Annotated in this window: 96 protein-coding genes, 4 pseudogenes and 1 riboswitch (2 of these 101 cut by a window edge); of the genes and pseudogenes, 47 read left to right on the top strand and 53 right to left on the bottom strand. The window is 61.1% G+C overall.

Annotated elements, in window-relative coordinates; translation table 11 throughout:
• Positions 1 to 419: the start of an NAD(P)H-hydrate dehydratase gene (locus JZ00_RS18705; protein WP_039592531.1), read on the bottom strand. 1,081 nt of this gene lie to the left of the window's left edge; only the first 419 of its 1,500 coding nucleotides appear in the window; its start codon is at positions 417 to 419; the stop codon falls past the left edge of the window.
• Positions 420 to 482: 63 nt separating this feature from the next.
• On the opposite strand from JZ00_RS18705, the gene queG reads away from it, so the two are divergent.
• A complete protein-coding gene (gene queG / locus JZ00_RS18710) occupies positions 483 to 1,562 on the top strand; it encodes a tRNA epoxyqueuosine(34) reductase QueG (RefSeq protein ID WP_039592530.1) in 1,080 nt (359 codons plus the stop codon).
• On the opposite strand, the gene JZ00_RS18715 is transcribed toward queG, so the two are convergent.
• Entirely contained in the window at positions 1,544 to 2,155 is a 612-nt protein-coding gene (locus JZ00_RS18715; RefSeq protein ID WP_030140169.1) for a trimeric intracellular cation channel family protein, read from the bottom strand. The two genes, queG and JZ00_RS18715, sit on opposite strands and share 19 nt — an antisense overlap.
• 226 nt (positions 2,156 to 2,381) lie before the next feature.
• Entirely contained in the window at positions 2,382 to 2,924 is a 543-nt protein-coding gene (gene orn, locus JZ00_RS18720; RefSeq protein WP_039592529.1) for an oligoribonuclease, read from the bottom strand.
• A 109-nt stretch (positions 2,925 to 3,033) separates the two neighbouring features.
• Between orn and rsgA the strand changes: the two genes are divergently transcribed.
• Positions 3,034 to 4,065 (top strand): small ribosomal subunit biogenesis GTPase RsgA, encoded by a 1,032-nt coding sequence (rsgA, locus tag JZ00_RS18725; RefSeq protein WP_039592528.1) that lies wholly within the window; start codon positions 3,034 to 3,036, stop codon positions 4,063 to 4,065.
• A 75-nt stretch (positions 4,066 to 4,140) separates the two neighbouring features.
• Here rsgA and motB read toward each other — a convergent pair whose 3' ends face one another.
• Both motB and motA read right to left on the bottom strand, forming a co-directional pair.
• Entirely contained in the window at positions 4,141 to 5,187 is a 1,047-nt protein-coding gene (gene motB, locus JZ00_RS18730; protein WP_039592527.1) for a flagellar motor protein MotB, read from the bottom strand.
• A gap of 3 nt (positions 5,188 to 5,190) precedes the next feature.
• Complete coding sequence (gene motA, locus JZ00_RS18735) at positions 5,191 to 6,042, bottom strand: flagellar motor stator protein MotA (RefSeq protein WP_039592526.1); 852 nt, start codon at positions 6,040 to 6,042, stop codon at positions 5,191 to 5,193.
• A 167-nt stretch (positions 6,043 to 6,209) separates the two neighbouring features.
• Here motA and JZ00_RS18740 point away from each other — a divergent pair, with 167 nt between their 5' ends.
• The 4 genes from JZ00_RS18740 to JZ00_RS18755 all read left to right on the top strand — a co-directional run bounded on the left by JZ00_RS18740 (position 6,210) and on the right by JZ00_RS18755 (position 11,371).
• On the top strand, positions 6,210 to 7,748 hold the full coding sequence (locus JZ00_RS18740; RefSeq protein ID WP_039592525.1) for an HDOD domain-containing protein: 1,539 nt from the start codon (positions 6,210 to 6,212) through the stop codon (positions 7,746 to 7,748).
• Between the two features lie 43 nt (positions 7,749 to 7,791).
• Positions 7,792 to 8,628, top strand: a complete 837-nt coding sequence (locus JZ00_RS18745) for a rhodanese-like domain-containing protein (protein ID WP_039592524.1) — start codon at positions 7,792 to 7,794, stop codon at positions 8,626 to 8,628.
• Positions 8,628 to 9,488, top strand: coding sequence for an archaetidylserine decarboxylase (gene asd, locus JZ00_RS18750; RefSeq protein WP_039592523.1), 861 nt, complete (start codon positions 8,628 to 8,630; stop codon positions 9,486 to 9,488). The genes JZ00_RS18745 and asd overlap by 1 nt, the downstream gene beginning before the upstream one ends.
• Before the next feature lie 122 nt (positions 9,489 to 9,610).
• The gene (locus tag JZ00_RS18755; RefSeq protein WP_039592522.1) at positions 9,611 to 11,371 is read left to right on the top strand and encodes a hypothetical protein; all 1,761 of its coding nucleotides are present in this window, start codon (positions 9,611 to 9,613) and stop codon (positions 11,369 to 11,371) included.
• 51 nt (positions 11,372 to 11,422) lie between these two features.
• Here the strand turns inward: JZ00_RS18755 and serB are convergent, their stop codons facing one another.
• Positions 11,423 to 12,637 (bottom strand): phosphoserine phosphatase SerB, encoded by a 1,215-nt coding sequence (gene serB, locus JZ00_RS18760; RefSeq protein WP_039592521.1) that lies wholly within the window; start codon positions 12,635 to 12,637, stop codon positions 11,423 to 11,425.
• 133 nt (positions 12,638 to 12,770) lie between these two features.
• Between serB and JZ00_RS18765 the strand changes: the two genes are divergently transcribed.
• Positions 12,771 to 14,288 carry an AhpA/YtjB family protein gene (locus JZ00_RS18765; protein ID WP_039592520.1) on the top strand — a complete coding sequence of 506 codons (1,518 nt, stop codon included), beginning with the start codon at positions 12,771 to 12,773 and terminating at the stop codon, positions 14,286 to 14,288.
• Between the two features lie 257 nt (positions 14,289 to 14,545).
• Here the strand turns inward: JZ00_RS18765 and JZ00_RS18770 are convergent, their stop codons facing one another.
• The 10 genes from JZ00_RS18770 to JZ00_RS18815 all read right to left on the bottom strand — a co-directional run bounded on the left by JZ00_RS18770 (position 14,546) and on the right by JZ00_RS18815 (position 25,521).
• Positions 14,546 to 15,253 carry a PqiC family protein gene (locus JZ00_RS18770; RefSeq protein WP_039592519.1) on the bottom strand — a complete coding sequence of 236 codons (708 nt, stop codon included), beginning with the start codon at positions 15,251 to 15,253 and terminating at the stop codon, positions 14,546 to 14,548.
• 178 nt (positions 15,254 to 15,431) lie between these two features.
• On the bottom strand, positions 15,432 to 17,696 hold the full coding sequence (gene parC, locus JZ00_RS18775; protein WP_039592518.1) for a DNA topoisomerase IV subunit A: 2,265 nt from the start codon (positions 17,694 to 17,696) through the stop codon (positions 15,432 to 15,434).
• Between the two features lie 10 nt (positions 17,697 to 17,706).
• The gene (locus JZ00_RS18780) at positions 17,707 to 18,228 is read right to left on the bottom strand and encodes a retropepsin-like aspartic protease family protein (protein WP_039592517.1); all 522 of its coding nucleotides are present in this window, start codon (positions 18,226 to 18,228) and stop codon (positions 17,707 to 17,709) included.
• Positions 18,225 to 19,211 (bottom strand): esterase-like activity of phytase family protein, encoded by a 987-nt coding sequence (locus JZ00_RS18785; protein WP_039592516.1) that lies wholly within the window; start codon positions 19,209 to 19,211, stop codon positions 18,225 to 18,227. Before JZ00_RS18785 ends, JZ00_RS18780 begins: the two co-directional genes overlap by 4 nt.
• Positions 19,211 to 21,115, bottom strand: a complete 1,905-nt coding sequence (gene parE, locus JZ00_RS18790; RefSeq protein ID WP_039592515.1) for a DNA topoisomerase IV subunit B — start codon at positions 21,113 to 21,115, stop codon at positions 19,211 to 19,213. Before parE ends, JZ00_RS18785 begins: the two co-directional genes overlap by 1 nt.
• A 42-nt stretch (positions 21,116 to 21,157) precedes the next feature.
• Positions 21,158 to 21,766 (bottom strand): YqiA/YcfP family alpha/beta fold hydrolase, encoded by a 609-nt coding sequence (locus JZ00_RS18795; RefSeq protein WP_039592514.1) that lies wholly within the window; start codon positions 21,764 to 21,766, stop codon positions 21,158 to 21,160.
• 586 nt (positions 21,767 to 22,352) lie between these two features.
• A complete protein-coding gene (locus JZ00_RS18800) occupies positions 22,353 to 22,685 on the bottom strand; it encodes a DUF6124 family protein (protein ID WP_039592513.1) in 333 nt (110 codons plus the stop codon).
• An 861-nt stretch (positions 22,686 to 23,546) separates the two neighbouring features.
• Positions 23,547 to 24,362 (bottom strand): 3',5'-cyclic-AMP phosphodiesterase, encoded by an 816-nt coding sequence (gene cpdA, locus JZ00_RS18805; RefSeq protein WP_039592586.1) that lies wholly within the window; start codon positions 24,360 to 24,362, stop codon positions 23,547 to 23,549.
• 98 nt (positions 24,363 to 24,460) lie between these two features.
• On the bottom strand, positions 24,461 to 24,913 hold the full coding sequence (locus tag JZ00_RS18810; protein WP_003186471.1) for a DUF1249 domain-containing protein: 453 nt from the start codon (positions 24,911 to 24,913) through the stop codon (positions 24,461 to 24,463).
• On the bottom strand, positions 24,904 to 25,521 hold the full coding sequence (locus tag JZ00_RS18815) for an NUDIX domain-containing protein (RefSeq protein WP_039592512.1): 618 nt from the start codon (positions 25,519 to 25,521) through the stop codon (positions 24,904 to 24,906). Before JZ00_RS18815 ends, JZ00_RS18810 begins: the two co-directional genes overlap by 10 nt.
• A gap of 214 nt (positions 25,522 to 25,735) precedes the next feature.
• Between JZ00_RS18815 and JZ00_RS18820 the strand changes: the two genes are divergently transcribed.
• Positions 25,736 to 26,482 carry a DUF3298 domain-containing protein gene (locus JZ00_RS18820; RefSeq protein ID WP_039592511.1) on the top strand — a complete coding sequence of 249 codons (747 nt, stop codon included), beginning with the start codon at positions 25,736 to 25,738 and terminating at the stop codon, positions 26,480 to 26,482.
• Here JZ00_RS18820 and cytX read toward each other — a convergent pair.
• Positions 26,451 to 27,743, bottom strand: a complete 1,293-nt coding sequence (gene cytX, locus JZ00_RS18825; protein WP_039592510.1) for a putative hydroxymethylpyrimidine transporter CytX — start codon at positions 27,741 to 27,743, stop codon at positions 26,451 to 26,453. The two genes, JZ00_RS18820 and cytX, sit on opposite strands and share 32 nt — an antisense overlap.
• Positions 27,744 to 27,825: 82 nt before the next feature.
• A complete protein-coding gene (gene thiC / locus JZ00_RS18830; protein WP_039592509.1) occupies positions 27,826 to 29,715 on the bottom strand; it encodes a phosphomethylpyrimidine synthase ThiC in 1,890 nt (629 codons plus the stop codon).
• Between the two features lie 161 nt (positions 29,716 to 29,876).
• Positions 29,877 to 29,982: riboswitch (TPP riboswitch) on the bottom strand.
• Positions 29,983 to 30,138: 156 nt separating this feature from the next.
• Between thiC and JZ00_RS18835 the strand changes: the two genes are divergently transcribed.
• Entirely contained in the window at positions 30,139 to 31,578 is a 1,440-nt protein-coding gene (locus JZ00_RS18835; protein WP_039592508.1) for a TolC family outer membrane protein, read from the top strand.
• A 55-nt stretch (positions 31,579 to 31,633) separates the two neighbouring features.
• Here JZ00_RS18835 and waaA read toward each other — a convergent pair whose 3' ends face one another.
• Both waaA and JZ00_RS18845 read right to left on the bottom strand, forming a co-directional pair.
• Positions 31,634 to 32,908 carry a lipid IV(A) 3-deoxy-D-manno-octulosonic acid transferase gene (waaA, locus tag JZ00_RS18840; protein ID WP_039592507.1) on the bottom strand — a complete coding sequence of 425 codons (1,275 nt, stop codon included), beginning with the start codon at positions 32,906 to 32,908 and terminating at the stop codon, positions 31,634 to 31,636.
• A 22-nt stretch (positions 32,909 to 32,930) separates the two neighbouring features.
• The gene (locus tag JZ00_RS18845) at positions 32,931 to 33,821 is read right to left on the bottom strand and encodes a LysR family transcriptional regulator (RefSeq protein WP_039592506.1); all 891 of its coding nucleotides are present in this window, start codon (positions 33,819 to 33,821) and stop codon (positions 32,931 to 32,933) included.
• Between the two features lie 103 nt (positions 33,822 to 33,924).
• Between JZ00_RS18845 and JZ00_RS18850 the strand changes: the two genes are divergently transcribed.
• From JZ00_RS18850 to JZ00_RS18865, 4 genes are all read left to right on the top strand, one after another.
• Complete coding sequence (locus JZ00_RS18850; RefSeq protein WP_039592505.1) at positions 33,925 to 34,257, top strand: DMT family transporter; 333 nt, start codon at positions 33,925 to 33,927, stop codon at positions 34,255 to 34,257.
• Positions 34,258 to 34,500: 243 nt separating this feature from the next.
• Positions 34,501 to 35,676 carry an NAD(P)/FAD-dependent oxidoreductase gene (locus JZ00_RS18855; protein ID WP_039592504.1) on the top strand — a complete coding sequence of 392 codons (1,176 nt, stop codon included), beginning with the start codon at positions 34,501 to 34,503 and terminating at the stop codon, positions 35,674 to 35,676.
• Positions 35,673 to 36,485: an aldo/keto reductase gene (locus JZ00_RS18860; protein WP_039592503.1), complete on the top strand. Its 813-nt coding sequence runs from the start codon at positions 35,673 to 35,675 to the stop codon at positions 36,483 to 36,485. The genes JZ00_RS18855 and JZ00_RS18860 overlap by 4 nt, the downstream gene beginning before the upstream one ends.
• A 34-nt stretch (positions 36,486 to 36,519) precedes the next feature.
• On the top strand, positions 36,520 to 37,485 hold the full coding sequence (locus JZ00_RS18865; RefSeq protein ID WP_039592502.1) for a hypothetical protein: 966 nt from the start codon (positions 36,520 to 36,522) through the stop codon (positions 37,483 to 37,485).
• Between the two features lies 1 nt (position 37,486).
• On the opposite strand, the gene JZ00_RS18870 is transcribed toward JZ00_RS18865, so the two are convergent.
• From JZ00_RS18870 to msbA, 4 genes are all read right to left on the bottom strand, one after another.
• A complete protein-coding gene (locus tag JZ00_RS18870) occupies positions 37,487 to 38,290 on the bottom strand; it encodes a hypothetical protein (RefSeq protein WP_039592501.1) in 804 nt (267 codons plus the stop codon).
• Positions 38,291 to 38,496: 206 nt separating this feature from the next.
• Entirely contained in the window at positions 38,497 to 39,918 is a 1,422-nt protein-coding gene (gene hldE / locus JZ00_RS18875; RefSeq protein ID WP_039592500.1) for a bifunctional D-glycero-beta-D-manno-heptose-7-phosphate kinase/D-glycero-beta-D-manno-heptose 1-phosphate adenylyltransferase HldE, read from the bottom strand.
• A gap of 101 nt (positions 39,919 to 40,019) precedes the next feature.
• Positions 40,020 to 40,616, bottom strand: coding sequence for an adenylyl-sulfate kinase (cysC, locus tag JZ00_RS18880; protein WP_039592499.1), 597 nt, complete (start codon positions 40,614 to 40,616; stop codon positions 40,020 to 40,022).
• A gap of 43 nt (positions 40,617 to 40,659) precedes the next feature.
• The gene (gene msbA / locus JZ00_RS18885) at positions 40,660 to 42,450 is read right to left on the bottom strand and encodes a lipid A export permease/ATP-binding protein MsbA (protein ID WP_039592498.1); all 1,791 of its coding nucleotides are present in this window, start codon (positions 42,448 to 42,450) and stop codon (positions 40,660 to 40,662) included.
• 14 nt (positions 42,451 to 42,464) lie between these two features.
• Between msbA and JZ00_RS18890 the strand changes: the two genes are divergently transcribed.
• Complete coding sequence (locus JZ00_RS18890) at positions 42,465 to 43,097, top strand: lipopolysaccharide kinase InaA family protein (RefSeq protein WP_232916613.1); 633 nt, start codon at positions 42,465 to 42,467, stop codon at positions 43,095 to 43,097.
• A gap of 6 nt (positions 43,098 to 43,103) precedes the next feature.
• Here the strand turns inward: JZ00_RS18890 and JZ00_RS29765 are convergent, their stop codons facing one another.
• From JZ00_RS29765 to JZ00_RS30935, 15 genes are all read right to left on the bottom strand, one after another.
• A complete protein-coding gene (locus JZ00_RS29765) occupies positions 43,104 to 44,009 on the bottom strand; it encodes a polysaccharide pyruvyl transferase family protein (protein ID WP_052742354.1) in 906 nt (301 codons plus the stop codon).
• A gap of 18 nt (positions 44,010 to 44,027) precedes the next feature.
• Positions 44,028 to 44,825, bottom strand: coding sequence for a polysaccharide pyruvyl transferase family protein (locus JZ00_RS18900; protein ID WP_039592496.1), 798 nt, complete (start codon positions 44,823 to 44,825; stop codon positions 44,028 to 44,030).
• Positions 44,815 to 45,990, bottom strand: a complete 1,176-nt coding sequence (locus JZ00_RS18905) for a hypothetical protein (protein WP_046509895.1) — start codon at positions 45,988 to 45,990, stop codon at positions 44,815 to 44,817. Before JZ00_RS18905 ends, JZ00_RS18900 begins: the two co-directional genes overlap by 11 nt.
• Positions 45,968 to 46,930 carry a glycosyltransferase family protein gene (locus JZ00_RS18910; RefSeq protein ID WP_052742356.1) on the bottom strand — a complete coding sequence of 321 codons (963 nt, stop codon included), beginning with the start codon at positions 46,928 to 46,930 and terminating at the stop codon, positions 45,968 to 45,970. Before JZ00_RS18910 ends, JZ00_RS18905 begins: the two co-directional genes overlap by 23 nt.
• Entirely contained in the window at positions 46,931 to 47,830 is a 900-nt protein-coding gene (locus tag JZ00_RS18915) for a glycosyltransferase family 2 protein (protein ID WP_039592495.1), read from the bottom strand.
• Positions 47,823 to 49,571 (bottom strand): carbamoyltransferase family protein, encoded by a 1,749-nt coding sequence (locus JZ00_RS18920; RefSeq protein ID WP_039592494.1) that lies wholly within the window; start codon positions 49,569 to 49,571, stop codon positions 47,823 to 47,825. Before JZ00_RS18920 ends, JZ00_RS18915 begins: the two co-directional genes overlap by 8 nt.
• Positions 49,572 to 49,787: 216 nt before the next feature.
• A complete protein-coding gene (locus JZ00_RS18925; RefSeq protein WP_039592493.1) occupies positions 49,788 to 51,248 on the bottom strand; it encodes a lipopolysaccharide kinase InaA family protein in 1,461 nt (486 codons plus the stop codon).
• Positions 51,248 to 52,000, bottom strand: coding sequence for a lipopolysaccharide kinase InaA family protein (locus JZ00_RS18930; protein ID WP_039592492.1), 753 nt, complete (start codon positions 51,998 to 52,000; stop codon positions 51,248 to 51,250). The genes JZ00_RS18925 and JZ00_RS18930 overlap by 1 nt, the downstream gene beginning before the upstream one ends.
• Positions 51,997 to 52,731, bottom strand: coding sequence for a lipopolysaccharide kinase InaA family protein (locus JZ00_RS18935; protein ID WP_039592491.1), 735 nt, complete (start codon positions 52,729 to 52,731; stop codon positions 51,997 to 51,999). The genes JZ00_RS18930 and JZ00_RS18935 overlap by 4 nt, the downstream gene beginning before the upstream one ends.
• Positions 52,731 to 53,537 carry a lipopolysaccharide core heptose(I) kinase RfaP gene (rfaP, locus tag JZ00_RS18940; protein WP_039592490.1) on the bottom strand — a complete coding sequence of 269 codons (807 nt, stop codon included), beginning with the start codon at positions 53,535 to 53,537 and terminating at the stop codon, positions 52,731 to 52,733. Before rfaP ends, JZ00_RS18935 begins: the two co-directional genes overlap by 1 nt.
• Positions 53,537 to 54,658: a glycosyltransferase family 4 protein gene (locus JZ00_RS18945; protein WP_039592489.1), complete on the bottom strand. Its 1,122-nt coding sequence runs from the start codon at positions 54,656 to 54,658 to the stop codon at positions 53,537 to 53,539. The genes rfaP and JZ00_RS18945 overlap by 1 nt, the downstream gene beginning before the upstream one ends.
• Positions 54,658 to 55,716, bottom strand: coding sequence for a lipopolysaccharide heptosyltransferase I (waaC, locus tag JZ00_RS18950; RefSeq protein WP_039592488.1), 1,059 nt, complete (start codon positions 55,714 to 55,716; stop codon positions 54,658 to 54,660). Before waaC ends, JZ00_RS18945 begins: the two co-directional genes overlap by 1 nt.
• Position 55,717: 1 nt before the next feature.
• On the bottom strand, positions 55,718 to 56,752 hold the full coding sequence (gene waaF / locus JZ00_RS18955; RefSeq protein ID WP_039592487.1) for a lipopolysaccharide heptosyltransferase II: 1,035 nt from the start codon (positions 56,750 to 56,752) through the stop codon (positions 55,718 to 55,720).
• A gap of 147 nt (positions 56,753 to 56,899) precedes the next feature.
• Positions 56,900 to 59,839 carry a bifunctional [glutamate--ammonia ligase]-adenylyl-L-tyrosine phosphorylase/[glutamate--ammonia-ligase] adenylyltransferase gene (gene glnE, locus JZ00_RS18960; protein ID WP_039592486.1) on the bottom strand — a complete coding sequence of 980 codons (2,940 nt, stop codon included), beginning with the start codon at positions 59,837 to 59,839 and terminating at the stop codon, positions 56,900 to 56,902.
• Positions 59,836 to 60,033 (bottom strand): hypothetical protein, encoded by a 198-nt coding sequence (locus tag JZ00_RS30935; RefSeq protein ID WP_152668452.1) that lies wholly within the window; start codon positions 60,031 to 60,033, stop codon positions 59,836 to 59,838. The genes glnE and JZ00_RS30935 overlap by 4 nt, the downstream gene beginning before the upstream one ends.
• 188 nt (positions 60,034 to 60,221) lie before the next feature.
• On the opposite strand from JZ00_RS30935, the gene aceE reads away from it, so the two are divergent.
• The 5 genes from aceE to msrA all read left to right on the top strand — a co-directional run bounded on the left by aceE (position 60,222) and on the right by msrA (position 69,842).
• Positions 60,222 to 62,867: a pyruvate dehydrogenase (acetyl-transferring), homodimeric type gene (aceE, locus tag JZ00_RS18965; protein WP_039592485.1), complete on the top strand. Its 2,646-nt coding sequence runs from the start codon at positions 60,222 to 60,224 to the stop codon at positions 62,865 to 62,867.
• A gap of 11 nt (positions 62,868 to 62,878) precedes the next feature.
• Positions 62,879 to 64,534, top strand: a complete 1,656-nt coding sequence (gene aceF, locus JZ00_RS18970; protein ID WP_039592484.1) for a dihydrolipoyllysine-residue acetyltransferase — start codon at positions 62,879 to 62,881, stop codon at positions 64,532 to 64,534.
• A gap of 294 nt (positions 64,535 to 64,828) precedes the next feature.
• A complete protein-coding gene (locus JZ00_RS18975) occupies positions 64,829 to 66,223 on the top strand; it encodes an alkaline phosphatase D family protein (RefSeq protein ID WP_039592483.1) in 1,395 nt (464 codons plus the stop codon).
• A 193-nt stretch (positions 66,224 to 66,416) separates the two neighbouring features.
• Positions 66,417 to 69,110, top strand: a complete 2,694-nt coding sequence (locus JZ00_RS18980) for a putative bifunctional diguanylate cyclase/phosphodiesterase (protein ID WP_039592482.1) — start codon at positions 66,417 to 66,419, stop codon at positions 69,108 to 69,110.
• An 84-nt stretch (positions 69,111 to 69,194) separates the two neighbouring features.
• Positions 69,195 to 69,842, top strand: a complete 648-nt coding sequence (gene msrA / locus JZ00_RS18985) for a peptide-methionine (S)-S-oxide reductase MsrA (protein ID WP_039592582.1) — start codon at positions 69,195 to 69,197, stop codon at positions 69,840 to 69,842.
• 105 nt (positions 69,843 to 69,947) lie between these two features.
• Here the strand turns inward: msrA and JZ00_RS18990 are convergent, their stop codons facing one another.
• Positions 69,948 to 70,787 carry a 23S rRNA (adenine(2030)-N(6))-methyltransferase RlmJ gene (locus JZ00_RS18990; RefSeq protein WP_039592481.1) on the bottom strand — a complete coding sequence of 280 codons (840 nt, stop codon included), beginning with the start codon at positions 70,785 to 70,787 and terminating at the stop codon, positions 69,948 to 69,950.
• Positions 70,788 to 70,879: 92 nt separating this feature from the next.
• Complete coding sequence (locus tag JZ00_RS18995) at positions 70,880 to 72,916, bottom strand: type VI secretion system Vgr family protein (protein ID WP_039592480.1); 2,037 nt, start codon at positions 72,914 to 72,916, stop codon at positions 70,880 to 70,882.
• A 263-nt stretch (positions 72,917 to 73,179) separates the two neighbouring features.
• Here JZ00_RS18995 and JZ00_RS19000 point away from each other — a divergent pair, with 263 nt between their 5' ends.
• Positions 73,180 to 73,680, top strand: a complete 501-nt coding sequence (locus tag JZ00_RS19000) for a DUF2165 family protein (RefSeq protein WP_039592479.1) — start codon at positions 73,180 to 73,182, stop codon at positions 73,678 to 73,680.
• A gap of 79 nt (positions 73,681 to 73,759) precedes the next feature.
• Here JZ00_RS19000 and putP read toward each other — a convergent pair whose 3' ends face one another.
• Positions 73,760 to 75,244: a sodium/proline symporter PutP gene (gene putP / locus JZ00_RS19005; protein ID WP_039592478.1), complete on the bottom strand. Its 1,485-nt coding sequence runs from the start codon at positions 75,242 to 75,244 to the stop codon at positions 73,760 to 73,762.
• Positions 75,245 to 75,720: 476 nt separating this feature from the next.
• Here putP and putA point away from each other — a divergent pair, with 476 nt between their 5' ends.
• Positions 75,721 to 79,674 carry a trifunctional transcriptional regulator/proline dehydrogenase/L-glutamate gamma-semialdehyde dehydrogenase gene (putA, locus tag JZ00_RS19010; protein WP_039592477.1) on the top strand — a complete coding sequence of 1,318 codons (3,954 nt, stop codon included), beginning with the start codon at positions 75,721 to 75,723 and terminating at the stop codon, positions 79,672 to 79,674.
• 182 nt (positions 79,675 to 79,856) lie between these two features.
• The gene (locus JZ00_RS19015) at positions 79,857 to 81,659 is read left to right on the top strand and encodes an acyl-CoA dehydrogenase (RefSeq protein ID WP_039592476.1); all 1,803 of its coding nucleotides are present in this window, start codon (positions 79,857 to 79,859) and stop codon (positions 81,657 to 81,659) included.
• An 18-nt stretch (positions 81,660 to 81,677) separates the two neighbouring features.
• Here JZ00_RS19015 and JZ00_RS19020 read toward each other — a convergent pair whose 3' ends face one another.
• Positions 81,678 to 81,980, bottom strand: coding sequence for a cell division protein ZapA (locus JZ00_RS19020; protein ID WP_039592475.1), 303 nt, complete (start codon positions 81,978 to 81,980; stop codon positions 81,678 to 81,680).
• The gene (locus tag JZ00_RS19025) at positions 81,977 to 82,207 is read right to left on the bottom strand and encodes a hypothetical protein (protein ID WP_039592474.1); all 231 of its coding nucleotides are present in this window, start codon (positions 82,205 to 82,207) and stop codon (positions 81,977 to 81,979) included. Before JZ00_RS19025 ends, JZ00_RS19020 begins: the two co-directional genes overlap by 4 nt.
• A gap of 321 nt (positions 82,208 to 82,528) precedes the next feature.
• Here JZ00_RS19025 and JZ00_RS32020 point away from each other — a divergent pair.
• Both JZ00_RS32020 and JZ00_RS32025 read left to right on the top strand, forming a co-directional pair.
• Positions 82,529 to 83,185: pseudogene (locus tag JZ00_RS32020) on the top strand (MCP four helix bundle domain-containing protein); the annotation flags it as partial.
• Between the two features lie 303 nt (positions 83,186 to 83,488).
• Positions 83,489 to 84,088: pseudogene (locus JZ00_RS32025) on the top strand (methyl-accepting chemotaxis protein); the annotation flags it as partial.
• 68 nt (positions 84,089 to 84,156) lie between these two features.
• Here the strand turns inward: JZ00_RS32025 and JZ00_RS19035 are convergent.
• The 6 genes and pseudogenes from JZ00_RS19035 to JZ00_RS19055 all read right to left on the bottom strand — a co-directional run.
• Positions 84,157 to 84,360 (bottom strand): annotated as a pseudogene (locus tag JZ00_RS19035) (DUF6124 family protein); the annotation flags it as partial.
• A gap of 371 nt (positions 84,361 to 84,731) precedes the next feature.
• Positions 84,732 to 85,175, bottom strand: a complete 444-nt coding sequence (locus JZ00_RS19040) for a hypothetical protein (RefSeq protein ID WP_039592472.1) — start codon at positions 85,173 to 85,175, stop codon at positions 84,732 to 84,734.
• A 100-nt stretch (positions 85,176 to 85,275) separates the two neighbouring features.
• Positions 85,276 to 85,905 (bottom strand): hypothetical protein, encoded by a 630-nt coding sequence (locus tag JZ00_RS30940; RefSeq protein WP_152668453.1) that lies wholly within the window; start codon positions 85,903 to 85,905, stop codon positions 85,276 to 85,278.
• Positions 85,895 to 86,140 carry an HNH/endonuclease VII fold putative polymorphic toxin gene (locus JZ00_RS30315; RefSeq protein ID WP_200900492.1) on the bottom strand — a complete coding sequence of 82 codons (246 nt, stop codon included), beginning with the start codon at positions 86,138 to 86,140 and terminating at the stop codon, positions 85,895 to 85,897. The genes JZ00_RS30940 and JZ00_RS30315 overlap by 11 nt, the downstream gene beginning before the upstream one ends.
• Before the next feature lies 1 nt (position 86,141).
• Positions 86,142 to 86,627 (bottom strand): hypothetical protein, encoded by a 486-nt coding sequence (locus tag JZ00_RS30320; RefSeq protein WP_082112112.1) that lies wholly within the window; start codon positions 86,625 to 86,627, stop codon positions 86,142 to 86,144.
• Between the two features lie 183 nt (positions 86,628 to 86,810).
• Positions 86,811 to 88,364, bottom strand: a pseudogene (locus tag JZ00_RS19055) (ShlB/FhaC/HecB family hemolysin secretion/activation protein); the annotation flags it as partial.
• Positions 88,365 to 88,672: 308 nt separating this feature from the next.
• Between JZ00_RS19055 and JZ00_RS19060 the strand changes: the two are divergent.
• The 3 genes from JZ00_RS19060 to selO are packed head-to-tail and all read left to right on the top strand — an operon-like array spanning position 88,673 to position 95,310.
• Positions 88,673 to 90,415: a potassium/proton antiporter gene (locus JZ00_RS19060; RefSeq protein ID WP_039592579.1), complete on the top strand. Its 1,743-nt coding sequence runs from the start codon at positions 88,673 to 88,675 to the stop codon at positions 90,413 to 90,415.
• Between the two features lie 34 nt (positions 90,416 to 90,449).
• Positions 90,450 to 93,809 (top strand): mechanosensitive channel MscK, encoded by a 3,360-nt coding sequence (mscK, locus tag JZ00_RS19065; RefSeq protein ID WP_039592470.1) that lies wholly within the window; start codon positions 90,450 to 90,452, stop codon positions 93,807 to 93,809.
• Positions 93,810 to 93,846: 37 nt separating this feature from the next.
• Positions 93,847 to 95,310: a protein adenylyltransferase SelO gene (gene selO / locus JZ00_RS19070; RefSeq protein ID WP_039592578.1), complete on the top strand. Its 1,464-nt coding sequence runs from the start codon at positions 93,847 to 93,849 to the stop codon at positions 95,308 to 95,310.
• A gap of 237 nt (positions 95,311 to 95,547) precedes the next feature.
• Here the strand turns inward: selO and JZ00_RS19075 are convergent, their stop codons facing one another.
• Positions 95,548 to 95,826: a hypothetical protein gene (locus JZ00_RS19075; protein ID WP_039592469.1), complete on the bottom strand. Its 279-nt coding sequence runs from the start codon at positions 95,824 to 95,826 to the stop codon at positions 95,548 to 95,550.
• Positions 95,827 to 95,903: 77 nt separating this feature from the next.
• Positions 95,904 to 96,809 carry a LysR substrate-binding domain-containing protein gene (locus JZ00_RS19080; protein ID WP_196304741.1) on the bottom strand — a complete coding sequence of 302 codons (906 nt, stop codon included), beginning with the start codon at positions 96,807 to 96,809 and terminating at the stop codon, positions 95,904 to 95,906.
• Positions 96,810 to 97,013: 204 nt separating this feature from the next.
• Between JZ00_RS19080 and ycaC the strand changes: the two genes are divergently transcribed.
• The gene (gene ycaC / locus JZ00_RS19085; protein WP_039592467.1) at positions 97,014 to 97,640 is read left to right on the top strand and encodes an isochorismate family cysteine hydrolase YcaC; all 627 of its coding nucleotides are present in this window, start codon (positions 97,014 to 97,016) and stop codon (positions 97,638 to 97,640) included.
• 172 nt (positions 97,641 to 97,812) lie between these two features.
• Positions 97,813 to 98,235: a thioredoxin TrxC gene (gene trxC / locus JZ00_RS19090; RefSeq protein WP_039592466.1), complete on the top strand. Its 423-nt coding sequence runs from the start codon at positions 97,813 to 97,815 to the stop codon at positions 98,233 to 98,235.
• 1 nt (position 98,236) lies between these two features.
• On the opposite strand, the gene JZ00_RS19095 is transcribed toward trxC, so the two are convergent.
• Entirely contained in the window at positions 98,237 to 99,007 is a 771-nt protein-coding gene (locus JZ00_RS19095; RefSeq protein ID WP_039592465.1) for a ParA family protein, read from the bottom strand.
• A gap of 359 nt (positions 99,008 to 99,366) precedes the next feature.
• Between JZ00_RS19095 and JZ00_RS19100 the strand changes: the two genes are divergently transcribed.
• From JZ00_RS19100 to JZ00_RS19185, 18 genes are all read left to right on the top strand, one after another.
• Positions 99,367 to 100,086 (top strand): beta-ketoacyl synthase chain length factor, encoded by a 720-nt coding sequence (locus tag JZ00_RS19100; RefSeq protein WP_039592464.1) that lies wholly within the window; start codon positions 99,367 to 99,369, stop codon positions 100,084 to 100,086.
• The gene (locus tag JZ00_RS19105) at positions 100,062 to 100,871 is read left to right on the top strand and encodes a lysophospholipid acyltransferase family protein (protein WP_039592463.1); all 810 of its coding nucleotides are present in this window, start codon (positions 100,062 to 100,064) and stop codon (positions 100,869 to 100,871) included. The genes JZ00_RS19100 and JZ00_RS19105 overlap by 25 nt, the downstream gene beginning before the upstream one ends.
• Complete coding sequence (locus JZ00_RS19110; RefSeq protein ID WP_039592462.1) at positions 100,852 to 101,109, top strand: phosphopantetheine-binding protein; 258 nt, start codon at positions 100,852 to 100,854, stop codon at positions 101,107 to 101,109. The genes JZ00_RS19105 and JZ00_RS19110 overlap by 20 nt, the downstream gene beginning before the upstream one ends.
• A 7-nt stretch (positions 101,110 to 101,116) precedes the next feature.
• Positions 101,117 to 101,371: an acyl carrier protein gene (locus JZ00_RS19115; RefSeq protein ID WP_039592461.1), complete on the top strand. Its 255-nt coding sequence runs from the start codon at positions 101,117 to 101,119 to the stop codon at positions 101,369 to 101,371.
• Positions 101,368 to 101,913, top strand: coding sequence for a COG4648 family protein (locus JZ00_RS19120; RefSeq protein ID WP_039592460.1), 546 nt, complete (start codon positions 101,368 to 101,370; stop codon positions 101,911 to 101,913). Before JZ00_RS19115 ends, JZ00_RS19120 begins: the two co-directional genes overlap by 4 nt.
• Positions 101,910 to 103,592, top strand: coding sequence for an AMP-binding protein (locus tag JZ00_RS19125; RefSeq protein WP_039592459.1), 1,683 nt, complete (start codon positions 101,910 to 101,912; stop codon positions 103,590 to 103,592). The genes JZ00_RS19120 and JZ00_RS19125 overlap by 4 nt, the downstream gene beginning before the upstream one ends.
• 161 nt (positions 103,593 to 103,753) lie before the next feature.
• Complete coding sequence (locus JZ00_RS19130) at positions 103,754 to 104,488, top strand: glycosyltransferase family 2 protein (RefSeq protein WP_039592458.1); 735 nt, start codon at positions 103,754 to 103,756, stop codon at positions 104,486 to 104,488.
• Positions 104,485 to 105,423: an LpxL/LpxP family acyltransferase gene (locus JZ00_RS19135; RefSeq protein WP_039592457.1), complete on the top strand. Its 939-nt coding sequence runs from the start codon at positions 104,485 to 104,487 to the stop codon at positions 105,421 to 105,423. The genes JZ00_RS19130 and JZ00_RS19135 overlap by 4 nt, the downstream gene beginning before the upstream one ends.
• The gene (locus JZ00_RS19140; protein ID WP_039592456.1) at positions 105,404 to 106,948 is read left to right on the top strand and encodes an HAL/PAL/TAL family ammonia-lyase; all 1,545 of its coding nucleotides are present in this window, start codon (positions 105,404 to 105,406) and stop codon (positions 106,946 to 106,948) included. The genes JZ00_RS19135 and JZ00_RS19140 overlap by 20 nt, the downstream gene beginning before the upstream one ends.
• Positions 106,941 to 107,366, top strand: coding sequence for an acyl-CoA thioesterase (locus tag JZ00_RS19145; protein ID WP_039592455.1), 426 nt, complete (start codon positions 106,941 to 106,943; stop codon positions 107,364 to 107,366). Before JZ00_RS19140 ends, JZ00_RS19145 begins: the two co-directional genes overlap by 8 nt.
• Positions 107,363 to 107,956: an outer membrane lipoprotein carrier protein LolA gene (locus tag JZ00_RS19150; RefSeq protein WP_039592454.1), complete on the top strand. Its 594-nt coding sequence runs from the start codon at positions 107,363 to 107,365 to the stop codon at positions 107,954 to 107,956. Before JZ00_RS19145 ends, JZ00_RS19150 begins: the two co-directional genes overlap by 4 nt.
• Positions 107,940 to 110,279 (top strand): MMPL family transporter, encoded by a 2,340-nt coding sequence (locus JZ00_RS19155; RefSeq protein WP_039592453.1) that lies wholly within the window; start codon positions 107,940 to 107,942, stop codon positions 110,277 to 110,279. The genes JZ00_RS19150 and JZ00_RS19155 overlap by 17 nt, the downstream gene beginning before the upstream one ends.
• Positions 110,276 to 111,433: a cation:proton antiporter gene (locus JZ00_RS19160; protein ID WP_039592452.1), complete on the top strand. Its 1,158-nt coding sequence runs from the start codon at positions 110,276 to 110,278 to the stop codon at positions 111,431 to 111,433. Before JZ00_RS19155 ends, JZ00_RS19160 begins: the two co-directional genes overlap by 4 nt.
• The gene (locus tag JZ00_RS19165) at positions 111,420 to 112,679 is read left to right on the top strand and encodes an NAD(P)/FAD-dependent oxidoreductase (protein ID WP_039592451.1); all 1,260 of its coding nucleotides are present in this window, start codon (positions 111,420 to 111,422) and stop codon (positions 112,677 to 112,679) included. The genes JZ00_RS19160 and JZ00_RS19165 overlap by 14 nt, the downstream gene beginning before the upstream one ends.
• Positions 112,676 to 113,401 carry a class I SAM-dependent methyltransferase gene (locus JZ00_RS19170; protein WP_039592450.1) on the top strand — a complete coding sequence of 242 codons (726 nt, stop codon included), beginning with the start codon at positions 112,676 to 112,678 and terminating at the stop codon, positions 113,399 to 113,401. The genes JZ00_RS19165 and JZ00_RS19170 overlap by 4 nt, the downstream gene beginning before the upstream one ends.
• Positions 113,401 to 113,883 (top strand): DUF3261 domain-containing protein, encoded by a 483-nt coding sequence (locus JZ00_RS19175; RefSeq protein ID WP_039592449.1) that lies wholly within the window; start codon positions 113,401 to 113,403, stop codon positions 113,881 to 113,883. The genes JZ00_RS19170 and JZ00_RS19175 overlap by 1 nt, the downstream gene beginning before the upstream one ends.
• Positions 113,880 to 115,076 (top strand): beta-ketoacyl-[acyl-carrier-protein] synthase family protein, encoded by a 1,197-nt coding sequence (locus tag JZ00_RS19180; protein WP_039592448.1) that lies wholly within the window; start codon positions 113,880 to 113,882, stop codon positions 115,074 to 115,076. Before JZ00_RS19175 ends, JZ00_RS19180 begins: the two co-directional genes overlap by 4 nt.
• Positions 115,073 to 115,343, top strand: partial view of a hotdog family protein gene (locus JZ00_RS19185; protein ID WP_039592447.1) — the 5' portion only. Its footprint extends 197 nt past the window's final position; only the first 271 of its 468 coding nucleotides appear in the window; its start codon is at positions 115,073 to 115,075; its stop codon lies off the right edge, out of view. Before JZ00_RS19180 ends, JZ00_RS19185 begins: the two co-directional genes overlap by 4 nt.

The raw sequence follows: 115,343 nt of genomic DNA on the forward strand, positions 1-115,343 counted from the left end.
CGTACTTCGCCAGTCGTCCCGGTGCCGAGCAGCGCATCGAGCAGCACTCCTCGCAATTCGCTGTCGTCTGACCAAGGCTCTATCGGCACACCGACGGCCACGGCTTCTGCGTGGGCGTTGGCGGCGTCACCCAACAGGCGCCGGGGTTCGCCCACGGCCAGGACCCGTACCGACCAACCGGCACGACGGGCCAGGGCCGCGACCAGGTAGCCATCGCCAGCGTTGTTGCCATGACCGGCCAGCACGGTCAATTCAGTGCACTGCGGCCAGCGACGCACGATTGCCCGCCACGTGGCGCGGGCGGCACGCTGCATCAATTCGAAGCCGCTGGTGCCTGCCGCGATCAGTTGTGCATCCAAGGCCCGGACCTGCGCGGCACTGTACAGCGCGTCGGGAAAATCATCTTTAGTCTGCGGCATGCGTCTTCGGGCTCCGATGTCTGGCAGAATTATACGCATCTCAGCTCCGGTTTCTCTTGCCTCATGCCTGCCATTTCCACAGACCTTGCCACCCTCGCCCAATCCATCAAGGAATGGGGCCGCGAGCTGGGTTTCCAGCAAGTCGGCATCAGCGGGCTGGACCTGGCCGAGCATGAACAACACCTGCAACGTTGGCTGGAGGCTGGCTACCACGGCGAAATGGACTACATGGGCGCCCATGGCAGCAAGCGCTCGCACCCGGAGGAACTGGTGCCGGGCACGCTGAGGGTGGTGTCCCTGCGCATGGACTACCTGCCAGGCGACACGCAAATGGCGCACATGCTCGGCCAACCGGAACAAGCCTACGTTTCGCGTTATGCATTGGGCCGCGATTACCACAAATTGATCCGTAAACGCGTGCAGCAACTGGCGGAAAAAATCCAGGCGGCCATTGGCCCCTTTGGCTATCGCGCCTTCGTCGACAGCGCGCCGGTGCTGGAAAAAGCCATTGCCGAGCAGGCCGGCCTGGGCTGGATCGGCAAAAACACCTTGGTGCTGAATCGCAAGGCCGGCAGTTATTTCTTCCTGAGCGAGCTGTTCGTCGACTTGCCGTTGCCGACAGACCCACCCCACGGCACCGAGCATTGTGGAAAATGCACCGCGTGCCTGGACATATGCCCGACGAATGCCTTCGTCGGGCCCTACGTGCTCGACGCCCGCCGCTGCATTTCCTACCTGACCATCGAACTGAAAAGCGCCATTCCCGAAGAATTGCGGCCACTGATCGGCAACCGGGTGTTCGGCTGCGACGACTGCCAGATCGTCTGCCCATGGAACCGCTTCGCCCGACCGTCGGGAGAAAGCGACTTCAAGCCGCGACACAACCTGGACAACGCCGGGCTGGCGGAGCTGTTCATGTGGGACGAGGAAAAATTCCTCAGCAGTACCGAAGGCTCGCCCTTGCGTCGTGCCGGTTATGAACGCTGGCTACGCAATCTCGCGGTAGGCCTGGGCAACGCGCCGTCAACGATTCCGGTGCTGCAGGCGCTGGAGGCGCGGCGCGATTATCCGTCGGAACTGGTGCGCGAACACGTGGAGTGGGCACTGCGCCAGCACGCCGAGCGTCAGACTTCGTCGTTGTAGACGAACTTCGGCATTTCCCAGTGAAAGCGGATTGCCAGGAGTCGCAGCAGAAAACCGCCGAACAAGGTGATGAGGATCGCCTGTTCATTTGGCAGTTGCAGGAACACACACAGCAGATAACACCACGCTGCGGCGAACGAGACGCTGGCGTAGAGCTCACGACGGAAGATCAATGGAATATCGTTGCAGAAGATGTCCCGCAGAATACCGCCGAACACTCCGGTAATCACGCCGCTGACCGAGGCCACCAACATGCCGTGCCCCATTTCCAGCGCGGTCATGCAGCCGATCAGCGTGAACGCCACCAAGCCCACGGCATCGAGCACCAGGAACAACGAACGCAGATGACGCATCCAGCGCGCCAGGAATACCGTCAGCATGGCTGCCGCAGTCGTCAGCACCAGATATTCGGGATGCTTGACCCACGTGAGCGGGTAATGGCCGAGCAGCACGTCCCGCACCGAGCCGCCGCCCAGCGCCGTGACGCAGGCGATGAGCACCACGCCGAACCAATCCATGCCGCGCCGCCCGGCAGACAGCGCGCCGGTCATGGCTTCGGCGGTAATGGCGATCAGATACAGCATCAGCAACATGGTGGCGGTCCTTGCGGGAAGGCGCGCAGTCTAGCCAGTTTGGGCGGGCACCAAAAGAGGGCAAGGGCCCGTCTTCTGCTTGGGTACCGCCCCGTGGCGAGGGAGCTTGCTCCCGCTGGCCTGCGAAGCAGGCCCCAACAGTCTCGGGGGCAGACCGAGTTGTCCGGTTTGCGACGGCTGCGCCGCCGAGCGGGGGCAAGCTCCCTCGCCACAGAAGCGCTTTCGATCAGAACTTGATGAAGTGCTTGCGGTAGTGCTGCAGCTCGGCAATGGACTCGCGGATGTCGTCCAGGGCCAGGTGCGTGCTGCCTTTCTGGAAACTGTCGCGAACTTCAGGGGCCCAGCGGGCCGCCAGCTCCTTGAGGGTCGAGACATCCAGGTTGCGGTAGTGGAAGTAGCTTTCCAGGGATTTCATGTGGGTGTACAGGAAGCGACGGTCCTGGCAGATGCTGTTGCCGCAGATCGGCGACTTGCCCCTCGGCACCCATTGCTCAAGGAAAGCGATGGTCTGGGCTTCAGCCTCGGCCATGCTGATCGTGCTCTCGCGCACCCGTTGGGTCAGGCCCGAGCCGCCATGCTGGCGGGTGTTCCACTCGTCCATGCCGGCCAGTATCTCGTCACTGTGGTGGATCGCGATCACCGGGCCTTCGGCCAAGGTGTTGAGGTCGCTGTCGGTGACGATGGTGGCCATTTCGATGATGACGTCGGTATCCGGGTTCAGACCGGTCATTTCCAGGTCGATCCAGATCAGGTTCTGCGGGTTTTGCATAGGGAAGCTCCTCGGCGTAGCCACGCAGTTTAGCTTAGGCAGCCCCTTGGGCGTGCTAAACTCGCCGCCGTTTTACCCTATTCGCTGTATTTCTTCATACGGAACACCCATGGCCAAACGCCAACTCAATCGTCGTCAAAACTGGCGCATCGAAAAGATCCAGGGCGAGCGCGCCGCCCGCGCCGCCAAACGCGAATCCAGTGCTGTCGAAGCCCTGGAGGGGGGCGACCTGGGTCCTGAACAGACCGGCCTGGTGATCGCTCACTTTGGCGTGCAGGTCGAAGTCGAGGCCCAGGAAGGCGAACTGGCCGGCCAGGTATTCCGCTGCCACTTGCGCGCCAACCTGCCGGCGCTGGTGACGGGCGACCAAGTGGTCTGGCGTGCCGGCAACCAGGGCATCGGCGTGATCGTCGCGCAATTGCCACGGCACACCGAGCTGTGCCGTCCGGACAGCCGAGGCCAGCTCAAGCCCGTGGCCGCCAACGTCGACATGATCGTCATCGTGTTCGCCCCGTTGCCCGAGCCTCACGCCAACCTGATCGATCGCTACCTGGTGGCGGCCGAACACGCAGGCATCCGGCCGTTGCTGCTACTCAACAAATTCGATCTGATCGACGAGCACAACGCCCCGGCGCTGAATGCCCTGCTGTCGGTCTATCGAGACCTGGGTTACCCGGTGCTGGAAGTCTCGGCCCATCACGGCAACGGCATGGAGCAATTGCAGCGGCAACTGGACGGGCGCATCAGCGTGTTCGTCGGTCAGTCCGGGGTTGGCAAGTCTTCGCTGGTCAACAGCCTGCTGCCGGAGGTCGAGACCCGCGTCGGGCCTTTGTCCGAGCTGTCCGGCCAGGGCACCCACACCACCACCACCGCACGGCTGTTCCACTTTCCTGGTGGCGGCGAACTGATCGACTCGCCGGGCATCCGCGAATTCGGCCTGGGTCACGTCAGCCGGGCCGATGTCGAAGCGGGGTTTATCGAGTTCAACGAGCTGATCGGCACCTGCCGCTTCCGCGACTGCAAGCATGATCGCGAGCCCGGGTGCGCCTTGCTCAAGGCCTTGGAAGAAGGTCGTGTGCACCAGCAAAGGATGAACAGCTACCGCTCGATCATCGCCAGCCTGCCGGAAAGCACTTACTGACCCGGAATGTGAGCCGGACACAATAGTGGCGAGGGGATTTATCCCCTCGCCACAGGTTTGCTCTCGCCAGTCAGATCACTGCGCCGGCGGTTCGGCCGGTTTCGGCGCGGCGTCGTCGAACAGGTTCAAGCGCTCGCGCAATTCGTGGGCCGGAACGGGTTGCTGGTCCGCCGGCAAGGCGTTCGGATCGACCGCCGCGCCTGGCGTGGCCGATGGCACCGGCACTTCACCCGGCGCAGCCTCGCCCTGGGCCGGGTCGGGCGCCGGATCGTCGGTTTGCGAACCTTCGATGGCTTTCTGGGCCTTTCTGGTCAACACCACGATATCGATACGCCGGTTGACCGGATTGAACGGATCCTTGCGATCGAACAGTGCCGAAGAAGCGTAGCCGACCACTCGCGCCACTTGCTCATCCGGATAGCTGCCCGCCACCAGGGCACGACGTGCCGCGTTGGCGCGGTTGGCCGACAATTCCCAGTTACCGAAATCGCCTTTGCCCACGTAAGGCTTGGCATCGGTGTGACCGCTGATACTGATCTTGTTCGGCACCGCCTTGATGGTGTCGGCCATGGCCAGCAGGATATCTTCGAAATACGGTTTGAGCCGTGCGCTGCCAGAGTCGAACATCGGACGGTTATCGGCATCCATGATCTGGATGCGCAGGCCGTTCGGCGTGATCTCGAACAGGATCTGGTCCTTGAACTTCTGCAGCTCGGGGTTCTCTTCGACCTTGTTCTGCAACTCTTGCAGGAGCAATTCCAGGCGCTCGCGCTCGACCTGCTCGGCCATGCCCTCGGCCTCATTGGCGTCGACGGTCGCCTTGTCGGGTTGGGGCTGGGACTTGACCTCGGGGTTGAGGGTGTTCTCCGGCGCCAGGACGGGCGAACCGCCCAGGTCGATGATGTACGGCGTGCCGCTCTCGGAAAAACCGACCGGGTCCTTGAAGTAACCGGCGATCGCGATTTTCTGTTCCGGCGTGGCCGTGGAGAGCAGCCACAGCACCAGAAAGAACGCCATCATCGCCGTGGCAAAGTCGGCGAAGGCGATTTTCCAGGCGCCGCCATGGTGCCCGCCGGCAATGCGCTTGACGCGCTTTACGATGATCGGCTGGTTATTTTCCATAACTTAACGACCGCGAACCGCTTGTTCCAGCTCGGCAAAGCTTGGACGGTGCTTCGGGTACAGGACCTTGCGACCGAACTCCACCGCCAGCGACGGCGGCATGCCCGAGGCCGAGGCCACCAGGGAAGCCTTGATGGCTTCGTAGACGTTGAGTTCTTCCTTGGCGTCATGGGCCAGGGAGTGGGCCAGCGGGCCGAAGAAGCCATACGCTGCCAAGATACCGAAGAAGGTACCCACCAGCGCCGCACCTACGTGCATGCCGATGGAGGCCTGGTCGCCTGAGCCCAGGGACGCCATGGTCACCACGATACCCAATACCGCCGCAACGATACCGAAGCCGGGCATGCCGTCGGCAATGCCGTTGACCGCGTGGGAGGGGTGCTCCAGCTCCTCCTTGAGGCTGTACAGCTCCATGTCGAACAAACCTTCCAGCTCATGGGGGGCCATGTTGCCGGACGACATGATGCGCAGGTAGTCGCAGATGAACGCGGTCATGCGCTCGTCTTTCAGCACCGACGGGTACTTGGCGAAGATCGGGCTGGCGGCGGCGTCTTCGATATCGCCCTCGATCGCCATCATGCCTTCGCGACGGCTCTTGTTGAGGATCTCGTAGACCAGCCCCAACACCTCGAGATAGAAGGTGTGGGTAAAGCGCGAGCCGAACATGCTCAAGGATTTCTTGAGCACATGCATCGTCGTGTAGCCAGGGTTTGCCTGGAGGAATGCGCCGAGGGCGGCACCGCCGATGATCAACACCTCGAAAGGCTGGACCAACGCAGCGATCTTGCCATGGGAAAGCACGTATCCGCCGAGCACGCTCGCGAACACGACAATGATGCCGATAATTTTAGCCATAGATAGAAAGTACTTATTTAAGTCGGGTTCAAGGTCATATTCGGAAGCTGAAAAATCTCTTCTTCTACTTATCGGCAAAACTGCGCCAGACTATAGCCAGTTCCGGCGAAAAGCCAATTTTGCCCCGCTCCGGGCGTAGATACCCCATGCGAAGATCGCGTCCAACCATGGCTAACGAAACGAACGTTCCGACTCCAAGACCGACCACGCTCGAAGGCTGGGTAAAGCTGCTCGAAGGCGTCCACCTGCCGGTTCCCCAGGCCAGCCATGACCTGGTGTGCAAGGCCATTGCCGACAGCCGCCGCTCGTTGCGCGATATTGCCGAGTTGATGCAAGACAGCCCGGCGCTGGCCCTGAGCGTCATCCGCGAAGCCAATCATCACACCCACGGCACCCTTGCGGAGCCGGCGGAAAATCTCGAAGTGGCGATAAACCGCCTTGGCCTCAAGCGCACCGAAGAGCTGCTCGCGCGCCTGCCCTCGCTGCCGGAGCACCAGATACCAGTTGCCCTGCGCCAGGTGCAACTGATCAGCCAGCACGCCACACAACAGGCCAATGGCTTTTTCGCCAGCCGCCTGGCGCGGCTGTGGCAGGACATCCATTGGGGCAGCCTGTTGTTTCTCTCGCCGCTCTGGCCGTTGGCCTTGACTCACCCTCGCTTGTTGGGGGAATGGGAGTTGCGGGTCGTCCATAAAGGCCAGCCCGCCAGACAGGTCGAGCGCGAACTGTTCGGCGTCAGCCTGCTGAAAATCTGCCTCGCCCTGGTGGAGGCATGGCGCCTTCCGAACTGGGTGGCACAGGGTTATCGCCTGTTGCTCAATGAACGCCGCGAACTGGTCAAAGTACTGCGCATTGCCCGCGACAGCGAACATCCGCTGCGCCAGCAAAACCGCCTGGATGACGACCCGACGCTGCGACGCTGGCTCAATCAGCCGGCCAACACCGTGTTGCTGGCCAACGGCTTGGCACTTGCGGCGCACCAGGCGTGGGACAGCCCCCACCTCGCCCGCTGGCAATATCTCACCAGCCTGTATCTGCAAATGCCGATGGACGAGCTTCAGCAACAGTTGCACCAGCAAGCCGCCAACAGTGCCCGCCAGCATGCCATGCCAGACCTGTGGCACCCCGCCGTGGCATTGATCTGGCCCTCAGGCAGCCGCCGCGTGCACCCCGGCTTGTTGCCAGCCGCCCCACCCAGTGCCCAGGACCTGTCCCAATGGCGCAAGCAATGCGCCGAGCTGCTGGTGGAACCGAGCCCCTTCAGCAATGCCATGCACCTGACCACTTCAGCGCGCAACGCCCTGGCGGCGTGCGGCATGCGCCGGGTGATGATTTTGATGGCCGATCGCAGCCAGACCAGCGTGCGCGTGCACCAGACCGCCGGCCTGCCCAAGGAAGCAGCGGCGATGAGCTTCTCAATCAGCCAGAGCAAGGTCCTGCAGCGACTACTGGGCCAACAGGCCCAGGTACGCCTGAATCCCGAGAACAACGCGCAGTTTTCTGCCTTGCTGCCGCCGGGCCTGCGCGCCCTGTTCCGGGGCGAGCACTTGCTGTTGCGCTCGCTGACCTGCAATGGACGGGTGATCATGCTGGTGGTTGCGGACCAGGGCGGCGGGCCGTTTTCGGACGTGACCGTGCAGGCTTTCGGCAAAACCGTGCAATGCATCGAAAGGGCGCTGCACAGCTTTACCAACCGTGGCCGCTGAACTTGCTACAATCCTTTCCCTTTTGCGCACCAGGAGACCTCACATGCCTGACTTCTCTGGCTTGCCGCTGGTAATCGAGCCGAACGAGCTCTTGCCGCGTCTCGATGCTCCCAACCTGATTCTGGTAGACCTGACCAGCGCCGAGCGCTACAGCACCGGCCACATTCCCGGCGCACGCTTCGTCGATCCGAAACGCACGCAACTGGGCCAGCCTCCGGCGCCGGGCCTGTTGCCGGCAAAGGCCGACCTGGAAACGCTGTTCGGCGGACTTGGGCACAACCCAGGCGCGGTCTACGTGGTGTATGACGAGGAAGGCGGCGGCTGGGCCGGACGTTTTATCTGGTTGCTCGATGTGATCGGGCACTCGAATTATCACTACCTGGACGGCGGCCTGTTGTCCTGGCTTGACCAAGGCCTGCCGGTGTCGACTGACGTCCCAGCACCGGCCGCAGGTCCCGTCGACCTGGTGCTGCACGACGAACCCACCGCCACTCGCGAGTATCTGCAAAGCCGTCTTGGCGCTGCGGACCTGGCCATCTGGGATGCACGCGGCCCGCTGGAGTATTCCGGTGAAAAAGTCGTCGCGGCACGGGGCGGACACATACCAGGCGCGGTCAATTTCGAATGGACCGCGGGCATGGACCCGGCGCGTAGCCTGCGCATCCGCAAGGACATGCCGCAAATTCTCGACCAGTTGGGCATAACCCCCGACAAAGAAATCATCACTCACTGCCAGACCCACCACCGCTCCGGCTTCACCTATCTGGTGGCCAAGGCGCTCGGTTATCCGCGAGTCAAAGCCTATGCCGGTTCCTGGGGCGAATGGGGCAACCACCCCGACACGCCCATTGAGCCTTTGAAGATTGTTAAGGACAGTTAATGAAAAACCGCTTGTTCATCCTCTCCCAGTACCTGCTGCCGCACCATCTGTTGTCGCGACTGGCCGGCTGCATTGCCGAGTGCCGCGTACGCTGGTTCAAGAACGCCTTCACGGCCTGGTTCGCCAAGCGCTACCAGGTCGACATGTCCCAGGCGCTGGTGGAAGACCTCACCGCGTACGAGCACTTCAATGCGTTCTTCACCCGAGCACTGAAAGACGGCGCGCGGCCCCTGGACCAAACACCCGGCGCGATCCTCAGCCCCGCCGACGGCGCCGTCAGCCAGCTTGGCCCGATCGAACATGGCCGGGTGTTCCAGGCCAAGGGCCACAGTTTCAGCGTGCTGGAACTGCTGGGTGGTGACGCGGCCAACGCGGCGCCGTTCATGGGCGGCGACTTCGCCACGATCTACTTGTCGCCCAAGGACTATCACCGCGTGCACATGCCGCTGGCCGGCACCCTGCGGGAAATGGTCTACATCCCGGGCCGGATTTTCTCGGTCAACCAGACCACCGCCGAAAACGTCCCGGAGCTGTTTGCCCGCAACGAACGCGTCGCGTGCATTTTCGACACCGAGCGCGGGCCGATGGCCGTGGTCTTGGTGGGCGCGATGATCGTCGCGTCCATCGAAACCGTCTGGGCCGGCCTGGTGACGCCGCCCAAGCGCGAGCTGAAAACCTTCCGCTATGACGAAGCGGCCCGCGGGCCGATACATCTGGAAAAAGGCGCCGAACTGGGGCGCTTCAAGCTGGGTTCGACCGCCATCGTGCTGTTCGGGCCGGACCAGGTGAAGTGGAGCGAAGAGCTGGTGGCCGGCTCGCCGGTGCAGATGGGCCAGGCCCTGGCACTGCCGAACGCCTGAGCCTTTCCCGATGATCATTCCTACCCAGCTGTAGGAATGATCATGCTCAACCTACATACCCTGCCCACAGCTGCTAGAGTTGGAAACATCCTTTTCATTTCCCGCCGGAGCCCGTCCACGGCATGAATGAGACCAGCCCTCTCCAGCTACTGCGCGTGTCGACACCGACCCAGTCGCGCCTGTCCTTTTGCGATGCCACGCCACGCGATCTCAAGCGTTGGATCGCCAACCTGCCCAAGGCCAACATCGGCGAAACCGCTCGCCTGCTGTACCAGGCACTCGGCGAACTGAACCAACTGCTCACCCCCAGCGATAACCGCCTGCAAATGCTGGAGTTGCTGCGGCCGGAGGTTTATTACGTCTGCAAGCACCTCGAGCGGCATTTCCTGCAACAGGCCATCGTGCTGGATGACCGCTCGCGCAAGATCGTCAACCTGTGCCAGGCGCTGCAAGCCCACCTGGCAATGGGCTACAAACAAATCGTCGGACGTATCGCGTCGAAATTCTCCAAAGACCGGGCGCGCCTGCTGGCAAGTGCCTTGCAGCGGGCTATTCATGCGCTCAACAGCACCTTGCTGCGCTCCAGCCAGTTGTACAGTCCGGTGCCCGAAGGACTCTGGCTCGATTTGCATCAGCTGTACCGGATCGCCTGCCTGCACAAATTGCAGCACTTGGCCGTCAGCGATGAACTGGCCAGCCAGGTTCATCAATTGAACGTCGAGCAAACGTACGTCGTCGCACTGTTGCTGGGCGCCTCGCGCAGCAATCAGTTGCGCCAGAGCCAGATCGCCCGATTGGCCGAAGTGCTGGAACCCTGGAGCCAATGGGTCCAGCTGGACCCGGCCGTCACCGCCTCGAGCCTGTTCGCAGTGTCCCCGCAGTTGGATGTCGGGCCACGCTATCGCTCGAAATTCCGCGCTGAACAGCAACCCACCCTATTGGGTTTCGATCCCCAGCCGCTGGTGCGTGCCATCACCGCCCACCTGGCTCAACCGGTCGAGTCGACATTGACGGTACCGGCCGGCATGAGTGCCGATACCCTGCACCACCTGCAAGCCGCCTGGGGCGAGGCAGCCGAGCGCAGCTTCCAGCGCACCGAAGGCAACGGCACGCTGACCCTGTGCGTGGGCATGAGCGCCTTGCACTATTACCTTGGAGGGGAACGCTCTTTCAGTGAAATCCTGAAGAACCCGGCCACGCGCAAGGCCCGCTTCGAGGCGTCGCCCACCCGGAAAAGCGATACCTGGGACCAAGCCTTCGATGCAGCGCCCAGCGGCGACAGCGAGCTTTTGCCCTACGAAGAAATCGAGTACCCGGTCAATCCGACCGATGACGAAAGTGCAAGCTCCGACAATCAGCATCATTTCCCGACCTACGACTTGCCGGTCATCAACCACAGCCCGGGCGGTTACTGCCTTGGCTGGCCGAAGGAAGTACCGGAACAATTGCAGGCCGGCGAAATGGTGGGTATCCGGGACGCCAACGACGAGAGTTGGAGCATTGCCGTGGTGCGCTGGATTCGCCAGGTGCGCAACGGCGCGATGCAAATGGGGATTGAACTGGTTGCGCCCCATGCCCAGCCCTGCGGCCTGCAATTGCTTCGCGAGCAAAACGAACAAGGGCACTATCTGCGGGGACTGCTGCTTCCGGAAATCAGCGCCATCGATTTGCCCCCAACCGTGATCGCCCCGCGCCTGCCTTTCCAGGAAGGCCAGCAAGTATTGATCAACACCAACGGACAGGAACGGCGCGCCGGCCTTGATCGACGCGTGACCAGCACCCACAGCTTCAACCAGTTCGCCTATCGCCAGGACGACTCGACGGCAAACGGGGATGAAGGTGCGCAAGAGGGGGATTTCGATTCGTTGTGGAAGTCGCTTTAGAATTCAAAACATAGCCTTATGTGGCGAGGGGATTTATCCCCTCGCCACAGCTCAAGCCTGCCCGTCGCGATCACGAAAGCCCAGCAAGTACAGCACCCCATCCAACCCTAAGGTCGAAATCGCCTGCCGTGCCGATTGCTTGACCAGCGGCTTGGCCCGGAACGCCACGCCCAGGCCAGCGATAGCCAGCATCGGCAGGTCGTTGGCACCGTCACCCACGGCAATGGTCTGCTCCAGGCGAAGGCCTTCTTTCGCGGCCAATTCACGCAGCAGGTCCGCCTTGCGCTGGGCATCGACGATCGGCTCTACGGCCACGCCGGTGACCTTGCCGTCCACCACTTCCAATTCGTTGGCGAACACGTAGTCGATGCCGAGCCTGGCTTGCAGCTGCTTGGCGAAGTAGGTGAAGCCGCCGGACAGGATGGCGGTCTTGTAGCCCAGGCGCTTGAGTTCGGCGAACAGGGTTTCAGCGCCCTCGGTCAGGCGCAGTGAGGCGCCGATGGAGTCGAGCACGCTGACGTCCAGCCCCTTGAGCAATGCGAGGCGCTCCTTGAAGCTGGCGCGAAAATCCAGCTCACCGGCCATGGCACGCTCGGTGATGGCCGAAACCTTGTCGCCCACCCCCGCCGCCTTGGCCAGCTCGTCGATGACTTCGGCTTCGATCAGCGTCGAATCCATGTCGAACACCGCCAGGCGACGGTTGCGGCGGAACAGCGAGTCCTCCTGGAAGGCGATGTCGACGTTCAGCTCCTGGGCAACGCTGAGGAATTCGGCGCGCAACGCTTGAGGATCAGCCGGTTCGCCGCGCACGGAGAACTCGATGCAACCCTTGCCCTGGTCAGCCGGAGTATCGAGCGGCATGCGCCCGGACAAACGGTCGATATGGTCGATGTTCAGCCCATATTGGGCGGTGATCGAACTGACGCGCTGCAACTGTTCGGCGGTCACCTTGCGGGTCAAGAGCGTCACGATATGGCGCTTCTTGCCTTGGCCGGCCACCCAATGCTGGTAATCGGCTTCGGACACTGGAGTGAAACGCACCTGCTGGTCGAGCTTGTAGGCCGTGAACAGGATGTCCTTGAGCACTGACTTGCTTTGTTCGGCGTCCGGGATTTCAACCAGGATGCCGAACGACAGCGTGTCATGGATCACCGCCTGACCGATGTCGAGAATGTTCACACCACCCTGGGCCAGAACGCCGGTAATGGCTGCAGTCAGACCCGGACGGTCGCTGCCAGTGATGTTTATCAGGACGATTTCGCGCAAGGCGCACCCCCGCAGGTGGAAAAAAACCGCATTCTACCCACATTCAGTGACCATCGGGCACCGCCAGTGCTTTGCCGGCCATGGGCCTGTCGCTATACTGCGCGTCAATTTCACGGACAAAGAGCCGAGCTCAGTGAACCGGCCCACGCCAGTCAAAACCGACAATTTCTTCCTGCTGATCTTCCGTGCATTGCGCCATCGCCGCGTGCCGATTGCATTGCGCATCGCCAGCCATAACGTGATCCTGGTCGCCCTGGCCCTGGTCATCTATGCCTGCGTGATGGGCCTGCAATTCAAGCAGGCCATGCACGAGCAGGCGGACGCCCTGGGCGAAAGCCTGACCACCCAGACCGCCACGTCCGCCACCGAGCTGCTGGTGTCCAACGACATCCTCAGCCTCAACGTGCTGCTCAACAACCTGACCAAGAACAAACTGGTCGCCCACGCCGCCATCTACAGCGTCGACAACCGCATCCTCGCCGAGGCCGGCCAGCGTCCCAAGCCTGGCCTGCTGGGCGAAACCGGCGGCATGTACCAGAGCAAGATCACCTTCCAGGACGTGACTGCCGGGCAACTGCGCATCAGCCTGGACATGGACCAGTTCCAGCAACCGATGACCATCAGCCTGCAAAGCATGGGCATCCTCAGCGCGATCCTGCTGGCGTTGGCCCTGGCGTTGAGCCTGCGCCTGGGGCGGCACATCTCCACGCCGCTGCTGCAATTGCGCGTCTGGCTGCGGGACATCGACGAGCACACCCCGGCGACCCAGCGCCAGGACGAAATCGGCGATCTCGCCCGGCAACTTCACGCCAGCTTCGCACCGGAACCTGAGCGTGTGGCGGAGCCGGAAGACATCGATTACGCCGACGATGACGATGCCGAACCCGGTTTCGAGGTGCGCAACCTGCGCGACCCGGGCTTTGACGAAACTGCACCGATGCCCGCCTCACGACCTGCGCCGCGCCACGTCGTGCGTACCGTGGAAGACGAGGAAGACGACGACGCCTTCGCCGACTTGCGAGACGACGCGGTGGGCGGCGCCCCGCAACCGGCTGTCCGCCCCGCCGCCTCGAACGTGCCCCAGCATAGTGCCGTGCTGGCTATTCAACTGGGCGCCCAGGACCAACTACGCCGCCTGCCCCAGGCCCGCCTGAAGGAACTGCTCGAACGCTACCGCGACTGCCTCGATCAGGCCGCATCGCTTTATCAAGGCGAGCTGCACACCTTGAACGACGGCAGCACACTGATGTTGTTCCACACCGAGGACAGCGGCGACGACTACCTGACCAACGCCATCTGCTGCGGTGAACTGCTGCGGGCGCTGGGTCATCAGTTGCAAATCGAAGTTGCCGACAGCGGCATCACCCTGCAATTGCAACTGGGCCTGACCTTGGGTGACGGGCTGTTCGGCTTGAGCCAGATTGACCTGCTGCTGACCGAAACCGCTCAGGACGCATTGGCCCTGTCCCAGCACAGCCGCAACCTGCTGTTGGTGGAGCGCAAGATCAATGATGACGCCCTGATCCGCCAACGCGCGCGCATCCGCCCTATCGCCAGCCCCGAAGGCGCTTGCTGTGTGGAGCGCTTGATGGAGCCTTATCCGTCGATGCTGGAGCGACAACTGGCGCGGATGCATGAGCGTCAGGCCTGAGACCCTGGCCCTTGAATGACGAAGCCCGCGGATGAGTGATCATCTGCGGGCTTTTTTGTTGCCTTCGCTGGCCTCTTCGCGAGCAAGCCCGCTCAGACAGTGAGTCTCCGTGGACCACCAGTTCCATGTCCCACTGAAAACCCAGTGTGGGAGCGGGCTTGCTCGCGAAAGGGCCAGCACAGACACCAGCGATTCCTGATGGCAGAAACAACAAAGCCCGCATCAACGCGGGCTTTGTTTCATGTTCTCTCGAACCATCAGAACCTGAACACTTCCATGTCCGTACGAATCGGCAAGGCCATGGGTATCTTGTCCTTTTCTTTCTCCACCGGCTTGGCCGCCGGGGCAGGAGCCGCCTTGCGCGGGACTTCCGCAATAGGTGGCTGGTTGGCCAGGGGCTTGAGCGACACGGACAACTGCTCGGCCAGGCGCTGCAAAAGTATGCCCTGTGCCTGGACCTGCGCCGCGGTGGTGCCCGCGTGCTGCTCTTGCAAGTGAATGATGCGGTTCTCGCGAACCTTGCCGCGACGGTCGATCAAACGCCACTGCGCATCGAGCACCGCAGGCTCGGATTTGCCCGAATCCAGACGGGTAATGGACAACAAGACTTGCACGTCGGGCGTGAACCCTTGGGTAGCAGGCGCCAGCACCACGCGCTGGCTATCCAGGTGCCCAGCAACCTGGCGCAGCAATAATTGATCGATGTCCGAAGACAGGCTACCGGCCCAACGACCATCGGTCGCGGCTTGCAAACTGCCGTCCGGTTGGCGTTGCAACAAGGTTTCACGCTGAAGGTAATCAGCGATCAGAACCGGGCCGAGCAATACGGCCATGCCCGTGCTTTGCGCAGGCTGGGCCGGGGTGCCGCTGTCCAGTTGGTACAGCGACACCGGCTGATTCATGCTGCAGCCCGCCAGGCCAAGCAGGCCGGCGAGCCACAAAATAGGAAGGCGCAGAGCAGTCATCGTCTCGTCCAGGTGGCGGCCACAAGGCTTACCACAGTGAAAAATACTCGGTCATTATGAAGAACGCTCGGCCACGCCGGCGCTTGAAAGGGCCTATCATCCGTGAATATGCGTCCCGACTCCAGCGCCAAAGTTCCGATCTGCGGCTTTTAATCGCGGACCGAGCCCTCTAGCACGCTCAATTGAGGTTTTCGACGAGCAGTGCATCCACCCGCTGAAAGCCCCTTGGAAGCTTGTTGCCCCGCCGACCGCGTTCACCTTTGTAATGCTCAAGATCGTCCGCTTTCAATGAAAGCGTACGCTTTCCAGCCTGCAGCACAAGCGTGGCACCGTCCGGTATCACTGCAATATCCGTGACATATTCCTCGCGACTCGCCACCCGTTCGCCGGAAATACCGATTATCTTGTTGCCTTTCCCTTTTCCGAGCTGTGGGAGGTCGCTGATCTTGAACACCAGCAACCGGCCTTCTGTCGTCACCGACGCCAGCCAATTGTTCTCGCGATCGATGACCGGACGCGGCGCAATGACCTTGGCATTGTTCGGCAGGCTCAACAGCGCCTTGCCCGCCTTGTTCTTGGCCTGCAAGTCCTCACCCTTGACGACGAACCCGTACCCGGCGTCCGACGCAATAACGTACAGCCCGTCATCATCAGGCATCAGCACACATTCAAAAGTTGCACCCGGTGGTGGCGTCAGACGACCGGTCAGCGGTTCGCCTTGGCCGCGGGCCGACGGCAAGGTATGGGCCGGCACCGAATAACTGCGTCCGGTGGAGTCGATGAACACCGCGAACTGGTTCGAGCGCCCCGGCGCCAAGGCCTTGAAACCATCCCCGGCTTTATAGGAAAGCCCGGCGGCGTCAATATCATGACCCTTGGCCGAGCGCACCCAGCCTTTTTCCGACAGCACGACGGTGACCTTTTCGTTCGGCAGCAGATCGTGTTCGCTCAGCGCCTTGGCTTCGGCGCGCTCGACGATCGGCGAACGGCGGTCATCACCATAGGTTTCGGCGTCCTTTAGCAGTTCGGTGCGCACCAGCTTCTTGAGCTTGGCTTCGCTGCCCAGCAGGGCTTGCAGCTTGGCCTGTTCCTTGAGCAACTCATCCTGCTCGGCGCGCAGCTTCATCTCTTCCAACCGCGCCAACTGCCGCAGGCGGGTATCGAGGATGTAGTCAGCCTGGGTTTCGCTCAGGTCAAAACGGGCAATCAGGCTGGCTTTGGGGTGCTCCTCGGTACGGATAATATAAATCACTTCATCCAGATTGAGGTAGGCAATCAGCAAGCCGTCCAATAGGTGCAGGCGACGCTCGACCTTGTCCAGGCGGAATTGCAGGCGCCGGCGCACGGTCTTGACCCGGAACTCCAGCCATTCCACCAGCAAGGCCCGCAGGTTTTTCAGCTGCGGCTTGCCGTCCAGGCCGATGATGTTGATGTTGACCCGGTAGCTGGACTCCAAGTCAGTGCTGGCGAACAGATGCTGCATCAAAGCGTCGTGGTCGACCCGGCTGTTGACCGGGATGATCACGATGCGGCAAGGGTTTTCGTGGTCGGATTCGTCGCGCAAGTCGGCCACTTGCGGCGCTTTCGAGGGTTTTGCCTGCATCATCGCGGCAATCTGTTCCAACACCTTGGCCCCGGACACCTGATGCGGCAGCGCCGTGACAATGATGTCGCCGTCCTCGATGTGGTACACGGCGCGCATGCGCACCGAACCGCGACCGGTCTCGTAGATTTTCAGCAGGTCGGCACGCGGCGTGATGATCTCCGCTTCGGTCGGATAGTCCGGGCCCTGGATGTGCTCGCAGAGTTGTTCCACCGTGGCTTTCGGCTCGTCCAACAGACGCACGCACGCCGTCGCCACTTCCCGCAGGTTGTGCGGCGGCACGTCGGTGGCCATGCCCACGGCGATACCGGTGGTGCCGTTTAGGAGGATATTCGGCAAACGTGCCGGCAAGACCAAGGGCTCGTCGAGTGTGCCGTCGAAGTTCGGGCCCCAGTCCGCGGTGCCCTGGCCCAGTTCGCTGAGCAGTACTTCGGAATAGCGCGACAGCCGCGCCTCGGTGTAACGCATGGCCGCGAAGGATTTGGGATCGTCCGGCGCACCCCAGTTACCCTGGCCGTCCACCAAGGTGTAGCGGTAGCTGAACGGCTGGGCCATCAGCACCATGGCTTCATAGCAGGCCGAGTCGCCGTGGGGGTGGAATTTACCAAGCACGTCACCGACGGTACGCGCCGATTTCTTGTGTTTGGAATCCGCATCCAGCCCCAGCTCGCTCATGGCATAGATGATCCGCCGCTGGACCGGTTTCAGGCCGTCGCCGATGTGCGGCAAGGCGCGGTCCATGATCACGTACATGGAGTAGTTGAGGTAGGCGTTTTCGGTGAAGTCAGCCAGCGACCGGCGTTCTACGCCGTCTAAGCTGTCTGCAAGAATGTCGCTCATGCGGGCCTCATCAGTTCGTTGTCTGGCGCAGCAGCATGGTGCCGTCGCGCTGGGTAAATTCAAGTTTGTTCAGGGCGCTCATGCCCAGCAGCACTTGCGTGCCACCCAGGCCGGGCGCCACCAGGGCACGGACATCGCGCAAGACGATGTCGCCCAATTGCAGCCGGTCGATGCGGGTGCGGTAGCCCTCGCTCACACCGTTGGCGGTACTCAACGTCACGCCGAAACCTTTTTCCAGCTTGAGGCGTTCGGCCAGTTCCGACGGAATCGCCACGTCGGTGGCACCGGTGTCGAGCATGAAGTCAACCGGCTGGCCGTTGATCTGGCCGCTGGCGACGAAATGCCCCTGCCGATTGCCGACCAGCTTCACCTCGATAAAACCTTCGCCTTTTTGCGAATGCACCTGGGCATTGGGATTGAGTTCCCGCTGCTCCCACTGGGCAAAAAACCGCGTTGCCAGGAACAACGCAGCGCACCAGGCCAGGATCATCAGTATCCGGCCGGCGCGCTTGCCCGGCGGCTGCTGGCTCACGGCGAGGCGCTCCAGCCGCCGTCGGGCGCGGCAAAGTGCCAGACGATCGGCCGCTGCTCGCCATCGGCCCGCGTACCGTCGTTGTTGTCCAGGCCGATCCATGCCCCGTCGGCGTCCACCACCAGCGCTTCGGCCAGTCCGTAGGGCTGAGGGTAACGGCGCTCGTCCTGCAAGGCCTCGGCGGCGAACGACCAGCAGCGCTCGACCTTGGCCGTCTGCGCATCTCGCCGGCAGATCTGGTAGGCGTTGCGTTCCAGGGTAAACAGCTTGCCATCGAACAATGACAGGTCGGCGAAATCCCGCGATACCGCCTTGGCCTTGGGAAACTGCGCCGGCTGCATTTCCTGGCCCGCCTCGCTGAGCAGCACACAATTGCCGTCGCAGTCCCACACCGTTTGCTGACGCTTGATCGACAGTAGGCCACGGCGTTCACGCTCGGCCGCCAGCCAGAGCCTGTCGCCGGCCGGGTTGACCGCAAGGCCTTCGAACAAGGCGTTAAAATGCAACAACATGCCACTGCCCCGCGCCTGGCGGAGCAGGGTCGGGGCAATTTTCAGCCAGGATGCGGCCCCGGTCGGCGGTATTTGCAGCACAGCGGCGTGAGACTCGCTGACCAGATAGCGATTACCGGCGCTGTCGCAACTGATGCCTTCGAAATCCAGCTCCCCCCCGCGCAGGAACGACGCCGCCCAGGTGCGGGATCTCAAGCCCCAGGGCAAATCGGTATCCGGCACCGTAGGCACCTGGACGGCCACTGTTTCAGCCTGCCAGACCGGCACGTCACTGGGTTTGAGGCGATAGATCTGATCGTCGTCGCGATCGGACACTGCCCACATCTCGTTGCCACACAGGGCCAGCCCGGACAGGTTGCCACCGCGCATGCCTTCGACGGCATGCTCGGACAACAACGTGAGCTCCGGAGCGGACTCGGCGACCGCCACCCCCGCCCACAGCCAAAGCGCCAGGGCGAAACCATTGCGCATCAGGCCAGGACCTCGGCCAAGTCACCTTTGGATTCGAGCCAGGACTTGCGGTCGCCGGCGCGTTTTTTCGCCAGCAACATGTCCATCATTTCCGAAGTCGCGTCGAAATCATCCAGGGTCAACTGCACCAGGCGACGGGTGTTCGGGTCCATGGTGGTTTCGCGCAGCTGCGGCGGGTTCATCTCGCCCAGGCCCTTGAATCGGGTGACCTGCGGCTTGCCGCGTTTCTTCTCTGCGACCAGGCGATCGAGGATGCCGTCGCGCTCGGCTTCGTCCAGGGCGTAGTAGATTTCCTTGCCCAGATCGATGCGGTACAGCGGCGGCATCGCCACATAGACGTGACCAGCGTCGACCAACGGGCGGAAATGCTGGACGAACAAGGCACAGAGCAGCGTGGCAATGTGCAAGCCGTCGGAGTCGGCGTCGGCGAGGATGCAGATCTTGCCGTAGCGCAACTGGGTCATATCCTCGGCGCCCGGATCGACACCGATGGCCACCGCGATGTTATGCACTTCCTGGCTGGCCAGCACTTCGCTGCCGTCCACTTCCCAGGTGTTGAGGATCTTGCCCCGCAGCGGCAGGATCGCCTGGAACTCCTTGTCCCGCGCCTGCTTGGCCGAACCACCGGCGGAGTCACCTTCCACCAGGAACAACTCGGAACGCATCGGGTCCTGCCCGGCGCAATCGGCGAGCTTGCCCGGCAATGCCGGCCCCTGGGTGATGCGCTTGCGTTCGACTTTCTTGCTGGCCTTGAGACGACGACCGGCGTTGTTGATCGCCAGCTCCGCCAGGGCCAGGCCGGTTTCCGGGTTGGCATTGAGCCAGAGGCTGAACGCGTCCTTGACCACGCCGGAAACGAATGCCGCCGCCTCGCGGGAGGACAGGCGTTCCTTGGTCTGGCCGGAGAATTGCGGTTCCTGCATCTTCATCGACAGGACGAAAGCGATGCGTTCCCAGACGTCTTCCGGCGCCAGCTTCACGCCACGGGGCAGCAGGTTGCGGAACTCGCAGAACTCGCGCATCGCATCGAGCAGGCCTTGGCGCAAGCCGTTGACGTGGGTGCCGCCCTGGGCCGTGGGGATCAGGTTGACGTAGCTTTCCTGGACGCTTTCGCCGCCTTCGGGCAGCCACAACAGCGCCCAGTCCACCGCTTCCTTGTTACCGGCCAGGCTGCCGCAGAACGGCTCGTCGGGCAGGCGTTCAAAACCGCTGACAGCGTCCACCAGGTAAGAACGCAAGCCGTCTTCGTAATGCCATTCGACTTTCTCGCCGGTGGCCTTGTCCTCGAAACTGACCAGCAGCCCCGGGCACAATACGGCCTTGGCCTTGAGCACATGCTTGAGGCGGCTGACGGAAAACTTCGGGGAATCGAAATACTTCGGGTCCGGAGCGAAATACACGCTGGTCCCGGTGTTGCGCTTGCCGACGGTGCCGACCACTTCCAGCTCGGTGGCCTTGTAGCCATCGGCGAACGTCATCTGGTATTCGTTGCCATCCCGCTTGACCCGCACCCGCACCTGGGTCGACAAGGCGTTGACCACGGAAATACCCACCCCGTGCAGACCGCCGGAGAACTGGTAGTTCTTGTTGGAAAACTTGCCACCGGCGTGCAGCTTGGTGAGGATCAGCTCGACGCCCGACACACCCTCTTCAGGGTGAATGTCCACCGGCATGCCACGGCCGTCATCGCTGACTTCCAGCGAGTGATCGGCGTGCAGGATGACCTGCACCGACTTCGCATGCCCGGCCAAGGCTTCGTCGACACTGTTGTCGATGACTTCCTGGGCGAGGTGGTTCGGCCGACTGGTGTCGGTGTACATGCCGGGGCGCTTGCGCACCGGGTCGAGGCCCGAGAGGACTTCGATGGCGTCTGCGTTATAAGAGCTAGCGCTGGGAGTGGCCATGGGGTCTCGTCGTCAGTGTTCAATGAAAAAGGGGCGATGGGTTCACAGCGACGTGAAGTCGATCGCCTGGTACAAATCGGCGCCAATGCCGGCAAAACTCAACAGTGCCGGCAACTGCTGGGCAAACCCTTGGAAACTGTGGTCGCCGCCGGCCTGGATGCGCAAGGCACAGGCGCGGTAATACTGCTGGGCGTGGCGATAATCCAGCGTTTCGTCACCGGTTTGCAACCATACCTGAAACCGCTGCGGATCCCGGGGCGCCGGCACTTCCAGCTCGGCCAGGGCCGTCACGTGGTCGTGGGTCAATTCCCAGGTTTCGTCGGTGTATAAATTCTTCTGCGTACCCAGGTACCCGTCGAACATCCGGTGCGGGCTCACGGCAGGATTGACCAACAGGGCCTTGAGCCCGTGGCGCTCGGCCAAGTGAGTCGCATAGTAGCCGCCGAGCGAGCTGCCGACCAGCAGCGGCCGCCCCAGTTCTGTGATCGCCTGCTCCAGCTGACCGATGGCCTGGCGGGGGTGGTGGTTCAAGGCGGGCACCTGTAGCTGGTCGCTGAGGCCAAGGCGTGCCATTACGTCAACCAGTTGGCAGGCTTTGGTGGACGCTGGGGCGCTGTTGAAGCCATGGATATAAAGGATCGAACCCGACATTGCCGACTCCCTGGGTGTTGGGCAAAGGCCGGAGTTTACAGGGAGATTGTGGTGGTTGGGGGGGATTTGACCGTGTTGTTGCCTCCTATGAATCGTCGATCACAGCACCTGTGGGAGCAAAGCTTGCTCGCGATGGCGGTCTGATTGAGTACATATCCATTGCTGCGGTAACGGCCACTTAGGGTTCCGCCCTGACGGCGGCTCACTTTTGAAAAGCGCAAAAGTAAGCAAAACGCTCCTGCCCCACCACTCGGTGCCTCGCTAGGGCTCGGCATGCCCTCACTCCGACATTGCTCCGTGGGCCGCCGCGAAGGGCCATCCATGGCCCAGCGCGGCTAACCCGGCATCCATGCCGGGTTGCCCACTGCGCAATGCCTGCGTTCGGCCATCGTGGTTAATGGGGCGCCGAGATCAACGTCCACCACGAGGCGGCCTAGTAGCCGACCTGGCTCTCCCGGTTGTACACCCGTCAAATCTGTGGGAGCAAAGCTTGCTCGCGAGGCGGCCTGACAGCCGACCTGGTTCACCCGGTCGCACTCCGGTCCAATTGTGGGAGCGATCTTGCTCGCCTCTGCTCGCGGTGTGGTCAGGGTTGTGTGTTGACGTTGTCCAGCATCCGATTCGCCAATAAAGCGCCCAGCTCAATCAGTTGCTGAATGCCAAGGGCAACATGGCGTCGCGAGCCTTTCAGGTCGAAGGCAAGGTCGCTGACCATGGCATCGGCTGAGGCCAGGGTTTCGCTGAGGTTGGCCAGCAGGCTTTCGGTGTCGACGCCTTCCACGACGGTGAACAGTTGACCTGAGGGCTTTTTCTTTTTGGCTTGAGGTTTGGGGTCGAGATAATGGTCGATGGCGCGTTTGGCGGCTTCATCGAGTTCTTGGGGATCGGTTTCGGGGGGATTGGGTGTGGCTTTGAACATGATGTAGTTCCTTTTACGTAGTGGAACTGCCATCTCCCGTTTCCAGGCGAGAGGGTGGCAGCTATGCACGGGCTGGAAAACCGAGGTAAAAGGCAAACCCGGCAGACTCGAAAGTCTCCCGCGCACAGCCGCCATAACGCGGAACTGAACGCTCAAAACGCCGCAGTATCTCACGGGACTCGCTGATATGCCTTTTACTCATCGGGTTTCCAGGCCCGGCCGCTGAATTTGCAGCGACGGGAAAAGGTTAGCGACAGCCCTTCCCACCCGGCAACCGCCAGAACTTGTCGGAAAAATTCACTGCGGCCCGGATGATTGTCCGATCATTCCCACAGCCTTGGTCGGCTTTCAGGCCGCCATCGCGAGCAAGCTCGCTCCCACACTGGTTTTGGGTCGTTTATAAGATCAGTGTCCACCGCCGATCCTTGTGGGAGCCGAGCTTGCTCGCGATGGCGGTGGGTCTGCTTGCATCCATGTTGTATGTGCCGCCGTCTTCGCGAGCAAGCCCGCTCCCACAGTTTCTGATGGGTGTACGACCGGGAGAGCCAGGTCGGCTGTCAGGCCGCCTCGGCTTGGCTTTTGATCTTGAGGCCCCGTTAACCACGATGGCCGAACGCAGGCATTGCGCAGTGGGCATCCCGGCATGGATGCCGGGATAGCCGCGCTGGGCCATGGATGGCCCTTCGCGGCGGGCCCACGGAGCAATGCCTTCGTTCGGGCATGCCGAGCCTAGGCGAGGCACCGAGTGGTGGGGCAAGCCTTTTTTGCTTACTTTTTTTGGCGTTTGAAAAAAAGTGAGCCGCCGTAAGGGCGGAACCCTAAGTGGCCGTTACCGCAGCAATGGATATGTCCCCAAAAAACTCAGTACCCGTTGGAACCATAATCGGGAGTGAAAGCAAACCCAACCACCCGCTCAACCCCCGTCTCCAACCGCCCATCCGGCAACAACCGCAACCACCGATACCCCGGCGCCTGCGAGCCCACCGCAAAATCCTCACTCCCCGGCTCAAACTGAATACAAGTCGAAGGCGAAGCCAACAAACGAACCCCCTCGCGCACCTGGTCGATTTCCTGATGCACATGCCCCCACAACACCGCCCGAACCTGGGGAAACCGATCCAGCACCGCAAACAGCGCCTCGGGATTACGCAACCCGATCGGCTCCATCCACGCGCACCCAATCGACACCGGATGATGATGCAGACATACCAGATGATGCCGCTCCGGCGCCTCGCTCAAGGCATTGGCCAACAGAATCAACTGCTCCTGGGTCAAGAACCCAGGCACCGAACCCGGCACGGCGGAGTCGAGCATCGTCACCCGCCAATTGCCAATGTCCACCACCGGATCGAGCAACGTGCTCTTGACCGCCGCCTCGAGCATCACCTGCGGCTCATCATGGTTACCGGGAATCCACCGCGCCGGCGCGTCGATTCGCGCAGTCAGTTGTCGAAATGCCTCATAGGACTGCAACGTGCCGTCCTGGGACAGATCCCCCGTGGCAAGCATCAAATCGATGTTCGGTTGTTCCCTGAGCACCAGGTCAACGACCGCCCGCAAGCTGTCACGGGTATTCATGCCCAGCAACGAGGCATCGGCCTCGGCGAACAAATGGCTGTCGGACAGTTGGACCAACAGCGCCGCATCGGCCGTGGTCAAGCTGGATACGCTAGGCAAATCGCTTTCTCCCAGGCGCAATGACGCCGTTGCATGAAGCGGCAATTATGCTGGGGACGATCGAAAGGGGAAACCCGCGAACCGGAACCGGTTCACAACTACCGTACGACTTCGAACTCGTGGCCCAGCGCCAGGCAATGACTCAGCCACTCGCCGAGGAACAGGTTCAACTGGGCTTTTTCATCCGGCTGGTGCATTGACGCATTGGGGTAAGGATAGATGCCACGAAAGCGTCGCGCATGCTCGGCGCTGACAACTTCGGCCATGCGCGCATCGTGATAGACCTGAACTTCCAGCTGCGGCACCGGCAGCCAGGGCAAGCTGTGTTCCTGGCGCACCTGCAAGGTGGTGGTGTAAGGACAGGTTTGCAGCACTTCCAGGGCCAGCACGCCGAGCATCTGGTCGCCATGGGTCACGGCGATGCGACGCGGTGCCGGATCGTTGCGCATGTCCGGCAACAAGCGCATCAGGCGGGCGTAATTGGCCTCGCAGGCGGCCTGCAACCCCACCAGATCGACGCGATAACGATCGCGCAGCTTGTTCAGGACCATAGCCCCCTCACTTCATCACGATTCAAGGCCAGCCATTGCAAGGCAATGATGCTGGCCGCGTTGCAGATACGACCGTCGCGCACCGCTTGCAGCGCGTCTTCGAACGCCCAGACCTTCACGCGGATATCTTCAGCTTCTTCCAGCAGGCCATGCAGGCCGCCGGCCCCCGTGCTGTCGCAACGCCCCAGGAAAAGATGCACGAACTCATCGCTGCCGCCCGGCGATGGAAAATACTTGGTCATCGGCCAGAGCGCGGCGAAGACAAGCCCAGCTTCCTCCTGCGCTTCGCGATGAGCAACTTCTTCCGGTTGCTCGTCCTTGTCGATCAGGCCAGCCACCAGCTCCACCAGCCAGGGGTTGGCGGTCTTGCCCATGGCCCCCACGCGAAACTGCTCGATCAACACCACTTCATCACGCTGCGGGTCGTAGGGCAGCACACATACCGCGTCATGACGCACGAACAGTTCACGGCTGATTTTGCGGCTCATGCCCCCGGCAAACAACTCGTGGCGCAAGACGAGCCGGTCGAGCTTATAGAAACCTTTGAAACAGGTTTCACGCTCGGCGATCTCCACGGCGCTCGGTGTGGCGTTGGCGAAATCGGTCATGACAATCCTCGTGTGCAATGGATCAGTACGAGGTTCCTACCTCGGCTTCGCGCCATCCTAACGCGCCCGTACCGTTTGATGCAGCCCCTTTCCGGTCATCGGGATAGACGGCTGCCTTTAAAATTACTCTAATGAGCTTAGTGGCGAACTGATTGCCCTGCCGACAGTCGAAGCGGGTAACTTTTTGCCTTTCCCTGTTCCACGAAGGACGCCCATGTCGCTTTTCAAAATTGCTTCCCTGGCCGCCATTGCCCTGACCCTGGGTGCTTGCCAAAGCCTGTTCCAACCCAATTATCGAGCACCGCTGGAGACCACTCGCGATGCGTCGGAGCAATTGCAGCCCGGCTGCGCCAGTGCCGACTGCCCGCTGGTGAACATCGATACCCTGCACTTTCCCGCCGAGCCGGCCCTGGACGGCATCATCGAAAAACGCCTGTTGCAAATGACCCGCACCAGCCCGGACGCTCCGGTGGCGCCGACGCTCGCCGCCTATCGCGAGCAATTCTTGCGCAGCGCCGCACCGCGCAACAGCAGCTATTTGCAGGCCAAGGTACGTGAGCAACATGACGGCCTGGTGATCATCGAATTGTCCAGCTACCTGGACACCGGCGGCGCCCACGGCACCCCGGGTCGCGGTTTCATCAACTATTCGCGCCAACAACACAAGGTGCTGACACTGTCGGACATGCTGCTGCCGGGCCAGGAGGAGGCGTTCTGGAAAGCCGCACAAGTCGCCCACAACAGCTGGCTGATCAGCACCAAGCTGGACCAGGAACCGGAGTTCGTCAAACAGTGGCCCTTCCAGAAGACACCGCACGTAGCGCTGACCTACGGTGGGGTGATCCTCAAGTACGAAGTGAGCACCATCGCGCCGTACGCCCTGGGCCACATCGAACTGAAGATCGCCTATCCGCGCCTCAACGGCATCCTCAAGCCCGAGCTGTTTCCCGGCCGTAGCTGAAGGCCCGGCCCAGCAACAGTTGCAGCAACCCCGCCAGGATCAGCGACGGCAGGGTTGCGCCGACGTCCGGATAAAAGTTGGCCAGCAGGTGGTAAGTGCTCACCCCACCCAGCCAGGCCAACAATGCCGGCCAGCGCAACGACGCTGACGATACCTGGCTGCTGCGTTTGCGCAGGATGAAATGGTCCACCAGCACCACGCCGAACAGCGGCGCGAACACCGAGCCGATCAGCAACAGGAAGTTCTGGTATTGCGCCAACGGCGCGAGGCAGGCGATCAAGGTGCAGATGAGGCCGATCGCCAACGCCAGGTGCTCGACCTTCAAACCCGACAACATGCCCGTCGATACCGCCGCCGAGTGGATGTCGGCAAAGGCGTTTTCCGACTCGTCCAGCAGAATCAGCAACAGGGGAATACCCAATCCAGCACCCGCCAGGGCAAGCAGCAACGCGTTGACTTCTCCGCTCGGCGCGAACGCCAGGGTGTAGGCCACGCCCAGGCTCATCAGCCAGAAATTACCAATGAAGAAGCCCACGGCAGTACCGCCGAAGACGTTCTTGGCGCGCTTGCCGAAACGCGAGTAGTCGGCGATCAGCGGCAACCACGACAGCGGCATCGCGATAGCGATATCGAACCCCACCGCCAACGGCATCGAACCATCGCCCGCCTGGGCCCACAGCGCCACCAGGTCAGCCTTGGCGAACAGGTTCCAGGTCAACCAGATGCAGGCCGCCAACAGCAACCAGATGCCCCATTTGCGCAGGACCTTGCGCACGAAGGTCAGCGGCCCACTCACGGCGAGCAGGGTCGCCAGGGCGCCGAAGAACAGTGTCCATAGCAGCGGATTGGAACCCAGGCTGCCTTCGCTGAAGGCCCGGGCACCGAGCAGGCTGGCGGCGTCGCGCATGACGATGATTTCGAACGAGCCCCAACCGATCAGTTGCAGCAGGTTCAACACCGCCGGCACGCTCGCGCCCTTGCCACCGAGGCTGAGCTTGAGCGCGGCCATGGCCGACAGGCCCGTGTCGCTGCCAATCACGCCGACGGCCGCCAGCAGCAGGACGCCCACCAGCGTGCCAAGGAAAATCGCCAGCAACGAACCGCTCAGGCCCAGGCCCGGCGCGAGCAAGGCGCCGACCTGCAAGACCATCAGGCCGATGCCGAGGGAGAACCACAGGGAAAACAGATCGCGGGCGCCGAAGACGCGTTTGTCCAGGGGGACGGCAGCGTCTGGGGAGTAGGTGCTGGGTTGGATGTTCAAAGAGATATCCCAGGGGAGATTATTGTTTTGGGTCGCTGATGTGGCGAGCGAGCTTGCTCCCTCGCCACGGGGTGAGCGCCGCTTAAACTTTCTTGTAAAGCTGACTGCCTTCTTTCTTGAACCGCTCGGCCTGCTCCGCCAGGCCTTGGGCAACATCGACATCCACCGCTTCAATGCGTTGGTTGGCGGCGTACTCGCGCACTTCCTGGGTGATTTTCATCGAGCAGAATTTCGGCCCGCACATCGAGCAGAAATGCGCGACCTTGGCCGAGTCCTTCGGCAGGGTCTCGTCGTGGTACGAGCGAGCGGTGTCCGGGTCGAGGCCGAGGTTGAACTGGTCTTCCCAGCGGAACTCGAATCGCGCCTTGCTCAAGGCGTTGTCGCGGATCTGCGCGCCCGGGTGGCCCTTGGCGAGGTCGGCTGCGTGAGCGGCGATCTTGTAGGTGATGATCCCGGTCTTGACGTCATCCTTGTTCGGCAAGCCGAGGTGTTCCTTCGGTGTGACGTAGCAGAGCATCGCGCAACCGAACCAACCGATCATCGCCGCACCGATGCCCGAGGTGATGTGGTCGTAGCCCGGCGCGATGTCGGTGGTCAGCGGGCCGAGGGTGTAGAACGGCGCCTCGTCGCAGCACTCGAGCTGCTTGTCCATGTTCTCTTTGATCAACTGCATCGGCACGTGGCCGGGGCCTTCGATCATGCATTGCACGTCGTGCTTCCAGGCGATCTTGGTCAGTTCGCCGAGGGTTTCCAGCTCACCAAACTGCGCTTCGTCGTTGGCGTCGGCAATCGAGCCCGGACGCAGGCCATCGCCCAGCGAGAAGCTGACGTCGTAGGCCTTCATGATTTCGCAGATGTCTTCGAAATGGGTGTAGAGGAAGTTTTCCTTGTGGTGCGCCAGGCACCACTTGGCCATGATCGAACCGCCACGGCTGACGATACCGGTGACGCGCTTGGCGGTCATCGGCACATAGCGCAGCAACACGCCGGCGTGGATGGTGAAGTAATCGACGCCCTGCTCGGCCTGCTCGATCAGCGTGTCGCGGAACAATTCCCAGGTCAGGTCTTCGGCGACGCCGCCGACTTTTTCCAGCGCCTGGTAGATCGGCACGGTACCGATTGGTACGGGCGAGTTGCGGATGATCCACTCGCGGGTTTCATGGATGTGCTTGCCGGTGGACAGGTCCATGACCGTGTCCGAACCCCAGCGGATGCCCCAGGTCAGCTTCGCCACTTCTTCTTCGATGGACGAACCCAGCGCACTGTTGCCGATGTTGCCGTTGATCTTCACCAGGAAGTTACGGCCGATGATCATCGGTTCCAGTTCGGTGTGGTTGATGTTGGCCGGGATGATCGCGCGGCCACGGGCGATTTCGTCGCGCACGAATTCCGGGGTGATGACCTTCGGCACGCAGGCGCCGAAGCTGTGGCCGGCGTGTTGCTGGTCCAGCAGGCCGGCGGCGCGGGCGACTTCCAGCTTCATGTTTTCGCGGATGGCGACGTATTCCATCTCGGCGGTGATGATGCCTTTGCGCGCGTAGTGCATCTGGCTGACGTTGGCACCCGGCTTGGCGCGACGCGGGTTGTTCACGTGGGCAAAGCGCAGCTTGGTCAGCTCGGGGTCGGCCAGGCGTTCCTGGCCGAAATTGGAACTCAGGCCCGCCAGGCGCTCGGTGTCGCCACGGGCTTCGATCCACGGCGAACGCACATCGGCCAGGCCTTTGCGTACATCGATGATCACGTCGGGGTCGGTGTACGGGCCCGAGGTGTCATAGACCACTACCGGCGCGTTGATTTCGCCGCCGAAGTCGGTGGGGGTCACGTCGAGACTGATTTCGCGCATGGGCACGCGGATATCCGGGCGGCTGCCCTGGACGTAGATTTTTTGCGAGCGGGTAAAGGGTTGGACCGATTGCTGATCGACCTGGGCCGATTCACTGAGGTTGGTCGCGTTTTTTGATTTTGTCGTCATCACGGGCTCTCCAGACACACATCCAGGCAGTGGATTTTTGTCGGAGCGAACCTGTAGCGAATGGACGCGCCCTTGCACGAAAGTGCGGACGCTGTGCTTGCTGCTCGGAGGTGTTCGATTGTCGAACAACATCCCGGACGAAGCACAAGAGGACTCGCCGGGTGACGAGAAATCTTGTTCCCTACGCAGGCGCTAACCTGATCAGGTTCAACGGGATCCGAAATTATTCGATCTCAGCCTCATAGCAAGGCACCCCGACAAGAACCCGGCCAGTCTAGACACAACCGGCGCAGAACGCCATCGCCTGGGCAAAAGCCGTGATGAATGGCGCAAATACAGGATTGTTGCCGTGAGTAGCCGCAACTACACTCGCTACGCCGCGCGCCTGTTATGCGCATTCAATTTGAACGTAGGGATCGCCTCATGCTGCGCAAACTCTCACTGGCCCTTGCCGTGTCTTGTGCGTCCAATGGAATGGCCTGGGCCGCCGAAGCGCCTTTATCCACCCGCACCGACCTGGTCAGCGTGTACCAGGAAGCAGTGGACAACAACGCCGACCTGGCCGCCGCCCGCGCCCAGTATGGCGCCCAGAAGGAAGTGGTGCCCCAGGCCCGCGCCGGGCTGCTGCCCAACCTCTCGGCCGGCGCCGACCTGAACAACACCCGTACCGAGCTCGACGAACCGGCGATGACCGCCACCCGCAGCTCCACGGTCTACCAGGCCACGCTGTCGCAGCCGATTTTCCGCGCCGACCGCTGGTTCCAACTGCAAGCGGCCAAATCGGTCAATGAACAGGCATCGCTGCAGTTGTCGGCCACCGAGCAGAACCTGATCCTGCAAAGCGCCGAAGCCTATTTCAACGTGCTGCGCAGCCAGGACAACCTGGCCTCGACCAAGGCCGAGGAAGCCGCGTTCAAGCGTCAGCTCGACCAGTCCAACGAACGTTTCGACGTGGGCCTGTCGGACAAGACCGACGTGCTGCAATCCCAGGCCAGCTACGACACCGCGCGGGCCAACCGGATCATCGCGCAACGCCAGGTCGAAGATGCTTTCGAAGCGCTGATCACCCTGACCAACCGCCAATACAATTCGATCCAGGGCGTCGTCCACACCCTGCCGATCCTGCCGCCGGCGCCCAACGACGCCAAGGCCTGGGTCGACACCGCCGCCAGGCAGAACCTCAACCTGCTGGCCAGCAACTATGCCGTCGATGCCGCCGAGGATACGCTGCGCCAACGCAAGGCTGGTCACGCGCCGACCCTCGATGCAATCGCCCAGTACCGCAAAGGTGACAACGACGGCCTCGGCTTCACCAACCCGAGCCCCACCGGCCAGCGCTATGGTGGCGACGCCGAGCAACGCACCATCGGCCTGCAATTGAGTATTCCGATCTACAGCGGCGGGTTGACCAGCTCGCAGGTGCGCGAGTCCTACTCGCAGCTCACCCAGACCGAGCAGCAGCGTGAAGGCCTACGTAGGCAAGTCGTGGAAAACACCCGCAACCTGCACCGCGCGGTAAACACCGATGTGGAACAGGTCCAGGCCCGGCGCCAGTCGATCATCTCCAACCAGAGCGCAGTGGATGCCACGGAGATCGGCTACCAGGTGGGCACCCGCAACATCGTCGATGTGCTCGACGCCCAGCGCCAGTTGTACACCTCGGTGCGCGACTACAACAACGCCCGCTATGACTACATCCTGGACAACCTGCGCCTCAAGCAGGCCGCCGGGACCTTGAGCCCGGAAGACCTGCAAGCCCTGTCCCGCTACCTCAAGCCCGACTACAACCCGGACAAGGACTTCCTGCCGCCGGACCTGGCCCAGGCCGCAGCGGAGCAGTTGCGCTCGCGGCCGGCGCAATAACACATCTGCGACGAATCCCCTGTGGCGAGGGAGCTTGCTCCCTCGCCACAAAAGCTCAGCCCATCAACCGCCCCAGCCCATCCAGCAATCGCTGCAACGCACCCTGGTTGCGGCGCATCACCACCAATCCCGCCTCGGCCATGCGCTGGGCATCCCGGGGCAGTTCGAACAGGCGCTGCACCGCCAGGGCCAGGCTTTCGGCATCTTCCACTTCCGCCAGCGCTCCGGCGGCGCGCAACTGCGCGGCGATTTCGAGGAAGTTGAACAGATGCGGGCCACTGAGCACCGGTTTCGCCAGGGCCGCTGGCTCGAGCAGGTTGTGCCCACCGTTGGGCACCAGGCTGCCACCGACAAACGCGCTATCAGCCAACGCGTAGAGAAACAGCAGCTCGCCCATGGTGTCGCCGAGCAGCACCGAGGTTTGTGAATCGACTGCTTGAGCGCTTGAACGCCGGACGGTGTTGAAACCCTCGCGCTCACACAACTGCGCCACCGAATCGAATCGCTCCGGATGACGCGGCACCAGGATCAGCAACGCATCGGGATAACTGTCGAGTAACCGACGGTGGGCGGCCAGCACCACCTCATCCTCACCCTCGTGGGTGCTGGCGGCGATCCACACCGGGCGTTCCACCGCTTGCCATTGGCGACGCAAGGCGCTGGCGCTTTCGAGCAGTTGTGGGTCGATGGTCAAGTCGAACTTGATCGAGCCCGTAACCTCGACGGTCTGTGCCCTGGCACCGAGCTGGCGAAAGCGCTCGGCCTCGGCTTCGGTCTGCACCGCAAACAGGCTCATCTCGGCGAGCATCGGCCGGGTCAGCTTGGGAAAACGGGCATAACCACGCGCCGAACGCTCCGACAGCCGCGCGTTGGCCAACGCCACGGGGATGCCGCGGCGGGCGCATTGATGGATGTGGTTGGGCCATAGCTCGGTTTCCATGATCACCGCCAGTTTCGGCCGTACCAGGTCGAGGAAGCGATTGGCCGCGCAAGGCAGGTCATAAGGCAGATAGCAATGCTGGATGCGCGGTTCATTGGCGAACAACGCCTTGATCCGCTCCGAACCGGTGGGCGTCATGCAAGTGACGGTGATCGGCAGTTGTGGATAACGTTGCAGCAAGGCGCGGATCATCGGCGCGGCGGCAATACTCTCACCCACCGATACCGCGTGGACCCAGATGCCATCCGGCACCATCGCCGGCAATCCCCACGAAAACCGCTCGCCAATACGCCGCGCATAGGCCGGTGCCTTGCGAGCCCGCAGCCAAAGCCGAATCGCCACCAATGGCAGCCCCAGGTAAAACAACGCGCTATAGAGAGTTCTGTTCATGGCGGCGGAGTTTATCGGGTTTTCAGCCAATCGCCTGCAACTGCACGGCAAAACGTTCCGCCAGCCAACGCGCGGCCGGGCCAAGGGGTTCATCGCGGCGCCAGACCAGTTCCACCACCAGGGCCGGCGGGGTCCATTCGCTGTTGAGTTCGACCATATCTCCCTGGTACGCCGGGTACTGCACGACGTGCCGCGGCAACCAGGCCCAGCCCAAGCCACTCCTCAACCACTCGGCCAGCACGTAGAAGCTGTCGGCGCGCCAGACTTGCGGGCTGGCCTGTTCGCTGCCGGGATAGACGCTGGATTGGGTCGCCATCAGCAACTGCCGGTGCCGGGCCATTTCCAGGCATGACACATAACCGTGGTTCGCCAGTGGATGATCCCGGCCGCACACCGTGACCATCTCGACGCTGCCCAGCACCCTGCGCTCCAGCGCCTCGGGAATCTGATCGTGATAGAACAACAACCCGAGGTCGGCGCGACGCTCCACCAGTTTGCGCGCCACATCGCCTTGGGCGGCGCTCGCCAGTTGCACTTCAAGCGTAGGAAATCGTTCGGCCAGCGCCGCCAGGCTGTCGATGACAGGCTGATACGGCATGGCTTCGTCCTGGGCCAGGCGCAGCGATGCTTCCTGCCCCCGCATCAAGGCCAGTGCCCGGCCGTTGAGGCGCTCGCACTGACGCAACACCTCCCTGGCCTCCTCCAGCAATGCCACGCCCGCATCGGTGAGCTTGGGCTGGCGACCGCTGCTGCGTTCGAACAGGCTCACCCCCAGATCCTCCTCCAACATCGCAATCGCGCTGCTGATGGCTGACTGGGCCTTGCGCTGATCACGGGCCACTGCGGAAAACGAACGCTTCTCGGCGACCCCGACGAACAGTCGCAATTGCTCAAGGTTCCACTGAACGTTCATGGCTCAACCTATCTCAATTACAGATAGGTAATGACTTTACCGCATCTGATCATTCCCTAGAATAGGTCCATCGAACGACGCAACAGCCAAAGAGGATTCGCTCATGAACGCCTACTACTACCTCGCCATCGCCATCTGCGCCGAAGTGATCGCCACCGTTTCGATGAAAGCGATCAAGGGCCTGAGCGCACCCCTGCCCTTGTTGCTGGTCATCGCAGGCTACGGCACCGCGTTCTGGATGCTGACGCTGGTGGTGCGCACCGTTCCGGTGGGCGTGGCCTATGCGGTCTGGGCCGGGTTGGGGATTGTCATGGTCAGCGTTGCTGCGTTGTTCATCTATGGGCAAAAACTGGACGTGCCGGCGATGCTGGGGATGGCGTTGATTGTGTTGGGGGTGGTGGTTATACAGCTGTTTTCCAAGACTGCCGGGCACTGAAGATCCACTGATCATCCGAGCTGAAATACCTTTTCATTGAGCTCAAATGCACGTGTGGCGAGGAAGCTTGCTCCCGCTTGGGTGCGAAGCGCCCACTAGAAACGGGACCGCTTCGCGCTCCAGCGGGAGCAAGCTCCCTCGCCACCAAAGCTTTGTCCGAAAGTTGCCGACGTTGATCGCCAACAAATGCCCTCTGCATCGAGCCTGTATACTGCGCCCTCGTCTTGAACACTGAGGTCGCTCATGCCATCCGTTATTTCCACCGACATTCTGATTGTCGGCGCAGGCGTCGCCGGCCTCTGGCTAAACGCGCGTTTGCGCCGCCAGGGTTTTTCAACCGTGCTGGTGGAAAGCGCCAGCCTTGGCGGCGGGCAGAGTGTCAAATCCCAGGGCATCATCCATGGCGGCGCCAAATACGCGTTGCATGGCGCCCTGACCGGCGCCTCGGAAGCCATCGCCGACATGCCGCGCCGCTGGCGCGAAGCCCTCAAGGGCGACGGTGAGCTGGACCTGTCGGGCGTGCGCATGTTGTCCGATGCCCATTACCTCTGGTCGCCCGGCACGCTGGCCGGCAACCTCACCAGTTTTTTCGCCAGCAAAGCCGTGCGCGGACGCGTTGACCAAGTCAAGGGCGACCAACTGCCGCCGGCCCTGCAAGACAAGCGCTTCAAAGGCAAGGTCTACCGCCTGGCCGAGTTAGTGGTGGACGTTCCCAGCCTGATCGCACGCCTTGCGGAACTGGCCGGCGACAGCCTGCTGGCCGGACAGCACATCGAACCACTGCACGAAGAAGGCAAGCTGGTCGGACTGAAAGTCGACGGTCGCGAAATCCACGCCCAACGCATTGTCCTCAGTGCCGGCGGCGGCACCGCTGACCTTCTCAAAGCCTTGGGCCTGGACCAGCCGGCCATGCAGACCCGGCCGTTGCACATGGTCCTGGCCAAGGGACCGAGCCTCAAGCCCCTGTATGCCCATTGCCTGGGCGGCGGGCCTAAGCCACGGGTAACCGTGACCACTCATCCAGCCGCCGATGGCCAATGGGTCTGGTACCTGGGAGGCGATCTCGCCGAGGGGGATGCCGTTGCCCGCGAGCCCGCCGCGCAGATCGCCGTCGCCCAGAAGGAGCTCGGCCAACTGCTTCCGTGGATCGACCTCAGCACCGCGCAATGGGCCACGTTGCGGGTCGCCCGCGCCGAGCCGCTGCAATCGGGCCTGACCCGCCCGGATAATGCCTTCGTCGCCGAGCAGGATCGCCTGCTGGTGGGCTGGCCGACCAAATTGGCCTTGGCCCCGGACTTTTCTGATCGGGTGATCGCCGCGCTGCAGCGCGACGCCATCCAACCCAGCCATTCCACTCCGCTGCCGGACCTGCCAAAGCCGCCGATGGGCGTTCCCGCCTGGGACCAATTACTGCCATGAGCCTGCCAACACTCCACGATCTGCACCGCCCGCTGGGCAACAACGGCCCGATGGTCTCGCCCCTGGGCCTGGGCACCGTCAAGCTTGGTCGCGACCAGGGCGTGAAATACCCCAACGGCTTTCAGATTCCCGATGACGACGAAGCGCGCATGCTGCTCAAGCTGGCCCGCGACCTGGGCATCAACCTGATCGACACCGCGCCGGCCTACGGTCGCAGCGAGGAGCGCCTCGGCCCGCTGCTACGCGGCCAACGCCAGGACTGGGTGATCGTCAGCAAGGTTGGCGAGGAATTCAGCGACGGCCAGTCACGCCATGATTTCAGCGCCGCCCATACGCGATTCTCGGTAGAGCGCAGCCTCAAGCGCCTGGAAACCGACCATATCGACCTGGTGCTGGTACATTCCGATGGCAACGACCTGGCGATCCTCAACGACAGCGAGGTCTACCCGACCCTGGCGGCGCTCAAGCGCGAGGGCAAGATCGGCGGCTTCGGCTTTTCCGGCAAGACCGTCGAAGGTGGCTTGAAAGCCCTGGAGCAAGGTGATTGTGCGATGGTCACCTACAATCTGAACGAACGAAACGAAAAGGCTGTCATTGACTACGCCAGCGAGCACGGCAAAGCGATCCTGGTGAAAAAAGCCCTGGCCAGCGGTCACGTCTGCCTGAGCCCCGGGGTAGACCCGGTTCGCGCCAGTTTCGAACTGTTGTTTGAGCATCCTGGGGTCGCCAGTGCTATTGTCGGCACGATCAATCCGCTGCACCTCGCCCATAACGTCGCGACCGTCGCCAAGGTCCTGCGTAAAAACTGACGCCGCCCTACGCGGCCTAAAGGAAGGAGCCGACATGCCGCGTACGCTCATCAGGAAAAATCCAAGCAACTTCAAGACTCTGCCCCTTTTCGTCGAAGCGACTCCCGAAGGCCTGACTTACCAGAGCGTGGGGATGCCGCTCAACTTTGCCCAGACCTTGCAGCGGCGGCGTCCCATGACCGTGGACGATGCCGAACGCTTTTCCGTGGAGCTGGCGAACCTGGGCGTCTCGGTGCGCCTGACCCTGCATTGGCAGAACCGTGAATATTGGGTGCTCGTGCGTCAACGCCGGCAGGATCGCGGCGATGTGGTGCTCAAGCTGATCTCGGGCTACGTCCCGGCTCATGAGCTGAATCTGCCGCTGCTTACCGCTATCAACGAAATAGCCGAAGAATGCCTGTTGGAAACGCCGGAAGGTTGGCTCGGTGGACGCTTCAACGACACCTGGCTGCCGGCTCCTTACGCCACGGCCCTGCATTACCGCGAAGCCTTGCCGTTTCGCCTGACGCCTCTCTCGGGCTCGGCCCGCCCGGTGCGCAGCGCTAACCTGCAGCTGATCGAACGGCCACGGGCCTATGTGCACCTGCCGACGGCATCGCTGCAATTGATTTATGACTTGCGACTGGACGTGCCCAAGGAAGCCAAGTCACTGAGCCTGTTTCATGTCGATGAGCGTCTGGAGGGCGACCAACTGGTGGCACGCCTGGACCGCAAGCGACCGGACCTGTACCTGATGCCGCTTGAAGACGGAAAGCCGATCGGAGAGCTCTATACGCTCAAACGCGATCGACTGGTCGCAGCCAGCACACGAGGCTTGCACTTGGCTGAAAGCTTCGCCAACCAAGAGGGCTGGGTGGTGCGCGACGAACGCATCCGCTGGAAGGATTGGCTTGTCAAACAAGGTCTGAAGGCTCCTGCCCCACATCGCCCAGGCCTCAAAGGCTTGCACAAGAAAGCCATGGGCTTGATGCGCATGGTTCGTGGGACGCTACACAAATAGCTCAGGTGGATGAGCGCCTATCGAGATAGGTCCGCCACCGTGCAAACAGACGAAAGTAACGATTCTCGCGTTTACCCATGCCGCGCTTGGAGGAAAATGACTCTTCGGCGAAATTGCCATTAATTCGTACACGTGATGCCGTGGTCGGCATGGTGCAGACCCTGACATGTGCTTGCTGCAACGCATATTTGAGTAACCGTTCGGAATGCAGCTTTCTGCCGGTTGCCTCGCAAAAATCGAAAATACGCTCAATACGCGTACCATAAGCACGGTAGGCGTCGCGCCCGCAGATCGCAAATCGGTCATTCAAACCGTTCCACCATTGCCAATCCGGGATATAGGTATTCAACCGACGAGCTTCGGGGCGAGCAAATACATAATTTGGAAGCGCAGTGTGGAAGAAGATGTCGGGGCGTACAAACACGACGAAGTCCGGATCAAATGGCTCCATCATGGCCGTCACATTGTTCAATGAGTTGAGCTGATAGATCAGGTTTCTGAGCGACGCATGCTGGTCCCCCCATGTATCACCAAGCGCCTTGATCCTCTCGTAGTCCCAACGCTCCAGCACCCCGTCGATAGAGTCGAGTCGACCGGTCATAGTGCTGAACGGTGAATAGTTGTTCGCATTCAGCTCGCCTGCTTCACCCGAACGCGGATTGTGAACCTCATCGATCTTGTACAAATGGTAAAAACACTGCACTTCGCTCCGGGCAGGGATCTGTGCCAGAACATTTTCTCTGATGGATGGAAAACAGACTTCCGAGTTCCTCGGAATACCAAAAAATGCCAGCGCAACTTTCAATACGCACCTGCCCCAACGTAACAATGATTCGCTCCGGCGACATTACGCCAGATTGCTGGCACTCCCCCACGCGACTATGCATCCACCACCGGCGACGTGACTTCACAAGTCAACTGCGGCGGACGAATCAAACAAGGCTTACGAGCAGATCTGCGGTGAGAAAGGCACGGGCCATGACACCTTTCCCGAACCATCAGATTAACACCTCAACGGCCGCGGATCTTCTCGACGATCGCCGTCGTCGAGCTGTTTTCTACCAGTCCCAACACCTTCACCGTGCCGCCGTAGGCCGCAACGATATCAGCACCGACAACCTGATCGATCCCGTAGTCACCGCCCTTCACCAGCACATCCGGCTTGACCTGGCGAAGCAGGTTTTCCGGTGTGCCCTCGCTGAAGCTGATGACCCAGTCCACCGCGCCAAGGCCGGCCAGGACCGCCATGCGTCGATCAACGCTGTTGATCGGCCGGCCTGGCCCTTTCAGGCGGCTCACCGATGCGTCGTCATTGACCGCGACGATCAGGCGATCGCCCTGGGCCCTGGCCTGCTCGAGGTAGGTCACATGACCGGCATGCAGAATATCGAAGCAGCCATTGGTGAAGACGATTCGTTCGTTGTGGGCACGCGCATCGTCGACGGCCAGCAATAGTTGCTCCAGGCCGAGCACACCGCGCTCCGAACCTTCTTCGCGCTGGATGGCGCGACGCAGCTCAGGCGCACTGATGGCCGCCGTACCCAGCTTGCCGACGACAATGCCTGCCGCCAGGTTGGCCAGGGCCACCGCATGGGGCAGTTCCTCGCCGGCGGCAATCGCTGCGGCCAACGTGGAAATCACCGTGTCGCCGGCCCCCGTCACGTCGAATACCTCACGGGCACGGGCCGGCAAGTGCAGGGCCGGATGATCGGGACGCAGCAGGGTCATGCCGTGTTCACCTCGGGTCACCAGCAGCGCTCCGAGATCCAGGTCATGCATCAGCTGGGCGCCTTTACTCACCAATTCGTGCTCGTCAGCGCAACCACCGACGATGGTTTCGAATTCGCTGAGGTTCGGGGTGATCAGGCTCGCGCCACGGTAGATGGAAAAATCCTTGCCCTTGGGATCGGCCAACACGGGGATACCGCGGGCACGGGCAGCCTGGATCAACACTTGATGGTTCTTCAACGCGCCTTTGCCGTAGTCCGACAACACCAGGACCTTGATACCGTCGAGCAGGTTGTCGACCTCGGCGCCAAGGGACAGCGGGTCGGTGGCGAATGGCTCTTCGAAATCGATTCGCAGCAGTTGCTGGTGACGGCTGATGACCCGCAGCTTGACGATGGTCGGCTGGTGCGCGATGCGCTGGAAGATCGCCCGTACGCCGGCGCCTTCCAGGCTGTTGGCCAGGCTCTCGGCGGCTTCATCGTCACCGGTCACGCCCACCAGGGACGCCGGTGCGCCGAGGGCGGCGATGTTCAGGGCCACGTTGGCGGCGCCACCGGGACGGTCCTCGATGTGCTCGACCCTGACCACCGGTACCGGCGCCTCGGGGGAAATCCGTGATGTACCGCCATGCCAGTAGCGGTCGAGCATGACATCGCCGACCACCAATACAGGGGCTTGATCGAATCGCGGCATGGACAACTTCATGGAGCATCCCACATACAAAATGAACAGGGGCGCGATATTAGCACAGGGTTGAGAAAGGCTCGTCCATGGCTGCAATTGGATGCGGCGCCAGGTTTTTCGGGTCAGCGCAGGACCAGCGCCCACAGCCGCTCGCAGGCCTCACTCTGCGTCAGGCCACCCGTGTCGATATCGCCCTCGGGGGCCAGGGGAGCTTCGTATGGGCTATCGAGGCCGGTAAAATTCTTTAACCGGCCGGCACGCGCGTCCCGATACAGCCCCTTTGGATCCCGCTGGGCGCAGACTGCGAAGGACGTGCTGACGTAGATTTCCAAGAAGCTGCCCTCGGGAAACAACTTGCGCGCAGCCTCACGGTCGGATCGAAACGGTGAAATGGCCGCAACGATGACAATCAGCCCTGCGTCAAACATCAACCGAGCCACCTCGGCGACGCGCCGGATGTTCTCTTTGCGCGCTTCGGGCGTCATGCCCAGGTCGCTGCACAACCCTCGGCGCAGGTCGTCGCCGTCAAGCAGGCAGGTATGAAGCCCCTGCCCGTGCAGCCGCACTTCCAGCGCATTGGCCAGTGTCGACTTTCCCGCCCCGGACAGCCCGGTCAGCCAGATGCATCGTGGCTGCTGGGACTTGATCGCCGCCCGGGCCTGGGGTGTGATCGATAGCTCATGCAGCTGTTGTAGCGGTTTCTTTGGCATCCTATCCATAGCCGAGCCTCTCGCAGATATTTGGAATCGCGGAGAATCAAAATCAGGCGAAGGTCCCTTTTGTTACATCGTCGGTGCCTTCGATGAAATCCTTCTCATGCAAGCGTGCGTAAAGCCCATTCAGTGCCAGCAATTCTGAATGAGTGCCGCGCTCGACGATACGCCCCTTGTCCATCAGCAGAATCAAATCAGCCTTCTCAATGGTCGACAAGCGATGGGCGATCACCAGCGTGGTGCGCCCCTTCATTACTTGATCCAGAGCGCCTTGGATGTGGCGCTCAGACTCGGTGTCGAGGGCCGAAGTGGCCTCATCCAAAATCAACAGGGGGGCGTTTTTGAGCAGGGCACGAGCAATCGCCAGGCGCTGGCGCTGGCCGCCGGAAAGCAGCACGCCGTTCTCGCCCACCAAGGTGTCGTAACCCTCGGGCATTTGCTCGATGAACTCCGCGGCGTAAGCATCCTCCGCCGCCTTGCGCACGTCTTCAAAAGGAGCGCCAGCGAGGTCACCGTAGGCAATGTTGTTGGTAACACTGTCGTTGAACAACGTAACCTGTTGGGTCACCAGCGCAATGTGACGCCGCAGGTTCGTCAGCTTGTATTGCTCTACGTCCAAACCGTCGAGCAGGATCTGACCTTTGTCATGATGATAGAAACGCGGGATCAGGTTGGCCAAGGTCGACTTGCCACTGCCCGAACGTCCTACCAGTGCGACCATCTGCCCTTCCTCGGCGGTAAAGGAAATATCGTCGAGCACGTTTTTCTCGGTGCCTGGATATTGGAAACTTAGGTTGCACACCTCCAGTCGCCCCCTCACGCGCTCGATTTGCTGGGTACCCGCATCAGTTTCCGGCTCTTCGTCGAGCTGTTGGAAAATGCTCTCCGCCGCGGCCAACCCTTTCTGGATCGTGGCGCTGACTTCCGACAATTGACGAATAGGCTTGGGTAACAAACCCGCTGCGGTGATGTAGGCGACCAGCTCACCGGCAGACGCTTCGCCGCGAAGATAGAGGACCAGGTACATCAATACGGCCATACCGATATAAATCACCAATTGCAGCATTGGCGTGTAGATAGACTGGGTACGGGTCATCCCCAGACTGCGGTTCATGTTGTCGGCACTGGCCTTGTGGAACCGTTCGATTTCGTAGCTTTCACCGCCAAAGCTGCGAACCACGCGGTAGCCCTGGATCGTCTCGGAAGCCACATGGGTTACATCACCCATCGCCACTTGGATTTTCTTGCTTTGCTTGCGAAATTTCTTGCTGGCGCTACTGACCATTAGTGCGATGAAAGGCAGAATCGCCAGCAAAACGAGCGTCATCTTCCAGTTGCTGTAAAGCAGATAACCAAACAGGAAAATGACGGTCAGCCCCTCGCGGATCACCACTTTGATCGCATCGGTGGCTGCACCGGTGACCATTGTCACGTTGTAGGTTATGCGAGAAATCAAGTGGCCGGAGTTATGGTTGTCGAAGTAGCGATTAGGCAGGGTCAACAGGTTGTCGAACAGGGCGCAACGCAGGTCGTGAACCACACCGCGGGCGACCTTGGCCAAGTAGTAGTTACCCAGAAATGAGCCTATGCCTTGATACACCGCAATGAGTACAATCAGCAACGGCACGCCGAGCACCAGCGAGACCCCCATGAACTGGGTGTCATTGGGCTTTTGCAGAGCGTCGAGAAAATGCTTGAGCATGTCCGCAAGCATCGGTTGGCTGGATGCGAAGAGCACGAAACCCAGGATACTGATAGCGAAAGCCCCCCAGTAGGGGAGCACGTATTTCAGCAATCGCAGGTAAATCTTCATGCTCGACTGCTGGTCGGAACTGGCCATTCGACGCGCCTCGTATGTTTGAAAAGAGAGACAAGATGCGGATTGTAACAGCGAACCAATTACAAGACTGGCTAAGCCGTGGCGAGGTTCTGGAAAAAGACGCCCGTGGCGCCAAAGTGCTGAAGCTCGATGATGGAGACATCCTCAAGATATTTCGCAGTCGACGCCACCCGCTGCTGGTTCGCCTGATGCCGGATGCGCAACGCTTTGCTCGATGCGGGGAGCGCCTTCGCGAACGTGGAATCAATACTCCGAGCGTCACGGACTATTTCTGGATTGACCGCTCCGCAGGCGTCAGCGGCTGCCTTTACAGCCCCTTGGAAGGGAGTGCTCTGGACAAGATTTTTTTTCACGAGCGCAGACGATTCGATGAGCTACTGCCGCAACTGGCGGCGTATATTTTCAAATTGCATCAGCAAGGGATCTACTTCCGCTCGCTGCATCTGGGCAACATATTGTTGGTCCGCGAGCAATGCTTCGGCCTGATAGACTTTCTCGATACTCGCTTCAAGCGCCCCCCGCTGGGCGCTCGCCTGGTACAGCGAAACTTTCACCACCTTCGTAACTATTTGACTCGCAGCAAAATCAGCGACTTTCCATGGGATGAGCTGATGCGGCATTACACAATCGCCGCACAGCCCTCTTGAAAAATATCAGGCTGCCACTTTGTTTCTCGCCTGGTAACGCTGGGCAGCCCGCTCGAAAGCCTCAAGATAACCCGCCCTGATTGCTGACTTCTCAGCTTCGATGTCCTTGGACACCGGGGCCCAGTCAATCCGCCTGCTGCGCAGACGATTTCCCAAGACCTTGGCAAACCAGGACTCGCCGATGTAATTGATGCCGACCAGGTCAGCAATAATGCCGACTCGATAATCGTCCTTGCATTTTTCGTCGTAAAGAAACACCACCGGAATACCCATGGCTATACAGGGCATTGCACAGTGGATTTTTGACGTAATCACCAACGAGGCCTCACGCGCATAGGTATCGAGCAGTTCCTGCGAAATCATTTCCTTGGCTTTAGGGGAAAGACTCGGCAGGCGCAGCTTGGCCTGGTCCACAAGCACCGCCTTCTTGCGTATAGCACGTGGGACGGCGCTTATACCCCCTTTGCTCAGGCCGACCATGAACACCTTGCCATTCACCGGAGCCGTGGCCCTACGCGGCAACGTCAGCGTCACGCACTTGCTGTAGAACGCCTCCAACCCATGTGCTTGCATGAGTTCCATGGTGCCGCGATCCCGGCAACCGATGGGCTGGAATTGCTTCAAGTATTCAACGCCTGCCGGCGAGCAGATCTTGGCCTGCGAACCAGGCGTGACATGAAAAGCGAAGAAGAAAGGCTCAATTGCTGGCGCAGGGGGCCACTCACAGCCTCCCAGGAAATAGCCATTCATGGACAAGACGCCGGTTTTTTTCGTACAAGTCAGCTCCTCCCTTGATACTCCTCCGCTGACATAAGGCAATAGTTTTTGAGCCGCCAACGACTGTATGTCGTCGCCCAAATTTGCCCAACTCTCAAACGACGTTCCAGAGTACTCAATAGTGAATATATCCATTCCTTTATTTCCCAATAGTCAATTAATAGCTGGAAAACTCCGTTCCAGCCCAAGTTGAAGCGCCTCTAGCCCAGGCCTGCTGTGTGCCTGATGCAACTCCTCTAACTTCCCCCACACAGAGGAAAGTTGGCCAGCCTCCAGCAACTCGGGCGGTAGAATCCCGAATGCTGAATAATAATCCGTAAACTTCAATTCATCGATCAAACCGTGCGATAGCCTAGCTCTGATATTGGGAACACCAAATGCATCAGCGACAATCAAGCCATGTAAACTTGAAGAAACAACGAATTCACAGCTTGCTATATCCCGAAGCACATCAAGAGGCGATTGAAAAACGTTGATGAACTTCACCTCCGGATTGCCTTGTATAAACATCTGCGCTTCAGGCAGTTGTTGGTCAAGGTAGTGCGGGACAAAACCGACGTGCCACTTCTTGTCCGGGCGACTGATCAACCCTGGACACAGTAAGCCGGGGTCTCCCAACGCAGCCTCGAGCGCGTTGCCATCTTCAACCCTTGCGCGGGTTTCCTGGCCTCGTACTGCATGATAATAATGGCGCGAAGAAAATGACTCATGTTCCTGCCCGCAACCTGATCCCCATATATGCACGCGACGCTTGAACCCAAAGCGTTTCGCCTTGGGTTCATTAGCCAGAATCGTTCCGATTGCCATCATATCAGCGTGGGAAAGCGGGGCGTATTCAACTTTTTTCTTCGAGACCGCCTCGACTATTAGCGGCGAAAGAAAATCACCAAAATTCTGGCGATTAGGATCTGAACGACCTGCTCCACGATGCCAATATAATTTAATTGTCATAGTTAGGACCCTTCAATTCCGGATTAGCGTTTATCCGCTGCAAACGCCGGACCTCAATCATCGAGAGCAACGTGGGCAACCAGAAATATAGCCAGTAGGGTTGAGGCGAACTCAACAGGCCGGCCCCGGTGGTAAGCAGCCCACCCCAACCAATCAACGAAACCAAGAACCAGCGACTCTTCAGCCGAACGCCCCAGTACCAGTAGTTGACAGCCCACACTGAGCCGATCACAGCAACGAACGCACCATAACGATAAAGAACTGAAAGATAGCCGCTGTGGGCGTGGGTGTACTCGCCAAGGAACCGATAATCGTCCTTGCCGCATCCGAACGAAATACCACAATGATGAATCAGTCTTTGCAGCGCGTCTTGCCAAATGACCAAGCGAAAACTCGCGCCACGGGACATGAACAGGTCCATCACCCCCGTCAAATAGATCGCAAGTCCCACCACGACAGCCAAGCCGAGCAACAACCTGACCCCGCGCCCGCGAAACATTGCCCATCCAGCCAAAAACAGGACCGAACCCGTCAAGGCGGAGCGCGCATCAAAGATTAGCGCCACCCAGATTTGCAACCCTGCGATCAGCAAGCCGCCCAGCACTAAATGCGAGAATCGCTGCAGCCGGGGCTCTATCACGAACAACCAAAAAGCCGCGATTCCCGAACTTATCATCAGCGCGGCATGCACAGGATTATAAGCCGCTCCGGCCATCTGAAGTCGCACCAGCTGTCCCGTCTGCTGAAAAATCCAGAGCCAGCTCCCCGAAGCGTAAAGCAGGCATAAGAGCATGAAACAACCCCACGCCCTGACCCAGTACCCCTCGTAACGAGGCTGTTGAACGATTAATTGAAGACCAATAAAAAACATCAACATATAGAGACTATGTTTCAGTTCCGAATACGTATCCTCGCGCAGGAATATGAGCCCAACCGTCGCCATAGCCGCAAAAAAAACCAACAGCAACACTAGCGACTGGCTACGCATCTGCAGGGCTGACCGCCACGACGCCAGCGTCCATATTAATACAGGGAGTGCAAAACCCGCGTAGAATATGTTATTTCGTGTTTTCGAAACATCAATAAAAAAGAACGAACTCGCAAAGACGAAAAACAAGAAAAACAACCAGATAGACAGCCTTTTAGTTCCGACCGATGATGGCACGTATCATCCTCTTTATATAATTTTTCTTGACCGATTGTTCCATGGGGTCGGAGAGCATCTGAAAGAGCTTGTCAGCCTGACTGTAATAATCCAGGTGCTCACGAGCAAACCTTGCCCCCCGTGCGGCGATGTTCGCAGCCCACTCAGGGTCATTACGCGCTTGCTCCAAACGCTCCAGAAAAGTTTGCTGATCGTCAAACAACAACACGTTAACACCATCTTCAAGCCCGACTGCTTCTTCCTCTCCGCCTCCCTGGCGATAGGAAAACAGCAGGCAACCGCACGCCATGGCCTCAAAGTTTTTAGCCATGTATTCACAAAAACCGATATCGGCGGTCACAAAAAAACGAATCCGATTAAGCGCTTCGCAATAAGCGGCCCCCGGCTCCGTACGCATGATCTGCAAACCGCAGGTCGCCTCGATACCTTTCAGGAATTCGCGACGTTGCGTATAGGTGTTACTGCCGAGACGCCCAATGAACCCCAGCTCGATATCGCGCGGCATATCCGTTACATAAAGGTGCGAACGGTCATAGCCTTTAACGAGGAATCTCGCGTCAAAGCCCATCGCCTGAAACTTTCGGAACGCTTGATAGCCAGTAAAAATCATCCTGGCATGAGGCAATTTACGATAGAACGCGGAAAACTTGCCGCGCCAGCGCGATGCTGACATGAACTCCTGGCTCGCATCCTCTTCGTAGAACGTCAGGCCCGAAATACGACTTAAACGCCTGGCATGCCGATGCACGTAACGAAACAGCAGATCCAGCACGACTCGGTCGTACGAGGCAAGGTCCAGGGAGTCCAACAGCGCGCCAAGCTTCCTCTGTTGCTCCTTGGCGACATACCTAACCTCGACATTCGCATGCTGAGCCAGCCCCTCCCATAACAAATGATTGTCAGGTTCACGAGGCCGAGTGGAAAGCACCAAAATTTTCATTCAACCGATCCAAAAGCCAGGTTTCAACACTTTCCGCAAATATCGCCATTGCAACGCCTGTCGCCTGCTCAACTTCAGTGCTCGCCAATACAAGCGGCGTGCGCTTGCTTGGTCGCCTTGCAGCAAAGCCGTTCGAAACCTTGAGAGATAGCGTTGAGACTCATAATCGACCAACATCGATTGACAGTCAGCAGGTAGCACGCTGGAGATTTCTCGTATGACAGTCTGTGTTACGGAGTCATCTATCCGACTGTGTCGCAAGCTCGTCGCATGCTTGTGAATACGAGCAAGGGGCTCATTGACACACACCACCTGGGCTCGTAGCAATAGATGCAAAAAGACCGGAATATCTTCTCCTGACCGCACCGTCTCAGGGTAGGGACGCTCTAACAACAGATCCCTACGAAACAATGAGCAGCAATGAGAAACCGAGATCTTCTTGCGCAGAAGATAGTCTTCGGCGCGCTTGCATGCGCTGCCCGAAACGGGCGTCGGCAAGCGCAGCCGCTCCTTACCATCCGGGTAAACAGAAACGTATGCTCCCAGAATCATGCCGGCATCCGGCGCCCCTGAGATAACACGACGCAGAACGCCCAATGCGTCGGTGGTCAGTTCATCATCCGCATCGAGCAACAGAACATAACGGCCGCGCGCCATGGCAATGCCGCGATTGCGAGCAGCCGCGACTCCGGCATTATCCTGATGCACCACTTGCAGAGCTTCTGGATGCCGAAGCTGATAGTCGCTCAATACCTCATGAGTATTGTCCTGGGACCCATCATTGATGACGATCAGCTCAACATCATCGGCCCACTGAACCAAAACCGAATCCAGTGCCCTGGGCAAGGTCTTGGCATAGTTGTAAGCCGGAACGACGACGCTGATCAGCGCATCAGTCATAAGCGTCCACGCCGTCTTTGACCACCAGGATGTCTTCCATGATCAAGTACTGCAGGTCGGAACCGAAGAACATGTTCAGCGCATCGGTCGGCGAGCAGATCATCGGTTCGCCACGACGGTTGAGCGAGGTGTTCAACGACACGCCATTACCGGTCAAGACTTCCAGCGCTTTCATCATGTCGTAGTAACGCGGGTTGTATTCGCGCTTGAGCACCTGGGCTCGGGAGGTACCGTCTTCGTGGACGACTTCCGGCACGCGGGTTTTCCATTCTTCGGCCACTTCGAAAGTAAAAGTCATGAACGGTGCGGGGTGATCGACCTTGATCATCTGCGGCGCAACGGTGTCGAGCATCGACGGGCAGAAAGGCCTCCAGCGCTCGCGGAACTTGATCTGTTCGTTGATGCGATCAGCCACGCCGCTGGCGCTTGGGCAACCGATGATCGAACGACCGCCCAAGGCACGCGGGCCAAACTCCATGCGGCCTTGAAACCACGCCACGGGGTTGCCGTCGACCATGATCTTGGCAATACGCTCGGGAGTGTTGTCGATCTTGCGCCATGCAGGCTTGCTCGGATGACGGGCGCACGCGGCAATCACGTCTTCGTTGCTGTAGGCCGGACCGAGGTAGACGTGTTCCATCTTCTCCACCGGCACGCCACGGGCGTGGGACACATAAGCCGCCGCACCCACCGCCGTACCGGCGTCGCCGGAAGCAGGTTGGACGAACAGTTCCTTGACGTCGTCGCGGGCGATGATTTTCTGGTTCAGCTTGACGTTCAACGCACAGCCACCGGCGAAGGCCAGTTTGCCGGTTTCCTTGAGCACGTCGCCCAGGTAGTGGTCGATCATCTGCAGCGCAAGTTTCTCGAACAGCGCCTGCATGCTTGCAGCGTAGTGAATGTACGGTTCGTCGGCGATGTCGCCTTCACGTTTCGGGCCGAGCCACTCGATCAGTTTCGGCGAGAAGTAGAAGCCCTTGCCCTTCTCTTTATAGCGACGAAGGCCGATCACGTTGGCGTAGTCGGTGTTGATCACCAGCTCGCCGTTTTCGAACGAGGCCAGGCGCGAGAAATCGTACTTGGTGGCATCGCCATACGGCGCCATGCCCATCACCTTGAACTCACCGTCGAGCATTTCGAAGCCGAGGAACTCGGTGATCGCGCCATACAGGCCGCCCAGGGAGTCCGGGTCGAAGAATTCCTTGATCTTGTGGATCTTGCCGTTTTCGCCGTAGCCGAAGAACGTCGTGGCGTATTCGCCTTTGCCGTCGATGCCCAGGATCGCGGTTTTTTCCTGGAAGCCCGAGCAGTGATAGGCACTGGAGGCGTGGGCCAGGTGGTGCTCCACCGGCTCGATCTTGATTTTTTTCGGATCGAAGCCCAGTTGTTCCAGGCACCAGACGATCTTGCGGCGATAACGCTTGTAGCGACGGTTGCCCATCAGGATTGCGTCGAGGGCGCGGTCCGGTGCGTACCAGTAGCGCTTGGCATAGTGCCAACGTGCTTCGCCGAACAGGCTGATCGGGGCGAACGGAATCGCTACCACGTCGACGTCGGACGGTTTGATGCCCGCCTGCTCCAGGCAGAACTTCGCCGACTCGTAGGGCATGCGGTTCTTTGCATGTTTATCGCGTACGAAGCGCTCTTCCTCGGCCGCCGCGATCAGCTTGCCGTCAATGTACAGCGCTGCGGAAGGATCATGGCTAAGGGCGCCGGACAGGCCAAGAATCGTCAATGCCACAGGGTCTAGCCTCTTATGTCTGCATACGGGCGACAAGCGCCGCGAAAAATGGGTGTGCCTGACGCCGGGGGCGCTGGGCAGCTAAAGGGCGCGATTATAACTTAAAAGCGACGGCAAGCCTCTAGCGGTGAGCGGGAGCGTCTGGAGCGAGCTTCTGGCGCGTTTGGCGGACAGAACCGGCGGTGAGGGACGTTCTTCCCCCACCAAGGTGACCGGCTACGGGACAGACGGTGCGGTATCGACATTCTTTGGCAACCGCCCATCAATCACCCGATACAACGCACTCTTTTCAGGCCAATTTCGCATGAAGCGCGCGCGATCCCGGGCGTAGGCCGGCGCGAAGCTGGCCTGGGTGCGGTGTTGGCACATGGAATCCAGATCGATGAGCATCCAGCGATCATCCTGCCAGAGCAGGTTGTGCCCTTTGAAATCACCATGACTGATGCGTTCGCGTATCAGATCGGCAAACAACCGATCAAGCGCCAGCAACTCTGCCTCAGGAACGTCACCGTTTTCGACGTAAGGGGCCAGGTGCTGGATGATATCCGGGCCTGACAGGTGCTCGGTCACCAGGTAGGCGCCGCGGCGCAGCCACAAGAACCGCTTTTCCAGCAAGGCCAGCGGCTTGGGCGTGGCGATGCCGAGGAACGTCAATCGATGGGCTTCGCGCCAGGCATGCCAGGCCCGGCTCGGGCGCCAGAAACGCTTGAGCCAGTGGGCCGGATTCTTGATGTTGTAGCGTTTTATCAACAGGGAGCGCCCGCTCACATCGACTTTGCCGACGCTTGCCGACCCGCCGGTCTTGTAGAGGTGGCCTTGATCAAGCAGGGCATCAGCCTGCTCCAGCACAGGGGCCATGAACGCCTCTTCATCACGACGAATCGCCCGCAGACGGAACGGCCCACGCTGAACGCTGAACAGACTGCACTCACGTCCAATTTTCTTCAGAAAGTCATTCAAGCGCCAGGCATGCACCTTGTCGATCTGTTTCTGAAGCGCCTCCATGGGCAACGCGTGCTCGGCGTTTCCAAGCAGGTAATGCACCAGCAACTCTTCGTTGAACGGTTCGATGGACTTGGGGAGCTGGGCAAAAAAGACGCCCAGGTTTTCCAGCACTTTTTGCCGGGACAACGGCTGCCCCGGAGTCTCGGCGCGAATGCCGGCACCATCGATAAGATAGAGCTTGCCATCATGACGCAGCAGATTGTCCAGATGCAGGTCTTCCTGCCACAGGCCTTTGCTGTGCAGTTGCGCAATCGCCCCCAAGGCCTCGGCCAGCACCGCCGATTGTTCATCTGCCAGCAGTGGCATGTGCTCGACCTGCTTCCAGGCGTCGCCCAGGCCCTCTGCGCCTTGCAGCAACTCGAACAACAGCCAGCCGCCTTCACCCTCCTTCAGGCCATCAGCCAATAACAATGGCGTCGTCAGCCCCTGCTCCGCCAGCAGTTGGACGCCTTGCAGCTCTCGCTGGAAATGCCGGGGCGCCTTGCTGCCTACCAACAACTTGGCCAACACTGGCCGGCCACGCCAGACGCCAGCACCGACGTAACGCTGACCTGGCAGCACGCGCAACAATGAAAGCAACTGCAATTGCGCAGAACCAGCGGCATCGGCCAGTTCCAAGCTCAAGGGCAGGGTGGGGCTACGGCCGGCACCCTTCAATTCGGATAAGCGCATCAACGAGCCTCCTTGTGGCTGCGCCGGGCAGTCAGCCGGGCCATCCATTTATCCACCACCGCACTGTGGGTAGATTGCTCCAGATAGGCGGAAAGCATCTGACGCACGTCGTCGTCATTCCAGGCACGGGCGCGCCGCAACAGGGGCTCCAGGTCCTTGACCCGATCCCGCTGACCGAACAATAACGGCCGGGTCTTTTCGAGATCGATGAACTTCGCTTGGTAGCCGCCCGCAGTGGCTTTTAGAAAGATGTGCTTGGGATAAAAGCAGCCATGCACCTGGCGCATACCATGCAGGCGCTGCGCCAGGTGACCACACACCTGCAAGATGGCGGTACGCTGGCCCGCCGCCAGGGTCGGCCAGCGCCCAAGCAGTGAGTCCAGGTCATCCCAGCCGTCCAGCGCACGGGTCAATAGAATCGCTCGTACTTCGCCGTTCACCTTGCGCTGACCGTAGAACACTGCCTGCAAAGCCGGTACGCCCAGTTGGCGATACCGGCTGATATTGCGAAATTCCCTGGAAAAACTGGGCTCGCCAAAAGGGTGCGACAAGGTCCGGGTCAGGTAATTGCTTTGACGCTTAAGGTAATAACCCTGTCCCTCGAGCTCCAGCCTGTACACACTGCTCCAGCCCTCGCCGAGGGTATTGGGCTCATCTACCGCGTCCAGTTTGCATGCCCAGAGACTTTCGAAACTGTCCAGGCCATGGCGCTCCAGCAAAGCCCGGTCTTCTGCGGCCAGGAAATCAATCATTCACGCCCCTCGAAAAATCTAACTACATGACGGATGCGCTTCTTGTCACACTCGTCAAGACGGGCGCGCTGGCGGTACTGCAGGTAAAAACGCAGGCGCTGGGTAGCCGACAGATGATACTTGGCCACTTTGTCCAGGCAGGCGAGGTCCTTGGTGATACGGTACTTGAGCCAGAAGCCACGCCAGAAATCGCCATTCGGACAATCGATAAGAAACAGCCTCGGCTGGTCATCGACCAGCAGATTGCGCCACTTCAAGTCATTATGGGTAAAGCGGTTCTCGTGCATGATCCGGGTATAGCTGGCCAATTGGCGACTCACCTCGTCAACCCAAACCCGATTCGCCAACCTTGGATCCTTGCGCTTGGCCAGTGCGGACAGGTCTTCGGTGCGAGGCAGCTCGCGAGTGATCATCGCGCCGCGGGCATAGGTTGCGCCACGCCGCGCCAGTCCCCAGGCTACGACTTCGGCGGTGGGTATGCCCCATTTGGCGAAGCGCTTGAGATTTTGCCATTCAGCCTTGACCCGTGGCTTGCCCAGATACCGTCGCAATCCCTTGCCAGCCCCACTGTAGCGCTTGACGTAGTAATACACCCCCTTGCGCTGCACCCGGATCACTTCTGACAACGGATCCTTCGTGAGACGCTCCCCCTGGAGAGCAAACACCGCATCGAGACTGCCAAAATCCTCCGCCAGCTCGGAATAGGCGGGTTCCAGTATCCAACCCGCCATCAGAGCGCGCCCCCGTAACGCACCTTGCGTGCATAAAGCCTGTCCGCCTTCCCCTCCAGCCAGCTCAGCAAGGCAGCTTGCTCTGCCAGGATCTGGCGCAACGGCTGTTGGAAATAGCCCTTGAGAAAACGCAGCTTGTCGCGGCGAGTCAGGCCAATGTCCATTATTGAAAAATACAGTGCCGCCAAGTCCTTGTTACGCCAGCGACTGGGCAGGGTTTCCCGGACCTGTGCACGGTGCAGATCGATCACCGAAAGCTTGAAATCCTCAGGCGTGACCGGCTTGTCCGTATGCAGCAGGAAATGGCAGATGTAGCAGTCGCGATGGTTGACCCCAGCGCGGTGCATCATCCCAGTCATGCGCGCCACTTCGGCGATCAGCGCCCGCTTGAGCTTGGGCTCTGGCGGCTGCTTGACCCAGTCGATGCTGAAGTCTTCAAGGCTGATGGTCGGCGCCAGCTCTTCGGTGACGATGAACGAGTGCTGATCGGCCGGGTTGCGGCCCTTCTCGCCATAAGCGACGGCCGTCATGGTCGGCACGCCGACTTCCTGCAAGCGCTGGATGGCTTTCCACTCCTGGCCCGCGCCCAGTACGGGCAGCTTGGCGGTCAACAGGTTCTTGAAAATCTCTCCCCAACCGATGCCGCGGTGGATCTTCACGAAAAAACCGCGACCGTCCACCTCCGTGCGCAACGTGCGTCGGGCCTCCAGTTCGCGATAGACCTCGCCCTTGAGCGCCTCGACTTCGACGAACGCATCGCGTCCGGCCCAAAGGCTCTTGAACGGTTCGGCCAGCATCAATTTCATTAAGCGTGCTCCGCCAATATCACATCGGCCGCGTGCTGCGGCATGCTGTAGAGGTCGGCCGTCTCGGCGAAAGCCAGACCGTTGCGGCTCCAGGCCGCCCGAGCGTCAGCGTCGTTCAACATGCGGCCCAGGTAGTCGGCGAGCTGCGCTTGTTCGAACGGCTCGTCCAGCACCAGGCCACTGTCGGCCTCGGCGATGTAATGGGCGTACCCACACACCGCGCTGACCAGCACTGGCAGCCCGGCGACCAGTGCTTCAAGCAGCACAGTGCCGGTGTTTTCGTTGTACGCCGGATGGATCAACAGATCGGCGCCCAGCAGGAAACGCGGGATGTCACTGCGCCCCTTGAGGAACCGCACGTTATCGCCCAGCCCCAGGGTGGCACTCTGTAATTGGAATACTTTGGGGTCGTCCTGGCCGATTACAAACAGCCGGGTGCGTTTTCTCAGTTCGGCGGGCAGCGCGGCCAGGGCCTTGAGGCTGCGGTCGACCCCCTTGGTCTTGAACCCGGAACCGATCTGCACCAACAGCAGGTCGTCGTCGGCCAGCTCGAACTCGGCGCGGAACGCGGCGCGAATCTCGTCAGCGTCGGCAGGCCGGCGGCGGTCCTGGGCGATGCCTGGCGGCAGCAGGTGAAAGCGCTCAAGCGGCGTGCCGTAGTGCTTGATGAACAACGGCTGCTGGACTTCGGAGATCATCAGGACTTCGGTCTTGGCGTCCTTGGCGAACACGGAGCGCTCGTACTCGGCGAAATGCCGGTAGCGGCCCCAGCGCCGGTACAGCGAATTGCGCAAGTTCTGCGCCTTGTCTTCGAAGCAGCCATCGGCGGCGTAGTACACGTCCAGGCCTGGCATCTTGTTGAAGCCGATCAGCCGATCCACCGGACGCTTGGCCAGGTCAGCCTCCATCCACGCGCTGAGCTTCTCGTTGCGGCGATGGTTGAACAGCGCCTTGACCGGTGCCACCAGCACTTCGAAGCCTGGCGGCACGTCACCTTCCCAGATCAGCGTGTAGACGCGGATCTGGTGACCGCGCCGCTGGCATTCCAGGGCGATGCGCATGAAGTCACGCTGCAGGCCGCCGAAGGGGAAATACTTGTAAAGGACAAAAGCCAATTGCATCAGCGCGGCTCCTCAGCCAATAACGTGCTCAGGTGGCTGGCAACACGCTCGGGGTTCAGACGCGTGAAGCACAGGGGCTGCTCGCGTTTCAGGTCAAACCGCCGGGCATCCTCGGCAGTTGGCGGGTAAGTGCATTGTTTTTGCATGCAGGGCGCGCAAGGGAAATCACTGGCGAGGTGAACCTGGCCCTTGCCATAGGCGCCGGTCAGCACCGGATTGGTCGGGCCGAGCAATGAAATGGTTGGCACGTCCAAGGCCGCGGCCAAGTGCCCGAGCCCCGTGTCCACCGCCACGCAAGCCTGGGCGCCAGCGAGCACCTTGCCCATGCCGCCCAGGTTCAGTTTCGGCAGCACCAGGGCGTTGCGCAGCCCACTGGCGATGCGTTCGGCCCGGGCCTTCTCGGCTGGATTACCCCACGGCAGTTTGACGACCACGCCGAACTGACCCATGCGCTCAGTGAGCTGGCGCCAGTAAAGTTCGGGCCAATGCTTGGATTCCCAAGTCGTGCCATGGAGGAAGACCACGTAAGGGTATGGGCGTGGCAGCTCCACGAGCCGGTCGATGTCCAGACCATAGCTGCCCTGGGTTTGCGGCAAGTCATAGCCCAGCGCCAAGGCGAACAATTGACGCACACGCTCCACCGCATGCTGACCACGTGCCACCGCCAGGCGCCGCGAATAAAAGCGCGCCGCCAGGGGCTCACGCGCCGAATCCTTATCCAGGCCAGCCACCGGCGCCTTGACGTAGCGGGTCAGCCAGGCGCTTTTCAGCAAGCCTTGGGCATCGATCACCAAGTCATATTTTTCGGCTCGCATGCTCTGCTTGAAGCGTCGCCATTCTCCGCTCTTGATGGTTTGCCAGACATTTTTGCGCCAGCGGCGGATCGCCACCGGGATAACTTTGCCCACAGCTGGGTGCCAGGTCGGGATTTCGGCAAACCCTTCTTCCACGGCCCAATCGAACTTGATGCCCGGAATCGCCCGCGCCGCATCGGTCAGCGCTGGCAACGTGTGGACCACATCCCCCAGCGAAGAGGTCTTGATCAACAATACCCGCAAGTTACCGGACCTCCACGGGGGTGCCCTGCAAACGCTCCAGTGCCTCGTTCACCGACGGCGGCATGAGCTGGCGCAGGCAGTTGTAATGGCCGAAGCGGCAGGTACGGTCGAAGCATGGGCTGCATTCGATGCCCAGGCGCACGACCTCGACTTTATCGGCCAGCGGCGGCGTAAAGCCCGGGGAAGTGGAGCCATAGACCGCCACCAGCGGACGGTTCAGCGCCGCGGCGACGTGCATCAGGCCGGAGTCGTTGGACACCACCGAATCGGCGCAGGACAGCAGGTCGATGGCCTCGGCCAGGGACGTGTCGCCACTGAGATTGACCGACTCTTCCCGCAGCCCTGGGATCAACCGCGAACGGATGTCTTCTCCCACCGGGTGATCGTTTTTCGAGCCGAACAGCCACACTTGCCAGCCTTCACGAATCTTCGCCTCGGCAACCTGGGCGTAATGCTCCGCCGGCCAGCGCTTGGACTCACCGAACTCAGCGCCCGGGCACAGGGCCAATACCGGACGATCCAGGCTCAAGCCGAACTTGGCCAGGGCCGCTTCGCGCGTTAGCGGGTCGATCTGCAGGCTCGGTCGCGGATACGGCTTGGGCAACTCGGCGCCCGGCTCATAGGCCAGGGCCATGAAGCGCTCGATCATCAATGGATAACGATCCTTGTCGAGCGTGCGCACGTCATTGAGCAGGCCGTAGCGAAACTCGCCGCGCCAGCCGGTGCGCTTGGCAATGCCGGCAAAGAACGGCACCAGCGCCGACTTCAACGAATTGGGCAACAGGATGGCCTGCTCGTACTGGCCGGCCAGGGATTTGCCGATACGCCGGCGGGTCGCCAGCTCCAGCACGCCATGGCCGAGCGGAAAGCTCAAGGCCTTGCGCACTTCGGGCATGCGCTCAAGGATCGGCCGACTCCATTCCGGGGCCAGGACATCGATTTCGCACTGTGGATGTCGCAGCTTGAGACATTGGAACAATGTCTGCGCCATCACCATGTCACCGACCCAACTGGGCCCAACGATCAGAATATTCATGTGCTTTCCAAAAACGATACGGGGAGGCCTACGCCTCCCCGCCTCGAGAATCACTGTGGCTTAGGTCGTTACCTGTGGCCCTAATCTACAACACACCGCCAATCAACTGTGGCACCGGGCTTGGCTCGCTCCCCCAGTCATTGACTATCAACTCAGCCCCAACTCCCGCCAGATCCGCATCACCTGTCGACGTTCATCCACGAACTGGTCGCCTGCGATGACCCCGGCGTCTTTCTGCAAGGCCTGGCGGTGGGCGGCGGAGCGGTAGGCCTTGTAGGCCTCGCGCAACAGCGTGGCATCCTCGGCGGGCATCAACCCGACCTCCTGCAATCCGTCCAGGATGCGGATGTTATCGGTGTAGCGCACCAGCGACGGGTACGCCTCGGACCACGCCAGGGCCGCGTATTGCACCATAAATTCAATATCGACGATACCTCCGGCATCCTGCTTGAGGTCAAAGGGCGCCGTGGCTTCGAAGGCATTCGGCGCGGTCCCGGCGGCGGTGGCCTTGCTGCCGAGGTTGTCGCGCATCTTGGCCCGCATCTCGCTGACCTCCTGGCGCAGCGTCGGCAAGTCACGTGTGCGCCCCAGCACCTTGGCGCGCACTTTTTCAAACGCCTGGCCGACGTCCTGGCTGCCCACCAGCACCCTGGCACGTACCAGCGCCTGATGCTCCCATGTCCAGGCTTCGTTTTCCTGGTAACGGTCAAACGCCCCCAAGGAACTGACCAGCAACCCCGACGCCCCGGACGGTCGCAGGCGCATATCCACTTCGTATAACTGCCCGGAGTTGGTCTGGGCGGTCAGCAGGTGAATGATGCGTTGGCCAAGCCGGGTGAAGAATTGCGCGCCGTCGATGGGTTTCGGGCCGTCGGTTTCGGCTTGCGGGTCGCCATCGTGGATGAACACCAGGTCCAGGTCGGAACCATGCCCCAACTCCAGGCCGCCGACTTTCCCATAACCGACAATAATGAAACCCGGATCGCACAGGCTGCCATCTGTGCGCAAGGGTACGCCATGCTTGGTGACTGTCTGGCGCCAGGCCAGGGCCAGCACTTGTTCGAGAATTGCCTCGGCAAGCCAGGTCAGATAGTCGCTGACCTTCATCAAGGGCAGGCTGCCGGCGATTTCCGAGGCAGCCACGCGCAAGCGGTGGGCCAGCTTGAAATGCCGCAAGGCCTCCATCTGTTGCTCAAGATCATCTTCGGGAATGCGTGTCAGGCGTTCGCGCAACTCCGCTGCCAGCTCAGGCGCCAGTGGCGGCTTGAACAAGCGACCTTCATTAAGCAGCTCGTCGAGCAACAGCGGGAAACGGGTGATCTGCTCGGCAATCCACGGACTCGCCGCGCACAGCGTCAGCAAACGCCGCAACGCGCCCGGGTTTTCGGTCAGCAGCACCAGATAAGCTGAACGGCGCGCCACGGCTTCCACCAATGGCAATACGCGCTCGAGCACCAGGTCCGGGTCGGCATGCTCCACCGCCTGGGCCAGCAGGCGCGGAATGAACGCATCCAGGCGCTCGCGCCCCAGCCGTTGCATGGCGCGCAATTGCGGGCTGGCGCGCAAGGCAGCCAAGGCCTTGAGCGCTTTGGACGCATCGGTAAAACCGCCCTCCTCCAATTGGCGACACGCCGCCTCCTCATCCTGGCTGTCTTCCCACAGCGGCAGCCATTCCCCACCCACCGCGAGTTCGCCTTCGCCGCCCTCTTCTTCATCCGGATCGGCGATGACCTGGCCGAAATGCCACGCCACTCGCCCACGCCAGTACATCAACTGTTCGTGGAACGCCGACCAATCGGCGAAGCCCAGCATCAACGCAATGCGCGCCTGATCCTGGGCATTGTCCGGCAACATCTGGGTCTGGCGATCGGCAATGGCCTGGATCGCATGCTCGGTATAACGCAAGAATTCATAACCCTGGCGCAGCTCGTCGACCACCCTGGACGGCAGGTAGCCCTGTCCTTCCAGCGTGGCGAGCACCTTCAACAAGGGTCGCTGCTGCAGGCTCAAGTCGCGTCCACCGTGGATCAACTGAAACGCCTGGGCAATGAACTCCACCTCGCGGATGCCGCCCGAGCCCAGCTTGATGTTGTCGGCCATGCCCTTGCGCCGCACCTCCTGCTGGATCAGTTGCTTCATGGTGCGCAGCGCTTCGATGGCGGAAAAGTCCAGGTAACGGCGATAGACGAACGGCCGCAGCATGTCGAGCAACTGCGCGCCGGCGACCTGATCACCCGCCACCACGCGCGCCTTGATCATCGCGTAGCGCTCCCAGTCGCGCCCCTGGTCCTGGTAATACTGCTCCAGGGCATTGAAGCTCAGCACAAGCGCACCGGCCGAGCCGTAAGGGCGCAGGCGCATATCGACACGGAACACAAAGCCGTCGACGGTCATCGGATCGAGGGCCTTGATCAGGCGCTGGCCGACGCGGATGAAAAACTCCTGGTTATCCAGTGGCCGCTTCGCGCCGACGGTTTCGCCACCTTCGGGGTAGGCGAAGATCAGGTCGATGTCCGATGACAGGTTCAATTCAACGGCGCCCAGCTTGCCCATGCCCAGGATGACCATCTGCTGCGGCTCACCACTGCGCCGGCCGGTGGGCGTGCCGAATTGCTGGCTGAGGCGTTGGTACAACCATTGGTAAGCCTGGTCGATGCAGGTATCGGCCATGTCCGACAGGTCGCGGCAGGTCTGGACGAGGTCGGCCTGGCGGGTCAGGTCGCGCCAGATGATTCGCACTTGCTGGCGCGTGCGCTGGCGACGCAGGACGCGACCCAGCTCGTCCTCGGTCTCGGCGGCCTGCACGGCCGCACCGATCTGCGCGCGCATTTCACCCTGGGCCAGGCTTCGGTCCAACTCGCCGCTACGCACCAGTTCCAACAGCATCGAAGGGTCTCGTACACTTTGCTCGATGACAAAATCACTGGCGGCGGCGACGCGGTTGAACTCGGCCCAACGCTGCGGCGTCCAGGCAGACAGTCCATGGTCGTCACCGAGGGAGGCGACCGCCGCGCGGAACGACTGCTCGGCCCGACTGACCAATGACTGGAGAATCGCCGGTATTTCGGCAAGCGAGGGCAGGCTCATGGTCTATCCTTGATCGGCGCGGGAAAGGCTGGATGTAGTGTTTTTTGAAATGCCACTACCTGATCGACTGTCGAACAAAGATGATAAATAGCTGATTTTCTGATTTTATTGGCAGCCCGCATCAATTTTTTACCTGTTCGAGTTGGCAAATGACCAACAGTAACGATTATTCTCACAACGAAACGAGGGGCCATCAGCCGCTCATGTGTAGTTTTACTACTCGTCTATACATTCGAAAGGCTGAAACGGCCGACGATTTGTAGTAAAACTACACGCCGCCGAAACAACCTTCGGCAATCCAAGAATTTATATCGTCTGCCCACAAGGCCAGTCGCAAACTCAGGCAACCGATTCTGGTAGCCTTTCCGCCCTGGAGCAAGCCATGCAAGACCTCGATCCCGTCGAAACCCAGGAATGGCTGGACGCCCTGGAATCGGTTCTCGACAAAGAAGGCGAAGACCGTGCTCATTATCTGATGACCCGTATGGGTGAACTCGCAACCCGCAGCGGTTCGCAACTGCCCTACGCCATCACCACGCCGTACCGCAACACGATCCCCGTTACCCACGAAGCACGCATGCCTGGCGACCTGTTCATGGAACGCCGCATTCGCTCGCTGGTGCGCTGGAACGCGTTGGCCATGGTCATGCGTACCAACCTGAAAGATTCCGACCTGGGCGGTCACATCTCCAGCTTCGCCTCCAGCGCGACGCTGTATGACATCGGCTTCAACTACTTCTTCCAGGCCCCGACCGACGAACACGGCGGCGACCTGATCTACTTCCAGGGTCACGCATCGCCAGGCGTCTACGCCCGTGCGTTCATGGAAGGCCGCATCACCGAAGACCAGATGAACAACTTCCGCCAGGAAGTGGACGGCAACGGCCTGTCCTCGTACCCGCACCCTTGGCTGATGCCTGACTTCTGGCAGTTCCCGACTGTTTCCATGGGCCTGGGCCCGATCCAGGCGATTTACCAGGCACGCTTCATGAAGTACCTGGAAGCCCGTGGCTTCATCCAGCCAGGCAAGCAGAAAGTCTGGTGCTTCATGGGCGACGGCGAGTGCGACGAGCCGGAATCCCTCGGCGCGATCTCGCTGGCAGGCCGCGAAAAGCTGGACAACCTGATCTTCGTCATCAACTGCAACCTGCAGCGCCTCGACGGCCCGGTTCGCGGCAACGCCAAGATCATCCAGGAACTCGAAGGCGTGTTCCGTGGCGCCCAGTGGAACGTTAACAAAGTCATCTGGGGCCGTTTCTGGGACCCACTGCTGGCCAAGGACGTCGATGGCATCCTGCAGCGTCGCATGGACGAAGTCATCGACGGCGAATACCAGAACTACAAGGCCAAGGACGGCGCGTTCGTCCGTGAACACTTCTTCAACTCGCCTGAACTCAAGGCAATGGTTGCCGATCTGTCCGACGACGAGATCTGGAAACTCAACCGTGGTGGCCACGACCCGTACAAGGTCTACGCGGCGTACCACCAGGCGGTCAATCACAAAGAGCAGCCAACTGTCATCCTGGCCAAGACCATCAAGGGTTATGGCACCGGTGCCGGTGAAGCGAAGAACACCGCGCACAACACCAAGAAGGTCGATGTCGAGAGCCTGAAGCTGTTCCGCGACCGCTTCGACATTCCGGTCAAGGACAGCGAGCTGGAAAACCTGCCGTTCTTCAAACCCGAAGAAGGCAGCGCCGAAGCCCGTTACCTGGCCGAGCGCCGTGCGGCATTGGGCGGTTTCGTGCCTCAGCGCCGCGCCAAGAGCTTCAGCATCCCGACTCCGCCACTCGATACCCTCAAGGCCATCCTGGACGGCTCTGGCGATCGTGAAATCTCCACCACCATGGCTTTTGTGCGAATCCTCGCGCAACTGGTCAAGGACAAGGAAATCGGCTCGCGCATCGTCCCGATCATCCCGGACGAAGCCCGTACCTTCGGTATGGAAGGCATGTTCCGCCAGTTGGGCATCTACTCGTCCGTCGGCCAGCTCTACGAGCCAGTCGATAAAGACCAGGTGATGTTCTACAAGGAAGACAAGAAGGGCCAGATCCTCGAAGAAGGCATCAACGAAGCGGGCGCCATGAGCTCCTTCATCGCCGCCGGTACTTCGTACTCCAGCCACAACCAGCCGATGCTGCCGTTCTACATCTTCTATTCGATGTTCGGCTTCCAGCGTATCGGTGACCTGGCCTGGGCCGCCGGCGACAGCCGTACCCGTGGCTTCCTGATCGGCGGCACCGCCGGCCGGACCACCCTCAACGGTGAAGGCCTGCAGCACGAAGACGGCCACAGTCACATGCTGGCCGGGACCATCCCGAACTGCCGCACCTATGATCCGACCTACGGCTACGAGCTGGCGGTGATCATCCAGGACGGCATGAAGAAGATGACCGAAGAGCAACAGGACGTCTTCTACTACATCACCGTGATGAACGAGTCCTACCAGCAGCCAGCCATGCCGGCCGGCGTGGAAGCAGGCATCGTCAAGGGCATGTACCTGCTCGAGGAAGACACCCGCGAAGCGGCGCATCACGTCCAGCTCATGGGCTCTGGCACCATCCTGCGCGAAGTGCGTGAAGCGGCGAAGATCCTGCGTGAAGAGTTCAACGTCGGCGCCGACGTCTGGAGTGTCACCAGCTTCAACGAACTGCGTCGCGACGGCCTGGCCGTGGAGCGCAGCAACCGCCTGCATCCTGGCCAGAAGCCAAAGCTGAGCTACGTCGAAGAGTGCCTGAACGGCCGCAAAGGTCCGGTCATCGCCTCCACCGACTACATGAAGCTGTTCGCCGAGCAGATCCGCCAGTGGGTTCCTTCCAAGGAATTCAAAGTGCTGGGCACCGACGGTTTCGGCCGTAGCGACAGCCGCAAGAAGCTGCGTCACTTCTTCGAAGTCGACCGTAAGTTCGTTGTGTTGGCAGCCCTGGAAGCCCTGGCTGACCGTGGCGATATCGAACCTAAAGTGGTGGCCGAAGCCATCGTCAAGTTCGGCATCGATCCGGAAAAACGCAACCCACTGGACTGCTGAGGAGAATTTTCGTGAGCGAACTCATTCGCGTACCTGACATCGGCAGCGGTGAAGGTGAAGTAATTGAACTGTTTGTGAAGGTCGGCGACCGTATCGAAGCCGACCAGAGCATCCTGACGCTTGAATCGGACAAGGCCAGCATGGAAGTGCCAGCGCCGAAGGCCGGTGTCATCAAGAGCCTGAAAGTGAAGCTGGGCGATCGCCTGAAAGAAGGCGACGAGCTGCTGGAGCTGGAAGTCGAGGGCGCTGCTGCGGCGCCTGAAGCGGCCGCCCCTGCGGCTGCCCCGGCAGCGGCGGAGAAACCTGCCGCCGCACCGGCTGCCGAAGCGGCTCCCGGAACGGCTCCCGCGCCGGCTGCTGCACCTGCAGCGGCGACAGTCCAGGACATTCATGTTCCGGACATCGGTTCGTCGGGCAAGGCCAAGATCATCGAAGTGCTGGTCAAGGCTGGCGACACCGTCGAAGCCGACCAGTCGCTGATCACCCTGGAATCCGACAAGGCCAGCATGGAAATTCCTTCGCCGGCCGCCGGCGTGGTGGAAAGCGTCGAGGTCAAGCTGGAAGATGAAGTCGGTACCGGTGACCTGATCCTGAAGCTCAAGGTCGCTGGCGCTGCGGCACCCGCCGCACCCGCCCAGGCCGCTGCGCCAGCCGCCAAGGCTGAAGCAGCTCCAGCACCAGCCGCTGCGCCCGCCGCCAAGGCCGAGGCAGCCCCAGCGCCAGTCGCCGCTGCTGCGCCTGCACCTAGCGGTGCCAAGGTGCACGCTGGCCCAGCGGTGCGTCAGCTGGCCCGTGAATTCGGTGTCGAACTGTCCGCCGTCGGCCCAAGCGGCCCTCACGGCCGCGTGCTGAAGGAAGACGTGCAAGCCTACGTCAAGGCGATGATGCAGAAGGCCAAGAACGCCCCGGCCGAAGGCGCCACCGGCGGCGCGGGTATCCCGCCGATTCCGGCGGTGGACTTCAGCCGCTTCGGCGAAACCGAAGAAGTGGCCATGACTCGCCTGATGCAGATCGGCGCGTCGAGCCTGCACCGCAGCTGGCTGAACATCCCGCACGTGACTCAGTTCGACCAGGCTGACATCACCGAGCTGGAAGCTTTCCGCGTTGCACAGAAAGCCGTGGCGGAAAAGGCCGGCGTAAAGCTGACCGTCCTGCCATTGCTGCTCAAGGCCTGCGCACACTTGCTCAAGGAACTGCCGGACTTCAACAGCTCCCTGGCCCCAAGCGGCAAGGCTGTGATCCGCAAGAAATACGTGCACATCGGCTTTGCCGTCGACACCCCGGAAGGCCTGCTGGTACCGGTCATCCGCAACGTCGACCAGAAGAGCCTGCTGCAACTGGCTGGCGAAGCCGCTGCCCTGGCCGAAAAAGCCCGGAACAAGAAGCTCACCGCCGACGACATGCAGGGCGCCTGCTTCACCATCTCCAGCCTCGGCCACATTGGCGGCACCGGCTTCACGCCGATCGTCAACGCGCCGGAAGTGGCGATCCTGGGTGTTTCCAAGGCCACCATCCAGCCTGTCTGGGACGGTAAGGCCTTCCAGCCGAAGCTGATGCTGCCATTGTCGCTGTCCTACGATCACCGTGTGATCAACGGCGCCGCCGCTGCACGCTTCACCAAACGCTTGAGCGACCTGCTGGGCGACATCCGCACCATCCTGCTGTAACACCGGGCGGCCCTCCTCGCGGAGGGCCACTCGACCGCTGTTTTCCGAGCGCCACGCTCGTACCTCAACCCCGCCCATTTGGCGGGGCTTTTTTTGCGCAGGCTAAAACCGTTCTTCAATTGACGGACTTTCCTACCGCCCTCAGCAAAAAAGACTACTTGTCCTGTTAGTCATTACCCACAACGCCCGCCCCCTCCCCCTGCAATATTTATTGCCATCCCGGCTTTAGCATGTCCTTGGCGCGCCCTAACTTACAGCGCCGACAACAACCAATAACTTCGAATGGATTCGAACATGCTAAAGCCCACTGTCGGCCCTATTGTCGGCCACACGACAACCGATCATGCCCGTATATTTCTACGAGGTGACGGCAACACAGACAATCCGCTATTTGCCGGTATTCGCCACAGGCGAAAAGGCGATACGACGTGGTCCAAGGGACAATTCATCCGACTGGTTTCCTACCGCGACCTAGCCGGCGTCATCCTATTGAAAGGCCTCGAGCCCGATACGACCTATGAATACCAGGCCGGCTGGAAAAGTACCCTGAGCCCAGCGCATACCCCCGAGACCATCCTGGAACTACCGCTGCAGTGGCCCAAGGAGATTTACCAGTTGCGCACTCCTTCCAGCGTGCCCGACGTCCCGCGCAGCTACATCGTCGGCTCGTGTCGATACCTGCGGATTACCGCCGGCATCCCGACCAACCCGGAACACGGAGATCGCACTTTCGCCGGCATCAACCGAATCGTCGAGCAGGCCGACCCGCCCATCAGTGCGGTATTGATGACAGGCGACCAAGTGTATCTCGATGACTTGAATATCATTGCGCCTGACCGTAGCCACCCTGACATCCTGTTTAAATACCGCACTGCCTTTTCCCAGCCTCATATTAAAAAACTGATGTCCAGCGTTCCGACCTACATGATGCTCGACGATCACGAAATAGAGGACAACTGGCCCGCTAAGAAAGCAAACGAAGATGAAACCTTATATTCAAATGCCCTTGATACTTACGAGCTCTATCAAGCCAGCCACAGCCCGGCCCGTGAACTTCTGGATGACGGCACATTAAGCCAGCCACTCACCCACTACTGGTACACGTTTGCACATGGCGATATCGGGTGGTTCGTCACAGACAGCCGGACTCGACGCAACCTGTCGGCAACCGACCGACGCATCCTGGATGAAGAGCAAGAGCAATCACTGCTCAACTGGCTGATCAACAGCCCCACCCGGGTTAAATTTGTCGTGACAAGTGTCCTGCTCTACCCCGACCGCCGCTTCAATGGCGGGGACGCCTGGCAGGCCTTTCCCGAACAGCGCCTGCGCTTGCTTGAAGCCATTCGCAGCCATCGAGTCAAGAACGTGATTTTCGTGTCCGGTGACGTACACGGCTCCCTGACAAGCCTGTTGGCGCACAACCAGGATCCTGACTTCCAGGTCCACACCATCGTTTCGTCGCCGTTTTGCAACAGCAAGCTGCTGCCCTACGCCAAGGCTTCGACTTTTATTTTCGGCAAGCCCATGGCCCGGACACCCAGCGGGGAGTATCAATACGAACTCACCAGCAAGGTGATCAGCCAGGATAATTTCGCTCATCTGCAAGTCACGGCCCAGAGCGTCCGCGTGACGTTTCATGATCGTGACGGTGACCCATTGGAGGTCGTCGAAATACCGTTGCGCTGACCTGCGATAGCCCAAGGAATGCCTCTGATCGGTTGGCAATTGGAGAAATCCCCTTGTCGGCCGATAAAAGGTTTATAGCACTTGGCCTTCATGTCTCTTGTCAGCCAGTGCCGCAATGATGCAACCTTGCGGCAATCCGTAATAACGAGGGCGTCAGCCCGGCGCGATCAGCATTTTCGAAGCGAGTTCCCCCATGAAAAGCCAACCCGATGCCGCCAGCCGTATGGCGGCCGAGGTAGTAACGCAGTTACCGGTGCCCTCGCGGCTCGGTATGCTGCGTTTCGAGCGGCTGAATGAAGCAAGCTGGGCGCTGCTGTTTCTCGATCCCAACTGCGAACGTTACTTCGGCTTGCCAGCCGTTGAGCTTTGTTCGCTGGTCAGTTCTCCTTACGCCAGCCTGATGGAACCTGAGGCACGCTATCACTTGCATGACGCGATCCAGCAGCAGCTGGCCCAGGCGTCCCACTATCTGATTCGCTACACGTTGCACACCGCCAAGGGGCCGATGAACCTGTTGGAGACCGGTGAAGCCTACAGGCAGCACAACCGTCATCTGCTGCGTGGTTATTTGCTTGTGGTGGACGACCTGTTGCAGGACGGGCCCTCCCTGCCGGCCGTTGACCTGGAAACCCAGAATTCCAGACTGCAGATCGCCCTGGAGCTCAATCAGCGCGCCCAACAGGAGCAGCTTCAGCATCTGGACCGGGTCCGCGCCCAGCAAGACTTGATCCTGCTACTGACGCGCCAGCGCTACAGCGCCAACAACTCGCTGCAAGAAGCCGCCGAACTGATTACCCGCAGCGCCTGTGACATCTACCAGATCGATTGCGCGAGCATCTGGAATCTGGAGGACGGGAAGCTGGTGCCGATCTCGGCCTATAACCGCGCCTCCCAGGAATACTTCCTGCCGGAGGTCATCAACGCCAACGATTTCCCGCACTACATGGAAGCGTTGCAGACCTGCCGCGCCATCGACGCCCACAACGCGATGCGCGACCCGCGCACGCGAGAAATGGCCGAGAACCTGCGAGCCCGGGACGTCAACGCAATACTCGACGCCAGCATCCGGATCGACGGGCAAGTGGTGGGCGTCCTGTGCCTGGAGCAAGTCGGCGCAACCCGCGCCTGGCAGTCGGACGAAATTGCCTTCGCCGGCGAGTTGGCGGACCAGTTCGCCCAGGTCATCAACAACCACAACCGCCGCACCGCCACCAGCGCCTTGCACCTGTTCCAGCGGGCCGTAGAGCAGAGCGCCAATGCGTTCCTGCTGGTCAATTGCGACGGTGTGGTGGAATACGTCAACCCAAGCTTCACCGCGATCACCCAGTACACCACCGAGGAAGTCCACGGCCAGCGCCTCTCGGAACTGCCGGCCCTGGAGAACCTCAGTGAACTACTGTTCGATGCGCCCTCGGCCCTGGCCCAGAGCAATAGTTGGCAGGGCGAGTTCAAGAGTCGGCGCAAGAACCTCGAACCGTACTGGGGCCAGTTGTCGATTTCCAAGGTCTACGGCGACAACCGTGAACTGACCCACTACATCGGCATCTACGAAGACATCACCCAGACCAAGCTGGCCCAGCAGCGCATCGAGCGCCTGGCCTACACCGACAACCTGACCAACCTGGGCAACCGTCCGGCATTTATCCGCAACCTGGATGAACGCTTCGCCCGGGACAGCGACTCGCCCATCAGCCTGTTGCTGGTGGACATCGACAACTTCAAGCGCATCAACGACAGCCTCGGTCACCAGACCGGCGATAAACTGCTGATCAGCCTGGCCCGACGCCTGCGCAACAGCCTGAGCCCCAGCGGCAGCCTGGCCCGATTCGCCAGTAACGAATTTGCCGTGCTGCTGGACGACACCGATCTTGAAACCGGCCAGCATATCGCCAGCCAACTGCTGATGACGCTCGACAAGCCGATGTTCGTCGATAACCAGTTGATCAGCGTCACGGGCTCCGTGGGCCTGGCCTGCGCACCTTTGCATGGGCGCGACCCGCAGACGCTGATGCGCAACGCCGGCCTCGCCTTGCATAAGGCCAAGGCCAACGGCAAGCATCAGGTCCAAGTGTTCACCGAGGCACTGAATGCCGAGGCCAGCTACAAGCTGTTCGTGGAAAACAACCTGCGTCGCGCCTTGACCCAGAACGAACTGGACGTGTTCTACCAGCCCAAGCTGTGCCTGCGCAGCGGCCGCCTGCTGGGCATGGAGGCGTTGCTGCGCTGGAACCACCCGGAAAAAGGCATGATCCGTCCGGACCAGTTCATCAGCGTGGCCGAGGAAACCGGCCTTATCATCCCCATCGGCAAATGGATCGCCCGCCAGGCCTGCCGAATGAGCAAACAGCTGACCGCCGTCGGCCTGGGCAATCTGCAAGTGGCGATCAACTTGTCGCCCAAACAGTTTTCCGACCCTGACCTGGTGGCCTCGATCGCCAGCATCCTCAAGGAAGAACAACTGCCCGCGCGGTTGCTGGAACTGGAATTGACCGAAGGCTTGCTGCTCGAAGCCACCGAAGACACCCACCTGCAACTCGATCAGCTCAAGCGTCTGGGCCTGACCCTGGCCATGGATGACTTCGGCACCGGTTACTCGTCCCTGAGCTACCTGAAGAAATTCCCGATCGACATCATCAAGATCGATCGCAGCTTCATCCATGAAATCCCGGACAACCAGGACGACATGGAAATCACCTCCGCCGTGATCGCCATGGCCCACAACTTGAAGCTCAAGGTAGTGGCCGAAGGCATCGAGACCGCCCAGCAGCTCGCCTTCCTGCGACGCCACCGCTGCGACGTCGGCCAAGGCTACCTCTTCGACCGGCCGATCCCTGGCGCGGAACTCATCGAGAAGCTCAAGCGCTACCCACGCGGCCCCCTGGTCTGACAGCCGCTTATAGCTTGCAGCGGCTTTTCTGAGGCACACTGACGGTCTATTTCGCTCAATTCAATCTGACTGAGAGGACTGATGATGGTCTTGCGCTCGGAAATCCTGGTGAACAAAAACGTGCTTCCTACTCCCGATCAAGCTCTCCCTGGCCGTGAAACCCCGATGTCCGTGCCGGAAAAACACTTCGTCCTCGACGCGCCGCTGCTGGGCCCGTTTGCCATGGACGTGGATTTCGCTATCTTCGGCCTCGGTTGCTTCTGGGGCGCAGAGCGCAAGTTCTGGCAGCGCGAGGGCGTGGTCAGTACCGCGGTGGGTTATGCCGGTGGTTTCACGCCAAACCCGACGTATGAAGAAGTCTGCTCGGGCCTGACCGGCCACAGCGAAGTGGTGCTGGTGGTCTACGAGCCGGCGAAGGTTAGCTACGAGCAGCTTCTGAAGATGTTCTGGGAACTGCACAACCCTACCCAGGGCATGCGCCAGGGAAATGACATTGGCACCCAGTATCGCTCGGTGATCTATTGCACCACGCCCGAGCAACTGGAAGCGGCGAAGAAGAGCAAGGAAGTGTTCCAGGCTGAGCTGAACAAGGCCGGCAAAGGCGAAATCACTACTGAAATCGACGAAGCGCCGACGCTCTACTTTGCCGAGGCCTATCACCAGCAATACCTGGCGAAAAACCCTGAAGGGTATTGCGGGATTGGCGGCACGGGCGTGACTTGCCCAATTTGATATTTGTGCTCTGAAGAGCTTCGCGAGCCGGCTCGCCCCCACATACAACCCGGCCGAATGTGGGAGCGAGCCTGTTCGTCAAGGCGCCGCTCCAGGCGCCCTCAATCAGCTTTCAGCGATCAACCAATCCATCTGCCAGCCACCCTGGGTCTGCCCAAGCTTCTTGGACAACCACGGCAGCAACTCCCGCAACTCTTCCTCCAGCCCCCATGGCGGATTGGCAATGGCCAGGCCGGAGCCGTTCAGGCTGTTGGGCGTGGCCAACGGGTGCACCAACAACTCCACCCGCAACAATTTAGGCGCGCCCGTGCCCGCCAGGTCCTGATAGAAACGACGCAACATGCGCTGGTCTTTCACTGGATACCAGATCGCTGCTACCGTCTGGCGCATCCGACCAATGGCCTCCTTGAGCGAGGCGGCGCAGCGCTGCATCTCATCCAGTTGCTCGAACGGTGGATCGATCAGCATCAGCCCGCGCTTCTCCGCCACGGGCAGCAGCGCCCGAGGAACGTGCCAGCCTTCGCCCAGATGCACCGCCACGCGACGGTCGCCCTTCATGTTGTCCTTGAGCAGCACGCCGTCCTGGGGATGCTTCTCGTTGAGCAACACCCGATCCTGCGACCGGGTCAGGCGCCGCGCCAGCTCCGGCGAGCCCGGGTAGTAGCGCAACTGGCCATCCGGGTTCATCTCATGCAGCACCTTCATGTAGTCGGCGGTCAGCGGCGGCAGGTCGTCCTGGTCCCACAACCGCGCGATGCCTTCCAGGTATTCACCGGTGCGACTGGCCTGGTCGCCTTGCAAGTCGTACAGCCCGATGCCCGCGTGGGTATCGAGGTAGGCGAAGGGCTGCTCCTTGCGCGACATCAAGGCGATGAGGCGGGTCAAGGTCAGGTGTTTGAACACATCGGCGTGATTGCCGGCGTGGAAGGCGTGGCGATAATTCATGGCGGCTCCTGCGAAGGGCGACGAGTTTACCTTGAAGCGCGCCCAACGTCAGGGGTTCACGACCGAGCGGCAGAACAGCCCTCGCCCTGAACCTATCCTCCAAGCGCTGCCAACGACACGCCACAAGCGCCATCCTTGCAGCGCTCGCACTCCTCACAAAACGGCGCAGGACTTTTCAGGCTGCGTATTTGTGCCACGGACAGCACTGGCGCCAGCGCAGCGGCAAGTTTGTCCGGGGCGCCCGCCGCGACGGGCTCGGCGCCCATCGCCACCATCGGCGCGCCGCCCACCTGGATCGGCACGCTGCTGAAGATTCCGCCCGGGCCGATGTTGATCCAGTGCCCGCCCGCCTGGATGGTCGCGCTGGCACCGGCTTCCAGCACGACTTGCTGGCCAGCGCTGACACTGAATCCTCCCGTAGCGCTGAGGGCCTGGTTGGCGACGCGGATATGCCGATCACCCGTCACCATCAGGTGATCGTCCTGACGAACTTCAACCTGGCGTCGACCTTCGGTGATGCGCTGCTCGCCATCCTTGAGTTCATGACGCGACAGACCGGTGACGACAATGCTGCGCTCATGATCGACCTGCACACGCTGGTCATGCAGCACGTGCTGGGTCCAGTTGCGCTGCGCCCGCAGGTAGATTTCCTCGGCGCCCTTGCGGTCTTCGATGCGCAGCTCATTGTAGCCACCACCGCCGGGGCTGCTCTGGCTGCGCAGGATGCTGCGCGTCTTGTCCGCCGGCAGGTCGAGGGGCACCGGGTTGGCACCGTTCGGCAGGCAGCCCACCACCAACGGCTTATCGACGTCGCCGTCCATGAACCCGACGAGAACCTCCATGCCGACCCGAGGGATCATCACACTGCCGTAGCGATCATGGGCCCAGCCGGTGGCCACGCGCAGCCAGCAGCTGGAATGCTCGTTCCGTTCACCGTCGCGGTCCCAGACCAGCTGCACCTTGACTCGTCCGAACTCATCGCAATGAATCTCGCTGTCCACAGGTCCGGTGACCACCGCTGGCTGGTAGCCATTGATCGACGGCTTCTTGTGTTGCAATGGCGGACGGAAGAAAACGTCCCACGGCGTTGCCCGGAAGGTATTGCCGTAGCCCTGGAATTCACCTGGGCCGGCGGAAGCGTTTTCTTCCAGCACTTGCGGCTGGCGGCCACGGTGCTCGACCTGCGTCAACAGCCAGAGATCATTCCACTGCGTCCGGGGATGTTCCTCGATGCGCATGAAATGCCCGCTGGCGAAAGCGCTGTCGTCACTGCTGCCCTCCGCCAACCGATGGTCCGCGCCGTGGCGCTCAAGGGCGCGCCGGACCAGGTGCTTGCCATCGTCACGATCGGCGAATTGACCGGGATAATGGTAGTCCTCGAGCGAAGCTGGAGCTTGTCCCTCGAGACGGGTTTGAAGCAACAGGCCGGGCTTGCGAAAGTCATAGTCGCGTAAAGTCACCGCGGTGGATCGCGTCTGGAGCCGTACCGCCAAGCGCTTGATGCCCGGCTCAGCGGCGGCCATGCCGCTGCCCGGCAGGTACAGCGTCGACTCGGGCAAGCGCGCGAACATCGTCTGGTCATCGCCAAACACCAGCAGATGGCCGTCAGGGCTGTGCTGGAAGTGGTAATGGATGCCGACCTCGGCACATAGCCGCTCGATGAAAGCCAGGTCGCTTTCTCCGTACTGCACGCAATATTCACGCTCGGGGTATTGCCCACCCAGACTGAACTGGAACGCATCGGCCAGGATGCCGTGGTCCTTCATGACAAGGGCCACGATAGCGGGCACGCTCAAATGCTGGAAAATTCGCTGGTTGATGCGATGGCGCAAGTACGCCAGGCGCGGCACGAGAGTGATCTGGTAGCGGGTCAGGCGCTTCCCCGAATCGCCTTGGGCCACGCTGTAGACCTGGCCGTGTACTCCGCCGCCCCGGTCATCGAAACTCAGGTAAGCCTGGCGATGCAGGAGTTCCTCCAGCACCAGGTCGGGCCGCTCACTGACCAGTTCCACTTCAAAGCAATAGGGTTGGCTGATCGCTTCCTTGCCTTTGAACTCAAGCACCTTGAGATCATCTGGCCCGCTTTCGAACGCCAGCGTGAAGCGTGGTTGGTTGGCAGGCGCGAACATCCTGTGTGCCTCTGCTGAATAAGGATGGGCGATTCTGCATGAGCGCTTCGGAGAATTGACCGGACGGCATGAAAAAGAGATTTCCCCTACATGCAAGAGGCAAAAAGGCGCAAGGCGCGCTGCATTTTCCGATGGACAATCCTTGAATCTCGATACGGAAAGCCTTCGTACGAAGTAATCAGCTGCTTCTGACAAGGCGAGGGGCCTCGTACCGCGTAAAGGCGTGATAACGTCGTTTCGTCACAAAAAGCCAAGGACGCACCATGACAACCCGCTATACAAAAATTGCCATGATCCTGGCGCTTGCCGCCTTCGCCTTCCTGACCGTGTTCAACAACATCACGGACTACCGCTCCAACTTCAATTTCGTCCAGCACGTACTGAGCATGGACACTACCTTTGCCGACAATGCCGCCCGGTATCGCGCCCTCGATAAACCGTGGATGTGGCACGGTGCTTATTGGCTGATCATCTTCGGCGAAGCATTGACGGCGGGTCTGCTGGCCTACGGCGCACTGAAACTCTGGCGGGTACGCGCGGCGGATAGCCTGGCGTTCAAGCAGGCCAAAGGGTGGGCCATCGTGGGGCTGACGGTGGGGTTTTTCGTCTGGTTCTTCGGCTTCATGGTCGTCGGCGGCGAATGGTTCCTGATGTGGCAATCCGAGACCTGGAATGGCCAGGACGCCGCGTTCAGGTTCTACATGGCGCTGCTGGGCGTGCTGATTTTTCTCAACCAGCCCGACGCCTTGGACGTTCATCCATAAAAAAAACGGCCCGCCTCCAAAGGAGACGGGCCGTTTTTTCCAGCTCTGCGGGCGGGCCGTGAAGGCCGCGCCGCAAGCCTTATTGGTTCAGGCGGAAATCTTTCTCAGCCGCTTCGAAGCGCTGCAGCATGCCGGTAGTAGGCGTGCCCATCTTGCTGACGAAGTAGATGGCCAGGCTGGCGAAGATGAAGCCTGGGATGATTTCGTACAGACCCAGCAGCTCGAAGTGCTTCCAGACAACGACGGTGATAGCACCGACCAGGATACCGGCCAAGGCACCGTTGCGAGTCATGTTCTTCCAGACCACGGAGATCAGGACCACCGGACCGAAGGCGGCACCAAAACCGGCCCAGGCGTAGCTCACCAGGCCCAGGACGCGGTTTTCCGGATTCGCGGCCAGGGCGATGGCGACCAAGGCCACCAGCAGCACCATGGCGCGACCGACCCAAACCAGCTCCACCTGGGAAGCGCTCTTACGCAGGAAGGTCTTGTAGAAGTCTTCGGTCAGGGCGCTGGAGCACACCAGCAACTGGCAGCTCAGGGTACTCATCACCGCCGCCAGGATGGCCGACAGCAGCACACCGGCGACCCATGGATTGAACAGGATCTTCGCCAGCTCGATGAACACACGCTCAGGGTTTTCAGTCACTGGACCGGCCACCTCAGGGTGCGCCGAGAAGTACGCGATACCGAAGAAGCCAACGGCAACGGTGCCGCCCAGGCACAGGATCATCCAGGCCATGGAGATGCGACGTGCCTTGGCGATCGACTTGACCGAATCCGCCGCCATGAAGCGCGCCAGGATGTGCGGTTGGCCGAAGTAGCCCAGGCCCCAGCCCATCAGCGAGATGATCCCGATGAAGGTGGTATTTTTCAGCATGTCGAAGGACGTAGGGTCTTTCGCTTCGATGGCCAGGAACGTGGTGTCCACGCCACCAGTCGCCAGCAACACGATGATCGGTGTGAGGATCAGCGCGAAGATCATCAGGGTGGCTTGTACCGTATCGGTCCAGCTCACGGCCAGGAAACCACCGATGAAGGTGTAGGCGATGGTCGCGGCGGCACCCGCCCACAGCGCAGTCTCGTAGGACATGCCGAAGGTGCTTTCGAACAGACGGGCGCCGGCGACGATGCCGGAAGCGCAGTAGATGGTGAAGAACACCAGGATCACCACCGCAGAGATGATGCGCAGCAGGCCGCTGGTATCTTCAAAACGGCTGGAGAAATAATCCGGCAGCGTCAGCGCATCACCGTTGTGCTCGGTCTGGACCCGCAGGCGACCGGCGACGAACAGCCAGTTCAAGTAGGCACCGATGATCAAGCCGATGGCGATCCAGCTTTCCGACAGGCCGGACATGTAGATTGCGCCAGGCAAACCCATCAACAACCAGCCGCTCATGTCGGAGGCACCGGCAGAAAGCGCCGTCACGACACTGCCCAGGCTACGACCGCCCAGGATGTAGTCGGAAAGGTTGTTGGTGGAGCGATAAGCCATCAGGCCGATCAGGACCATGGCTGCGATGTAGATCACGAAGGTGATCAGGGTGGGATTGCTAACACTCATGAGTTACGCCCTGGCTTTGTTTTTATGGTGCGGTGGCAGTTGGAAAGCGCCGACAACGCAGACGTTGTACCGACGTTTCGCAGACCCGCGAATTTATGACTGATGTTTCCCCAGGAAAGCCATCAGCCGATGCAGCTCGGCCCGGATTTCGAACCCCGAAACGGTTGCACCTTGGCCGCGAATGCTATTCAACAAATCAAATAAGGTGCAACCAGTTTCGTTCAAATAAGTTGCACCCAGTCGGAATAATCGTACAAACGGCCATTATTGCCCGTTATTGGTGCACAAATGGAAGCGATGGTGACATTTCTTGCACCAAACGAGTGCCAGAATGAAACATGTCGAGGAACATCCGGATGAGCTGTTCAATATTTCGGCAAAAAACCGGTTGCACCCGGTTGCACCTCCAACAGCTCACAGCTAATCTTGCCGCCAGCTGATGCCACGCGGTACGTGGCAAACATGAGGATAAAAATATGGCTACCACCACCCTTGGGGTCAAACTCGACGACCCGACCCGCGAACGCCTCAAGGCGGCCGCAACCTCAATTGATCGCACGCCTCACTGGCTGATCAAGCAGGCAATTTTCAATTACCTGGAAAAACTCGAGGGTGGTGCAACCCTGACCGAGCTGAACGGTTCCCCTCGTGCCGACAGCGACGATGCTGGCGATGTCCAGGTCGATCACGCTCACCAATGCTTCCTCGAATTTGCCGAAAGCATCCTGCCGCAATCGGTGCTGCGCGCCTCCATCACTGCCGCTTACCGTCGCCCTGAGCCGGAAGTGGTGCCGATGCTGATCGAGCAGGCCCGCCTGCCGGCCGAAATGGCCGAAGCCACCAACAAGCTGGCGGCCTCCATCGCTGAAAAACTGCGTAACCAGAAAAGTGCCGGCGGCCGTGCCGGTATCGTTCAAGGCCTGCTGCAGGAATTTTCCCTGTCGTCCCAGGAAGGCGTGGCGCTGATGTGCCTGGCCGAGGCGCTGTTGCGCATCCCGGACAAAGGCACCCGCGATGCGCTTATCCGCGACAAGATCAGTACCGGCAACTGGCAGCCGCACCTGGGCAACAGCCCGTCGCTGTTCGTCAACGCCGCCACCTGGGGCCTGCTGCTGACCGGCAAACTGGTCGCCACCCATAATGAAGCGGGCCTGACCTCCTCCCTGAGCCGCATCATCGGCAAGAGCGGCGAGCCGATGATCCGCAAGGGCGTCGACATGGCCATGCGCCTGATGGGCGAGCAGTTCGTCACCGGCGAAACCATCGCCGAAGCCTTGGCCAACGCCAGCAAGTTCGAATCCAAGGGTTTCCGTTATTCCTACGACATGCTGGGTGAAGCCGCACTCACCGAGCATGACGCCCAGAAGTACCTGGCCTCGTACGAACAAGCCATCCACTCGATCGGCAAAGCGTCCCATGGTCGTGGGATTTATGAAGGCCCGGGTATTTCCATCAAGCTCTCGGCCCTGCACCCGCGCTACAGCCGCGCCCAGTATGAGCGCGTGATGGACGAGCTGTACCCGCGCCTGCTGTCGCTGACCCTGTTGGCCAAGCAATATGACATCGGCCTGAACATCGACGCCGAAGAGGCCGACCGCCTCGAACTGTCCCTGGACCTGCTCGAGCGCCTGTGCTTTGAGCCGCAGCTGACCGGCTGGAACGGCATCGGCTTCGTGATCCAGGCCTACCAGAAGCGTTGCCCGTACGTGATCGACTATGTCATCGACCTGGCCCGCCGCAGCCGTCACCGCCTGATGATCCGCCTGGTAAAAGGCGCGTACTGGGACAGCGAGATCAAGCGCGCCCAGGTCGAAGGGCTGGAAGGCTACCCGGTCTATACCCGCAAGGTGTACACCGACGTGTCCTACATCGCTTGCGCCCGCAAGTTGCTGTCGGTGCCGGAAGTCATCTACCCGCAGTTCGCCACGCACAACGCCCATACCCTGTCGGCCATTTACCACATCGCCGGTCAGAACTATTACCCGGGCCAGTACGAGTTCCAGTGCCTGCACGGCATGGGTGAACCGTTGTACGAGCAAGTTGTAGGTAAAGTCTCCGAAGGCAAGCTGAACCGTCCGTGCCGCGTGTACGCTCCGGTCGGCACCCATGAAACACTGCTGGCCTACCTGGTGCGTCGCCTGCTGGAAAACGGTGCCAACACCTCGTTCGTCAACCGCATCGCCGACCAGTCGATTTCCATCCAGGAATTGGTGGCCGATCCGGTAGCAAGCATCGAGCAGATGGCAACCCTGGAAGGCGGTTTCGGCCTGCCGCATCCACGCATCCCATTGCCACGCGACCTGTACGGCAGCGAACGCGCCAACTCCAGCGGCATCGACCTGGCCAACGAACATCGCCTGGCCTCGTTGTCCTGCGCCCTGCTGGCCACCGCCCATAACAACTGGAAAGCCGCGCCGATGCTCGGTTGCGCCACCAGTGAACAAACCCCGGCACCGGTACTGAACCCGGCCGACCACCGCGACGTGGTCGGTCATGTCCAGGAAGCCACGGTCGAAGACGTCGACAACGCCATTCAGTGCGCGCTGAACGCCGCACCGATCTGGCAGGCCACGCCACCGGCCGAACGTGCCGCGATCCTCGAACGTGCCGCCGACCTGATGGAAGGCGAGATCCAGCCGTTGATGGGCCTGCTGGCCCGCGAAGCCGGCAAGACCTTCGCCAACGCCATTGCCGAAGTGCGCGAAGCCGTGGACTTCCTGCGCTACTACGCGGTGCAGGCCCGCAACGATTTCACCAACGATGCCCACCGCCCGCTGGGACCGGTGGTCTGCATCAGCCCGTGGAACTTCCCGCTGGCCATCTTCAGCGGCCAGGTCGCCGCCGCACTGGCCGCCGGCAACCCGGTCCTGGCCAAGCCCGCCGAGCAGACGCCACTGGTGGCTGCCCAGGCCGTGCGCCTGATGCTCGAAGCCGGTATTCCGGAAGGCGTCCTGCAACTGCTGCCGGGCCGTGGCGAAACCGTTGGTGCCCGCCTGGTGGGTGACGATCGCGTCAAAGGCGTGATGTTCACCGGCTCCACCGAAGTCGCCCGCTTGCTGCAACGCAATATCGCCGGACGCCTGGACAACCAGGGCCGTCCAATCCCGCTGATCGCCGAAACCGGTGGCCAGAACGCGATGATCGTCGACTCCTCGGCCCTGACCGAGCAAGTGGTCATCGATGTCGTATCCTCGGCCTTCGACAGCGCCGGCCAGCGCTGCTCGGCCCTGCGCGTGCTTTGCTTGCAGGAAGATTCCGCCGACCGCGTCATCGAAATGCTCAAGGGCGCCATGGCCGAATCGCGCCTCGGCAACCCGGAGCGCCTGTCGGTGGACATCGGCCCGGTGATCGACGCCGAGGCCAAGGCCGGCATCGAGAAGCATATCCAGGCCATGCGCGACAAAGGTCGCACCGTGTACCAGATGGCGATTGCCGATAGCGACGAATGCAAACGCGGCACCTTCGTGATGCCGACGCTGATCGAACTGGAAAGCTTCGACGAACTGCAGCGCGAGATCTTTGGCCCGGTGCTGCACGTGGTTCGCTACAAGCGCAAGGAACTGGACCAGTTGATCAACCAGATCAACGCCTCCGGCTACGGCCTGACCCTGGGCGTACACACCCGCATCGACGAGACCATCGCCAAGGTCATCGACAACGTTCATGCCGGCAACGTCTACGTGAACCGCAACATTGTCGGCGCGGTGGTCGGTGTCCAGCCATTCGGTGGCGAAGGCTTGTCGGGCACCGGTCCGAAGGCGGGTGGTCCGCTGTACCTGTACCGCCTGCTGTCGACCCGTCCTACCGATGCGATCCAGCAGTCCTTCGTGCGTGGCGATGCCCTGGCCGCGCCGGACCTGCGCTTGCGCGACGCCATGAGCAAGCCGCTGACCGCCCTGCAAACCTGGGCCGACAGCCAGAAGCTCGCCGAACTGAGCGCCCTGTGCGTGCAATTTGCCGCCCAGTCGCAAAGCGGCATTACCCGCCAGCTCACCGGCCCGACCGGCGAACGCAACAGCTACGCCATCCTGCCCCGCGAGCATGTGCTGTGCCTGGCGGACGTGGAAGGTGACCTGCTGACGCAACTGGCGGCCGTCCTGGCCGTGGGCGGCTCCGCCGTGTGGCCGGAATCCGACACCAGCAAGGCCGTGTTCGCACGCTTGCCGAAGGACATTCAGGCACGCATCCAGCGGGTTGCCGACTGGACCAAGGATGATGTGGTATTCGACGCGGTCCTGCATCACGGCGACTCGGACCAACTGCGCGGCGTTTGCCAGCAAGTGGCCAAGCGCGCCGGGGCAATCGTCGGCGTGCATGGCTTGTCCCAAGGCGAGACCAACATCGCGTTGGAGCGCCTGGTGATCGAACGGGCACTGAGCGTCAACACCGCCGCTGCGGGCGGTAACGCCAGCCTGATGACCATCGGCTAAACCGTTATACGCCAGGCACCCGCAATGGGTGCCCGGCAATAGACAGCCTTGTGGGAGCGGGCTCGCTCCCATATTGTTTTGATTAGCGTCGCCCCCTCTGCTCCATCACCCAAATCAATCATCCTGTTCAGGCACCACTCCCAGACCTAGACTCGGCCCATTCCAAGAAAAGGTAGGCCGCCATGTCCGAGACGTTGCTCAGTTCCCGCAATCTGGCTTTCGAGCTGTATGAAGTCCTCGATGCCGAGGGCCTGACCCAGCGCGAACGGTTTGCCGAGCACAATCGCGAAACCTTCGACGCCGCCATCGGTACGGCCCGCAGCATCGCCGAAAAGTATTTCGCGCCCCACAACCGCAAGAACGACGAAAACGAACCGCGCTATGAAAATGGTCAGGCGATACTGATCCCGGAGGTGAAGCCGGCAGTGGATGCATTCCTGGAGGCAGGTTTTCTCAATGCCGCTCGCAGCTTCGAGGCGGGCGGCATGCAACTGCCGACATTGTTGTCCCAGGCTTGCTTCGCACATTTCCAGTCAGCAAACGCGGCTTCGACTTCCTACCCATTCCTGACCATGGGCGCGGCCAACCTGATCGAGAGCTTCGGCAGCGATGATCAGAAGCAACGCTTCCTGCAACCGATGATCGACGGCCGTTTTTTCGGCACCATGGCCCTGACCGAACCTCACGCGGGTTCATCGCTGTCGGATATTCGTACACGTGCAGAGCCAGCGTCCGACGGTACTTATCGGCTCAAGGGCAACAAGATTTTTATTTCCGGCGGCGACCATCCGTTGTCGGAAAACATCGTCCATATGGTCTTGGCGAAATTGCCGGACGCGCCACCCGGCGTGAAGGGCATCTCGCTGTTTATCGTGCCCAAATTCCTGGTCAACGACGACGGCAGCCTGGGCAAGCGCAACGATGTGCTGTTGGCCGGTTTGTTTCACAAAATGGGCTGGCGCGGCACCACGTCCACGGCGCTGAACTTCGGCGACAACGGCGAATGTGTCGGTTACCTCGTAGGAAAACCGCACCAAGGCCTGAGCTACATGTTCCAGATGATGAACGAGGCGCGCATCGGCGTCGGCATGGGCGCGGTGATGCTGGGTTACGCCGGTTACCTGTATTCCCTGGAATACGCTCGCGAACGCCCGCAAGGCCGCGTGCCTGACAGCAAGGATCCGACCACCGCCCCCGTGGCGATCATCCAGCACGCCGACGTGCGGCGCATGCTGCTGACGCAAAAGGCCTACGTCGAAGGTTCTTTCGACCTGGGCCTGTACGCGGCGCGGCTGTTCGATGACACCACCACGCTGGAGAGCGAAGCCGAGCGTCGACGCGCCCATGAACTGCTGGACCTACTGACCCCCATCGTTAAGTCGTGGCCTTCGGAGTTCTGCCTGAAGGCCAACGAGCTGGCGATCCAGATCCTCGGCGGTCACGGCTACACCCGCGAATACCCAGTGGAGCAGTATTACCGCGACAACCGCCTGAACCCGATCCATGAGGGCACCCATGGCATCCAGTCCCTGGACTTGCTGGGACGCAAACTGGCACAGAACGGCGGTGCCGGGCTCAAGCAATTGATTCGCCTGGTGGCCGACACCACCGAGCGCGCACAAGCGTACGAATCGCTGACGCCCTTGCGCCAGCCATTGGAAGCCCTGGTGGCGCGCCTGCAAACCGTCACCCTCGGCCTGCTGACCGACCTGGCACAAGGCAAGGTCAACAGCAGCCTCGCCAACTCGGCACTGTACCTGAAGGTGTTTGGACACATGGTGATCGGCTGGCGCTGGCTGGAACAGGCGATTCGTGCCGAGGAAGGACTCGCCAAGGGGAACGCGGCGGATGTCGATTTCTATCGAGGCAAACTGCAAGCGGCGCGCTACTTCCTGACGTGGGAAGTGCCGGGGTGCGAGCATGAACTGTCGCTGCTCGAGGCGCGGGATGATACGTGCCTCGAGATGCGGGATGAGTGGTTCTGAGCTAGCCCGCGGGGGGCTTCAAGCCTGCTGAATCGTCTTGGAGATCACCTCGACCGTGGCGCTGACCTGCTCTTGGTAACGGTCGAGTTCCGCCCGATGCTGTTTTTCCATTTCGATCTGCTGAGAGCACAGATTCATGGCCGCCAGCACCAACAGGCGGTCACCAATCAGCGTCGGGTACTTGCGCTTGGTATCGGCCAGGGCCGCCTTGAGCATCGAAGCGGCGTCCAGCAACGCTTGCTCCTGCCCGGCCGGCGCTTTTATCGAATAGTCCTCGCCAAGGATCGAGACGACTGTCACTCCATCGGCACGATGATTCATGCGCTGGCCGTTGCGGTGCTGGCGCGCTCGATCAGGGCTTGGATCCGAGCGGTGGTGGTGCCGTGCAGTTCTTCCTGTTCCATAAGGTTCAGTTGCAGGCTTTCGTTTTCATCCTTGGCCTTGGCCAGTTCGGCGCTCAGGGTTTCATTCAGGCCGGTGAGGTGGCGGTTCTGTTGCACCAGGTCGTTGACCAGTTGCTCCAGCTGACTGAGGGATGTTTCCAACATATTGATTTCCAGGCTTTTCCAAGGGGCGCGTACGATAAAGAAAAGTCACCGCGGATGCCACGTTTCAGGGGCCACGGTGCTTCGCTCGCGAGCTGTAGAGACTGCGGTCCCGGGATCTGGTTCCTACCCTTCGTCGCAAGATCGACGTCAGGTGCGGCAAATACCCGCGGCGGGCTCAAGACTTCAGTCACAAGACCGATAAGTCAGTGAAACCAGTCATAGCCCGCACGGACGCGCTTCTTCACGGTAACTTTTATGTCCCTACGTAATATGAACATCGCGCCGCGGGCGTTCCTGGGGTTTGCCCTGATCGGCGCCCTGATGCTGGCCCTGGGCGTTTTTGCCTTGACCCAGATGAGCAAGATTCGTGTGGCTGGCGACAACATCGCCCAGAACAGCGTGCCCAGTATCAAGGCATTGAACGAGTTCACCCAGCTCACCTTGCGTCTGCGCGTGTTGTCCTATCGCCTGCTGACCAACCGCGAAGCGGATACCCAGCAAAAAACCCTGGACCTGTTCGAGCAGCGCAACCAGCAGGTCCGCGCCGCACAGGCTACCTATGAAAAACTCATCAGCGCCCCGGAGGAACGGGCCGCGTATGAGCAGTATGTGCAGTTACTCAATCAGTACCGCCAGCTCGAAGAGCGGATGAAAACCCTGTCGCGCAACAATCAGGTCACTGAATTGCAGGCACTGCTCAACACCGAACTGATGAGTAATTCCGACGCCATCAACGCAGTGCTGGTGCGTTTGACAGACATCAACAACCAGCAAGCGGAAGCCTTCAATAAAAACGCGGCGCAACAATATTCCACCGCCTTCAATTGGGTCGTCACCCTGCTGGTCATCGCCACCGGCCTGACCGTGCTGTTCGCCTGGCTGCTGACCAACAGCATCACCAAGCCGATCGCCAACGCATTGGATGCCGCCGAGGAAATCGCCAAGGGCAACCTCACCCGGCCGATTACCGTCGATGGCAGCGACGAAGCCGGCCGCTTGCTGCGGGCGATGTCGACCATGCAGGAAAAACTGCGCGACACCCTGCAACGGATCTCCGGCTCGGCCACGCAACTGGCCTCCGCCGCCGAAGAGCTCAACAGCGTCACCGACGAAAGCGCCCGTGGCCTGACCCAGCAGAACAACGAAATCGAACAGGCCGCCACGGCGGTCAACGAGATGACCAGCGCCGTGGAAGAAGTTGCGCGCAACGCCGTCAGCACCTCCGAAGCCTCGAAGAACGCCACCACGTCGGCGGGCGACGGCCGCGATCTGGTGCAGGAAACCGTCGGTGCCATCGAGCGCATGAGCGCTGACGTACAAAGCACCGCCACGCTGATCGGCAACCTGGCCGATGAGTCCCGCGACATCGGCAAGGTGCTCGATGTGATCCGTGGCCTGGCGGACCAGACCAACCTGCTGGCGCTGAACGCTGCCATCGAAGCCGCCCGCGCCGGTGAAGCCGGTCGTGGTTTCGCCGTGGTCGCCGACGAAGTCCGCGCCCTGGCCCATCGCACCCAGCAGTCGACCAGCGAAATCGAACGCATGATCGGCAGCATCCAGAGCGGCACCGAACAGGCCGTGGACTCGATGCGCAACAGCACCGAACGCGCCGAATCGACCCTGAACATCGCCCGCGGTGCCGGCATGTCCCTGGACACGATCAACAGCGCCATCGTCGAGATCAACGAACGCAACCTGGTGATCGCCAGCGCCGCCGAAGAACAGGCCCAAGTGGCCCGTGAAGTGGACCGCAACCTGGTGAACATCCGCGACCTGTCGGTGCAATCGGCCACCGGCGCCAACCAGACCAGCGCCGCGAGTGCAGAACTGTCGCGCTTGGCCGTGGATTTGAACAGCATGGTTGGGCGGTTCAGCCTCTGACTTCGAAAGCCACCGGCTTCACCGTTGGGTTTGATCGATCCACATCGATCAAACCCAATCTCGCGCCTCTACCTTGGATCGACGGCATCCAACGCCCGGTTTGCCAATAGCTCCCCAAGCTCGATCAACTGTTGCAGCCCCAACGCAACATGTCGTCGCGAGCCTTTCAGGTCGAACGCCAGGTCACTGGCCATCGCATTGGCCGAGGCCAGGGTTTCGCTGAGGTTGGCCAGCAGGCTTTCGGCATCGACGCCCTCCACGACGGTGAACAGCTAAGTGGGAGCCGCCACTTTCGCTGCTAAACGAATAGGTGGCAGCCGTGCGCAGGTTAGCAGACCGGTACGTTAGGAAACCGGCGCACCCGAGGATGCCCTGCGCACAGCCGCCATAAGAATTCGAGCGATAAAAATCGCTCGCACTGAATGGCAGTTGCCATGCGCCTAACGTGACTCCGAGCTGCTAAACCCGACCGCTGATGGGCAGCGGTGGACGAAGACTAGGCACCGAAATCGGCAGGCGCAAGAGGCTGGAATTTTCTAGGAAATGTCCTGCAAGTCAATGGGGAATATTCTTTCCGCCGGTTCCTACGGCGAGCCTGTCTAGACATTTTCCGACACGAACCCTGCCTGCAAAACCACCATGACTATTGAAGCGGCTGCTCGACTGGTTCAGAAGGCGCAACTGTAGCAGCCGGGTCCATAACCTTTGCAGAACGCCCTGTCTCGAGATCACGGACCTCGTAATACCACCACTTCATCGAAGACCTGCCATAAAGACCGTAGGTACGACCACCGACCAGATCGACCGTCATCTCCACAGGCCAACTGTATTCAGTTCCAATGGCGTGCTTGACGGAAAGCTTGTGCCGTCCTGCTCCGAGTCGATATTCAGTTTGACGGGCTAGCCAATATAACGACGTATCGTCATCGATCTTGGATATCGACAGACTTTTGTCGAACTGCCGAATCGTCGCGACCTCGTCCCAAGGTTTTCCTTCGGCGCTTTTATGCTCGTAGTGAATGCAACCGGTCAAGGTGAAGCAAATCAAACCCATTGCAATAAAGCGTGAAACAACATCATGTCTCATCAATGGCCCTCCAAGGCACTTTATTTCGATCTAGCGAAAAAAATCCATACATTAGCTGCCTTCACAAAACCCACAGCAAAAATCTTTAAAACACCTAAAATCAACGCAACAAATTCTCCATCACATCTGGCAGCCCGACAAATAAAAGCCCCCGCTCACCATCATCAAACTCACCGACCTTCTTGAAAATCAGACCATTTTGCTTAGATATAACATCTAAAAAATCCAAATCACATTTTAACTCTCCCAGCCATCCTTGGTTAAGCAGAGACATAACATTAAAACTCTTAGGAAGCGCTACTACATAAGAACAACGCTCCTTTTCAAGTACATCGGCGACAGTATTTAATGACGGTTTCGAAAAACGTAACCCACCAAAAAATCTTAATTTACCTTCAGCCTCGATAGCATGCTCTTGCCAATCGCTGTCTCCCGCAATCGTAAGCCCCCTAGCTTTCAAAGCTCCCGATAATTTTAGATGACGAACTATTCGCGTATCAGGCTGCCATGCAGAACTACCTAATAGAATCCATAAATCATGTTCGGGATACTTATTTTCGATTAGCTCATGTAAAAAATTCAAAATCACAGATACTGAATAGCTCGATGACCCCACAACGGAAAATTTTGCGACGGACAGCGTTTTATCCGCTCCCGCATCGTCAACATTGAAAACTTCGTTAGGCACAAATAAATCAGACGCACTTACAACCTCAACATCAGTAGTCATAATGATTTCCGTCTTCGTCGTTAAAGTGGGATCCGCGATCTTGTGGGTTTCCTACGCCAAAATCATGACCTCCAGTATCATCTCGGATTCTCACTGTTTTATTACCACCGCCCGGAGAAGGAACTTCAAACTCGTAAATTGTTCCGAAAGAAAAGGGGACAGATTTATTTAGCACTAAGCATGAACATCCCTCCCCGTGCGTCAAAATAAATCCGTCCCCTTTTTCCTCTTCCAAACTATTCACCTTTATGTAATCGCTCATAAATATCATTTTTAGAAGGCAGACAACTAAAGACACCAGAACTAAGCTCTTGGAAAATTCCGCACCACTTGTAGATTTTTGAGAAACCACAAAAAGCAGAAATCAGACGTAACAACAATAGATTATCAAACGCACTCCAACCTTCATCCAACTCGAAGATCACAAGAATTTGGTGCTCAACATCAACAGACAAAGGACAACCCTCATTTTGCAGATACTCTACAAGCGCCGCTTCTTTCAATATTTCAACTCTTATCCAGACATCACTATCCTGCTGACCACTCCATTTGGAGTTTATTTCCCACTTATTTATTTTCAAATCAATAAAACTGCATTCATTGAGGCGTTCTTGGTCTTGGACATAAGAGACAGGAACATCCCCCCAGGCCTGAGCAATTAGTAACTCTCGTTCAGGTAAGCTAGTTTCTCGCCTCAGAACAGCTGCGTATTTACTTCCCATCGCATATTCCCCGTTTCCTGCAAGCGTTTCAGACCTTTCTCTGCATTTCTCACCAGTTGATCCCTCGTTGATTGGGTAACCGCTTGAACAAAAAAAAGGGACAAAAAAAGGGGACAGATTTATTTAACCAACAGAGCGATGGCTTTCACCTTTCCCTTAAATAAATCTGTCCCCTTTCCCTAGGTCGCCGTTGTAGCGATCGCCCCGAATGACGCCCTGGTCGTAACCGAGGCTGGTGCCGTACTCGGCGAACACCGGACGCAGCCACTCCAGCGTCACCGGACGGCTCCAGCGCAGGTCGTTGCGCCAGTAGCCGCCGCTGTCGCCGGACAGCGTCTGGTCCTTGTAGCCGCGGACCGAAGACAACCCACCCAGGCTCATGCGTTGCGGGCTGAACAACGCGTCTTCGCTGCGCTGGCCGGTCATCAGGCTGCTGAAGCTGAAGGATTCGCCGCCCAACTCGAAGGACTGCAGGTAGCTGAGGGTGGCGGTGTATTTGCGGTATCGCGCATCCGGCACGCCAGGGCCAGGGTCGCGGTCGCCCTGGGCGTCGAGGGCGCCGATACCGTTTTGCAGGCCCAGGTCGAGGTTGACGAACGCATTGCCGATCCGCCGCCCATGGTTGATGCCGAACTGCGTCTCGCTGATGCGATTGCTGCTCACATCGAGCTTGCTGTTTTCAATGAAGTTGTTGCTGCGCAGATACGAAAGGCCAGCGTTGAGGGACGTCTTGCTCACCGCGTCACGGTGGACCACCCGTTCCAGGCGCAACTGATGGTTCTGGCTGTCGCCGCTCTGCTTGAAGTTGAAGCCGTTGGCCTGGCCCAGCGCGCGATACTCGCTTTGGCTGTAGGTGTAGCTCAGGTTCCACCAGCCAAACGGCAGGTTGTAATAGAGCATGGCATTGCGGGAAATCTTCTGATGGTCGCTGATGGCATCGTGGCCACCGCGCAGGGCCAGTTGATCGGCAAGGCCCAAGGGACTGTCCCAATCCAGCGAGGCTCCCCATTGCTGCTCGCCCGTACTCTTTTGCCCATCGTTATGCCGTGACAGGCCGACGCGCCAAGGTTTTTGCGGGGTATTGTTGACCAGCACTTCACTGCCGCCAATCTTCTGCCCCGGCGTCAGCTCCATCCGGGCGCTGTTGGAGGGCAAACGGTTCAACTGATCAACCATTTGCTCGATGTCCCGCAAGTTGAGCAATTCGCCGGGCTTGCCGGGAAAACTCATGGCCAGTTCCCGCTCGGACAAGCCACTGCCCTCGACGCCCTTTAGTTCTTCAAGCCGTCCCTCGACCACCAGCACCTGCAGATGCCCACTGGACAAGTCCTGTTGCGGCAAATAGGCACGGCTCGTGACCAGGCCCTTTTCCAGGTACGCATCGGTAATGGTCTTGAGCAACTCGTTAAGCTGCGGCACGCCCAGGCATTGATTGATGTAGGGGGCAAGCAAGCGTTGGCGCTCACGCTCTGACAGGGCATCGGCGCCCTTGAGTTCGATGGTCTTGATCGGGAAGCAACGGTTATCGACAGGTGCGGTGGGCTGGGCAGGCTTCGCCTCCTTGCCCGGCAGGTCCTTGAGTTCTTCGAGGCGTCGGCGCTGCTCTTCGAGCAGGCGATTCTGGCGTTCACGGATCAGGTCCGTGTCGCCGGGGGTTGGCGCGGCATAAACAGGGGAAAGCGGAGAAAGGCACAGCAAAGTCAGGCACAACCTCGCCCAAAGGGCGGGTAAAGACATGTTCGATCCCTCGAGCAAAAAGCGGCATCCAAAATAGCGGGCGGATACTAGGGAGCGGCACTGCTGGAGTCAACACTGACTTGGTCCGCAAAAGAGGCTGGTTTGTCATCAAACGCTTCCCACATCCAGTAACGAAATAACTCGTCTAAAACACGATCGCCGGCGAAACGGGCTGGCACGCACAAAACTAAAAAGGGAGACGTCCAAAGCTTTTTTGACAGCATCACATTTCAACAGGTTAGAATCGCTGGCACGCAGACTGCATGGTCAGTTTGTGCCTGTCCCTCAAGATTCCCGGAGTACTGCCTTTGACTGCGACGACCATCAACAGCCTGTTCTTGATCGGCGCGTTGCTGGTGGGTGCGAGCATTCTGGTGAGTTCTCTTTCATCGCGACTGGGCATCCCGATCCTGGTGATCATCCTCGCGGTGGGCATGGTGGCCGGTGTCGACGGCGCTGGCATTCTTTTCGACAACTACGCCACGGCCTATCTGGTCGGCAACCTCGCCTTGGCGGTGATCCTGCTGGACGGCGGCTTGCGCACGCGGGTTTCGAGCTTTCGCGTGGCGTTGTGGCCGGCGCTGTCCCTGGCGACGGTGGGGGTGCTGATCACCACGGGACTGACCGGCATGGCGGCGGCCTGGCTGTTCAACCTGAACCTGATCCAAGGCCTGCTGATCGGCGCGATTGTCGGGTCCACCGACGCCGCGGCGGTGTTCTCGTTGCTCGGCGGCAAAGGCCTGAACGAGCGTGTCAGCGCTACCCTGGAGATCGAGTCCGGCAGCAACGACCCCATGGCGGTATTCCTCACCGTAACCCTGATCGGCATGCTCGCCAGCGGCGAGACCGGCTTGCACTGGAGCCTGCTCGGCCACTTGGTGCGCGAGTTCGGTATCGGCGGCGTGATCGGCCTGGGCGGCGGATGGCTGATGCTGCAACTGGTCAACCGTATCAACCTGGCCAACGGGCTCTACCCGATCCTGGTCATCAGCGGCGGCCTTGCGGTATTCGCCCTGACCAACGCCCTGCACGGCAGTGGCTTCCTGGCGGTGTACCTGTGCGGCCTGGTGATCGGCAACCGCCCGATACGCAGTCGTCACGGCATCCTCCATATGCTCGATGGCATGGCCTGGCTGGCGCAGATCGGCATGTTCCTCGTGCTGGGGTTGCTGGTCACGCCCCATGACCTGCTGCCGATAGCCTTGCCCGCCCTGGGCCTGGCCCTGTGGATGATCCTCTTCGCGCGCCCGCTGTCGGTCATGGTGGGCCTGTTGCCGTTCAAGGCCTTTCATGGCCGCGAGAAGGTATTCATTTCCTGGGTCGGTCTGCGGGGCGCGGTACCGATCATTCTTGCGGTGTTCCCGCTGATGGCCGGTTTGCCTCACGCGCAACTCTATTTCAACCTGGCATTCTTTATCGTGCTGGTGTCGTTGCTGGTGCAGGGCACGAGCCTGCCCTGGGTCGCCAAGTTGCTGCATGTGACCGTCCCGCCGGAGCCCTTGCCGATTTCCCGCGCTGCGCTGGAAGTGCATGTCACCAGTGAGTGGGAACTGTTCATTTATCGCCTCGGCGCGGAAAAATGGTGCATCGGCTCGCCCCTGCGGGACCTGAAAATGCCCGACGGCACGCGCATCGCAGCCCTGTTTCGTGGCCAACAACTGCTCCATCCGTCGGGTAGTACGGTGTTGGAAGTCAATGATTTACTGTGCGTTATCGGTCATGAACACGACTTGCCAGCCCTTGGAAAACTGTTCAGCCAGGCACCGCAACGGGGCCTGGATTTGCGCTTCTTCGGCGACTTCGTACTCGAAGGAGACGCCCAGCTGGCCGCGGTTGCTGCCCTGTACGGGTTGAAGCTGGACGGCATCGATCCGGACATGACCCTGGGTCGCTTCATCGCCCAGAAAGTCGGCGGTGCGCCGGTGGTCGGCGACCAGGTGGACTGGAACAACACCCTGTGGACCGTCGCCGTCATGGACGGGAACAAGATCGGCAAAGTGGGCGTCAGATTCCCCGAAGGAAGTCGCCCGGGTCCCGGCTTGTTCCTCTAAACTGCTCCCACTCTCACTTGCTTGACCGGTCTCTATGCCTACCCTGCGCTCCTTATTCGCCATCGCCCTGCTCGGCCTGAGTCTTTCCATCTGCACGGTCCAGGCCGCTGAGCCGCCCACCAGTGCCTCGGTCCAGGCCAGCCTGGACAAGATCGCCGACCGCAAACTCCCGGAAGCCGACCAGAAGGCCCTGCAGGCGGTTTTGCAGAACACCCTGACCCAGTTGAGCAACAAGGCCGACTACGAACAGAAGCTGCTCGCCCTCAAACAGCAACTGGCCAACGCGCCCAAGCTGAATATCGAGAACCAGCGCGAACTGGCGCGGCTCAAGGGCACCAATGTGGTGCCGGTGGCGCAACGCTATGCCAACCTGCCGATTCCCCAGCTCGAGCAAATGCTGACGGAACGCTCTACCCAGCAGTCCGACCTGCAAAAAGCCCTGGCCGACGCCAACAGCCTGGTCATCACCGCCCAGACCCGCCCCGAGCGCGCCCAGGCGGAAATCTCCACCAGCCAGACCCGAATCCAGCAGATCAACGCCATCCTCAAGGCCGGACGGGATGCGGGCAAAGCCCTGAGCGCCGAGCAGCGCGACCAGCTCAACGCAGAACTGGCGGCCCTCAACGCACTGATTCCGCTGCGCCGCCAGGAACTGGCCGGCAACAGCCAGTTGCAAGACCTGGGCAATAGCCAGCACGACCTGCTGTCGGAAAAAATCGACCGCATGGAGCGGGAAATCCAGGACCTGCAGAACCTGATCAACCAGAAGCGCCTGGCCCAATCCCAGGAAACGGTGACGCAGCAATCCATCGAAGCGCAAAAGGCCGGCGGCAGCAGTCTGCTGGCGACCGAAAGCGCCGCCAACCTGAAACTCTCCGATTACCTGCTCAAGAGCACTGACCGCCTCAACGAAGTCACCCAGCAGAACCTGCAGACCAAACAGCTGCTGGACAGCGTCACGCAGACCGACGCAGCGCTGGACGAGCAGATCAGCGTGCTCAAGGGCAGCCTGTTGTTGTCCAAGATTCTCTACAAGCAGCGCCAGACCTTGCCGCGACTGAAACTGGACCAGAACCTGGCCGACCAGATCGCCGACATTCGCCTCTATCAGTTCGAAGTCAGCCAGCAACGCGAGCTGCTGAACAACCCCGCGGCCTACGTAGACAACCTGCTGGCGTCCCAGCCCTCAGAGCAAGCCACGCCACAGCTGCGCAAGACCTTGCTTGAACTGGCGCTGACCCGGGTCGACCTGCTGGACCGCCTGAACCGAGAATTGAGTGCGGTGCTCAACGAGTCCATCACGTTGCAGCTCAACCAGAAGCAACTGCTCAGCACCGCACAGAGCCTGCGCGCAACCCTCGAAGAGCAGATGTTCTGGATTCCCAGCAACAAGCCGCTGGATTTCGAATGGATGCGCGGCGTGCCGGCCCGCCTGGAAAAACAAGTCGACTCGCTGCCCTGGGCTTCGAGCCTCAGCGAACTGGCCGACGGCCTGACCCAGCGACCGCTGCTGTTCCTGCCCCTGGTGCTGCTGATTGGCGTGCTGCTGTGGCGGCGCAAGAATCTGTATGCGCGCCTGAACAAAGTCCATCAGGATGTCGGGCACTTCAAGCGCGACAGCCAGTGGCACACCCCCCAGGCGATCCTGATCAACATCCTGCTGGCGATGCCGGTGGCCATTGCGCTGGCGCTGTGCGGCTACGCCTTGCAGATCGACGCCCGCGGCCAGAACACCAACCTCGGCGCGGCGTTGCTGCAGATCGGGCAGGCCTGGCTGGTGTTCTATACCGCCTATCGAATCCTCTCCCCGGGCGGTGTGGCCGAGCTGCATTTCCGCTGGGAAAAACCCCAGGTTGAATTCCTCCAGGGCTGGATCCGTCGACTCGGCCTGGTGGTCCTGGCCTTGGTGGCCGTGGTGGCGGTGGCGGAACTGCAGCCGTCGGCCCTGGCCGATGACGTCCTTGGCATGCCAGTGGTGCTGACCTGCTACGCCTCGATGGCTTGGTTGCTCAGCCGATTGCTGCTCAGCAGCCCGACGCACAAGAACACCTCGCTGTTCCGCAAGGCGCTCGGCGTGCTGTTCACCGCGCTGCCGATCGCGCTGTTCGTCGCCGTCTGCTTCGGCTACTACTACACCGCGCTGAAACTCAGCGACCGCCTGATCAACACGCTGTACCTGCTGATGTTCTGGCTGGTGATCGAGGCCACCTTCGTGCGCGGCCTGTCGGTCGCGGCGCGGCGCCTGGCCTACCAGCGTGCCCTGGCCAAGCGCCAGGCGGCCAAGGAGGCCGGCGACGGCGAAGCGGTGGTCGAAGAGCCGACCCTGGATATCGAGAAGGTCAACGAGCAATCCCTGCGCCTGATCCGCCTGGCCCTGTTGGGCGGTTTCATTGCCGCGCTGTACTGGGTCTGGTCAGACCTGATCAGTGTGTTCTCCTATCTGGATAACATCACCCTTTATGAATACACCAGCGGCACCGGCTCCGCCATGAGCATGGTGCCTATCAGCATCGGCGACATGCTCGGTGCGCTGATCATCATCGGCATCACCTTCGCCCTGGCGCGCAACCTGCCGGGCCTGCTGGAAGTCTTCGTGCTGTCGAAGCTGAACCTGGCCCAGGGCAGCGCGTACGCGACCACTACACTGCTGTCCTACGTGATCGCCGGCGTCGGCTTCGTTACGACGTTGTCCACCCTCGGCGTGAGCTGGGACAAGTTGCAATGGCTGGTGGCTGCGCTGTCGGTGGGCCTGGGCTTCGGCATGCAGGAGATCTTCGCCAACTTCATCTCCGGCATCATGATCCTGTTCGAGCGCCCGGTGCGCATCGGCGACACCATCACCATCGGCAACCTTTCAGGCACGGTGAGCAAGATCCGCATTCGTGCGACCACCATCACCGACTTCGACCGCAAGGACATCATCGTCCCGAACAAGACGTTCATCACCGGACAATTGATCAACTGGTCGCTGACCGACACCGTGACGCGGGTAACCCTCAAGGTAGGTATCGACTACGGGGCGGACCTTGACCTGGTCAGGGATCTGCTGCTCAAGGGAGCCCGGGAAAATCCACGGGTGCTGAAGGAGCCGGAACCATTGGTGTACTTCCTGAACTTCGGGGAAAGCACCCTGGACCATGAGCTGCGCATGCACGTGCGTGACCTGGGCGACCGCAACCCTGTACTGGACGAGATCAACCGGTTCATAAGTCGCGAATTCAAAAAGCACAACATCAGCATTGCGTTCCGGCAAGTGGAGGTCTCCTTGAAAAACCTTCAGGGCCTGGAATACAAACTGACGCCAGTATTGCCGCAAGACAAGACGGCGCCCGAGCCTCCCCGCGCGCCAGAGCCCAAGTCCTTGCCAGAGCCACCGGCAGCCACCCTCGACTGATCGCGCAATGCCCGAGGGCATCGCGCCGGAGACGGCCATGAAAACCTTGGAAACCCTGACCTTCGATAACCGCTTCGCCCGTCTGGGCGACGGTCTCTCGGCCCACGTGCTACCCGAGCCTATCGACAATCCGCGATTGGTAGTCGCCAGCCCGGCGGCCATGGCGTTGTTGGATCTGGACCCGGCAGAAGCCGAAACACCACTGTTCGCCGAGATATTCGGTGGCCACAAGCTCTGGGCCGAAACCGAGCCGCGAGCGATGGTTTATTCAGGGCATCAGTTCGGTCACTACAACCCGCAATTGGGCGATGGCCGTGGGCTGCTGCTCGGCGAGGTCTACAACGAGGCCGGCGAGCACTGGGACCTGCACCTCAAGGGCGCCGGCCAGACGCCGTTTTCAAGGATGGGCGACGGGCGCGCCGTGCTGCGTTCATCGATCCGTGAATTTCTCGCCTCCGAGGCGCTGCATGCCCTGGGCATTCCCACTACCCGCGCCTTGTGCGTGATCGGTTCCGACACGCCCGTGTGGCGCGAAAAGCAGGAGCGCGCCGCCATGGTGTTGCGCCTGGCGCCCAGCCACGTGCGCTTCGGGCATTTCGAGTACTTCTACTACACCAAGAAGCCCGAACTGCATGCGGCCCTCGCCGAGCACGTGTTGAACCTGCATTTCGCCGAATGCCGCGAGCAGCCGGAGCCGTACCTGGCGATGTACCGCGAGATCGTCGAACGCAACGCCGAATTGATCGCCAAATGGCAGGCCTACGGGTTCTGCCACGGCGTGATGAACACCGACAACATGTCGATCCTGGGCGTTACCTTCGACTTCGGCCCGTTCGCCTTCCTCGACGATTTCGATGCCAACTTCATCTGCAATCACTCCGATGACCAGGGCCGCTACTCGTTCAGCAACCAGGTGCCCATCGGCCAGTGGAATCTCAGCGCCCTTGCCCAAGCCCTGACGCCCTTCATCAGCGTCGACGCCCTGCGCGAAACCCTCGGTTTGTACTTGCCGCTGTACCAGGCCCACTACCTGGACCTGATGCGCCGCCGCCTCGGCCTGACCGTTGCCGAAGAGGATGACCAGAAACTGGTGGAACGCCTGCTGCAACTGATGCAGAACAGCGGCGTCGACTACAGCCTGTTCTTCCGCCGGTTGGGCGACCAGGCCCCGGAACACGCCGTTGCCACCTTGCGCGACGACTTCGTCGACCTGAAGGGTTTCGATGCCTGGGCCGAGCTGTATGTCGCCCGGGTCAACCGCGAAGGCGCTGTCGATCAAACACAGCGCCGCGCCCGCATGCACGCGGTGAACCCGCTGTATGTACTGCGCAATTATTTGGCGCAGAAAGCCATCGACGCGGCCGAGTCCGGCGACTACGAAGAAGTCCGCCGCCTGCACACCGTGCTGAGCAACCCATTCGAAGAACAACCGGGCATGGACAGCTACGCCGAGCGTCCGCCGGAATGGGGCAAGCATCTGGAGATCAGTTGCTCGTCGTGACCCTCTGGCCATACACATAACCCCTCGCCACAGAGCCCTGCAATCATCGCGGGGATTCTGTGACCCGGATCGCTAACCTGCGTACAGCCGCCACCTTTACTTGTTTTAAGTACAAATCTGGCGCATCGCAAAATGCGATAGCGCCAGTTAGACAAATGGTTAGCTCTTGCTGGTTTCCAGCCTAGTCGCCGAAAGCTCTAGGTCTCGGTAAGAAATGTGAGCAGATATGAGTCCTGCTCATCCAACCTTATCGTTCCCCTGCTCAGGCGTCTCGATCCCCGGCTCGGTCTCCTCGACTCCTTCTTCAGCAGGTTTGGCCGGTGGTTTTTCCTCGGGATAACCGGGCATGCCGCGGGCGTCTTCGGGAGTCAATTCATCGCGATCGTGGCGACTGTCGGTTGCATAGGCCGGGGCGGCGTTGGGGTCTTCGTCGCGTCCGGCGGTGCCGAGGACGAAGCCGTCGTCATTAGGGTTGTCCAGTGCCTGGGGGGTAGCTGGGTCTTGAGGGGTGCTCATGGGACCTCCTGGTTGTGAACAGGTATGGTTTTGAGGGCGTGGCGCGCCTACAGTGCGGCGCACCTGATGAATGGCATCTAGGCCATATCGCTGTGGCTGAATTCCTCGGCCAGAAAATCGATCAACGTACGCACCGACGGCAGCAACCCGCGGCGTGAAGCGAAAATCGCATGGACGATCCCGCACTTGGGCGTCCAACCTGGCACCAGTTCCACCAGCCGCCCGGCGGCGATGTCTTCGCGAACTACCACGCTGGGCAAATGGGCAACGCCAATGCCCGCCAGCACCGCATGACGCAAGGCCAGCAGGTCATCGGTGACCATGCGCGGTTCGTGGCGGATCAACGCGCGGGTGCCGTCCGGGCCGAACAATTCCCACTGGTATTCACGCTGCGCCGCGCCCCAGTGCACGCTCGGCAAGCCGTTGAGGTCCGCCGGGGAAGCCGGTGATGACAAACGCTCGAGAAACGCCGGACTGCCCACCAGGCATTGGGTGCTGTTGCTCAGCACTTTCATGACCATGTCGGTGTTTTCCAGCGGCGGAAAGCGCACCCGCAAGGCGATATCGAACCCTTCGTGAATCAGGTCCACCCGGCGGTTGGTGCTCTCGATAAACAGCTCCACCCGCGGGTACTTGAGCATGTAGCGGGTCAGCATCGGCCCGACCCAGCTGTTGAGCAGCGCCGTCGGGCAACTGATGCGCACCAGCCCCTGGGGTTCGGAGCGGTTGCGCTCGATCACTTCCGCCGCGCTCTCGGCTTCGACCCGCATCGCCAGGCAGCGCTGGTAATAGGCCTGGCCGATCTCCGTCAACGTGCAATGCCGGCTGGTGCGATGGAGCAAGCGTACCCCGAGGCGCTCCTCCAACAGGGCGATGCGCCGGCTCAGCTTGGATTTGGGCATGTCCAGCGCCCGGCCCGCCGCGGCGAATCCACGGTGCTCAACCACCTGGGTGAAGTAGTACAGCGTGTTGAGGTCTTCGATGATCGTTCTCCAAATAGAACGCTAAGGCTGATTTTCGCAGTCTAGCGGTTCAAAGGTGCCAGTTTTAATCTACACCCATCGAAACGCAACACGGATTCAAGCCGGCGCTTCGGCCAGATGAGTCACCGAATAATCGCTGCACCGACATTGAAACCTTAACCAAGCCGAAATCTTCGGCAACCAGAACTTAATGAGGGCTACGCCATGACTACTTCCTACAACCGTCTCGACAAAGATAACGCCGCCGTTCTGCTGGTGGACCACCAGGCTGGCCTGCTGTCCCTGGTACGCGACATCGACCCGGACCGTTTCAAGAACAACGTGCTGGCCCTGGCCGACCTGGCGAAATACTTCCAACTGCCAACCATCCTCACCACCAGCTTCGAAACCGGCCCCAACGGCCCGCTGGTGCCCGAGCTCAAGGCTCTGTTCCCGGACGCGCCGTACATCGCTCGCCCTGGCCAGATCAACGCCTGGGACAACGAAGATTTCGTCAAGGCGATCAAGGCAACCGGTAAGAAGCAACTGATCATCGCCGGCGTGGTGACCGAAGTTTGCGTGGCCTTCCCGGCGCTGTCGGCCCTGGCCGAAGGTTTCGACGTGTTCGTGGTCACCGATGCCTCCGGCACGTTCAACGAACTGACCCGTCAATCGGCCTGGGACCGGATGTCTTCTTCGGGTGCACAACTGATGACCTGGTTCGGCCTGGCCTGTGAACTGCACCGCGACTGGCGCAACGACGTGGAAGGCCTGGCGACCTTGTTCTCCAACCACATCCCGGACTACCGCAACCTGATGACCAGCTACAACACGCTGACCAACGCTAAATAATCAGCGACACCAATACACCCTGCGGGAGCGAGCCTGCTCGCGAAAGCGGTCTGACAGTCGATGCATTTTTGACTGATGCCCCGCCTTCGCGAGCGAGCCCGCTCCCACAGGTTTTTGTGGTGGTTTCTATATAGTGTTCAATCTGTGTAACCGATTTTTAGGAGACGACCCTATGCTGATCCCCTGCCCTCACTGCAACGGGCTCAATCGCATACCCGCGGAACGCCTGGGCGACCAGCCCAAGTGCGGGCGCTGCAAGGCCCAGGTGTTACTGAGCAAACCCTTCGAACTCAAGCAAGGCGACTACGCCAGCCAAATCAAGGGCGACCTGCCGTTATTGATAGATGTCTGGGCGGATTGGTGCGGCCCGTGCAAATCCTTCGCGCCGGTATTCGAACAGGCCGCCGCGCAGCTGGCCGGTCAATGCCGGTTGGCCAAGCTCGACAGCGAGGCTAATCAGCAATTGTCGGCGCAGTTGGGGATTCGCTCGATACCCAGCCTGATCTTGTTCAAGGACGGCCGGGAAGTCGCACGCCAGAGCGGCGCGCTCCCCTTGCCCCAGCTAATGAGCTGGTTGCGCAGCCAGGGGATCTGAATCAGGCGTTTTCCAGCAGCCCGTGCAATTCCACGAACTGCAAGGTCAGTTTATGCCGCGGGTCCAAGTGAATCAGCGGCAGACTCGCCTGGTGGGATTCACGCATGCGCACGGAACTGCTCAGGTAGACCGGCAGCACCGGCAAGCCTTCGGCGATCAACTCGTCGAGCATCTGCTGCGGCAGGCTGGCGCGGGCCTGGAACTGGTTGACGACAATGCCTTCGATTTCCAGGTCTTCATTGTGATCCTCCTTTAGTTCAGCGATTTCCGACAGCAGGCCGTACAGCGCCTGGCGGGAAAAACTGTCGCAGTCGAAGGGAATCAATACGCGATCAGCGGCGATCAACGCTGAAACCGCATAGAAATTCAAGGCCGGTGGCGTATCCAAGTATATCCGGTCGTAATCCTCGTCCAGTTCTTCGAGCAGTTTGCGCAGCTTGTTGATCTTGTGTTTCGCCTCGAGCTTGGGCTGCAAATCGGTCAGTTCTGCGGTGGCGGTGATCACGTGCAGGTTGTCGAAGGGGGTTTCGTAGATATCGACCCTGTTCTTCTTCGAGAAAGGCCCCGATGACAAGGTCTGCTTGAAGAAATCCGCGATGCCCATGGGAATATCATCGCCAGTCAGGCCGGTCAGGTATTGAGTGGAGTTGGCTTGGGCATCCAGGTCCACCAACAGCGTGCGATACCCCTCGCTGGCGCTGACCGCCGCCAGATTACAGGCGATGCTGGACTTGCCCACGCCACCTTTCTGATTGAACACCACACGCCGCATGACAAAACCTCCGTGTATCAAAGATTCCCGAGTGTAGTAGCGCAGGACACCGCTTCGCTACCTTCGCCATGCTCGGATTACGGTGTCGGTGGCTTTTTCGGACAACCGAGCGTCAATTGGCCTGGAAGAAGACGGAAACGGCTGACAGACATTCACGCTTTTATCGCCACAATGGCCTTTGCGGAACGGGGCCAGCCCCATTGACGATGTTGTCTGGACAAAATTTCACCAGTTATTTGCTACAAGCCAACCGCACCGGGATAATGCGCGCCACTTGGGTCGCAAGGCCATGCAGGGTTGGACGCGGGTCAAACCACTGAACCGTGACAATAAAAAGCCCGCAGGGGTGGGATGAGTCTGTGATCAATTTCAATATCGCCCAATGGCGCGCATGGGCCCCTGGGCTCGAAAGCGTGGACGATTGGCAGGCATGGAGCCGACAGCCGGTCGTGCCGCCCGTCAGCGATGCGGCCCCCGACGTGTCGTTCCTGCCCGCCATGCAGCGACGACGCCTGAGCCGCCTGGCCCGCATGGCTTTCAGTGTCGCCTGGCCGCTGGCCGAGGGAAGGCCGGACCTACCGTTGGTCTTTATTTCACGTCATGGCGAAACCCCACGTACTTTTGAGATTCTCAAGGACCTGGCCGCCGACCAACCGCTGTCGCCTACGCAGTTCAGCCTGTCGGTGCACAACGCCGTGATTGGCCTCTGGTCGATCATGCGCGGTGAAACCAGCGAAATGACAGCGCTGGCCGCAACTGGCGATGGCCTTGAACACGGCATGCTGGAGGCCGCCGCGTTGCTAAACGAGGGCACGCCGGCGGTGTTGCTGGTCATTACCGAAGAACAACCACCCAGTGTCTACGCGCCTTGGGTCGATGACGTGCCGTTTCCCTATGCGGTGGGGCTGCTGCTGACCCGTGGCGACGATTGGCAACTGCAACTCTCCAGCCCGACCAAGCCGCTGCCGGGCAGCGACTGGCCCCATGCCCTGGATCTGTTGCGTACGCTGCTGGGCAATCAACTCACCTGCCAACATGCCTGGAAGAATCGTCTATGGACCTGGCAACGCAACCGGTGACCGATAAACATCGCGACGCCTATTACTGGCGTCTGTTCGCGACCGCCGCAAGCTTCGCCCTTTTCGGGCTGGGCGGGCTGTGCCTGCGATTGCTGGTGTTTCCATTGCTCAATGCGCTGCCCGGCGACCCACAGGCCCATCGGCAACGCGCCCGGCGAACGGTCGGGCGCCTGTTCTGGTTCTTCATTCGATTCATGGCCCGCACCGGTGTGCTCACCTATCAAATCGACGGGGCGGAAAAACTCGGCCGCCCGGGGCAGATGATCATCGCCAACCACCCGTCGCTGATCGACGTCGTGTTCCTGATCGGGCTGGTGCGCGACGCCAATTGCGTGGTCAAGCAAAGCCTGTGGGAGAACCCTTTCACCCGCGGCCCGCTGCGCTCGACGCAATACATCAGCAATGACGGCAGCATGGACATGCTCGACGCCGCCAGCAACGCGCTGCAGGACGGCCAATGCCTGATTGTCTTTCCCGAAGGCACGCGCACCCAGCCGGGCCACCCGCCGGCCTTCCATCGAGGCGCCGCGGCCATTGCCCTGCGGGGTGCGAAAATACTTACGCCAGTAACGATCAAGGTCACCCCCACGACCCTGACCAAGGCCGAGCCCTGGTATCGCATCCCCCAACGCCGCGTGCACTTCAGTTTTCGTGTCGGGGCCGATATAGACCCACAGGCTTTCGCCGCGCTGGGCCCTGCGCCACAGGCCTCACGCCGGCTCAACGATTTTTTGCATCACTATTTCATCAAGGAGCTCGCCGAAGATGAGCGATCTGCACCGTGACATCAAACAGCTGATCATCGACGCCCTGGGCCTGGAAGACATCGGCGTCGACGACATCGGCGACCACCAGACCCTGTTTGGCGAAGGCCTGGGCCTGGACTCGGTGGATGCCCTGGAGCTTGGCCTCGCGATTCAGAAAAAATATGGCATCAAGATCGACGCCGATGCCAAGGACACCCGTAACCACTTCAGCAACGTGGCAAGCCTTGCGGCCTTCGTCACTGCAAAAAGCGCCTGAGACTGACATGCAAACTCGTGACGACATCTTCAATACCCTGCGCGATGCCCTGGTCGAGCTCTTCGAACTGGAGGCGGACCGCGTGACGCTGGAATCGAACCTGTACCAGGACCTGGAAATCGACAGCATCGATGCGGTCGACCTGATCGACCACATCAAGCGCCAGACTGGCAAGAAAATCGCCGCCGAGGAATTCAAGTCGGTGCGCACCGTCGGTGACGTGGTCGAGGCGGTCTATCGACTGGTCCAACCGGCCGCATGAGCCGGCTGATTGGCCTCGGCCTGCTGCTGGCGGGCCTGCTGTACCCTTTTGCGGTGTATTTCGGCATGGAGCACTTCGCCCCCTGGCAGTTCGGACTGCTATTGGGCTGCCTGTGGCTTGCCCGGGCGCTGCTCGGCAAGGGCGGGCCTGGCGGTCGCTGGATGGCCGTCACGGCGATCTTTTTTTGCGTGTTGCTCGCGGTATTCGACAGCCCGCTGCTGCTGCGCTGGTATCCGGTGTTGATCAGTGCGTTCATGCTGGCGCTGTTCACGCTGAGCCTGAGATACGGCCCGCCGGTCATCGAGCGCCTGGCCCGCCTGCGCGAACCGCGGCTGCCGGCCAAGGCGGTGGTTTATACCCGCCAGGTCACGGTGGCCTGGAGTGTGTTTTTCCTGTGTAACGGTTTGCTCGCGGCCGCCTTGACCCTCTGGGCGCCGCTGAGCTGGTGGATGTTGTACACCGGCCTGATTTCCTACGGATTGATGGGGCTGCTGTTTGCCATTGAATGGCTCATACGACAACGGGTAAGAGGCCGCCCATGAATTGGATAACGCTTGAGCAGATCTTGCTCGAGGCCATGCCGGACCGCACTGTAGCCGTTGGTCCGGCATTGGATCACGCACAACTGCGCGCGGACGCGCTATGCCTGGCCGCAGGATTGCAGGCCCGGGGCATCCGGCGCGTGGCCGTGCATCTCGACGATGCGGCGGACCTGGCGATTGCCCTCCTCGGCGCCTGGCGAGCCGGCGCGCGCGTGCTGCTGCCCGCTGACCTGCAAGCCCAGACGCGCCAGCGCTGGTCGGCCGAGGTCGACCTATGGCTGACCGACCTGCCCGGCGACACGCAACCCGCCGACCTCCGGCAGGCGCCGCTGGAACCCGCCCAACTGGATCTCGACCAGTGCTGGTTGACCTTGTGTACCTCCGGCTCCAGTGGCGAGCCCAAGCGCATCGAGAAAACCCTGCGCCAGTTGAGCAATGAAATCCAGGCGCTGGAGCAATTGTGGGGCGCCGATCTTGGACCTGTGGCCTGCATGATCGGCAGCGTCGCCGCCCAGCATATCTATGGCTTGCTGTTCCGGGTGCTATGGCCGCTGTGCGCCGGGCGCACTTTCGTTCGTCGGCAACTGGCCTTCCCGGAAGATATGCAGCGCGCCAGTCGCGAGCACCCGGCGTTCGCCTGGATCGCCAGCCCGGCCCTGCTCAAGCGCATGGGCGACAACCTCGACTGGCCGGCCTTGGGCAGCGTACGCCGGGTGTTTTCCTCCGGCGGCGCCTTGCCTGCCGAGGCGGCCCGCAGTCTCGAACAGCGCCTGGGCCAATGGCCGACGGAAGTATTCGGCAGCTCGGAAACCGGCGGCATCGCCTGGCGCCAGGGCGGCAATTTGTGGCAGCCCTTCGCCGGTGTCGAGCTGAGCCAGGACGGTGACGGCGCCTTGCTGATTGCCTCGCCTTATCTGCCGGCCGGTCATGTGGAACACACCGCCGACGCGGCGCGGATCTCCCCTGACGGGCGTTTCGAATTGCTCGGCCGCCTGGACCGCATCGTCAAGCTCGAAGAAAAGCGCATCTCACTGCCGATGCTGGAACAGGCGTTGGCGGCCCACGAATGGGTCAGCGAAGCACGGCTGGGCGTCGTGCAGGAGAGTCGCGCCTCCCTCGGCGCCTTGCTGGTGCTCAGCGAAGCCGGCTTGCTTGCCCTGCGCAATCTAGGCCGGCGAGCCGTTACCCAGTCCCTGCGCCAATACTTGAGCGGGCATTGTGAAACCTTGGCGCTGCCCCGACGCTGGCGCTGGCTGCGGCAATTGCCGTTGAACGCACAAGGCAAGCTGCCCCAGGCCGAAGTCGAAGCCGTGCTGATGGCACCGCGTCCGAAAGCCCCCGAGGTGCTTGAACAAATTGAAACCGACGGCGAATGGAGCCTGCGCCTGGCCGTACCGCCCGACTTGGCGTACTTCAGCGGCCACTTTCCCACCGCGCCGGTTCTTCCGGGGGTGGTACAGGTCGATTGGGCCTTGAGCCTGGGCCACCAATTGCTGGACCTGCCGCCCCGGTTCGTCGGCATGGAAGTGCTGAAATTCCAGCAGCTGGTGCGCCCCGGAGATGAAGTGCAACTGCACCTGCGCTTCGATCGTGAGCGCGGCAAGTTGTATTTCGCTTACCGCAATGACACCGCGGCGTGCTCCAGTGGACGGATTGTGTTGGGGGAAAACAATGCCTAGCCACCAGCACGCATCACTGTGGCCGGGGAGCTTGCGCCCGTTCGAGTGCGAAGCGCTCGCATTTGAAACGCAAGGGGCCGCTTCGCCCGAAGCGTCGGACCGGCCCAGCGGGAGCAAGCTCCCTCGCCACAAAAAATTCCTTTGCCACAAGGGCAGAGCCCATGCATAACCCCTGCGCCGTCATCCCCGTCTACAACCATGAAACCGCCATCGCGACGGTGGTCCAGACATTGCTCGGCAACGGCTTGCCCTGCGTGCTGGTGGACGATGCCAGCAGCCCGGCCTGCGCGACGGTGCTTGAACAGCTGGCCGAAAACGAACGGGTTCACCTGGTCCGGCTAGCGGTCAACCAGGGCAAGGGCGGCGCGGTGATGACCGGCCTGCGGGAGGCTTCGCGCCTGGGCTTCAGCCACGCCTTGCAGGTCGACGCCGATGGGCAGCACGACCTTAGCGACGTGCGCATCTTCATCGAGCAATCCCGCGCTCACCCGGACGCGCTGATCTGCGGCTACCCGCTGTACGACGCCAGCGTGCCGAAAGGCCGCCTGTACGCGCGCTACCTGACCCATGTCATGGTCTGGATCAACAGCCTGTCCCTGCAAATCCGCGATTCGATGTGCGGCTTCAGAGTCTACCCGCTGGGGCCGACGTTGGCGGTGATCGACTCGGCAAACATCGGCAAGCGCATGGATTTCGATTCCGACATCCTTGTGCGCCTGTCCTGGCGCAACCAGCCGATGCGCTGGCTGCAAACCCGCGTGCATTATCCGTTGGACGGTGTCTCGCACTTTCGCCTGTTCCACGACAACGTGCTGATCTCCCGCATGCACACCCGGTTGTTCTTCGGCATGCTGGTGCGCTTGCCGATGATTCTCTGGCAACGGTGGCGCCCATGAGCGCAGACAAACAGCACTGGGCGGACCGCCAGGAGCGCGGCAGTTTCTGGCTGATGAAACTCACGGCGTTTGCCGCCAAGGTGTTGGGCCGTCGACTACTGACCCCGGTCCTGTACGGCATCGTCCTGTACTTCTTCGCTTTCGGTCGCAGCGCTCGGCACGCGGCCTGGCAATATCAGCAGCGCCTCGCCGGCTGGAGCGGCCGCCCCGAACTGCGTCCGTCTCATCGGCGCGTCTTCGGCCAGTTCATGGCCTTTGCCGACTCCCTGCTCGACAAGCTCGACGTCTGGAACGGCAAGCTGAGCATCGATCAGATCGAGATCGTCGACCCGGCACTGCTGCGCAATCACCTGCGCGACGCACGCGGGCAGATGCTGGTCGGCGCGCACCTGGGCAACCTGGAAATGTGCCGGGCCCTGGCGGAGCTGGGCGAGAAAGTCACCATGAACGTGCTGGTGCACACCAAGCACGCCGAGCAGTTCAATCGCCTGCTGGGCGAAGCCGGTGCCACGCACTTGCGGCTGATCCAGGTCAGCGAGCTGGACCCGGTGATCATGCTGCAACTGAGCGAACGCCTGGAGCGCGGCGAATGGCTGGCGATAGCCGGCGACCGCGTACCGCTGCATGGCGGGCGTAGCGTGACCGTGGATTTCATGGGCTACCCGGCCGCATTCCCGCAAGGCCCCTGGCTGCTGGCCGGCCTGTTGAAATGCCCGGTCAACCTGTTGATGTGCCTCAAGCACGAGGGACGCTATCGCGTCACCCTCGAACCCTTCGCCGATGCCGTGGCGTGGAAGCGCAACGACCGCGAACAAGTGATCGCCCACTGGGCCGCCCGCTACGCAGAGCGCTTGGCGCAGTACTGCCTCCAGGGCCCGCAACAGTGGTTCAATTTCTACCCATTCTGGAAGACCGATGACGATGCCCACTCTTGAGCCGGTAACCTTCGGCGAACGCCCCCTGCGCATTGAAGATGTGCTGGCCCTGGCCAACCGCCAGGCGCCGACGCAGTTGCAGAATGACCCGGCCTTCCGTCAACGCATCGCCAAGGGTGCGCAATTTCTCGATTCCCTGCTGGACAAGGAAGGCGTCATCTATGGTGTGACCACCGGCTACGGAGACTCCTGCGTGGTGGCCGTGCCGCTGCACCACGTCGAAGCCCTGCCACGTCACCTGTACACATTCCACGGCTGCGGCCTGGGCAAACTGCTCGACGCCCAGGCTACCCGTGCGGTGCTGGCGGCGCGTTTGCAGTCGCTGTGCCACGGGGTATCAGGGGTGCGGGTTGAGCTGCTGGAACGCCTCCAGGCCTTCCTCGAACACGACATCCTGCCGCTGATTCCGGAAGAAGGCTCGGTGGGCGCCAGCGGCGACTTGACCCCGCTGTCCTACGTCGCCGCCACACTGTCCGGCGAACGGGAAGTGATGTTCCGTGGCGAGCGGCGCCTGGCCGCCGACGTTCATCGGGAGCTGGGCTGGACGCCACTGGTGTTGCGGCCCAAGGAAGCCCTGGCGCTGATGAACGGCACCGCCGTGATGACCGGCCTGGCCTGCCTGGCCTTCGCCCGCGCCGACTACCTGTTGCAACTGGCGACCCGCATCACCGCGCTGAACGTCGTCGCCCTGCAAGGCAATCCGGAGCATTTCGACGAACGCCTGTTCGCCGCCAAGCCGCATCCGGGGCAGATGCAAGTCGCCGCGTGGCTGCGCAAGGACCTGGCGATCGACGCCCCGACCGCACCGCTGCATCGCCTGCAGGACCGCTACTCCCTGCGCTGCGCCCCCCATGTGCTCGGGGTCTTGGCCGACAGCCTGGGCTGGCTGCGCGGGTTCATCGAGACCGAACTCAACAGCGCCAACGACAACCCGATCATCGACGCCGAAGCCGAGCGCGTGTTGCACGGTGGGCATTTCTACGGCGGGCACATCGCCTTCGCCATGGACAGTCTGAAGAACCTGGTGGCCAACGTCGCCGACCTGCTGGACCGCCAACTCGCCCTGCTGGTGGACGAGCGCTACAACCATGGCCTGCCGAGCAACCTGTCCGGCGCCAGCGCCGAGCGGGCGATGCTCAATCATGGTTTTAAGGCCGTGCAGATCGGCACCAGCGCCTGGACCGCCGAAGCCCTGAAAAACACCATGCCGGCCAGCGTGTTCTCGCGCTCCACCGAGTGCCACAACCAGGACAAGGTGAGCATGGGCACCATCGCCGCCCGGGACGCCATCCGTGTGCTGGAACTGACCGAACAAGTCGCCGCCGCCACCTTGCTCGCCGCCAACCAGGGCGTGTGGCTGCGCAGCCGTGCCGATGACGCGCGACCGCTGCCGCCGGCCCTGGCCGCCATGCACCAACAACTGGCCGAGGACTTCCCGCCGGTCATTGAAGACCGCGCCCTGGAAGGCGAACTGCGCCTGTGCCTGCAACGCATTGCCGAACAACACTGGAGGCTGCATGCGTAGCCAAGGCGTTCTGCACGTCGACACCCAGATCGTGGTGCCGTTTTTCGATGTCGATTCGATGAACGTGGTCTGGCATGGCCACTACGTCAAATACCTCGAAGTGGCGCGCTGCGCCCTGCTCGACCTGATCGGTCACAACTATAACGACATGCTCGAATCGGGGCATGCGTGGCCAGTGATCGACTTGCAGTTGCGCTACGTACGCGGCGCCGTGTTCGGCCAGGCCCTGAACGTGCGCGCCAGTCTGGTGGAGTGGGAAAACCGGCTCAAGATCAACTACCTGATCAGCGACGCCGTAACCGGCGAACGCTTCACCCGTGCCAGTTCAGTGCAAGTGGCCGTGGACATGGCCACTCGCGAAATGCTGCTGGCCTCGCCCCGAGTGTTTGTCGAAGCGGTCGAGAGGAAACTGTCATGAAGCGCCTGTTCACCTGCCTGGTGCTGTGCTGCCTGTCGCCGCTGGCCCAGGCGTTCGATCTGCAGCAATTGAGCGACCAACTGGCCCGCCCGGACGTGATCCACGGCCAGTTCATCCAGGAAAAACACCTGCGCGCCCTGCCCCAGCCCCTCACCAGCAAGGGCCGCTTCGTGCTGGCGAAAAACCACGGCCTGCTGTGGCTGTTGCAGACGCCGTTGCAACAGGATTACCGCATCACCAGCAAAGGCATCGCCCGACGGGACGGCAGCACGTGGCAGATGCTGCCGAACAAGAGCGCCGGCGCCGAGCAGAACCGGTTGTTCCTGGCGGTATTGCAGGGCGACAGCAGCGGCTTGCAGCGCGACTTCGAACTGAGCCTGTCGGGCGAGGCGCAACAATGGAAACTCACCCTGACCCCGCGCTCGGTGCTGCTCAAGCAGGTCTTCAACCAGATCAACATTGATGGCGGCGAGCTGGTGCAGCGCATTGAATTGCTGGAAACCCAGGGCGACAGCACGGTGCTGCGCATGCAGGACACCACGAGCGAGCAACCCTTGAGCGCAGCGGAGCAACATGACTTTGCCGAGTGAACGGAGGCTGCCGCGGCTGTTCCTGATCCTGCTGCTGGCAGTGCTGGCGCTCGCCGGTTGGCAATGGCGCAACGGCGCGCCGCTGTCGGCGAACCTGATGGAGTTGGTGCCGGGTACAACGCCGAATGCGCTTGAGCTGATCGCTGAACAACGCATGCAGGAACCGCTGAACCGTGAAGTGCTGGTGCTGGTTGGCCATGCCGATCGCCAGCAAGCCGTCGCCCTGGCGCAAGCGCTGGGCGGGCAATGGCAAGTCAGCGGCTTGTTCGACAAGGTCCAATGGACGCTCCAGGCCGACTTGCCGGCGCTGCGCAGGCAATTGCTCGATGGCCGGCTGGCCATGCTTTCGGCGGCTGACCGGCAACAACTGATCGATCATCCCGAGGCCTTTATCCAACAGCGGGTACAAGCGCTGTTCGACCCGTTCAGCGGCTTCAGCCTGGTGCCGAGCCAGGACGACTGGCTCGGCCTGACCGGGCGTATCCAGAACAGCCAGCCTCAACGCGGCGCCATACAACTGGACGTGGGCAGCGGTGCGCTGGTCGCCGAAGCCGACGGCAAGCATTGGGTCATGTTGCGGGCGCGCACCCAGGGCAATGCCTTTGACATGAACTTGCCGCTGCATGTCGCCGATCTGCTGCAACGCAGCCGCGAGCACGCAAGCCAGGCCCAAGGCCAGCTCTTGGCCGCCAGCGGCCTGCTCTACGCCGCCAGCGGACAGCGGCAGGCGTCGCGGGAAATCACCTGGGTCGGTGGCGGCGCAACGGTCGGCATCCTGTTGCTGCTGTTGCTGGCGTTCCGTCGATTTTCCGTGTGGCTGGCATTCGTGCCGGTGCTGGTGGGCATGTTGTTCGGTGCGGTGGCCTGCGTGGCGTTGTTCGGCCGCATGCACGTCATGACCCTGGTCCTGGGTTCGAGCCTGATCGGCGTTGCCGTGGATTATCCGCTGCACTATTTGTCCAAGAGCTGGAGCCTCAAGCCGTGGCGTAGCTGGCCGGCCTTGCGCCTCACCCTGCCGGGCCTGAGCCTGAGCCTGGCGACCACCTGTATCGGGTATCTTGCCCTGGCCTGGACGCCTTTCCCGGCCTTGACCCAGATCGCGATTTTTTCCGCCGCAGGCCTGGTCGGCGCTTATCTGACAGCGGTCTGCCTGTTGCCGGCGTTGCTCAAGCGCGCGGACCTGCGCCCCGCCCAGTGGCCATTGCGGGTGTGCGAAAACCTGCTCCAGTGCCGCGAAGCATTGCTGGCTCGGGTGCGCACACCCGTCCTGCTCGCGCTGCTGCTGGCCTTCTGTGGTGGGGGCCTCTGGCAATTAAGCAGCAAGAACGACATTCGCCAGTGGATCGGTACGCCCCAGCACCTGACCGACGAAGCCCGCGATGTCGCCCGCATCACCGGCTTCCAGCCCACCAGCCAGTTCTTCCTGATCCGTGCCGACGACCAGGCACAACTGCTGGAGCGCCAGAGCGCGCTCAACGAGCGGCTCGACCAGTTGATCGGCCTGGAAAAACTCCAAGGCTACTTGTCCCTCAATCAATTGGTCAGCCCGCCTGCCGAGCAACAAAAAGTCCGCGAGGCGCTGGGCCGGTTGCCGGCGTTCTGGCAGCCGTTGCTGGAGGTGGGAGTGCCGGTCGCCGCGCTGCAAGCGGAGTTGAAGCAATTGCAGGCCCTGCCCGTGGCCGACATCGACGCCGCGCTGGCCGGCCCCCTGGCCGAGCCCTATCGCACGCTCTGGCTCGGCCCGACAGCGCAAGGCGTAGCGGCGGTGGTCAGCCTACAAGGCTTGAACGATGCCGCGCTGTTAAGAGTCCAGGCGGTGGACTTGCCCGGCGTGCAACTGGTCGATCGCCTGGGCGATCTCAACCGCGTCTTCGCCGCCACGCAAGTCAGCGCGGCCGAATTGAAACTGGCCTCCTGCGTGCTGATCGTTCTGGTGCTGATCTGGCCGTTCGGCGTCGGCGGCGCCTTGCGCATCGTCGCGCTGCCGTTGCTGGCCGCGCTGTGCAGCCTGGCGAGCCTCGGCTGGCTGGGGCAGCCATTGACGCTGTTCAGCCTGTTCGGCCTATTGTTGGTGACGGCCATCGGCGTCGACTACGCCATCCTCATGCGCGAGCAGATTGGCGGCGCCGCCGTGAGCCTGCTGGGCACGCTACTGGCGGCGATCACCACTTGGCTGTCGTTCGGCCTGCTGGCGCTGTCGAGCACGCCGGCGGTAAGCAATTTCGGTCTGGCGGTGAGCCTCGGACTGGCGTTCAGTTTCATGCTCGCGCCGTGGGCCGGACGGCCGGCCCATGGGGTCAAGGCTGCGGAGCCGGTCCAATGATGACGGTGCTGTTCTGGCTCATGGCCCTGGCGCTGTTTGCCGTGGCGACGCTGACCGGGCGCCGCTTCGGGCTGATCCCGATCGTCAGCCAGTTGCTGCTGGCAACGTTCGGCCTGCCCTTGCTGATGTATTTCTGGATCGAACCGGGCTGGCACCTCAGCGGTGCGCAACTGGTCTCGCCCGTGTGGCTGAAGCACCTCTACAGCCTCGCATTCGCCCTTTTGCTGGGGCACATCCTCAGCGATGTGATCGACCTGCGCCTGGACCGCCAGAGCGTGAAGATCGCCCTGCCAAGCTTTGGCGTACCGTTTGCCTGCGGCTTGGCGACCGCGTTCTGGCTGCTGCCAACTCAACCTTGGATCAGCTCGCTGGCGGTTGGGCTGTTGTTCGCGATCACGGCGATACCGGTGCTGTACCTGTATCTGCGCCACATTGCCTATCCGCCCGCCGCGACCCGGCGGCTGGTGCAAACGGCAATCCTGATCGACCTGATCTGCTGGAGCCTGTTCGCCCTGGCCCAGGGCAGCCTGCACCTGGGCAGCCTGTTGCTGCCACTGGCCGGCGCCTGCGTGCCGTTGCTGCTACGGCTGGCTGGCCTGCGCCAGCCCTTGCTGCACAGCGGCCTGTTCTTTGCCCTGCTGGTGGTGGCCGAGCATTACCGGCTCAATGCACTCATCGCCGGCATCGGCTACCTGCTGTGCATGGCCGCGCTCAAGGTACCGTTGGTATTGCCCCTCGGCACCGAGTGGATGAACCGGTTGCAGACCTACCTGGCCATCCCGTTGATCCTGACGTTCGGTATCGTGCAGATCAACGTGCACAGCGCCATGGACAGCCTTGGCTGGGTCCAGCTGGCGGCGTTGCTGCTGTTGCCTATTGCCAGCAAGCTCCTTGGCAACTGGCTGGGGCTCGGTTGGGCGGGGGCGTCCTTCGCTGGCGCCAGCCGCTTGCGCGAAAGTATCTTGCTGAATATTCGCGGCTTGAGTGAAATCGTCTTCCTCAATCTGTTGCTGCAACAACAACTCATCAGCCCGGCGCTGTACTTCGCGCTGATGCTGATGGGTCTGATCGCCACATTGCTGCCGGCCCTGGCCGGTTTTCACCGTATTCCTTCGCATGCCGTCCCGGCCAGGAGCCCCCGTGCCAACAGTTGAAATGGAACGTCGACAGGTCGTCATCATTGGCGCAGGCCCCTCCGGCGCGATCGCCGCCGCGCTGCTCAAGCGCAAGGGCCACGATGTATTGGTCATCGAGCGCCAGCATTTCCCACGGTTCTCCATCGGCGAGAGCCTGTTGTCCCATTGCCTGGATTTCGTCGAAGAAGCCGGCATGCTCGACGCGGTCAACGCCGCCGGCTTCCAGCGCAAGAACGGCGCGGCATTCGCCTGGGGCGAGCGCTACAGCGCCTTCGATTTCGGCGACACCTTCAGCGAAGGCAAGCCCACCACGTTCCAGGTCCAGCGCGCCGACTTCGACAAGTTGCTCGCCGACCAAGCGGCCCTGCAGGGAGTGGAAATCCGCTACGGCCAGGCCATTGCCAACGCTGATTTCTCCCTCGCCAAGCCGCAACTGGGCGTGCAGCGCGAAGACGGCAGCGAGTACCGGCTCGAGGCCGATTTCGTTCTCGACGCCAGCGGCTACGGCCGGGTCCTGCCACGCCTGCTGGACCTTGAGGCGCCGTCGAATTTCCCGGTGCGCCAAGCAGTGTTCACCCACATCGAAGACCGCATCGAGAACCCGGCATTCGATCGCGAGAAAATCCTCATCACGACCCATCCGACGAAGCGCGACGTGTGGTTCTGGACCATCCCCTTCAGCGGCGGCCGTTGTTCTGTAGGCGTGGTCGCGGCAGCCGAGCATTTCGAGGGTCGCACCGATGACCTCGACGCCTGCCTGCGCAGCTTCATCGACGAAACGCCAAGCCTGGCCGGCGTGCTGGACAATGCCCTGTGGGACACCCCGGCGCGGACCATCGGCGGCTACTCGGCCAACGTCAAGACTTTGCATGGCCCCGGCTTCGCCCTGCTGGGCAACGCTGCGGAATTCCTCGACCCGGTGTTCTCGTCCGGCGTGACCATCGCCATGCGCTCGGCGAGCATGGCCGCCGGGGTGCTGCATCGTCAGCTATCAGGCGAGCAGGTAGATTGGCAAAGCGAATTCGCCGAGCCACTCAAGCGCGGCGTCGACACGTTCCGCTGCTACGTCGAAGGCTGGTACGCCGGCACGTTCCAGGATGTGATTTTCTACACCGAAGGTTCCGCCGACATCCGCCGCATGATCAGTTCGATCCTCGCCGGCTACGCCTGGGACCAGCGCAACCCCTTCGTCAGCGAACCCAAGCGGCGCCTGCGCATGCTCTCGGAAATCTGCGCGAACACAGCGCCGAGTCAGCAAACATGAGCTACCTGAGCGACGACTACGTCGAAGAAACCCGGTTCGGTTTCTGGTTCCTGCGCAGTCACACCTGGCAGCATCATGTGCTGCGCGTGGCGATCAAGGACCTGCGCGGCCTGTTCAGCGCCGCGCCGCCGGCAAACCCTGTGCTGCTGGATGCCGGCTGCGGCCAGGGCAAGTCGTTCCAGTATTTGCGCCAGGTGTTCGCGCCGCAACGCCTGATCGGCGTGGACGCAGACCCGCACAGCCTGGAACTGAGCGCCGAAGAAGCAGCCCGCCAGGACATGACGGTGGAACTGGTCGGCAGCGACTGCGCAACCTTGTCCGTGCCCGATGCCAGCGTCGACCTGCTGTTCTGCCACCAGACCTTTCATCACCTGGTGGAACAGGAAAAAGCCCTCGCCGAGTTCCATCGCGTGCTCAAGCCCGGCGGCTACCTGTTGTTCGCTGAATCCACCGAGGCCTACATCGACACCTGGGTGATCCGCTGGCTGTTTCGCCACCCGATGCACGTGCAGAAAAGTGCCGCGCAGTACTTGGCGATGATCCGCAACCAAGGGTTCCTGTTCGAGGACCGCAACGTGTCCTACCCGTACCTGTGGTGGAGCCGCGCCAAAGACTTCGGCCTGCTGGAACGCTGGGGCCTGCGTCGGCCCAAGCCGTTTGGCGAGCGCGAGGAAACCCTGGTCAACGTGGTGGCGCGCAAGCCGCTCGAAGGGGGCGCCTGATGTTCCGGGCCCTGCTTATCGGCTTTACACTGCTGCTCAGCGCCTGCGCCAGCCAGGCACCGCTGCCCGAGCCTATGCCGACCCTGGCGCTGCCGCTGCAATTGCACATCGAGCGGCAACTGGCCGGCCAGCGCCAGGATTGGCTGTTGGTGATCCAGCGTGAAAGCACCGGGATCCGCTGGTCGATGATGGACCCGCTGGGCATTCCCCTGGCGCGCCAGCGCCTGGTCGATGGCCAATGGCAGGCCGACGGCCTGTTGCCGCCCAATGCCGAGGCGCGGGAATTGTTCGCGGCGCTGTTGTTCGCCTTGACCCCGGAAACGGAGCTTGTCGGCCGCTACCCCGTCGCCCGGCAACACGGCGTTGAACGCGTCCTCGATATGCGCTGGCAGGTGCGCTACAAACGACCTCTGGACTTTGAATTGCGCCTGCCGCAAGGCCCGAACTACCGCATCACACCGCTGACCGAGAGCGCACCATGACCGCTTATCTGAACGCCCTCGGGGTCATCTGCTCCCTGGGCCGGGACAAACAAAACGTCGCGCGCAACCTGTTTGCCGGCGATTGCTCGGGCGTGCGCGTCGAAGCCGGCTGGGTGGCCGAGCGGGCATTGCCGGTGGCTTCGGCAAGGGGTGATCTGCCAACCATCCCCGAGGCGCTGGTGGCGCAACGCAGCCGCAACAATCAGCTTTTGCTCGACGCCGGATTGCAGATACGTGCCGACATCGATCAAGCCATCAAGGCTTACGGCCCCACGCGCATCGGCGTCGTCCTGGGCACCAGCACGTCGGGCATCGACGAGGCCAGCCAGGGCATCGCCCATTACCTGCGCGAGCAACGGTTCCCCGAAGGCTACGATTACCAACAGCAGGAACTCAGCGCGCCGGCCAATTTCCTCTCCGACTGGCTTGGCTTGAGCGGCCCTTCCTACGTGATCTCGACCGCCTGCACCTCCAGCGCGCGAGCCTTGATGAGTGCCCGTCGCCTGCTGGACCTGGACCTGTGCGATGCAGTGCTTTGCGGTGGCGTAGACAGTTTGTGCAAGCTGACCCTCAATGGCTTCTGCGCCCTGGAAGCGGTGTCGAGCGAGCGCTGCAACCCGTTTTCGGTGAACCGCAGCGGCATCAACATCGGCGAAGCGGCGGTGCTGTTTCTCATGAGCAAGACGCCAGGCGACGGCCACTCGATTGCCCTGCTGGGTGGCGGTGCCAGCTCCGACGCCCATCACATTTCCGCGCCGGAACCCAGCGGTCGCGGCGCCCGTCAGGCGATGGAAAAAGCCTTGCGCTGCGCTGGCCTGGACGCCAGCCAGATCGACTACCTGAACCTGCACGGCACCGCCACGCAACATAACGACGCCATGGAAAGCCATGCGGTGGCCGGATTGTTTCCGGCGGGGGTGCCTTGCTCGTCCACCAAGCCCATGACCGGCCACACGCTTGGCGCGGCAGGCGCGCTGGAGGCGGCGTTTTGCTGGCTGGCCCTGAGCGCGGAAAACCCCAGCCACGCCTTGCCACCGCACGTCTGGGACGGCCAGGCCGATCCCGAACTGCCGGCGCTGAACTGGATCGATAGCCGCGCCCGCCTGAACCCGACCTTCCCCCGTCGCTTGATGAGCAACTCGTTTGCCTTCGGCGGCAACAACGTCAGCCTCATTATCGGAGACGCCCAATGATCGACTGGCCGCTCGCCGAACTGCTGCCCCACGCAGGCGACATGATTCTTATCGACCGGATCGTGAGCTTCGATGACGAGCAGATCCATACCCTGGCCATGGTCAAGCCGGGCGGGTTGTTCAACCGTGAAGACGGCGCCCTGCCGGCCTGGGTCGGCATCGAGTTGATGGCCCAGAGCGTCGCGGCGTTCGCCGGATGTCATGCCCGCCGACGCGGCGATGCCGTGGAGCTGGGCTTTTTGCTTGGAACGCGCAAGTTCGAATGCA

Origin of the sequence: Pseudomonas frederiksbergensis (assembly GCF_000802155.2) — a bacterium.
GTDB lineage: Bacteria > Pseudomonadota > Gammaproteobacteria > Pseudomonadales > Pseudomonadaceae > Aquipseudomonas > Aquipseudomonas frederiksbergensis_A.

Bases quoted from the DNA above. Each gene is read 5' to 3' on its own strand.
- queG (WP_039592530.1), top strand. From the start codon at position 483: ATGCCTGCCATTTCCACAGACCTTGCCACCCTCGCCCAATCCATCAAG.
- JZ00_RS18715 (WP_030140169.1), bottom strand. From the start codon at position 2,155: ATGTTGCTGATGCTGTATCTGATCGCCATTACCGCCGAAGCCATGACC.
- orn (WP_039592529.1), bottom strand. From the start codon at position 2,924: ATGCAAAACCCGCAGAACCTGATCTGGATCGACCTGGAAATGACCGGT.
- rsgA (WP_039592528.1), top strand. From the start codon at position 3,034: ATGGCCAAACGCCAACTCAATCGTCGTCAAAACTGGCGCATCGAAAAG.
- motB (WP_039592527.1), bottom strand. From the start codon at position 5,187: ATGGAAAATAACCAGCCGATCATCGTAAAGCGCGTCAAGCGCATTGCC.
- motA (WP_039592526.1), bottom strand. From the start codon at position 6,042: ATGGCTAAAATTATCGGCATCATTGTCGTGTTCGCGAGCGTGCTCGGC.
- JZ00_RS18740 (WP_039592525.1), top strand. From the start codon at position 6,210: ATGGCTAACGAAACGAACGTTCCGACTCCAAGACCGACCACGCTCGAA.
- JZ00_RS18745 (WP_039592524.1), top strand. From the start codon at position 7,792: ATGCCTGACTTCTCTGGCTTGCCGCTGGTAATCGAGCCGAACGAGCTC.
- asd (WP_039592523.1), top strand. From the start codon at position 8,628: ATGAAAAACCGCTTGTTCATCCTCTCCCAGTACCTGCTGCCGCACCAT.
- JZ00_RS18755 (WP_039592522.1), top strand. From the start codon at position 9,611: ATGAATGAGACCAGCCCTCTCCAGCTACTGCGCGTGTCGACACCGACC.
- JZ00_RS18770 (WP_039592519.1), bottom strand. From the start codon at position 15,253: ATGACTGCTCTGCGCCTTCCTATTTTGTGGCTCGCCGGCCTGCTTGGC.
- parC (WP_039592518.1), bottom strand. From the start codon at position 17,696: ATGAGCGACATTCTTGCAGACAGCTTAGACGGCGTAGAACGCCGGTCG.
- JZ00_RS18785 (WP_039592516.1), bottom strand. From the start codon at position 19,211: ATGCGCAATGGTTTCGCCCTGGCGCTTTGGCTGTGGGCGGGGGTGGCG.
- parE (WP_039592515.1), bottom strand. From the start codon at position 21,115: ATGGCCACTCCCAGCGCTAGCTCTTATAACGCAGACGCCATCGAAGTC.
- JZ00_RS18795 (WP_039592514.1), bottom strand. From the start codon at position 21,766: ATGTCGGGTTCGATCCTTTATATCCATGGCTTCAACAGCGCCCCAGCG.
- JZ00_RS18800 (WP_039592513.1), bottom strand. From the start codon at position 22,685: ATGTTCAAAGCCACACCCAATCCCCCCGAAACCGATCCCCAAGAACTC.
- JZ00_RS18810 (WP_003186471.1), bottom strand. From the start codon at position 24,913: ATGGTCCTGAACAAGCTGCGCGATCGTTATCGCGTCGATCTGGTGGGG.
- JZ00_RS18815 (WP_039592512.1), bottom strand. From the start codon at position 25,521: ATGACCGATTTCGCCAACGCCACACCGAGCGCCGTGGAGATCGCCGAG.
- JZ00_RS18820 (WP_039592511.1), top strand. From the start codon at position 25,736: ATGTCGCTTTTCAAAATTGCTTCCCTGGCCGCCATTGCCCTGACCCTG.
- thiC (WP_039592509.1), bottom strand. From the start codon at position 29,715: ATGACGACAAAATCAAAAAACGCGACCAACCTCAGTGAATCGGCCCAG.
- JZ00_RS18835 (WP_039592508.1), top strand. From the start codon at position 30,139: ATGCTGCGCAAACTCTCACTGGCCCTTGCCGTGTCTTGTGCGTCCAAT.
- waaA (WP_039592507.1), bottom strand. From the start codon at position 32,908: ATGAACAGAACTCTCTATAGCGCGTTGTTTTACCTGGGGCTGCCATTG.
- JZ00_RS18845 (WP_039592506.1), bottom strand. From the start codon at position 33,821: ATGAACGTTCAGTGGAACCTTGAGCAATTGCGACTGTTCGTCGGGGTC.
- JZ00_RS18850 (WP_039592505.1), top strand. From the start codon at position 33,925: ATGAACGCCTACTACTACCTCGCCATCGCCATCTGCGCCGAAGTGATC.
- JZ00_RS18855 (WP_039592504.1), top strand. From the start codon at position 34,501: ATGCCATCCGTTATTTCCACCGACATTCTGATTGTCGGCGCAGGCGTC.
- JZ00_RS18860 (WP_039592503.1), top strand. From the start codon at position 35,673: ATGAGCCTGCCAACACTCCACGATCTGCACCGCCCGCTGGGCAACAAC.
- JZ00_RS18865 (WP_039592502.1), top strand. From the start codon at position 36,520: ATGCCGCGTACGCTCATCAGGAAAAATCCAAGCAACTTCAAGACTCTG.
- hldE (WP_039592500.1), bottom strand. From the start codon at position 39,918: ATGAAGTTGTCCATGCCGCGATTCGATCAAGCCCCTGTATTGGTGGTC.
- cysC (WP_039592499.1), bottom strand. From the start codon at position 40,616: ATGGATAGGATGCCAAAGAAACCGCTACAACAGCTGCATGAGCTATCG.
- msbA (WP_039592498.1), bottom strand. From the start codon at position 42,450: ATGGCCAGTTCCGACCAGCAGTCGAGCATGAAGATTTACCTGCGATTG.
- JZ00_RS18890 (WP_232916613.1), top strand. From the start codon at position 42,465: ATGTTTGAAAAGAGAGACAAGATGCGGATTGTAACAGCGAACCAATTA.
- JZ00_RS29765 (WP_052742354.1), bottom strand. From the start codon at position 44,009: ATGGATATATTCACTATTGAGTACTCTGGAACGTCGTTTGAGAGTTGG.
- JZ00_RS18900 (WP_039592496.1), bottom strand. From the start codon at position 44,825: ATGACAATTAAATTATATTGGCATCGTGGAGCAGGTCGTTCAGATCCT.
- JZ00_RS18910 (WP_052742356.1), bottom strand. From the start codon at position 46,930: ATGAAAATTTTGGTGCTTTCCACTCGGCCTCGTGAACCTGACAATCAT.
- JZ00_RS18915 (WP_039592495.1), bottom strand. From the start codon at position 47,830: ATGACTGATGCGCTGATCAGCGTCGTCGTTCCGGCTTACAACTATGCC.
- JZ00_RS18925 (WP_039592493.1), bottom strand. From the start codon at position 51,248: ATGCGCTTATCCGAATTGAAGGGTGCCGGCCGTAGCCCCACCCTGCCC.
- JZ00_RS18930 (WP_039592492.1), bottom strand. From the start codon at position 52,000: ATGATTGATTTCCTGGCCGCAGAAGACCGGGCTTTGCTGGAGCGCCAT.
- JZ00_RS18935 (WP_039592491.1), bottom strand. From the start codon at position 52,731: ATGGCGGGTTGGATACTGGAACCCGCCTATTCCGAGCTGGCGGAGGAT.
- rfaP (WP_039592490.1), bottom strand. From the start codon at position 53,537: ATGAAATTGATGCTGGCCGAACCGTTCAAGAGCCTTTGGGCCGGACGC.
- JZ00_RS18945 (WP_039592489.1), bottom strand. From the start codon at position 54,658: ATGCAATTGGCTTTTGTCCTTTACAAGTATTTCCCCTTCGGCGGCCTG.
- waaF (WP_039592487.1), bottom strand. From the start codon at position 56,752: ATGAATATTCTGATCGTTGGGCCCAGTTGGGTCGGTGACATGGTGATG.
- glnE (WP_039592486.1), bottom strand. From the start codon at position 59,839: ATGAGCCTGCCCTCGCTTGCCGAAATACCGGCGATTCTCCAGTCATTG.
- JZ00_RS30935 (WP_152668452.1), bottom strand. From the start codon at position 60,033: ATGGCCCCTCGTTTCGTTGTGAGAATAATCGTTACTGTTGGTCATTTG.
- aceE (WP_039592485.1), top strand. From the start codon at position 60,222: ATGCAAGACCTCGATCCCGTCGAAACCCAGGAATGGCTGGACGCCCTG.
- JZ00_RS18975 (WP_039592483.1), top strand. From the start codon at position 64,829: ATGCTAAAGCCCACTGTCGGCCCTATTGTCGGCCACACGACAACCGAT.
- JZ00_RS18980 (WP_039592482.1), top strand. From the start codon at position 66,417: ATGAAAAGCCAACCCGATGCCGCCAGCCGTATGGCGGCCGAGGTAGTA.
- msrA (WP_039592582.1), top strand. From the start codon at position 69,195: ATGGTCTTGCGCTCGGAAATCCTGGTGAACAAAAACGTGCTTCCTACT.
- JZ00_RS18990 (WP_039592481.1), bottom strand. From the start codon at position 70,787: ATGAATTATCGCCACGCCTTCCACGCCGGCAATCACGCCGATGTGTTC.
- JZ00_RS18995 (WP_039592480.1), bottom strand. From the start codon at position 72,916: ATGTTCGCGCCTGCCAACCAACCACGCTTCACGCTGGCGTTCGAAAGC.
- JZ00_RS19000 (WP_039592479.1), top strand. From the start codon at position 73,180: ATGACAACCCGCTATACAAAAATTGCCATGATCCTGGCGCTTGCCGCC.
- putP (WP_039592478.1), bottom strand. From the start codon at position 75,244: ATGAGTGTTAGCAATCCCACCCTGATCACCTTCGTGATCTACATCGCA.
- putA (WP_039592477.1), top strand. From the start codon at position 75,721: ATGGCTACCACCACCCTTGGGGTCAAACTCGACGACCCGACCCGCGAA.
- JZ00_RS19015 (WP_039592476.1), top strand. From the start codon at position 79,857: ATGTCCGAGACGTTGCTCAGTTCCCGCAATCTGGCTTTCGAGCTGTAT.
- JZ00_RS19020 (WP_039592475.1), bottom strand. From the start codon at position 81,980: ATGAATCATCGTGCCGATGGAGTGACAGTCGTCTCGATCCTTGGCGAG.
- JZ00_RS19025 (WP_039592474.1), bottom strand. From the start codon at position 82,207: ATGTTGGAAACATCCCTCAGTCAGCTGGAGCAACTGGTCAACGACCTG.
- JZ00_RS19040 (WP_039592472.1), bottom strand. From the start codon at position 85,175: ATGAGACATGATGTTGTTTCACGCTTTATTGCAATGGGTTTGATTTGC.
- JZ00_RS30940 (WP_152668453.1), bottom strand. From the start codon at position 85,905: ATGACTACTGATGTTGAGGTTGTAAGTGCGTCTGATTTATTTGTGCCT.
- JZ00_RS30320 (WP_082112112.1), bottom strand. From the start codon at position 86,627: ATGGGAAGTAAATACGCAGCTGTTCTGAGGCGAGAAACTAGCTTACCT.
- mscK (WP_039592470.1), top strand. From the start codon at position 90,450: ATGCCTACCCTGCGCTCCTTATTCGCCATCGCCCTGCTCGGCCTGAGT.
- selO (WP_039592578.1), top strand. From the start codon at position 93,847: ATGAAAACCTTGGAAACCCTGACCTTCGATAACCGCTTCGCCCGTCTG.
- JZ00_RS19075 (WP_039592469.1), bottom strand. From the start codon at position 95,826: ATGAGCACCCCTCAAGACCCAGCTACCCCCCAGGCACTGGACAACCCT.
- ycaC (WP_039592467.1), top strand. From the start codon at position 97,014: ATGACTACTTCCTACAACCGTCTCGACAAAGATAACGCCGCCGTTCTG.
- trxC (WP_039592466.1), top strand. From the start codon at position 97,813: ATGCTGATCCCCTGCCCTCACTGCAACGGGCTCAATCGCATACCCGCG.
- JZ00_RS19095 (WP_039592465.1), bottom strand. From the start codon at position 99,007: ATGCGGCGTGTGGTGTTCAATCAGAAAGGTGGCGTGGGCAAGTCCAGC.
- JZ00_RS19105 (WP_039592463.1), top strand. From the start codon at position 100,062: ATGGACCTGGCAACGCAACCGGTGACCGATAAACATCGCGACGCCTAT.
- JZ00_RS19110 (WP_039592462.1), top strand. From the start codon at position 100,852: ATGAGCGATCTGCACCGTGACATCAAACAGCTGATCATCGACGCCCTG.
- JZ00_RS19115 (WP_039592461.1), top strand. From the start codon at position 101,117: ATGCAAACTCGTGACGACATCTTCAATACCCTGCGCGATGCCCTGGTC.
- JZ00_RS19120 (WP_039592460.1), top strand. From the start codon at position 101,368: ATGAGCCGGCTGATTGGCCTCGGCCTGCTGCTGGCGGGCCTGCTGTAC.
- JZ00_RS19125 (WP_039592459.1), top strand. From the start codon at position 101,910: ATGAATTGGATAACGCTTGAGCAGATCTTGCTCGAGGCCATGCCGGAC.
- JZ00_RS19130 (WP_039592458.1), top strand. From the start codon at position 103,754: ATGCATAACCCCTGCGCCGTCATCCCCGTCTACAACCATGAAACCGCC.
- JZ00_RS19135 (WP_039592457.1), top strand. From the start codon at position 104,485: ATGAGCGCAGACAAACAGCACTGGGCGGACCGCCAGGAGCGCGGCAGT.
- JZ00_RS19140 (WP_039592456.1), top strand. From the start codon at position 105,404: ATGACGATGCCCACTCTTGAGCCGGTAACCTTCGGCGAACGCCCCCTG.
- JZ00_RS19145 (WP_039592455.1), top strand. From the start codon at position 106,941: ATGCGTAGCCAAGGCGTTCTGCACGTCGACACCCAGATCGTGGTGCCG.
- JZ00_RS19150 (WP_039592454.1), top strand. From the start codon at position 107,363: ATGAAGCGCCTGTTCACCTGCCTGGTGCTGTGCTGCCTGTCGCCGCTG.
- JZ00_RS19155 (WP_039592453.1), top strand. From the start codon at position 107,940: ATGACTTTGCCGAGTGAACGGAGGCTGCCGCGGCTGTTCCTGATCCTG.
- JZ00_RS19160 (WP_039592452.1), top strand. From the start codon at position 110,276: ATGATGACGGTGCTGTTCTGGCTCATGGCCCTGGCGCTGTTTGCCGTG.
- JZ00_RS19170 (WP_039592450.1), top strand. From the start codon at position 112,676: ATGAGCTACCTGAGCGACGACTACGTCGAAGAAACCCGGTTCGGTTTC.
- JZ00_RS19175 (WP_039592449.1), top strand. From the start codon at position 113,401: ATGTTCCGGGCCCTGCTTATCGGCTTTACACTGCTGCTCAGCGCCTGC.
- JZ00_RS19180 (WP_039592448.1), top strand. From the start codon at position 113,880: ATGACCGCTTATCTGAACGCCCTCGGGGTCATCTGCTCCCTGGGCCGG.